Origin of the sequence: Billgrantia tianxiuensis (genome assembly GCF_009834345.1) — a bacterium.
Lineage (GTDB): Bacteria > Pseudomonadota > Gammaproteobacteria > Pseudomonadales > Halomonadaceae > Halomonas > Halomonas tianxiuensis.
The window spans coordinates 2,158,625-2,271,340 of the sequence record NZ_CP035042.1 but is presented as its reverse complement, the minus strand read 5'-3'; the positions used below and the strand labels follow the sequence as shown (position 1 = coordinate 2,271,340).

The window sequence follows — 112,716 nt, the reverse complement described above, 5'->3', positions numbered from 1 at the left end:
GAACCCCGACTGGATTTCGTCGAAGATCAGCACGATGCCGTGTCTGTCGCACAGGGCACGCAGCCGCTTGGCGAAGTCGCCACACAGCACGCGGAAACCACCCTCGCCCTGGACCGGTTCGACGATGATGCACGCCACTTCATCGGCAGGTGTTTCGACCTCGAAGAGGCGCTCCAGGGCGGCCATGGCCTGGTCGGCATCGACATCGCTGTCGCCGCTGGGGAAAGGTACGTGGTAGACCGGGCCCGGCAAGGCGCCCAGGCGGTTCTTGTAGGGCTTCACCTTGCCATTGAGATTCAACGCCGCCAGCGTGCGCCCGTGGAAGCCGTCATCGAAGGCAATGACCGCCTGACGCCCGGTCGCCGCACGCGCCACCTTCAAGGCGTTCTCGGTGGCTTCGGCACCGCTGTTGGTGAGCATGCAGGAGAGCGGGTAGGAAACGGGCACGAACGCATCCAACGCCTCGACGACTTCCAGGTAGCCACGGTGCGGTACGGCGTTGAACGCCGAGTGCATCAGCGTATCGACCTGCGACTTCACGGCCTCGACGATCGCGGGATGCGAATGCCCCAGGTTGAGGACGCCGATACCGCCGATGAAGTCGATGTAGTGCGTGCCACGCTCGTCCCACACCTCGGCATTACGCCCCCGCTCGATACAGATCGGGTGCACGATGCCCAGGCCCTGGCTGACGTGAGGTAAATCCATGAACAATGTCCCGCAAGCATGAGAGGTCAGAAGCTCAATGAGAGCAGATGGCCGAGGGCATGCTCAAACGAAAAAAAGACGCCTATGCATTCCATTAAGTCATGAAACAAGGCGTCTTATATATTTTTCACAAAACTTTCAGCAATCTGCATGCACGGCTTGCGATGATATTCCTAAATCTATCGCGAATGAGATATACCGAGCTACAAACCTTTAGGGGCGAATATCCCCGGCGCATTGCGCCAATACCCCTTGTAGTCCATGCCGAAGCCGAACACGTAGCGGTCGACCACTTCGAGACTGCAGTAGTCGGCCTTGAGGCCCGGCACCGCCTTGCGATCATGGCGCTTGTCCACCAGTACGGCGGTGGAAATGCTCGCCGCACCGGCTTCGCGGCAGTAGTCGAGAATGGCGGCAAGCGTCGCGCCTTCATCGAGGATGTCGTCGACGATGACCACATGACGATCGGCCATGGGGATCTCCGGCGACACACGCCAGAACAGCTCACCGCCGCGCAGACCGCCGCGATAGCGGGTGGCATGGATGTAGTCGACTTCCAGCGGGAATCCCAGTCGGGTCAGCAGGTGTCCCGTGGTGATCAGGCCGCCGTTCATCACGCAGTAGAAAACCGGCAGCTTGTCGCCCAGGTCGGCAGTGATCTGCTCGGCCATGCGATCCAGGGCACGTTCGACCTCTTCGTGGCTGATCAGGCAGTCGGCGTTCTCCATGACATCACGCATGGTGGCCAGGGATTCATGAAAGTCGGGTTCGAGTTTGGGCATGAAACGCTCGTATCGATGAGGGTACGTTGAGGAAAAATGGGACGATCAGAGCGTGGCCATGGCTTCCAGGCGCGCATGCACCCGACGCCAGCGACCCAGTGCCTCGAGGGCGGCCAGTTCGGGGCGCGCACGGCCATAGCGCAGGCGGTTCGTCAGCCGTGTGCTGCGGCCCTGACAGGCTTCCAGCACCTCCAACGCCGCCGCACGGTCGTTGCACACCAGCACCATGTCGCAACCGGCATTGAGCGCGGCCAGAGCCCGCTCGCCCGGCGCGCCGGCAAAGCCGGCACCGGCCATGCCGAGATCGTCGGAGAAGATAGTCCCCTTGAAGCCCAGCGATTCGCGCAGCAGGCCCAGCCAGCTTGCCGAGAAGCCCGCCGGGCGCGAATCGAAGGCGGAATAGATCACGTGAGCCGGCATCACACCGTCGAGCCGGCCGGCGAGTTCGGCAAACGGCACCAGGTCGCGCTGACGCAGCTCCTCCAAGGGGCGCTCGTCTATCGGCAGCTCCAGGTGGGAATCCGCCGCTACCCCGCCGTGTCCGGGGAAGTGCTTGCCCACCGCCGCCATGCCGGCTTCGTGCAGGCCGCTGATGAAGGCGCCGGCCATGGCTGCCACGGCCTGGGGGTCGGAGGAGAAGCTGCGATCGCCGATCACGCTGGAAAGGCCGACATCGACATCGAGCACCGGGGCAAAACTGAGGTCCAGCCCACAAGCCGCCATCTCCATGCCCAGCAGCCAGCCGGCATCGAGACACAACCTCAGGGTCACCTCCGGGGCCACGGCATAATCCCGGCCGATTCGACCCATGGCAGGGAGTCGGGTCACGCCCTCGCGGAGCCGCTGGACACGCCCCCCTCCTGGTCGATAGCCAGCAGCAGTTCGGGACGAATGCGACGAATGGCATGGCACAGCTCCCGCACCTGCTGCGCATGCTCGACATTGCGAGAGAACAGGATGACGCCCCCCACTTCGGGGCGCTTGAGCAAGTCACGCTCCTCGCTGCGCAGTTCGGTGCCTTCCAGGTCGAGCATCACCGGGCCGAGGGTCTGGGTCATGATCGGGGTCCTTGGGGCGGAAAGGGAGCTGATTCTAGACCAAAGCCGGGTATGACGACAGCCATCCAGACATACCTTCATCGCGTCCGCTGCGTGACGACACACAGCATGGCGTGTCAGTCATGCAGCCAGACAGGCGTGCCCGGGGGCGCCACGGCGCAGACCTCCAGCAGCGCTTCGTCGCGCAGACGAATACAGCCATGCGAGCGAGGCTCGCCCATCGGCTGGTCGGGAGGCGTGCCGTGTAGATAGATATAGCGTCTCTGCGAGTCGACGTCGCCACCACGATTGAACCCGCGCTCGAGCCCGCACAGCCACAAGATACGGGTCAGTATCCAGTCGCGCCCGGGGTGGGCCGCAGCCAGCGCCGCGCTGTAGACCTCACCGGTGGGACGCCGGCCCCGGAAAACGGTACCCGGCGGTTGCCCATGGCCGATGGCAGCCCTTACGTAATGCCAACCGAGCGGCGTGCAGCCACTACCTTCACGCTGCCCCACTCCCGCCAGCGCGGTTGAAACCGGCCATTCCGCCAAGGCATGCTCGCCCTGCCAGTGGACGAGACACTGGCGGGCGATGTCGATCTCGAGCCAGGTCTCGTCTCGCGGCGGCAGCGCTTCGAGCCGGGGAGTACGCATCAGCTCGCCTTGGCCGGCTGCGCGGCCGGCGGCGGCGGCAAGGGCGCATTCATCGCCGCCACCACCACGGGGCGCAGGCGGCGGATCAGGTCGCGCACCGACACATGCTCGTGGTAGTCCTTCTCGGCGATGTCGCGCAGCGCGTCGAGGCCGGAGAGGGTAAAGATCACCGTACCCAGGACGAAGTGCAGGCGCCAGAAGCGCTCGGCATCGGGCAACTCCGGCGTGGCACGGCGTACCAAATCGGTGAAGCGGGTGAAGACGCTGCCGTACTCCTCCTGTATATGTCGTCTCAGGTGTCCTTGGGCCTGACTGTAGGCGAGGCCCAGCAGTTTCATGAACACCTTGAGACTGTGCTTCTCGGCCGGTACCTCGAGCACGGTGCGGGCCATGGTTTCCAGCAACACTTCCAGCGGGATGACACTGCCGGCATGCTGAGCCTCGAGCTCGTCAAGGGCATGGTGGAAACGCACCGTGAAGGGGTCCAGGTAGCGCGAGAAAACCGCCTGGATCAGCGCCTTCTTGGAGCCGAAGTGATAGTTGACCGCGGCAAGGTTGACGCGAGCCTTGCTGGTGATGGTGCGCAGCGAGGTCTCGGCGAAGCCGCGCTCGGCGAACAGGACTTCGGCAGTGTCGAGGATGCGCGTGACGGTATCGGTCTGGGCCATGATCAGTTCCCACTGGAAACGACTGTTTTAAACATTACAAAAGTCTACGACATTACGCCTTATGCCTCAACGTATAGGCAAGCCAAAGCGTTTTAAACACTCTGGCAGGCAGGTCTGGAGCGGAAGCGAGGGCTTTTACTGTATGGGCTTCCATGCTGTATACTTGACCAATACGGCAGTCACGCTACCGGAGTTCGCCATGACACGCCCCCTCACTTCGCGCCAGCAGAACGTCTATGACTTCATCGTCAAGACCATGAACGAGTTCGGCTACCCCCCACCCGCGCCGAAATCGCCCGGGCCCTGGGCTTCCGCTCGCCCAATGCCGCCGAGGAGCACCTGCGCGCGCTGGAACGCAAGGGCGTGATCCGGGTGATCCGCGGTACCTCCCGCGGCATACGCCTGCCGGCCCAGGAGGCCGATACCGCCAGTAACGAACCGAGCGGTGAAGGGCTGCCGATCATCGGTGAAGTAGCTGCCGGCAGCCCGATCCTGGCCGCCGAGCATATCGATCGCTATTGCCCCCTGCCGCCGGACTACTTCACGCCCCGTGCCGACTACCTGCTCAAGGTTCGCGGCCTGTCGATGAAGGATATCGGCATTCTCGAAGGCGACCTGCTTGCCGTGCATCGCACCGAGCGCGTGCGCGACGGCCAGATCGTTGTCGCGCGCCTGGAGGACGAGGTCACGGTCAAGCGCTTCCATCGCCAGGGACATCGTGTCGTGCTGGAAGCCGAGAACGCCGATTTCGCCCCGATCGAGGTGGATCTGCGCCACCAGGAACTCGAGATCGAGGGGATTGGGGTGGGAGTCATACGTGGCGGCAACGGCCAAGCCTTGGGGTAAGAGCTGGCTGCGCTTGGCCATACAGCGTTAAAAATTGGCTTAAAATGCTCATTTGCAACAGTAAACTCCGCTTTTTCGCCAATTTTTGCCTTGTCTGGCCTTCGCTCGCTCAGCTCCGACGTCCTGGCGAATCTCCATGAGCCGCAAGATTCTGCATGCCGACTGCGACTGTTTCTACGCCGCGGTGGAGATGCGTGACAACCCTGCGCTGCGTGAGGTGCCGCTGGCCATCGGTGGCAGTGCGGAGGGCCGCGGGGTCATCGCGACCTGCAACTACCCTGCCCGTGCCTACGGCATTCATTCCGCCATGCCGACGGCGCGGGCATTGCGGCTGTGCCCCCACCTGACCCTGCTGCGCGGGATTTCGATCGCTACCGCGAAGCGTCACGCCAGATATCGGCGATCTTCCACGAACTCACCCCGCTGGTGGAGCCGCTGTCACTGGACGAGGCCTTTCTCGACGTCACCGATGTGACGCGTTTCTCGGGCAGCGCCACCTGGATGGCACGCTGGCTGAAGGAGGAGTGCCTGAAGCGCGTCGGCATCACGGTGTCGGTAGGCGCCGCTCCGTCGAAGTTCCTGGCCAAGATTGCCAGCGACTGGGAGAAGCCCGACGGCCTTACCGTCATTTCTCCCTCCCAGGTAGATGACTTCGTGCGCCAACTCCCGGTCACCAAGCTGCACGGCGTTGGCCCAGCCACGGCCAAGCGACTGCAGGCCCTCGATATCGACACCTGCAACGATCTGCAGCGGATACCGCTTGACCGATTGCTGCAGGAGTTCGGCAAGTTCGGCCGACGCCTGTTCGAGCTTGCCAGGGGGATCGACGACAGACCGGTGCGCATCGAGCGCGAACGAAAGTCGGTGAGCGCGGAGACTACCTTCGCCAGCGACCTGCCCGATCTCTCGCTCTGCTACGCCGAGCTGGCGCCGCTGTGCGAACGCCTCGACGCCAGGCTGGCACGGCACGGGCACCCGCCCATCGCCGGCACCTTCGTCAAGGTACGCTTCGACGACTTTTCCCTGACCACCCTCGACTCACGAGGCGGCTCCCCTGCCCTGGAGAATTTCACTGCCCTGATGGAGCAAGCCTGGGCACGTCGCGCACGCCCGGTACGGCTGCTCGGCGTGGGAGTACGGCTGGTGACGGACGATGCACGGCGTCAGCTCAGCCTGCCTTTTTGAAGACTCACTTGGTATCGATATAGCGGTGGTCGTTGAAGGTCGCGACCCAGGCGGGGTGATAGACCATCAGCACGCTGAGCAGCATGCCGGTGAGAAAGGCCTCCGAGGGCATCAACAGCGGCAGGAAGAGCGCATATTCCTGTGCCAGGTAGACCGCCCCGGGGTCGCTGGCGGCGAGCATGACCAGCCCTAGCCCTGCCAACCCCGTGCCCAACGCAGCCAGAGCCGCACCGAAGAAACCGCACACGAACAGGAACAGCATCAGGTTGTCCGGCAGGTAGCGGTCTACGATGCGCCACACCGAGACCACGATCGCCACCGGTATCACCCCGGTGATCAGCACGTTGACCCCCAGCAGGGGCCAGCCCGCCTTGCCCAGCACCACCAATGAGAGATTGGCCAGCAGATTGGTCACAAGCGCCAGCGGGGCCTTGAAGAGCAGCGTCAGCAGAGCCGTGAGCATCAGGTGGAGCGTCAGCCAGTCCACCGACTGCGCCCGCAGTTGCCACAACAACACGACCGCAACGCTGGCGGCCAGCCAGCGGTGCTGCAGGCCGCGGTCGGCCAGCAGCTCCCGCCAGGGGCGCTGTGCCAGCGCCAGAAGCAGCACGAGCAGGGAAATTACGCCGCAGGCGATCAGCAACCACGACGCGAGGATCGGCTGGGAAAAGGTCATGCCACGCTCCTGCGAGCCGGGCTCAGGCGAAGACGACGGTCTTGTTGCCGTGAATCAGCACCCGGTCCTCGAGATGCCAGCGCAAGCCGCGTGCCAGCACCGCCTTCTCTACGTCACGGCCGAAGCGCACCAGGTCCTGCGGGGTATGGCAGTGGCTCACGCGGTGTATGTCCTGTTCGATGATCGGACCGGCATCCAGTTCCTCGGTCACGTAGTGACAGGTAGCGCCGATCAGCTTGACGCCCCGCGAATGGGCCTGGTGATAGGGTCGCGCCCCGGCAAACGACGGCAGGAAGCTGTGGTGGATGTTGATGACCCGCCCGGCATAGCGCTCACACAGCCGCGGCGGCAGGATCTGCATGTAGCGGGCCAGCACCACGGTGTCGGCCTCCATTTCCTCGACCAGGCGCTCCACCTCACCGAAGGCGGCACTCTTGTAGTCGGCGGGAACCGCCACGTGGTAGTACGGCAGGCCATGCCACTCGACCATGCTGCGCATGTCGTCATGGTTCGAGATCACACCGACGATATCGCCTTCCAGCTCACCGGCCGTCCAGCGGTACAGCAAGTCGACCAGGCAATGGGATTCACGCGAAACCATGACCACCACCCGTGGCCGGCGGCGCGTATCGCGCAGCGCCCAGTCCATGTCGAATTCCCGCGCCACGGGCTCGAAGGCTTCTTCCAGCTCAGCGGCCGTCATGCCGATGGAGTCGGCCAGGATCTCGTAGCGCATGAAGAAGCGCCCCGCTTCCAGGTCGGAATGCTGGTTGGCCTCGGTGATGGAACCGCCATGGCCGGCAATGAAGCCGGACACACGGGCCACGATACCGCGGCGATCGGGGCAGGAAACGACGAGTCGATAGTAGTGAGACATGAGCCCAACCTGGTGCTGAACGGGATGCAGGAAGCGCGCATTGTAGCGAACTCGGCATACCCGGAACACGTCTCACTCGGAGGGAGCGCTGCCGACATCGCATTTGTGGAGGATTGCGACGTTCCCGTATAGTGAAGTTTCCATTGTCTGGTCTAGATTTGCCGATGCATTCGACTCACGCCACTATCCGTCCCCGCCGCCGTTCCCCGCTTTACTTCCTGCCCTTGGGGGGGTGCGGAGAAATCGGCATGAACCTGGGACTCTATGGGCTTGAGAACGCATGGATCGCCGTCGATTGCGGCATGATGATTCGCCAGGACCTGCCGGACACACCGCTTCAGGTGCCCAGCCTGGAAACCCCCGAAGCGCTCGGTATCCGTCCTGGGGCACTGATCATCACCCATGGTCACGAGGACCACATTGGCGCTGCCGCCTGGCTATGGCCCAAATGGCAATGTCCGGTGTACGCCACGCCCCTGGCGGCCGGCCTGTTGCGGGCCAAGTTCATCGAGCGCGGCCTGGCCGTCGATGCCATCCAGGTGATCGAGCCGGGCGAGGCGCTGGAGAACGGCCCCTTCACCCTGCGCTACCTGCCACTGACTCACTCGATACCGGAGAGCTGCGCCCTGCTGATCGCCGCCGGCGACTACCGCGTACTGCATACCGGCGACTGGAAACTGGATCCTGAGCCGCTGATCGGTACGCCGGTGAAGGGCTCTCTGTTCCGTGCCCTGGCCCCGGTCGACCTGGTGGTGGGCGACTCCACCAACGCGCCCATGCCCGGCCACTCGCGCAGCGAAGGCGAAGTGGCCAGGGCGCTGGAACATCGCCTGAGCCAGTGTTCGGGCCGCGTCGTGGTGAGCTGCTTTGCCAGCAACCTGGCCAGGGTGCTGGCCGTGGCTCAGGCGGCCGAGCGATGCGGCCGCCGGGTCAGCCTGATGGGGCGGGCCATGGAGCGCATGGTGGCGGTGGCCCGGGGTCTCGGCTACCTGGATGACATGCCGCCGCTGGTGCCGGTCGAGGACCTGGGCTACCTGCCGCCCAATGAGGTACTGGTCATCGCCACCGGCAGCCAGGGAGAGCCGCGTGCCGCCCTCAGTCGCCTGGCCAACGGCCGTCATCACAGCTTCGAGCTGATGCCCGGTGACACCGTGATCTTCTCGGCCAAGGCGATCCCCGGCAACGAACGCCAGATCGAGCGTCTGAAGCACGCCCTGGCCCGCCTGGACGTGGCGGTATGGGATGAATTCAACCACCCCGAACTGCATGCCTCGGGGCATCCCGCCCAGGACGAGCTACACACTTTCTATGGCTGGATCAAGCCACGCCACCTGCTGCCGGTCCATGGCGAACATCGCCATCAGCAGGCGCATCGCGAGCTGGCGGAATCGATGGGCATCCTGGCGCCTCTGGCACCGGTCAACGGTGACCTGATTCGACTCGATGGCGACGGCCTGAGCCTCGAGTCGCGTCATCCCCAGCGTCCTTGCATCATCAGCCAGAATGCCGTCACGCCGCTACCGGGCCTCACTGCCGAGCATGGTTCGTCACGCCACGGCATCCTGCACTTGGCCGTGTCCGTCGCCTCGACGGACACGGGCTGGACACGGATCGGGCGTCTCATGATGGATGCGCATCGAGTCAGCGCGATGGACGAAGAGAGCTTCACCGAATGGCTCGATGAGCGTTTGGAAGGGCTGGAAGCCGATAGCCTGGCCGAGCTGCGTACCGCGTTGCAGCCGCTGATCACCTCTTGGCTGGGACAGCACCTGCGCCAATTACCGGACGTTCATCTCCAACTGATTGCGGTGGAATCTCCGGCCTTCCGCTGACCCCATTGGCTGAGCACGTTGCATCGGCTAGCCGAGCGAAATCCATTTAGACTTCACACTCAATACGGCAGGCCGGAATGCAGCAGGCCGGAGGGGATACGTCATGTTCCCCTCCGGCCTGAGCTGCGCGAGCAGACGACTCGTACCCTGCCGGATCACGAACCGCTGGCATTCTTGGGCGGACGACCACGCCGACGACGCGGCTGTTCACCTACGAGATCTTCCACGGAGAGGCCGGCATCGCTCATGGCCTCGCGGATCTCAGCCAGCTTCCTTTCCTTGTCCGCTTCTTCCTGTTTGCGGAGCTTCTCTTCCTCATTTTTCTGCTCGATGACCTCGCCGATCACATCGGAGAGCTTGTGCAGCTGCTCCATGCTCAACTGGCGAGCCGCGGCACGAGCCACGTTCTTGTTACGGGCGATACGCTCCAGGGTTTCGCTGGACATTGGCCTCCTCCATGCAAGAAAAAGACGAGAGAGTCATATGACTCACTCGTCGAAAGTATATGCCGATTTGCCGAATTGGCAAGAAAATCCCCATCAACGCAAGGCCGAAAATCGCTGAAGTGGGAAGTAAAAGTGCCGGCTTGTCAGGGCTCAGCCACCCGTCATGTTCATGAATCGCACGATCTGGACATCGCCATCGGTGGTAAAATGATGTCGCTCGGGCTTGAGCGGCAGCGCCGCGACGATGGCCTGTTTCAAGGCATCGAGGTCGCCCGGGTGCTGGCGCAGCACGGCACGCAAATCGACAGAGTGTTCGTTGCCCAGGCAGAGCAGTAGCCGCCCTTCCGCCGTGACGCGCACGCGATTGCAGCTGGCACAGAAGTTATGGCTGTGGGGAGAAATGAAGCCGATCCGACTATCGCTATCGGTCATGCGGAAATAGCGCGATGGCCCGAGTGTCGACTCGGTCGTCGGGATCAATGCATGACGACACTCAATGATGGCTTTCACTTCATCGCTGGAGCAGAAGGTCTCGGCACGCGAATGATCGGACACATCCCCCAGCGGCATCTCCTCGATGAAGCTCAGGTCGACGCCTTCCGACCGGGCGAATTCAACGAGATCCAGCACCTCGTCGTCGTTGCGTCCCTTGAGGATCACGGCATTGAGCTTGATGCGTTCGAATCCGGCCTCCCGCGCCGCACGTAGTCCATCGAGTACACGCTCGAGATCTCCGGTGCGGGTGAGTTGGCGAAAGCGCTGCGGATCGAGCGTGTCCAGGCTGATATTGAGCCGATTCAAGCCCGCTTCACGCAAGCGTCGGGCATGCTTCACCAAGCCCGCGCCGTTGGTGGTCATGGCCAGATCGCGCAGCCCGGGCAGCACACTGGTCTGCTCGATGAGCTGATCGATACCACGTCGCACCAGAGGTTCACCGCCGGTCAAGCGGATCTTCTCCACGCCCATCTCGACGAATGCCCGCGCCACCATGCCCAGCTCTTCCAGCGTCAGAATCTGGGCACGCGGCAGAAAGGTCATCTCTTCGCTCATGCAGTAGACGCAGCGAAAGTCGCAGCGATCCGTAACGGAGATTCGCACGTAGCGAACCTGCCTGCCGAAGCCATCGATCAATTCCGATGGCAAGGGCTCAGGGAATCTTGTCATCATCGCTCTCCCAGCGGCTGGCATCCCGGTGATCCGATTCACGCTCGGAAACCCAGTAGTCCCCGGTAATGCTGTGCTCCTTTTTCCAGAAAGGCGCACGAGTCTTCAGGTAATCCATGATGAAGTCGCAGGCCTCGAAGGCCGCGCGGCGGTGAGCGCTAGCCACCACCACCAATACGATAGGCTCCCCGGGGAAAGCCGTCCAACACGATGAATGACCCGCACCCCCTGGAGCGGCCAGCGCGACTCGGCCTCCGCCACGATCTCGCCCAGGGCAGCTTCGGTCATTCCCGGGTAGTGCTCCAGAGTCAGCGCACTCACGTCGGGACGCTCATTGAAGTCGCGTACCAGCCCGGTGAAGCTGACCACCGCGCCGATATCCGAGCGCCCGTCAGAAGGTGCTGCTGCTCGGCCCCTGAGTCGAAAGGGGCTTCTTGTACCCGAATCATGTCGTTCATCCTCCCGTTACCGGCGGGAAGAAAGCCACCTCATCGTCATTGGTGATGGGCGTTGGATCCAGCGCCATGACTTGATTCACGGCACACAGAACGCGCCCCTCGGTCAGTCGCGAGAAGCGAGCGTCGCGCTTCACAAGAGCGCTTTTCAAGCCACCGACGTCGGTACTCGGCAGGCTGTCCAGGGGCAAGACGAGTTCGCTGATACCCAGGCGCTCACGCAACTCGGCCAGGAATTTCACCCGCACGCAGGGAGAGTCGATATCGCAACGGCTCCCTACCGACACCTGGCCCGCCGCCCCCTCACCCGTCACGATGGGAGTCGCGGAAGCATCGGCTTGACGCTGATAATCTCCCGACTTCCCACCGCGCTTGGTATCGACATGAATGGCGCCGATTTCCATGTCCTTGTCCACCGCCTTGCACATGTCGTAGAGCGTCAGGCACGCCACCGAAACCGCCGTCAACGCTTCCATTTCGACACCGGTACGACCATTGAGGCGACAGGTGGCAAAGACCTCGACGCGGGAATTCTGCTCGTCCAGGCGGAAATCCACCGCAACCTTCGACAGGGGCAGCGCATGACACAGCGGAATCAGCTCGTGGGTGCGCTTGGCCGCCTGAATGCCGGCGATACGCGCCGTCGCCAGCACGTCGCCCTTGGGCAGTCCCCCTTCGCTGAGCAGGGCCAGCGTCTCGGGCTTCATCTGGACATGACCGGAGGCGGTGGCTTCTCGGCGGCTTTCCGCCTTGTCGGCGACGTCGACCATGTGTGCCTCGCCGCGCTGGTTGAGATGGGTCAGACTCATGTGAGGCAGCCTCGGAATCGATTGAGCGGGTAAAGGTTCGAAAATGAGAGGTTCATGACTGGGCTACCCGCGGCACCCGCTCGCCCGGCCAACGCGCCGGCCAGGCAGCGATCCACTCGGCTATGGCATCGACATCGTCCAGGTTCAACCACTCGACGCCAGCCGGGACCTCCATTGGCGCTTGGCTCGCCACCGCCTTGATCCAGGGGTCTTCCGCCACACGCAGCGTCTTGCCGAGCGCCTCGCGGTACAGCTCCAGCTTGGGCAAGGGCCACGCCTTGAACCCCTCGATCAGGATCAGGTCGGGCCGTTGCGGTCGTACCGCCTCGATCAATTGCGCCAGGTCGGCCTCCTGGCGCTCGGGGTTTCCATCATCATGGCCCACCTGGCGCGGGAGGCAACCAACATCGGTGCGGCACCGGCCTGGCGCAGCCGATGGCTGTCCTTGCCAGGCTGGTCGACATCGAAGTCGTGATGGGCATGCTTGATCACGGCGACACGCAACCCACGCTGCCGAAGACGTGGCAACAGCGCTTCCAACAGGGTGGTCTTGCCGGTTCCGCTCCACGCCGCGATGCCGAGCAGCGGCAACGCATCGTCGAAGTCGAGCTGGGCATGCTCCGCGGATGTCATCAGGATCATCCCTCCTCTTTCCTTTCCAAATCCGGTCTTTGCAAACGCGCCTCTAGACGCCGCTTGTCTTCTTCGGTGTTGAGATTGCTGAAGGCGCCGGGGCAGTCGCTGAAGTCAACGCGGGTCCAGTCGTGGCGCTCGAGCCAACGGCCGACCTTGCGCTCCCCCGCTGCCAGTGCCGCCTGCAGGTCGCTTGCCAGTCGACGCTCGAGCAGCATGATCACCGGATGCAAGCGCTCGCCGTCATGGGCCACGGCGATCCGATGCCCGCCGATACCGGCCGCCATGCGCGCCACCAGATCATGTGGAAGCAGCGGCGTATCGCAGGGCACCACCAGCACCCACGGCGTGGTCGCAACGCCAAGACCACTGCAAATGCCCATCAGCGGCCCCTGGAAGCCCTGCTCGCCGTCGACCACCACGCGGTCGGCCAGCCTTCGGTAGCTTTTCAGGTGACGGTTGGCACTGATCAGCACTTCGGCCACCCGCCCCTCCAGGCGCGCCCGGACATGGCCGACCAGCTCGATGCCATCAAGCCGCTCCAGCCCCTTGTCGCATCCGCCCATGCGGCTGCCCTGCCCGCCGGCCAGTATCAAGCCGGTAACATCGGTCGAGGGGTTCAAGGCACGGGCTTCTGATCGATCGGTCATGCCTCCATGATGCCTTAGCCGGCACGCCGGTGCCATGACGAGCGCGCCAATCGTGCATGCGCCATGATCCGGATCATCTCATGCACGAGGGCGGCGGCGAGGGTATCATGTGTCAAACAAATCGAACGGACCCTGGACCCTGACAATGGAAGGATTTGATGTGGGGGGCCGCCTGCGCGAGTTGCGCAAGGCGCGTAAGCTATCCCAACGCGAGCTGGCCAAGCGAGCCGGCGTTACCAACAGCACCATCTCATTGATAGAACAGAACAGCGTCAGCCCCTCTGTCAGCTCGCTGAAGAAGATTCTCGATGCGCTGCCGGTATCGATCAGCGCCTTCTTCGCCGGGGACGAACCCTCCCCGCCGCGTGCCTTCTATCCCGCCGATGAGCTCACCGAGATCGGTGACGGCCATTTGTCATGGCGGCTGGTGGCGGCACGCCGCCCTGACCGCAGCATGTCGATCATCCATGAACGCTACCCGCCCGGGGCCGACACCGGTGCCGACATGCTCGAGCACGACGGCGAGGAAGGCGGCGTGGTGATTTCGGGGGAAATTGAGCTCACGGTGGCCGGCGAGGCCCGGATCCTGCGCGCGGGCGATGCCTATTACTTCGATTCGCGCCTGCCCCATCGCTTTCGCAACGTGGGCGAGCATGAGTGCGTGATCGTCAGCGCCAACTCCCCACCAACCTTTTCGGAGGGAGGCAGGGAGTTGCATCACGCCTAGCTTTGCCCGAAAACCGTCTACGCTCGCGGGCTTTTCAAACGAAGTTCAGTCACTCTTCCTCGGCGCGGGGCAACACCCAATTGAGGACGATGCCCACGAGCGCGGCCAGGCTTACCCCTGCAGGGTGAACTGGCCGCCACCGAACTGCATGCCGCCGATACCGAATACCAGGATTAGCGACACCACCACCAGGTTGCGCGGCGCGGTCAGCGAGTGGCCGGCACGCACCAGAGTGTTCATGCCGACCACCGCGATGGAGCCGAACAGTAGCGTCATGATGCCGCCCATCACCGGCCCCGGGATGGTCTGCAGCAATGCGCCGAGCTTGGCAACGAAGGCCAGGCCGATGGCGAAGCAGGCCGCAACGACCATGATCTTCGGGTTGAATGCGCGGGTCAGGGTCACCGCCCCGGTCACCTCCGAATAGGTGGTATTGGGCGGGCCGCCAAACAACGCCGCCGTGGAGGTCGCCAGGCCATCGCCCAGCAGGGTGCGGTGCAGGCCGGGCTTCTCCAGGTAGTTCTTGCGCGTGACCGAGCCGATGGCGATCATGTCGCCGATATGCTCGACGGCAGGGGCGATGGCCACTGGGATCATGAACAGGATCGCCGCCCAGTGAAAACTCGGCGCCGTGAACGCCGGCAGAGCCAGCCAGGCGGCCTCGCGCACCGGCGTGAAGTCGACCAGCCCCATCAGCAGTGCCATGGCGTAGCCCACCAGGATACCGCCCATGATGGGCACCAGGCGCAACAGGCCGCGCCCGAATACTGCCAGCACCAGCGTGACCAGCAAGCTGGCCATCGACAGCAGGATGGCGGGGCCATAGTCGATTTGATCGCTGGTCTCGCCGGTAGCCATGCTCACCGCCACCGGCGCCAGGGCCAGGCCGATCACCATGATGACCGGCCCCACCACCACCGGCGGCAGCAGGCGATGCAACCAGGCGGTGCCCTTGAGACGGACCGCCTGGGAGATCGCCACATAGACCAGCCCCGCCGCCATCAACCCACCCATGGTAGCCGGCACGCCAAAACTGGCCACCGAGCCCTGGATCGGCGCGATGAAAGCGAACGACGAGGCCAGGAAGACCGGCACGGTGACGCGTGTCACGCCGTGGAACACCAGGGTACCGACCCCGGCGGTGAACAGCGCCACGCTGGGGTCGAGGCCAGTCAACAGCGGCACCAGTACCAGCGCGCCGAAGGCGACGAAAAGCATCTGCGCTCCGGTCAGAATCACCTTGGGCAAGGATTCGACCGGCGCCTGCGCAGTCGCCACGTGTTCGTTCATGGGAAGCTATCCTTCTTTTGTATCGTTGGTTCGAATGAAGGCATCCTGCCCAGAAAAACGCCCCTGGATCGCGATCTCAGGGGCAGCATCTTGCGTTTTTTGCCAATGAACCTCGACGAGCGAAGGCCAGGCAAGGAAAAAAGCGGAGAAAGAGCGGAGTTTACTGGAGTAAATGAGCATCTTGAGCCGCTTTTTGACACAGCATGGCCGAGCGCAGGCAGGTTAATGGCAAAAAATTATCGGGTGCCGAAGATCTTGTCCCCTGCATCGCCGAGGCCCGGCACGATATAGCCGTTCTCGTCGAGGTGATCGTCCACCGCGGCGGTGTAGATCTCGATGTCGGGATAGGCGTCCTGCACCCGCTTGATCCCTTCGGGGGCCGCCACCAGCACGATCACCTTCATCTGCTGACAACCGCGCTCGCGCAACATGTCGAGCGTTGCCACCATGGTGCCGCCGGTCGCCAGCATGGGATCGATCACGATCGCCATGCGCTCGTCCAAGTCATTGGCAAACTTGGCGAAGTACGGCACGGGCTCGAGCGTCTCCTCGTCACGATAGAGCCCCACCACACTGATCCGGGCACTGGGGATCAGGTCGGTCACGCCATCCAGCATGCCTAGCCCGGCGCGCAGGATCGGCACGATGGTCACTTTCTTGCCCTTGAGCAGCTTCACCGGGATCGGCTTGCCGCTCCAGCCGTCGATGTTCTGCTCCTCCAGCTCCAGATCCTTGGTCGCCTCGTAGGTGAGCAGCTTGGCCAGCTCTCCGGCCAGCTCACGAAAGCTCTTGGTGCTGATGCCGGCTTCGCGCATCAGACCCAGCTTGTGCTGGACCAGCGGATGTTGAATGGCATGGACGCTCATGACGGACCTCTCGGCGTGGGATGGAAGGGCAAGCTGAGTCTTGTGGACGAGTCGCGCGCATTTTACCCGTAACCGGCGAACAGGTTAAGGCATGCCAGGCAACTCCCCCACCACCTCAGGGCATGGCAGGGAGCTGCCAGTCGATCGGCTCGCGACCGTTCGCCTCGAGAAAGGCATTGGCCGGGAGAAATGGCGATTGCCGAAGAACCCTCGGTGGGCGGAGAGCGGCGAAGGATGCGGCGACTCCAGCACCAGGTGTCGTGAAGTATCGATCAGCGCCTTCTTCTGCCGGGCATGGCTGCCCCACAACAGGAAGACGGAAGGCGGTGCATGAGCGTTGACCGTCTCGATGGCACGATCGGTAAAGGTCTCCCAGCCCCTGCCACGGTGCGAGCCGGCATTGCCCTGCTCCACCGTCAGCGAGGTATTGAGCAGCAGCACGCCCTGTCGCGCCCAGTGCTCGAGGTTGCCGTGATCCACCGGCTGGAAGCCGACATCGACGGCCAGCTCCTTGTAGATGTTGACCAGCGAAGGCGGCGCCGGGACTCCGGGGCGAACCGAGAAACACAAACCATGCGCCTGGTTGGGTCCGTGGTACGGATCCTGCCCCAGGATCACCACCTTGACCCGCTCCAGCGGCGTGAGTTCGAAGGCTCGAAACCAGTTCGAGGAGTGCGGGTAGATCACTTTCCTGGCGGCCTTCTCCGCCGCCAGGAAGTCGCGCAGCGACTGCATGTAGGGCAAGGTGAATTCATTTCCCAGCCAGCGCTGCCAGCTTTCGGGCAATGGACAACTCATGGCGATCACTCGATATGACGTGCGGTTGACCTTAACCAGGGTTCGATTGCACTGGCGATGGCTTGCAGGCAGCTAGCGCTTGACCTGATCGACCAGCGGCTCGACGTAAGCCACCCCCATGTCCCAAGGGAACTGGATCCAGCAATCCTGCGCCACTTCGGTCAGGTACTGGTCCACCAGCGGGCGCCCTTCCGGCTTGGCATAGACGGTCACGAAATGCGCCTTGGGCAGCATTTCACGTACCTTGCGAGCCGTCTTGCCGGTGTCGACCAGATCGTCCACCAGCAGCCAGCCGTCACCGTCATGATCCACGCCTTTCATGACGTCCAACCCGCCCTGGTCCATGTGGTCGTAGCTCTTGATGCAAACGGTATCGATCAGACGAACGTTGAGCTCGCGCGCAATCAGCGCCGCAGGAATCAATCCGCCCCGGGTAATCGCCACGATGCCCTTGAAGTCGCGCTCGACCAGGCGATGGCAGAGTTCACGCACGTCGCGATGCAGTTGGTCCCAGGATACGGTGAAGTGCTGGTGGTAGCGGGCGTTGCTCATGATGGTGTCACTCGTCCTCATTGAAGGAGCAGACCGCAAAGACGCCGAAACCGGCTTCACGAATCCTGGCAGACCCGCCGATCTCCGGCAGGTCGATGATGGTAGCGGTCTCCACTACCTGGCCCCCGGTGCGGGTGATGAGCTTGGCGGCAGCCAGCATGGTGCCGCCGGTGGCGATCAGGTCGTCCATGATCAGGATGCGGTCCCCCTGGCGGAATGCATCGGAATGCAGTTCCACCTCGGCCTGGCCGTACTCCAGCGTGTAGGTCTCGCTGATGGTGCGAAACGGCAGCTTGCCCTTCTTGCGCACCGGCACGAAGCTGCAGCCCAGTTCATAGGCCACCGGCGCACCAATGATGAAACCGCGCGCATCGATGGCGGCAATGGCGTCGAGCTCCATCTCCTGGTAGCGGTGCACGAAGCTGTCGATCAGCTTGCGAAAGGCCGAGCTGTTCTGCAGCAGCGGCGTGATGTCGCGGAAGTTGACCCCCTGCTGCGGCCAGTCGGGGACGGTTCGGATCACGGACTTGATGTAGTCGCCGTAAATGCTCATCGCAGGTCTCGGTGAGGAAATGTCAGTCTAGGAACAGGAACTTCAACACGAACAGGATCGCCAGCACGACCACGGCCGGATTGAGGTCCCGGAAGCGGCCGGAGAGGGTCTTGATAGCAGCGTAGCTGATGAAGCCCAACGCGATGCCTTCAGCGATCGAGAACGTCAACGGCATTGCCAGCGCGGCGATCAGCACAGGGGCAGCATCGGTCGGATCGTCCCAGTTGGCGTGCGCCAGGCTTCCGGCCATCAATACCGCCACGTAGAGCAGCGCGCCAGCCGTGGCGTAGGCGGGAATCGAGCCGGCCAGCGGGGCGAAGAACAGGCTGATCAGGAACATCGCGGCCACCACCACGGCGGTGAGACCGGTGCGCCCGCCCGAAGCGATGCCGGCGGTGGATTCGATATAGCTGGTGGTGGTCGAGGTACCCAGCACGGCACCGGCCATGGAGGCGCCACTGTCGGCCATCATGGCGCGACCCAAGCGCGGCAGCTTGCCGTCCTTGTCGAGTAGCCCGCCCTTGTGGGCCACGCCGACCAGGGTGCCCGAGGTATCGAACAGGTCGACGAACAGGAAGGCGAAGATCACGCTGAGCATGGCCACGTCGAGCGCTCCGGCGAGATCCAGCGCCATGAAGGTCGGCGCGATGGAAGGCGGCATCGACATCAGGCCGCCATACTGGTTATGCCCAGGATCATGGCCAGCACGGTCACGCCGAGAATACCGATCATCACCGCGCCGGTGATGCGCAGATAGGCCATGGCGGTAATGGCGAAGAAGCCCAGCAGTGCATAGATGGCAGCGGGCTCGGAGAGATCGCCCAGCGCCACGTAGGTGGCCGGGTTCGACACCACGATACCGGCGTTCTTGAGCGCGATCATGGCCAGGAACAGGCCGATACCGGCGGCAATGCCCAGCCGCAGGGAGAGCGGAATGGAGTGAATGATCCATTCGCGAATCTTGAAGGCGCTGAGCAGGAAGAAACAGAAGCCGGACAGGAACACCGCCCCCAGCGCCGCCTCCCAGGTGTAGCCCATACCGAGCACGACACCGTAGGTGAAGAAGGCGTTGAGCCCCATACCCGGCGCCTGGGCAATGGGATAGTTGGCCCACAGCCCCATGATCAGACAGCCGACGGCGGCGGCCAGGCAGGTCGCGACGAACACCGCGCCGTAGTCCATGCCCGCTTCGGAGAGAATGCTGGGGTTGACGAAGATGATATAGGCCATGGTCAGGAAGGTGGTGACTCCCGCAATGACCTCGGTCTTCACGCTGGTATTGTGTTCCGTCAGCTTGAAGTGTTTATCGAGCATGTTCTTCATTTTGGCATTCCTGCGCACTAGGGCTGGCCGTCGACCAGGGGGGCGAGAAAAGTCGCACATGGTACCCAAGGGCTGCCTGCGATGCGAGGCCCGCCTTGAACGCCATGGCACGGTTCGCTCTGTATAAGCAAACTCTGCGCCACGCGCCAGTGCAGCTGCCAACGCAGACTTGACGAAACGGTCATTTGAAGCCGGAGTTCAGGCACCGCGCGAGGCGAGCACCCGCTCCACGGTCTCGACGATAGCCTGGGTCTGCGGATCGATCTCGATGTTGACCCAGTCGCCCGGCACGCGATCGACCAGAATAGTGCGCTCCAGCGTTTCGGGGATCAGGTCGACGCAAAAGCGCGGACCATGATCGGCCGAAGCATGCCTCACCGCACCGATCGTCAGGCTGATGCCATCGACGCCGATGTACCCCTTGTCGAACAGGAAGCGTCCCAGTGCATGCGGCACTTCGAACCATAGCCGGCGATTGTTCGGCGCTTCGTCCAGCTCGACCAGCACGGCCATTGCCATGACGTGCCCGGACATGGCGTGACCGCCGATCTCATCGCCGAAACGCGCTGCCCTTTCGATATTGACGCGGTCGCCTTCGCGCAGCGCGCCGAGATTGGTCACGCGCAGCGTCTCGCGCATCAAGTCGAAGCTGACGCGCTCCCCCTCCATGGCCGTCACGGTCAAGCAGACGCCGTTGTGCGCCACCGAAGCGCCGAGTTCCAGCCCCTCGCGCAGAGATTCCGGCAGGCTCACGACATGAGTGCGGAATGCCTCGGCTTCCTTGATGGCGACGATCTCGGCCGTCCCCTGAACGATGCCTGTGAACATGGCGTCTCCTGGGCAGCTCCCGACAGGGAGAGTGAAGAGCAAAAAGAAAAGGATGGGCTGGCAGTTTAAGAATTCAGCTACCCTACGTCCATCGGTGCCGGCCCGCATGACGGCACCGACAACGAAACGAACGCATGCCAACCAGGGTATATCCAGCAAATTTTACCAAACAAAGCGCCAGGGGCACCGCGCATTCACCAAATGGATTGACACGATACACCTTTGGTCCTAAGATGCCGCCTCACATTTCAGGCGCCGATTTGTACCCGGATTGCGGGCGCCCACGCTGCCGGCGAGGAATCACGAATTCCCTGTCCAGCAGCGTGAAGTGCAGCTAAAAGGGTGTGTCCAGCGTTGATGGCCACCCGTCAGGGTGGCCTTTTTTTCGTTCCGGTCATCCGCTCTGGCTACCGCTGCGCCCGCACCACCGGGACGGCCCCAGGAAGCCAGATGATCACGCTACGCAACGTCTCCAAGACCTACCATCTCAGCAGGCCCGGAAGCCGGCTACCATTCGCCGCGCGTCGCCGCGACATGCCAACCAGAACGATCGAGGCCCTCCGGAACGTCGATCTGCACGTGCCCCAGGGCAGCATCCACGGCGTCATCGGCCTGTCCGGTGCCGGCAAATCGACCCTGATCCGCTGCGTTAACCTGCTCGAGCGCCCCACCAGCGGCAGTGTCGTGGTCGACGGCCAGGAGATGACCGATCTCTCCGCCGCCGAACTCAACCAGGCCCGACATCGCATCGGCATGATCTTCCAGCACTTCAACCTGCTGACCACACGCAACGTATTCGACAACGTCGCGCTGCCGTTGGAGTTGATGGGCATGAAGCGTGGCGCGATCCGCGAGCGCGTGCTGCCGCTGCTCGAGCTGACCGGACTGGCCGACAAGACCCGCCAGTACCCTGCCCAGCTCTCCGGCGGGCAAAAGCAGCGCGTGGCCATCGCCCGGGCGCTGGCCAGCGAGCCCCGCGTGCTGCTCTGCGACGAGGCGACCTCGGCTCTAGACCCCCAGACTACCGGCTCGATCCTCGCCCTGCTGCGCGAAATCAACCAGAAGCTTGGCCTGACCATCCTGCTGATCACCCACGAGATGGAGGTGGTCAAATCGATCTGCCATCGGGTCAGCTTGATCTCCGATGGCGAACTGGTCGAGGAGGCCGAGGTGGGCGATTTCTTCACCGCCCCGCGAACCCGGCTCGGCCGCGAGTTCCTCAACGACTTCCTGCAGTTGGAGCCGCCCAAGGCGCTGGTCGAGCGACTGGAAGAGGCGCCGGGCGAGCATACCCACCCGGTAGTTCGCCTGGCGTTCTCCGGCGACGCCGTCTCCACGCCGCTCATCTCGCGCCTGGCGCGGGAGTGCGGCGTCGACGTGAGCATTCTCCAGGCCAAGGTTGAGTCGATCCAGGAGCGCACCCTGGGGCTGATGATCGCCGAACTGCTCGGTTCACCCGAGCAGACCCGTCGCGCCATCGACTATCTCGAAACCCATGATCTTCACGTGGAGGTGCTCGGCCATGTCCAGCGCGATGATTGACCTGATCCTCCAGGCGACCCTGGACACGCTCTACATGGTTGCCGTGTCGGGCGTGATCTCGGCCCTGTTCGGCGTGCCGCTGGGCGTGATGCTCTACGTCACCCGCCCTCGCCAGATCCTGGCGCGCCCGGCGCTCAACCAGGTATTGGGCATGGTGACCAATATCGGCCGCTCAATCCCCTTCATCATCCTGATGGTGGCGATCATCCCCTTCACGCGCATGGTCGTCGGCACTTCGATCGGCACCAATGCCGCCATCGTGCCGCTGACCATCGCCGCCATTCCGTTCGTCGCCCGCCTGGTGGAGGGTGCACTCAACGAGATTCCGCCGGGACTTGTCGAGGCCGCCCAGTCGATGGGCGCCACACCTCACCAGATCATCACCAAGGTATTGCTGCCGGAAGCCCGCGGCGGCATTATCACCGGCCTGACCATTACCGTGGTTACCCTGGTGAGCTACTCGGCCATGGCCGGGGCCGTGGGCGGCGGCGGCCTGGGCGACCTGGGCATTCGCTACGGCTACAACCGCTTCAACCCCACCATCATGCTGATCACCGTGGCCATCCTGGTGGTCATGGTGCAGGGCTTCCAAAGCCTGGGGGATTACCTGGTACGCAAGTCGGATCGCAAGTGACTGCATCTCACGCAAGGAGAACGACCCAAATGCAAGCAACCCTGACCCGCCTGCTCGGCGCCGCCACCCTGGTCGGCGCCACCTTGATTGCCGGCTGCGGCAACGACGACGGCGCCACCGAGACCCGCTCGATCAAGGTCGGCACCATGTCCGGCCCCGAGTCGGAGGTAATGGAAGTGGCGGTCGGGATCGCCCGCGACCGCTACGACCTCGAAGTCGAGATCATCGAGTTCACCGACTACGTCTCACCCAATGCGGCGCTGGCCGATGGCAGCCTCGATGCCAATGCCTTCCAGCACGAGCCCTACCTGCGCAGCATGATCGAAGATCGCGGCTACGACCTGGCCGTGGCCGGCCATACCTTCGTCTATCCGATCGGCGCCTACTCCGAGAAGCACGACAGCATCGACGAACTGCCCGAGCGCGCCATCATCGCCCTGCCCAACGACCCCACCAACGGCGGTCGCGCGATGATCCTGATGCACAACGCCGGCCTGATCGTGCTGGACGATCCCGAGAACCTCGAAGCCACCCCGGTCAACGTGATCGAGAACCCCAACGAGTTCCGTTTCCGCGAGATCGAGGCGGCCCAGCTGCCGCGCGTGCTGCCTGACGTCGACCTGGCCTTCATCAACAACACCTTCGCCCAGCCCGCCGGCCTGCGCCTGGACGATGCGCTGATCAAGGAAGGCCCCGAGTCGCCCTACGTCAACCTGATCGCGGTGCGCTCCGGCGACGAGGAGCGCGAGGAGATCCAGCAACTGGTCTCGGCCTACCAGAGCGACGAAGTCGCCGCCAAGGCGCTGGAGCTGTTCGACGGTGGCGCGGTGCCTGGCTGGCAGTAATGCCGGGCGATTCGCCATATGAATGACAACGGGCCGACGCCATGCGTCGGCCCGTTCGTTTGACAGGAACGGCTCGAATCAGCCGATCTTGCGTTCGACCTTATCGATCCGCTCCTCGAGGCTCTGATCCTTGTCGGTGGCCGTGGCGATGCGGATCGCGCTGTCCACCCGCGGCGCACCGCGCTCGTGCAGCACGTCGTGGCAACGCTGGATCACGCGCATCACCTCCTCCCAGGAGCCTTCGATATTGGTCCCGTGGGCGTGCAAGCGATACTTGAGCCCAGCCTCCTCGATCACCTCCTCGCAGGCGGCGATATGAGACGACAGCGAGGCTCCCGCCCCGATCGGCGTCACGTTGACATCGGCAACTACATGCATACTCAATCCTCCTGATCGACCTACGGATGTCCTTACTATCCGAAAGCTAGTGACGACCAGACCATTCTTCAAACCCAACAACTGAGTACTAGAGATTCCATGGCACCGGACATGCCCAACTACACGCTGCTGACCCGTCAGCTCGAGGCTCTGCTCGACGATCGCGACTGGCTGATCAACGCCGCCCAGACCTGCGCTTTCATCATGCAGCAGGTGCCGGAGCTCAACTGGGCCGGCTTCTACCTGCAGCGCCAGCCCGAGCTGCTCACGCTTGGCCCCTTCCAGGGCAAGCCGGCCTGCAACCCGATCCCCTTCAGCAAGGGGGTGTGCGGCGGCGCCGCCAGGAGCCGCCAAACCCAGCGCATCGACGACGTGCATGCCATCGCCGACCACATCGCCTGCGATGCGGCATCGAACTCGGAGCTGGTGGTGCCGATTTTGCGCCAAGGGACATTGTGGGGCGTGCTGGATCTCGACAGCCCGCGGCACGGACGCTTCGACGAGGTGGATCAGGCGGGCATCGAGGCGCTGGTCGAGGTGTTCAACGCGCGTACCGACCTGCCCGACTTCCTGTCCTCGCATTGACGAATGATGCAATGCAAAACGCCCCGAGACACTGGCCTCGGGGCGTTCGAATTCTGGTAGGACCAAGCGGATTTGAACCGCTGACCTCCACGATGTCAACGTGGCGCTCTAACCAACTGAGCTATGGTCCTGAAAAAGACGAAAAGGCTGGTAGGACCAGGCGGATTTGAACCGCCGACCTCCACGATGTCAACGTGGCGCTCTAACCAACTGAGCTATGGTCCTGTCTCGGCCTTTTCTTGCTCACCTCAAGCGGCGGCAACGGATGCATATCTTACCGATATCGCAGGCTTTTGCAAGCTTCAGACGCCGCTTTTTACACGCTCCACCGCCTCGAGCCAGCCTTGGTAGAGCCGCTCGCGCTCGGCCTCCGGCATGCTGGGCGTGAAGCTTCTCTCACAGCGCCACAGTTCGGCGATTTCCTCGAGGTCGCGGTACCAGCCGAAGTGCAGCCCCGCCATGTAGGCCGCCCCTAGCGCTGTCGTCTCGAGCACCGTGGGCCGGTCGACCCGTACGCCCAGCATATCGGCCAGGAACTGGACCAGCCAACTGTTAGCCACCATGCCGCCATCGACACGCAGGGTGCCAGGAGGCGCCCCCATGTCATCGCTCATGCAGGTCTGCAGGTCGCGGGTCTGGTAGCAGACCGCCTGCAGCCCGGCAGCCACGATCTCGGCGATTCCAGTATCCCGTGTCAGGCCGAAGATCGCGCCCCTCGCCTTGGGGTCCCAGTGGGGCGCCCCCAGTCCGGTGAAGGCAGGCACCAGGTAGACGCTATGCCCAGCGCGGGTCTGCTTGGCCAACGCCTCGGTTTCGGCGGCATGGTCGAACAGCTTGAGGCCATCACGCAGCCATTGCACGGCGGCCCCCGCCACGAAGATGCTGCCCTCGAGGGCATAGGTGGTCTTGCCATCGATACGGTAGGCCACGGTGGTCAGCAGGCGGTTGCGCGACTGCGCCGGCTTGTCACCCGTATTGACGATCATGAAGCAGCCAGTGCCATAGGTGCTTTTTCCCATGCCCGGCTCGAAACAGGCCTGCCCCACCAGCGCCGCCTGCTGGTCGCCGACCACCCCGCCGATGGGCAGCTCGACCCCCAGCCATTGAGAATCGGTTCGGCCGAAGTCGTCGCTGCTGTCGCGCACCTCCGGCAGCACCCCGCGAGGAATGCCAAACAGCGCCAGCAGCTCGTCGTCCCATTGTTGGGTATGGATGTTGAACAGCATCGTACGCGAGGCGTTGGTAGCGTCGGTGGCATGCACGCGCCCCCCGGTGAGCCGCCACAGCAGGAAGCTGTCCACTGTACCGAAGGCGAGTTCACCGCGCTCGGCACGTTCGCGGGCCCCTTCCACGTTATCAAGCAACCAGGCCAGTTTGGTCGCAGAGAAATAGGGGTCGATCAAGAGTCCGGTGCGTGCCTGGACGAGGTCGGCGTGGCCCTGGTCGCGCAGCTGCCGACAGAAATCCGCTGTCCGCCGGTCCTGCCAGACGATGGCGTTATAGAGCGGCTGTCCCGTGGCCCGGTCCCACAGCAGGGTGGTCTCTCGCTGATTGGTGATGCCGATACCGGCAAGCGCCTCGGGAGCAGCCCCGGATTGCTCTATCGCGTCACGGCATGTGGCCAGTACGGTGTCCCAAATATCCTGCGGATCGTGTTCGATCCAGCCGTCATGGGGAAAATGCTGGGGAAATTCACGCTGGGCCACCTGGATCACATGGCCGCCGCGGTCGAAGAGAATGGCACGCGAGCTGGTAGTGCCCTGGTCGATGGCGAGTAGGTAGTCGGCCATGTTGCATCCCGTCGTTGTATGTTCGTTTATGATCACCAAGAGTACTTGAGTATGTTCGCAATGCTTTACGACTTTCGTAGAATAAATCGCTGATTGCCTGCCGATAGCGTGCCGAATCGCTTACACTCGCGTGATCGAAAGGGAGCCGCCATGAACCAGCAACAACGACAAGATGCCATCGTTGACCTGGTGCGCCGCCAGGGCTATGCCAGTATCGAACAGCTGACGGATCACTTCTCCGTCACCCCGCAGACCATACGCCGGGACCTCAACGCGCTGGCGGAAGAAGGCATGATCCGTCGCGTGCATGGCGGCGCAGGACTCGAATCCAGCACCGTCAATACCGCCTACAGCACACGCAAGAACCTCAATCTCGAGGCCAAGCGGCGGATTGCCGCGCTGGTCGCCGGCCATATTCCCGACCACGCTTCGCTGTTCATCAACATCGGTACCAGCAACGAAGTGGTAGCGGAGGCGCTGCTCGACCACCAGGGGCTCGAGGTAATCACCAACAACCTCAACGTAGCCGCCATCCTCCAGCACAAGGAGGATTTCAACGTCATCATCGCCGGCGGCCAGGTCCGTTCGCGTGACGGCGGCATCATCGGTGAGGCAACGATCGACTTCATCAACCAGTTCAAGGTGGATTTCGGCATCATCGGCATCAGCGGCATCGACGAGGATGGCTCGCTACTGGAGTTCGACTACCAGGAGGCGCGCGTCGCCCAGGCCATCATTCACAACTCCCGTCAGGTCTACCTGATCGCCGATCATTCGAAATTCCATCGCAATCCCGTCGTCCGCCAGGGCAACATCGCCCAGTTGGATGCCCTGTTCACCGATCGCCAGCCCCCGAGCGCATCGTTCATCTCATGCAGGTCAACGACGTCGCCCTGCATATCGCCTGAGCCATAGCCCCCTCTTCCTTCTTCTCCTTCAGGCAGCCTTTTCACAGGCAGCCTTCTCGAGCGTTCCGCTTCTCGCCGATACGACGAGGCGGCGTTGCGCTCTTGGCTCTTGATGTTCGATTTCGATTGTTCTATGTTCGTTTTCAAACATTATCGGTTCGGCCCCGCCCCTGGGCCGTATGCTCGGAGCCTCCCCATGGCGCACACCTCTCACAAGCTACTCGATATCTTCATCATCGGCGGCGGCATCAACGGCACAGGCATTGCCAACGACGCCGCCGGCCGTGGGCTCAGCGTGGGGCTCTGCGAACAGGGCGACCTGGCCGGCGCCACCTCATCGGCAAGCAGCAAGCTGATCCATGGCGGCTTGCGCTATCTCGAGCATCGCGAGTTTCGCCTCGTCGGCGAGGCCTTGCGCGAACGTGAAGTCCTGCTGCGCAAGGCACCGCACATCATCTGGCCACTGCGCTTCATCCTGCCCCACCGCTCTCACCTGCGACCGGCCTGGATGATTCGCACCGGCCTGTTTCTCTACGACCACCTGGGCAAGCGCAGGCAACTGCCCGGATCGCGGGGTGTTCGTTTTGGTTCCGATTCACCGCTCAAGGAAGAAATGGTACGCGGATTCGAATATTCGGATTGCTGGGTGGATGATGCGCGCCTGGTGGTGCTCAACGCCATTCAGGCCCGTCAGGGAGGCGCGGAGATTCTAGTGCGAACACGCTGCACACGGGCGCACGAAAAGGATGGGGTGTGGCATGTCGAACTCGAGGACGTACGCAGCGGGCAGCGCTTCGAGCGTCGCGCACGCACGCTGGTCAACGCGGCCGGCCCCTGGGTCGAGCGAGTGGTGCGCGAGCAGGCGGCACGGCCGTCGCAATATTCGATTCGCATGATCCAGGGCAGCCACCTGATCGTGCCCCGGCTCAATGCCGATGAGCGTGCCTATATCCTGCAGAATAGCGATCGCCGGATCGTCTTCGTGCTGCCCTACGAAGACGACTTCAGTCTGGTCGGCACCACCGACCGGCGCTATCAGGGCGACCCGGCCAAGGCCTCGATCAGCGAGGAGGAAGTCGACTACCTGCTCGGCGTGGTCAATGCTCACTTCCGCCGCCAGCTCGCCCGTCGTGACGTGATCGCGAGCTTCTCCGGCGTGCGTCCGCTATGCGACGACGAGTCGGCCGACCCCTCGGCCATGACCCGCGACTACACGCTGGCGCTGGACGCTTCCGGCGCACCGATGCTCTCGGTATTTGGCGGCAAGATCACCACTTACCGCAAGCTGGCGGAAGCCGCTCTGAAACAGCTGGCACCTGCCCTGCCCGGCATGGGGCCAAGCTGGACCGCAACCGCCTCACTGCCGGGGGCGAGATCGGCAGCCAGCAGAGCTTCATGGCACGCCTGCTGCACGATTACCCCTGGCTCGGAGAGGCGCGTGCGCGCCGCTTCGCTCGTAGCTATGGCAGCCTGTGCCTGCGGTTTCTCGAAGGAGCCAAGGGCCCCGAAGACCTGGGCGAAGAGTTCGGCGCCGGCTTCACTGCCGCCGAGGCCGATCATCTCTTCGATCATGAATGGGCTCTCGAGGTCGAGGATATCCTCTGGCGACGCACCAAGCTCGGCCTGCGCCTGACGCCGCGTCAGGTAGAGCGCTTGAACGCCCATGTCGAAGCCCATCGTCAGGTGCTGGCGGCCTGACTCCCATCGCCAGGTTAGACCATTTGCGAGCCTCCACCGCAAGCAACAGGATTGAAGTGATTCAGTCGGGTATTCCCCCCTCGGTCAACCGGGCCGGGTCGAGCAGGCGCTCGAGTTCCTCGCGGCTCAAATCTGTCTGCTCCGCGGCCACCTCGACGATCGGTCGCCCGGCCTGGTAGGCCTGCTTGGCGATGGCCGCCGCCGCATCGTAGCCAATCACTCCGTTCAGCGCCGTCACCAGGATGGGATTGCGCGCCAGCGGCTCGGCCAGCCTATCCTCCCGTACCCGGAAGGTGGCGATGGCCCGCTCGCCCAGCAGTCGCGCGGTATTGGTCATCAACGTGATCGAGGTCAGCAGGTTGTTGGCGATCAGCGGCAGCATCACGTTGAGCTGGAAGTTGCCGCTCTGTCCGGCCACGGTGACCGCCGCATCCAGGCCGATCACCTGCGCGGCCGCCTGCGCGGCCGATTCGGGAATCACCGGATTGACCTTACCCGGCATGATCGAACTGCCGGGCTGCAGCGCCTCGAGTTCGATCTCGCCAAGCCCGGCCAGCGGCCCCGAGTTCATCCAGCGCAGGTCGTTGGCAATCTTCATGATCACACAGGCCAGGCCCTTGAGCTGTCCGGACAGCTCGACGGCAGCATCCTGAGAGCCGAGGCTGGCGAAGAAGCTGTCGTTGGGTGCCAGGGAGAGACCGGTCTGGGCACTGAGTTCTTGTGCCATGCGCTCGGCGAACTCAGGATGCGCGTTGATTCCCGTACCCACTGCCGTTCCGCCCTGGGCCAGACGAGAAAGCCTCACCATGGCACTGTCGATACGCTCGATGGCCTGTCCCACCTGGCTCGACCAGCCGCCCAGCTCCTGTCCGAGCCGCAGCGGCATGGCATCCATCAAGTGAGTGCGCCCGGTCTTGACCACCCGATCCAGCTCGAGGGCCCGCTCATCGATAGTGGCACGCAGCTGCACCAGCGCGGGGCGCAGCCGTGCAGTGACCTCCAATGCCGCCGAGAGATGGATGGCGGTGGGGATCACGTCGTTGCTCGACTGCCCCATGTTGACGTGGTCGTTGGGCCCGACCTTCAGCTCGTCACGACTGGCGAGATGGGCGATTACCTCGTTGACGTTCATGTTGCTCGAGGTGCCCGAGCCGGTCTGGAACACGTCCACGGGAAACTGGTCGTCGTGCTTGCCGTCGACGATCTCCTGGGCAGCGGCGACGATGGCTTCGGCCCGTACGCCATCGAGCAGGCCGAGATCGCGATTCACCTTGGCCGCGGCCAGCTTGATCCGGGCAATGGCATGGATGAAGGCCGTCGGCATCGGCTGGCCCGAAACCGGGAAGTTTTCCACGGCGCGCTGGGTCTGGGCACCATAGAGTGCCGAGCCCGGCACCCGCAGCTCCCCCATGCTGTCGCGCTCGATACGATGCTGTTCGCTCATGTCGTTCCCTCGTTGACCGATTCTTCTCCTTCACCATGGGTCCGGGAGGAGCCACATGCAAGGAACAAGCAGCCTGTCTTCCCGCCAAGTGACAGCCCCGGCGGTGACAAGTTGACAATTATCAAGAAAGGCCCCGATCGCAGCAGGATCGCTTGGTTTTGTGACAGTTGTCGTTGTTTCGTTTGCTCCCACACTCCTAAGATCACTTCGCCAGACCAATGGAAGGCACCTAACAACGACTCGCAAACAGCGAAAGACTCGTGGATTCAAACGACATGATGAACATGCAAGCTTCCTTGCTGCTTCTCCCCCAAGAGCAGCTGACACTAGCCAGCGCCCATGAAATGGCAGAGCTTCAGCGCTATCGCCGGCTGACTCTCGGCTTCTTGCCCACTGCTCCACAGGTCAGTCGACTCATGGCAAGCCTGGGCCTGCAATGCGAAAGCAGACTAGCCACCTTGCACCAGATCGCCAGTCACCTCGATCTGGAAGCCTGTATCAGCACTGTCCCAGTGAATCCCCCCAACTTCGAGGTGACGCGCCAGCACTTCTTCGTCGTGGACGATGGCATGGCTGTCCAGCTACTCGATCAAGCCATCCTCACGGCGGTGGAGTCGAAGAGATTCTTCGCCTGGCTACTCGAGACGAATGCCACACCGGAGCTACACCGGCCTTTCATCGACTTCGTCAGCGAAAAGGAGGCGGAGTGTCATGTGCTGCTCGAATTCCGAGAGCATCACAGCGCCTCGCTGCTCTTGCATCACGCCTAGGCCAAGCGGCTCATGCCCTCTTCTGCCGCCTGCCGGTGGAAGAGGCCAGTCGCTCGAGCCTGGTCACGTCAAGCAGGTGATAGTCGCGACCGCTGACATAAAGCAGTCTCTGGGCCTGGTAGGCCGCCAGGGTCCTGCCCACGGTTTCATGCGTCAGGCCTAGATAGCTGCCGATGTCGCCGCGCGACATTGCCAGACGGAAGTGATGCGGCGAATAGCCGCGCTGACGAAAACGGTTGGAGATACCCAGCAGGAAATAAGCCAGGCGGGCCTCCGCGGTGCGAGACAGCAGTTGATGAAGCCGCAGTCTCTCTTCCTGCATCGTCCGGCTGATGTTGCGCTGTAGGTGACGGCGCAGGATGGGCATTCGCGAACTCAGCTCATCCAAGCACTCGAAAGGCAAGCGGCACACGGACGACGACTCCAAGGCAACGATCGTGCCGGAATAGTGGCCAGAGCCGATGGAATCGAAACCAATGATGTCACCAGGCAGATACAGAGCGGTCAGCAGCGTTTCGCTATTCGCGCCGTCGGTGACTTGCTTGAGACTGCCGGTACGCACGGCATACAGATGACTGAAGGTCGCTCCCTGTTGCACCAAGGACTCCCGTTTGTCGAGCCTCACGGGAGCATCGACGATACGACCAAGGGTTCCAAACTGTTCGGGCGTCAGGTCTCGAGGTAGGCAAAGTGCTTTCAAATAGCATGAAAGGCACTGTGAAGCCGTTGAATCATCGAATCTTTTTCCATGATTCGCCATGGCGTAGCCCTTATTCCTTGGGACACAGATTAAGTATAGGAGCCTCCTTGTGCGCCGCAGTTTGAGTTACCTCATGCCATTGGCGGGTCAAGCCAAAGAGAGACTCCCCAGCAGGCATGACGAAAATCATGCTGCACGAAGAAAAACGCCCACCTAGTGTTAATGCTGCAACGCCGCAGACCTCACTGATTTTTGGGAGCCGGATGCATAGCGTCACCTCTGGGAACAAGGGGGGCGCGACTCAAGGGAGCTTCACCATGCACAAGACGAGCTGGATGACGTCGAATATTCTTAACCGGTTGAATGCTAACGCCGGTATGCTGCTGGTCCACAATCTCTGGGAGTACTGTCCTGAGCATATGTTCATCGTTCGCGTCGAGGGGCCGACCGACTTCGTCATCGAAGCCATGAACCCGACGCGCCAGGCCATGCTCGGTGACGAAGCCACCTTCATCGGCAAGCGCATCGAGCAGTTGCTACCCGCCCCCATGTGCCATGGAGTGATCGCCAACCTGAACCGCTGCGTCGAGTGCGGCAGCCCAATTCGCTACGAAGAGAAAGGCGGCTATATCGACCGCGACGGTATTTGCCAGCATGGCCATTGGCAAACCCTGCTGGTGCCCATCACCGACCAGGAAGGCGCCGTTACCCATCTTTTCGGTGTATCCCGCGACATGTCGCTACTGTCCGAGAAGATGGCCGGAACCTACTCGCACAGCCAGGAGCTCGAGCGTCGGGTGCACGAGCGCACCGCAGAACTGGTTGCCGCCAACGAGAAGCTCACCCAACTGGCGATACGCGACTATCTGACCGAGACCTACAATCGCCGCTACCTGCTGGAACTGGCCGAACTGGAGTTGCGTCGCGCCTTCCGCTACGAACAGTCGTTGTGCCTGATGATGCTCGACATCGACCATTTCAAGGAAATCAACGACACCGAGGGTCACCTTGCTGGTGACGAAGCCCTGCGCAACGTAGCCCGCACCGTACTTGCCACCGTCAGGGAGTGTGATCTGGTTGGCCGCTATGGCGGCGACGAGTTTCTCATCCTGATGCCCGAAACCACGGCCGCTGGAGCAAAAGAGATCGCCGAGCGCTTGCAGCGGACGCTGAACCAGACCACGCGGCTCACCGTCAGTGTCGGCATCGCCAGTCTCACGCACGACGACCGCTTCGTCGTCGATCTGATTCACCGTGCCGATACGTTATTGCTGCAGGCCAAGCGCAACGGGCGCAATCGCATCGAGTGCGCGATCTGATGCACAGCCTAAGGGCATGCGACAAAACGTATCAAGCTTCATGTTGCAGCGCACAAATAACTCTGCTACGTTGCAGCGCAATAGGATAGGTTGACCGTTCGCTATAGAGAAGAACCCGGAGGTTCACGCACAATGATGAAGTCTTTCAGCTTCGATACCAAACCGTTCGAAGCCATGCTTCTCGGCCCGGCCCGCGCTTATGCGGCTTTGAGCATCGATTACACCGAAAAGCTCTTCACCGCCCAACTGGACGCGGCCAAGGGCTATGCCGAAGCCGGCCTTACACAGGCCCGTGAACTGCTCGACGTACGCGATGCCGACGGCCTGCGCCGCTATGCCGAAGCGCAGCAACAGCTTGCCAAGGGCATGGCCGAGCGCGTCAAGGGAGATGCCGAGAAGGTCGTCTCTCTGCATCAAGAGTTCTTCCAGGAAAGCCAGAAGCTGGCCCAGAGCAGCCTGAGTCAGGCACAACAGGCCGCATCCGAGCTGGCTTCGAAGTCGTAACCGCGCCACCGCGTTGCAGCTTCCGAGATTGCAGCTTCCGAGGCCCGTCGAACCCCGTTCGGCGGGCCTTTCATTTGCCCCTCAGGTCTGTCACCGGCCTACTCTCATCGTTTATGCTCGATGCGCACGGGCATGGTTTTGAGGACGTACCGAATGAAAGCCTGGATTCCCCTGGTCCTGCTGGGCCTGACGCTTGCCGGCTGTCAGATGCAGCCTGGCCCCCCTCCTGAGCGCATCGAAGTGATCGAGATCGGCGAGCCGTCCCGCACAGACGAAAGACGCCCGGATGCCGAGCGCCCCGCTCCGTCACCAGGCCGCATCGCCCGCCAGGTGGCGTTCCCCGTGGATGAATATGCCTCTTTGGAAAAACGCGGTAGTGCTGCCATCACAGGCAGGCTCAGCCTCAACGGCACTCCCGGGGGCGGGGAAACGATCTCCGTCGCCCCTGTCACTACCTACTCGGCCGAAGCCGCGGAACATGCCCTGGCAGGAAGAGCCGTCGAACCGGCCGATCCTCGGGCGCGCGAGTACACCCACACCACCCGCACCGATGCCAATGGGAACTTCAGCCTCAACGGGCTTCCGGCCGGGGAGTTCTACGTCTCGGGCAGCATGGTCAATTCACGCGGTGAGCGTCAGGTGATCCTGCGCCAGGTATCGCTGCGCAACGGCCAGCGGCTCGAGGTCAACCTCAGCCGCTGACGGCGTCACTACCAGCCCAGCGCCTGCTTGACGAAGGGAATGGTCAGCTTGCGCTGGGCGGACAGCGAAGCGCTATCGAGTACGGCGAGTTCCTCGAACAGCTCGTCGAGGCGACGCGGTCCGCGGTGGAGGATGTAACGTGCTACCTCGTCGGGCAACTGCATCCCACGCACCCGGGCCCGTAGCTGAAGCGCCTGCAGCCGCTCGCCGTCGTCGAGACGCTGCAGGTGAAAGGTCACACCCCAAGTCAGACGCGAGGCCAGATCCGGCAGTTTGACTGGTAGCTGGCGTGGCGCCGCGGCGGCCGACACCACGAGCCGCTTGCCGGCATCCCGCAAGCGGTTGAAGGCGTGGAAAAGCCCCTCCTCCCAGCGTCGCCGGCCGATGACGCTGTCGATGTCGTCGATGGCTACCAGGTCGAGCCGCTCGACATCCTCGAGCATCAGCGGCGGGAAGTGCCCCAGGTCACGCAGCGGCAGGTAGAGCGCGCGCAAGTCGCGATCGGACGCCGCGTGGCAGGCAGCCTGCAACAGGTGACTGCGACCGCTGCCCGGCGCTCCCCACAGATAGAGGAACGGTTCACCGCCGGCATCGAACTGATGCGAGAGACGATCCACCAGGCTGGCATTGGCCGCCGGCAGAAAACTGTCGAAGGTGGCATCGTCGCGCAGCCCCACTCCCAATGGCAGCTGCGCCGGCGCTCGGCTCATGGAGAATCCTCGTGGCAACGATCCCGCTTCTGGGCGTCGTAGAGACTGCTGCGCTTGTAGCGTTCGTTGAGTTCCCGCAAGAGTACCATGATCACCGCGGCGGCCGGCAGCGCCAGCAGCACACCGGTGAAGCCGAACAGGTTACCGCCGGCCAGCACGGCGAAGATGACCGCCACCGGATGCAGCCCGATGCGATCGCCCAGCAGCTTGGGCTGGAGTACCACGCTCTCGAGCACCTGGCCGATGGCGAATACGATGAGTACACCGAGCAGCGCCAGCCAGGTGCCGAACTGAAAGAACGCCACGACCAGCGCCACGCTGATGCCGACGATGAAGCCCAGGAACGGCACAATACTGGCCAGTCCCGCGGCCATGCCGATCAACAGCCCAAAACGCAGCCCCATGGCGGTCAGTCCCACGGCATAAATCGCACCCAGCGTCAGCATGACCAGTAGTTGACCGCGCAGGAAGGCCGAGAGCACGTCGTCACAGCGGCGGCTCAGGCGAACCACATCGGCTTCCCAGCGACGCGGCACCATGCTGCGCAGATTGGTCAGCAGCCGATCCCAGTCGAGCAGCAGGTAGAAGGTGACCACCGGGATCAGTGCCACATAGGTCACCCAGGCCAGGAAGGCTGCCCCGGAACGGCCGATCTTGCCTAGGAACGGCGCCAGATAGCCCCCGCATCTTGCCAGTGCTGGGCCAGCGTCTGCTGCACGTCATCGAGGTCGGCCGCCACGTCCAGGCCCGTCCAGCCGCGGATTTGAGGCGCCAGGACGGTTTCCACCCAATCGAAGATACCGGGAATCATCAGGCCGAACTGGCGCACCTGCTGTACTGCCAGTGGAATCAACACCAGCAAAGCCACCACCAGGATCACCACCAGGATCAGGAAGACTCCGCATACCGCCAGGGTACGGGACAAACCCAGGCGCTGGAGACGATTGGCCAGCGGATCGGTCAGGTACGCCAGGATCATGCCGGCGATGAACGGCATCAGCATCGCTTCCAACTGGAACAGCAACCACACCACGGCCACTGCACCGATCAGGACCCACCATTCTTTACGCATCACCCCTCCCTGCGTTCTCCAACCACGGCGATGCGAGCCGTGCGCTGTGATGCTACAATTCCGGCCCGATCTTGCCCACTGCTTCGGCCGTCAGGCGCCAACTCGCGCGTGCCGGCCAACGGACCATCAACCGCGCTTCTTCGTACAGGACAGGCCATGACCGATTCCACCTCTCCCGACAACGCCAAGGCATCGCTGAGCTACAAGGATGCTGGCGTCGACATCGATGCCGGCAATGCCTTGGTCGACCGCATCAAGGGCGTTGCCAAGCGCACCCTGCGCCCCGAGGTGATGGGCGGGCTGGGCGGCTTCGGTGCCCTGTGCCAGCTGCCTTCGGGCTATCGTGAGCCCGTGCTGGTTTCCGGCACCGATGGCGTGGGCACCAAGCTGCGCCTGGCCATGGACCTGGGCCGCCACGACACCATCGGCATCGACCTGGTTGCCATGTGCGTCAACGACCTGGTGGTAGCCGGCGCCGAGCCGCTGTTCTTCCTCGACTACTATGCCACGGGTAAGCTGGATGTGGACATCGCCGCGGACGTGGTGACCGGCATTGGCGAAGGCTGCGAGCGCGCCGGCTGCGCCCTGGTGGGTGGCGAAACCGCCGAGATGCCCGGCATGTACGAAGGCAGCGACTACGACCTTGCCGGTTTCTGTGTCGGTGTGGTGGAGAAGTCCGAAATCCTCGACGGCAGCAAGGTCGGCGAAGGCGACGTGCTGCTGGGCATCGCCTCCACCGGGGCGCACTCCAACGGTTATTCGTTGATCCGCAAGATCCTCGAGGTCAGCGACGCATCGCTGGATACCGCCATCGACGGCCAGCCGCTCGGCGACGCCTTGCTCGCTCCCACGCGCATCTACGTCAAGCCGCTGCTGTCGCTGATCAAGGAAAGCGGTGTGGCGGTGCACGCCCTGTCCCACATTACCGGTGGCGGACTGCTGGAAAACGTCCCGCGGGTATTGCCAGATATGCTCGCCGCACGCATCGACGTGAAGAGCTGGACCCGCCCAGCCCTGTTCGATTGGCTGCAACAGCAGGGCAATGTGGAGGAACGCGAGATGTATCGCGTGCTCAACTGCGGCATCGGCATGGTCGTCGTCGTTCCCTCCGCCCAGGCCGACCAGGCCCGCGCCCACCTGCAGGCGCAGGGAGAGACGGTCTACCGCATCGGCGAGATCGTTGCTCGCAACGAAGATGAAGAAGCCGTGCAGTTGGAGAACCTCGAGGCATGAGCGACTACGCCAGCGACACCCTCAACGACCTGACGCCCGAGCCGACCGGCGCGCGCCGGGTCGTGGTGCTGATTTCCGGCAATGGCAGCAACCTGCAAGCGCTGATCGACGAGCAGACCCACGACCGCCTCGGCGGTGAGATCGTCGCGGTGATCTCCAACGTCGCGGATGCCTACGGCCTGCAACGAGCCCGCGATGCCGGCATCGATGCCGTGGTGTTGCCCCACGGCGAGTACGACAGCCGCGAAGCCTATGATGGCGCCCTGATCAAGGTGATCGAGCGCCATGAGCCGGACCTGGTGGTGCTGGCCGGCTTCATGCGCATACTCAGTTCGCGCTTCGTGCAGCGCTTCCATGGCCGCATGCTCAACATCCACCCTTCTCTGCTTCCCGCCTATCGTGGCCTGAACACCCACGCCAAGGCGCTGGCCGACGGCGTGGCCGAGCACGGCTGCAGCGTGCATTTCGTCACCGAGGAACTCGACGGCGGCCCGGTCGCGATCCAGGCGGTGGTGGAAGTGAGCGAGGGCGAGACCGAGGCGAGCCTGAAGGAGAAGGTTCACGCCCGCGAGCACCTGATCTATCCCATCGCGGTGAAGTGGTTCCTCGAGGGCCGGCTGCGCCTCGAGGGCGAGGCCGCCGTGCTCGACGGCACCCCGCTGCCACCACAGGGGCTACGCCTCTCCCACGCCGACGCCGCCGAAGAACTGGACGAGAAATAGTAGAAAGCCGGCGATTTATGTCGCGAGCGATGACATGCTGATCGCCGCCGGAGCGCAATACCGAGCGAAGCGACAAACAGCCGTAGGCTGGCCCCAAAGGGGCGAGAAGCCGAAGGCTGCGAGTCAACCGGAGTGTAGCCTGCTACATGAGGATTTTGACGGTCCGACGCCTCGGCACCGCCGGCGCTCAGAAGGTCGAGCGCAGCAATAAATCGACGCTTTCTCTCAGGTGCGGGGCAAAGTCACTCCCCTCTGCCCCATATACTTGCCACCGCGATCCTTGTAGGAGGTCTGGCACACCTCGTCCGACTCCAGGAACAGCATCTGCGCCACGCCCTCGTTGGCGTAGATCTTGGCCGGCAGGTTGGTCGTGTTGGAGAACTCCAGGGTCACGTGCCCTTCCCACTCCGGCTCCAGCGGCGTCACGTTGACGATGATGCCGCAGCGGGCGTAGGTCGACTTGCCCAGGCAGATGGTCAGCACACTGCGCGGGATGCGGAAGTACTCCACGGTGCGCGCCAGGGCGAAGGAGTTGGGCGGGATGATGCAGACATCGCCCTTGATGTCGACGAAGCTCTTCTCGTCGAACGCCTTGGGGTCGACGACCGCGGAGTGAATATTGGTGAACACCTTGAACTCGTCGGCACAGCGAACGTCGTAGCCGTAGCTGGAGGTACCGAAGGAGATCACCCGCTGATCGTTCACGTAACGCACCTGGTCGGCTTCGAAGGGTTCGATCATACCTTCCCGCTCGGCCATGCGGCGGATCCAACTGTCGGGCTTGATGCTCATGGGACGTCCTGAAAGAGTTGTGCCGAAGAATGAAGAAGTAGGCTATGGCCGAAAAGACGGCGAGCGAAGGTCAGACCAGGCAAAAATCGGCGCAAGAGCGGAGTTTACTTTAGTAAATGAGCATTTTAAGCCGATTTTTAACGCCGTATGACCGAGCGCAGCCAGTTTTCGGATATAGCCTAGGGCCGCTATCATAGCGGCCCTTGGTGCACTCGTCACGGCCCATGGCAAACGCTCCTGGGCCAAACGCCGTTAGTCGCTGAAGGAAATGCTCGGCCCCTCATCCGTCGACTGACCCTCGAGCGCCTTGGCGATCTGCCGCGCCATGTCGCGGAAGGTGTGGGTCACCTCCCCCTCCGGCTCGGCGACCACCGTGGGCCGGCCACCGTCGACCTGTTCGCGGATCGACAATGCCAGCGGCAGCCTGCCGAGCACGCGAGTATCGTACTCCCCGGCAATACGCTCGCCGCCCCCTTCGCCGAAGATCGGTTCGGCGTGACCGCACTGGGAACACACGTGCAGGCTCATGTTCTCCACGACACCAGCACCGGCACGTTCACCTTGCGGAACATCTCGATGCCCTTGCGCGCGTCGAGCAGGGCAATGTCCTGCGGCGTGGTGACGATGACGGCGCCATCCACCGGCACCTTCTGCGCCAGGGTCAACTGAATGTCACCGGTGCCCGGCGGCATGTCGATGAACAGCACGTCGAGATCCTGCCATGCCGTCTGGGTCAACAACTGCTGGAAGGCCCCCGCGACCATCGGACCACGCCACACCATGGGTTCCCGCGTATCGACCATGAACGCCATCGACATGGCCTGCACGCCGTGAGTTTCCAGCGGACGGAAGCGGTTCTCTCCAGCCTGCTGGGGCCGCACCCCTTCCGGCACGCCAAGCATCTGGGCCTGGCTGGGGCCATGGATGTCGGCATCGAGAATGCCGACTCGATAGCCCTCGGCCACCATGGCCAGCGCCAGGTTGACGGTAACGGTGGACTTGCCGACTCCACCCTTACCGGATGCCACGGCCACGATATGCTTGACCCCTTCGATCACGATTGACTCCTCGTATGGTTGGTGTGGCTAAAGTGCCATCGTTCTGTCCCGACGTCAGTATAACGCGCCGCTGCCAGCGCATGGGCACGCCTGAACGCTCATGGCGAGCCATATCCCGCCACCGCGTCCACCCGCCCGATCAACTGCGCTCACTGGCGTCTTCGGTCTCACTGGTGGCTTCATCCTGGCCTTGCGGCTGCTGACCCTGCGGCTGCTGGCCTTGGCCTTCCTGTTGCCGCTGGTTCTGCCGCTGCTGGTCCTGCTCGGTCGATTCAGTACGCAGCTCGAGTTCGGCCAGCGCATCGCGCCACTGCGCCAGTTGTTCCTCGAGCTGCTGTAGCTGCTGCTGGCGCCGCTCGGCCTGAGCTTCCACCTCTTCGAGCTGGCTACGGCCCGAATCGATTTCCTGGTTCACCTCGTCGCGCTCCTGGCGAATCGATTCGAGCTCGGAGGTGGCGGCGTCACGCTCATCGCGGATTTCACCCACTTCGGCCTCGACCTCATCGCGCCAAGCCTCCAGTGCCTCGATGTCGTTCTCCAGTGTCTCCAAGGTCTGCTCACGCTCTTCGATCGCCGTATTGAGTGTATCCAGCCGCTCCTGGGCAGCCTCAGCGTCTTCGCGCATCTGGCCCAGCTCGTTGGAAATCTGCTCGAGTTCAGCCTCTGCCTGCTGGCGTGCCTCTTCGGCTTGTTGACGTTCTTCCTCAGCGGCCTGTCGTGTCTCCTCCGCCTCTTGGCGGGCATTCTCGGCATCCTGGCGGGCTGCTTCGGCATCGGCTCGCGCTTCATCCACCGCCTGGTAGTCATCGCGCAGGGCAGCGAGGCTATTCTCCATTTCGGCCTGCTCGTTGCGACGGGCCTCGAGATCGCTTTCCAGCGAGGCCTGCTGCTCCTGCAACTCTGCGAGGCGGTTTTCCGCCTCCGCGGCTTCGGCCTCGAGCTGCTCGATCTCACTTCGGACAGCCTGCCGCTCCTCGTCCAGAGCCGCTTCCACCGATTGTCGCTCTTCTTCGAGCCCAGCCAGCCTCGCCTGAAGCGTCTCGATATCCTCGCCCGCCTGGTTGCGCTGGTTGAGTTCGCCGATCAATTCCTGATGCTCGCCCTCGAGTGCCGTCAACTGTTCCTCGAGCGCGGCACTGCGCTCCCGATAATCACTGGCATTGTTGTGTGCGAATATCGCCCAGACGATGGCGAGCAGGGCAATGGCCACCAGCACTAAAACTCGCCTGTCCTTGTAGAGTGGGCTCTCGGCTGTCTCCGACATGGGCTAGACCCTCCTGTTGGTCCTTTCAGTATTCTCGTGCCGCTCCTTCCTCAGCATACATAGCGATACCCTGGGTAAAAGGAAGCAACCGCCCCTTGGCCAACTGCGCACACTCGGACAGAGAAAAAGGCGAGACATGGCGGAATCATGCCGACTCAGGGCTCGTCGACACGCCAATTGGAAAACCACGGCGATCCCTGGACTTCGACATCCAGGGCACGCAACCAGCGCGCAACGACCAGGTTCGACTGGTGGGCGGCAGAATATCCTCGCGGATAGGGAACGAACTCCAGTCCGAACTCCTCACTCGCCACCGGCTCGACTTCGGCCCGTTCGAAATGCCCATCGAGGTGCCGCTGCAATGCCTGTACCCGGCTCGCCTCAGCCTGGAACGGGTAGACCTCGGCCACTCCCTCGGGCGCCAGCCGGTGGAACTGATGGGGCGATTCGATCCCGGGGTGGATGCCACGTCCCAGCCCCGCTTCGGTGGGCCACAGCATAGCCGCAGCGCCGGCCGGAAAATGGCGTCGCCCCTCGACGTACCAGCGCCACTCACCATAGCTGTAGCGTACCACCCCACCCTCTGCGCGCGGCAGCACCAGGCTCGAGTGACGGCCATGATCGAGCAGGTAGATATCGACGGGATGGGCCAGCGACTGGGGCTCGGGCGGCATGACACGGCCAACGCAACCGGTCAGCAACAGCAGGGACAGCCCCACCCCAAGCCAACGCGGCAGGAGTGGACACATCGTTGTAGCCTCCCATTGACGATGAGTGAGTAAAAGCCCGACGAGTCCTCCCGGAACCTCCGGCAACCTGGCGTCCTCGAACAGAGGAACACTTCCACGCGAGAGCGAGCATGTCGATTAGCCTAGCTGCCCTGGCGCATCCTCTTCATCCCTGGCGATGCCTGCTCATGTCATCACTCGCGCTGTGCCTGTGCCTGCTCGGCCCGTTTTCGCCACTGGCCCAGGCACAGGAGGCAGCGCAGGAGAGCGTCAGCGAGCGGGCGCTGGCGAGACTGGTAGAGCGGGCAAGCGAAGTTTCCCGGCTACACGCCATCGTGGTCGCCGAACAGGGCGAGATCGTCCTGGAGCACCGCCTGGCAGGTCCCGCCAGCGACCGGCCGGTCAACATCAAATCGCTGTCCAAGACCGTGCTGGCGGCATTGGTCGGAGCCGCCATCGAGGAGAAGGTGATCGAGGGCGTCGACCAGCCCATCGTGGAGCTGCTCGGTTCGCGAGTTCCCGACGATGCCGATCCACGCATCGATCAGATCACCGTGGAACATCTGCTGACCCTGCAGGCGGGGCTCGAGCGAACGTCGGGGCACAACTACGGCGCCTGGGTCGCAAGCAGCGACTGGGTCGCCGATGCTCTGAGCCGTCCCTTCGTCGCTCGCCCCGGAGACGAGATGCTCTACTCTACCGGCAGCTCCCACCTGCTCTCCGCCGCCCTTACCGAAGCGAGTGGTGAAAGCACCCTGGCGCTGGCTCGGCGCCTGCTTGGCGACCCTCTCGGCATCACCATTCCGCCTTGGCCGCAGGACCCGCAGGGCATCTATTTCGGCGGCAACGACATGGTCCTTTCCCCCCTGGCCCTGATACGCCTCGGCGAACTCTACCGCCTCGATGGGGTGATCGATGGAGTGCGCGTGCTGCCGAAGGCGTGGGTGGAGGCTTCCTGGCAACCGCATGGCACCTCACGCTGGACAGGCGACAGCTACGGATATGGCTGGTTCATCACCACGTTGGCTGGGGAGCGCGTCTACTACGGGCGCGGCTTCGGTGGTCAAGGGCTCTATGTAATCCCTGCACGCGAACTGACGGTGGCCATTACCGCCGACCCTACGCCCAGCCCGGACGGTGCCCGTTTCAACCAAGAGCGACTGCACGCACTGATCGAGACGCTGCTGGAAGAACGCTGACGGACGACATGCCATGACCGGCATGCTGCCGGTCATGGCCTGTGCCTAGCGCTCGTTAGGCATCCGCCGGGTGCCTAAGGAAGCGCTGAACAAATCGGCGAGCGAGATGAAACGCAAGGCGGCACCGCGCAACGCAGCGATTCGCTCGCGCAGGCACTTGTGCTGTGTTTCCTTAACGCAGTCCCAGCATCGAAAGGATAAAAAGCACCACAACGATCAGGCCAATGATGTAGATGATATTGCGCATACAGCTCTCCTTGCTGTCCGGTTGGAAGAGTCGAGAGGTAGCTATCGGCCACCGTCAGCCCCAGTGTAGCGGACCTGCACGAAGCATCCAGCGAAGCGGCCAGGCTTGTGGCCTACGGTGTACGCTAATACCTTAACGAAGAGGATTCCCAGTTCGGCACAAGGAGCGACACTCGCCATGTCTCGAGACCACAGGTCGCAGCGTGTCATGTTCGTCCTGGTTCCTCGCGTTGGTGCCTTCCTGTGGCGAGTCCTGGTGGCCTTCCTGCGCAACCGCGGCATTCTGCTGGCAGGCGGTGTCGGCTACAACATCCTGCTTTCCATCGTGCCACTCTTCGCCCTGCTCGCCGTACTGCTGACGCGGGTCGTGGACGAAGCCGTGCTGCTCGAGGTCCTCAGCGTCCAGTTGGCCCACTTGGCTCCGGCCCACGCCGAAGGCCTGCTGGAAGCGGTGCGTACCCTACTGGAATCGCGCGACGTGATCGGGCTGTTCGGCATTCTGATGCTGCTGGTGTTCAGCTCCTTCGTCTTTCGCATGCTGGAAGACGCCCTGGCGATTATCTTCCACACACCGGAAGCCCATCCCAAGCGCCGAATCTGGGTCTCGGTACTGCTCCCCTACCTGTTCATGCTGGTGTTGGGTGCCGGCCTGGCCGCCCTCACCCTGATGGTGACCCTGGCCGAGGCGATCGGCACCCTGTGGCGAGTGGTCGCCGGGCGCGACATGCCCTTGGCCGGCCTCTCCGATCCCCTGCTCAACCTGTTCAGCTTCCTCGGTGTCTTCCTGCTCTTCAGCGCCATCTACAAGGTTCTTCCCGTGGTGAAGATCGCCTTGAAAAGAGCGCTGGTAGGCGGCTTCGTCGCCGCCCTGCTGTGGGAAGGGGTCCGCTTCCTGCTGATGTTCTATTTTCTCAACGTCTCGCTGGTCAACGTGGTCTACGGCTCACTCGCCACGCTGATCGTGGTGCTGCTGACCCTGGAAGTGGGCGCCGTGATCCTGTTGCTCGGCGCCCAGGTCATCGCCGAACTCGAATACAACGCCCGTCGCGGCTTGCCGTGGTATGTCGACCCACGGCGGGAGGCGATCACGCACGTGGACTGAGGCGAGCACTCCCAGTAACCCCTCAATAACGGGAGCTGTGCTTTCTATTGCTCCGTAACCGGCGTATGAACGTAAACAGCGCCTTGCCGCTGACCATGCCAAGCACGTAGATGACGAGCAGCAGCAACGCCAGCGGCATGCGCGTTCCCCATGCCAGGAAGCGCACCTCGACCAGGACGATGTTCTGCACGAAGAGAATCGCGACCAGCAGGGTGATGACGATCTTGATCGCCAGCAGTAGCGTATCCATGCGCCCTCCTTTGTCATTCTGCCTATTCAAGCTGGGCGGTCGCACGTTACCTGTCAACTTGAGCCAAGGTCGAACCGCCTTGGCCAACAATGACACGCCCGGCCGAAGTCGGGCGTGTAGGGCATGGACATCAGGAAGGAGAAACGTTGCGGGACTTCAGGCTCGGCGCGCGATCAGCCGAAGGCAAACAGTGCCCCGGCTGCCGCGATCGCCACGCCCAGAGCCCGCAGAAAACGGTTCTCCCGCTGCATGAGAAACCCGCCGGCCAGGCGGCCCACATAGGTGATCGCCAGCGTGGCCAGCGTGAAACCGGCCAGGTACGCCAGCATGGAGGCACCGTGCGGCATCTCGCTGCCGTGGGCATGGCCGTGGAACAGCATGAACAGTACCACTACGCCGGCGCCCACCGCGGCCGGCACCTTAACCAGCGCGGCAATCAATACACCCGCCAGCAACACCGACATGGCAATACCGAACTCCACGCCCGGCAATGCCAACCCCCCCCAGGCCAATCCGGCTCCCAGCAGCATGCCACCGGCGGCGAGCAGCGGCGCCGCCAGGCTGAAAGCACGGCTCTGGCGCAGGCTCCACAGCCCGACGGCCAGCATCGCCAGCAGGTGATCCAGCCCCAGCAACGGATGCGCCAAGCCGGCGGCAAAGCCGCTGCCGTGGGCATGGTCGTGGCCCGGGTGGCCAACAGCCATGCCCGCGACCAGCAGCATGAGGGGGACGCTGGCCAGTGCCAGGCGCGTGGCGGAGGAATGACGGTTCTTCATGGTGGCGATCTCCTTGCCGATAAGGGAAACGGGTTTAGACTCAGGCGTTGACCGGCTGGGCCCGGGGACGACGCTCCGACAACATGCCGCGATCGAGAATGAAGCGGATGATCTCTTCGAGACCCACGCCGTCGTAGAGGTTGGTGAAGACGAACGGACGCTCGCCGCGCATCTTCTTCGAATCCCGCTCCATCACTTCGAGCGAGGCGTGAACCTGCTCGGCGATGTCGATCTTGTTGATGATCAGCAGGTCCGACTTGGTGATACCGGGCCCGCCCTTGCGCGGGATCTTGTCACCGGCGGAAACATCGATCACGTAGAGCGTGAGGTCGGAGAGCTCAGGACTGAAGGTGGCCGAGAGGTTGTCGCCGCCCGACTCCACCAGCACCAGCTCCAGGTTGGGATGTCGCCCCTGCAGCTCGTCGATGGCGGCGAGGTTCATCGAAGCATCCTCGCGGATCGCCGTGTGCGGGCAGCCGCCGGTCTCCACACCCAGGATGCGGTCGGCTGGCAGCGCCTCGTGACGCAGCAGGAAATCGGCGTCCTCACGGGTGTAGATATCGTTGGTGACCACGGCAATGTCATAGTGGTCGCGCAGCGCCAGGCAGAGCTGCTTGAGCAGAGCCGTCTTGCCGGACCCCACCGGGCCGCCGACACCGACGCGTAGGCAATGTGTCATCGTCTTGTTCCTTTCATGAATTCGACGTTTGGAATGTCACGAGAAGGAAGACGTCGCTTCGCGACTCGAAGAGGGAAGAAAACTCACGTCCTGTCTTCCCTCTTCCCTCTTCCCTCTTACTACTAGCTTCTAAACAATCGCGAGTACTGCGTTTCGTGCAACGCGCTGGCCAGCGCCAGGCCGGGCAGCGCAGGGCCGAGTTCGTCGTCCTCGAGCACGAGCGCCTCGTCTACCGCGGCCACCAGCGCCGGGCGCAGCCGCTCGACCAGGCGCTGGGCGGCGGTATGTCCCAGCGGCAGCGCCTTGCAGGCCACCGCCAGCTGGTTCTCGAGCCAGGCCCAGGAAAAGCCGAGCATGGCCTGGCGCGGTGCCACCCCTCGCACCTGGGCAGCCCAGGCAAATACCGTCACGTAGCCGGCGCCCGGCGGCAGCGCTGGCGACTCTCTCGAAGGGCCCTCGGGCAACAGGTTCAGACTGCCCAATAGACGGGAGAGCGACGCGCCCAGGCGCGAATCCTCGGCGGCCAGCTCGGCGGTCTCGCGGTTGGCGGCAAGCCAGCCATCCCACTGTGCGATCGCCTCGGCATCCTCATCCGCCCAGGCCTGCTGCAGACGCGCCAGCACCGGCAGCTCGCAGCGGGTCAGGCCGTCGTCGAGCACGCCGGTCAGCCAGTCGCCGAGGCTCGCCTCGTCCTTTACCCACCCGAGTTCGAAGGCACTCTCGAGCCCCTGCGAAAAGGCAAAGGCGCCGATCGGCAGCGCCGGGCTGACCAGTTGCAACAGTCCCAGCAGGGCCAGATCGTCGCTCTGCGCCATCCCCTGGGCCGCCTCAATGGGCATGGTGATGGCCATGGCCGTGGTGACTGTGATCGTGGCCGTGCTCATGGTCATGATCGTGGCCGTGCTCATGGTCATGATCGTGGCCGTGCTCATGGTCATGATCGTGGTCATGCGCATGTGAATGGCCGAGCTGGTGGTAGGCGCCCGGCTCGGGATCGAAGGGAGCCTCGTGCCGTTCCAGGCTCGCTCCCAGCAACTCGGCCAGCTCTTCCAGAACGTGGTCCGGCGGGAAGCGCACGTAACCACCCTGCCCGTCCTCGCCCAGGGCCAGTTGTACGTGGCGATTGCCCAGGTGGTAGGCGAGCCGCGCCAGCGGCAGGCCTGCCGCAACGCGCGCCGTCACCACCGGCTCGTCTGCAGCCCTGACCCGCACGATCTCACCGCTCTCGGCGCGCAGCCCCTCGCCATGACGCAACACCGGGCCACGGTCGAGAAACAGCCCCAGATCGCGACCGGCGTCGCTGACCGCCTTGAGCCGACCGCGAATGCGCAGCTCATAGGGCAGCGTGAGGGTGTCGCTGGCCTGGCGTCCTTCGATGGGTCCCAGGCGTTCGATCAGTTTCAGCATTATTCAACCCCAGTATCGGGCCACGAGCCGCGGGCTTCGGGCTCGTAGCTCGTAGCCCGTAGCCCGTAGCTCAGAACAAGTGGTAGCGCTGAGCCAATGGCAGCTCGGTGGCCGGCTCACAGGTCAGCAGCTCCCCGTCGCAACGCACCTCATAGGTCTGCGGATCGACGCTGAGCTCGGGGCAGGCATCGTTGAGCTTCATATCGCTCTTGCGCACACCGCGCACGTTCTTGCATGCCGCCAGCTCGCTTTGCAGGCCCAACCGCTCCTTGATGCCGGCGTCCAGCGCCGCCTGGCTGACGAAGGTCAACCGCGACAGGCTCGCCGCGCGACCGAAGGCACCGAACATGGGGCGGTAGTGCACCGGCTGCGGCGTGGGAATCGAGGCGTTGGGGTCACCCATGGGTGCCGCCGCGATCATGCCCGCCTTGAGAATCAGCGCCGGTTTGACGCCGAAAAAGGCCGGACTCCACAGCACCAGGTCGGCCAGCTTGCCGACCTCGATGGAGCCGACCTCATGACCGATACCGTGGGTGATCGCCGGGTTGATGGTGTACTTGGCGATGTAGCGCCGGGCACGGAAGTTGTCGGCGCCAAGCGCTTCATCCTCCGGCAGCAGACCACGCTGCACCTTCATCTTGTGCGCGGTCTGCCAGGTGCGGCACACCACCTCGCCGACCCTCCCCATGGCCTGGGAGTCCGAGGCAATCATCGAGATCACCCCCATGTCCTGCAGGATGTCCTCGGCGGCAATGGTCTCGCGGCGGATGCGCGAGTCGGCGAAGGCCACGTCCTCGGGAATGTTGGGATCGAGATGGTGGCACACCATCAGCATGTCGAGGTGCTCGTCGATGGTGTTGACCGTGTAGGGCCGGGTCGGGTTGGTCGAGGACGGCAGCACGTAGGGCTTGGAACAAGCAATCAGGATGTCCGGCGCGTGACCGCCACCGGCGCCCTCGGTGTGGTAGGTATGGATCCCGCGCTCCTTGAAGGCGGCCAGCGTATCCTCGACGAAGCCCGACTCGTTGAGCGTGTCGGTATGGATGGCGATCTGTACGTCGTACTTTTCGGCCACGCTCAGGCAGGTGTCGATGGAAGCCGGCGTGGTGCCCCAGTCCTCGTGCAGCTTGAGACCGATGGCGCCGGCTTCGATCTGCGCCTCCAAGGCTTCGGGCAGGCTGGCGTTGCCCTTGCCGAGCAGGCCGATATTCATCGGCAGCTCGTCCACCGCCTGTAGCATCCTGCCGATGTGCCAGGCGCCCGGCGTGCAGGTGGTGGCATTGGAGCCGGTGGCCGGCCCCGTGCCGCCGCCGAGCATGGTGGTGATGCCGCTCATCAGCGCCTCTTCCACCTGCTGGGGGCAAATGAAGTGGATGTGCGCGTCGATACCGCCGGCGGTGAGGATCTTGCCCTCACCGGCAATGATTTCGGTGCCGGGGCCGATGACGATGTCGACATCGGGCTGGGTGTCGGGATTGCCCGCCTTGCCGATGGCTGCGATACGGCCGGCCTGCAGACCCACATCCGCCTTGACGATACCCCACCAATCGAGGATCAGCGCGTTAGTGATCACGGTATCCATCACCGTATCGTCGAGGCGCTGGCTCTGGCCCATGCCGTCGCGGATCACCTTGCCGCCGCCGAACTTCACCTCGTCGCCGTAATGGGTCGCGTCGCGCTCGACTTCGATCCACAGTTCAGTGTCGCCCAGGCGTACCCGGTCGCCCACCGTGGGGCCATACATATCGGCATAGGCCTGCCGGCCGATCTTGTTGGGAGAGGTATTTGGAGAGCTGTTATGAGAGCGGGTGCTCATGCGCTACCTCCATCCAGCTTACCCATCACCTCACCGCGAAAGCCGTAGATATGGCGCGTGCCGGCAAAAGGAATCAGCGTGACCTCGCGGGTCTGACCCGGCTCGAAGCGAATCGCCGTGCCCGCCGCCACGTCCAGCCGAAAGCCGTGTGCCTTGGTGCGGTCGAAGACAAGCGCCGGGTTGGTTTCGGCGAAGTGATAATGGGAGCCGACCTGGATCGGCCGGTCGCCGATGTTGGCCACCTCCACCGTGATCCGCTCGCGCCCGGCGCAGAGCTCTATCTCGCCGTCCTGTAATTGGTACTCACCGGGAATCATTGGACCTTCCCTACGTTATGGCTGTCATTGAACAGCTAAAACTGAGCGAACGAAGGCCAGGCAAGGCGGCGAGCGACAAAAACGCGGAGTTTACTTTAGTAAATGAGCATTTTTTGTCGTGAAGCCAACACAGCATGGCCGAGTGCAGCCAGTTTTAGACGATTGGCGTGTGGACCGTGACCAGCTTCGTGCCGTCAGGGAACGTCGCCTCCACCTGCACCTCGTGCACCATCTCGGCTACCCCCTCCATCACATCGTCGCGGCCGAGGATCTCGCGGCCGTAGCTCATCAGCTCGGCCACGCTGCGGCCGTCTCTCGCGCCTTCCATGATCTCGAAGCTGATCAGCGCCACCGCTTCCGGGTAGTTGAGCTTGAGGCCGCGAGCCCGGCGTCGCTCGGCCAGTTGGGCGGCCGAGAACAGCAGCAGCTTGTCCTTGTCTCTCGGGGTCAGTTCCATGCGAGTCTCCTGGAATCGTCAGGTGAACCAGATACGGGGGGAATGGGGAGGAGAATCGATCAACAACGGCCTGAGACAGGCCCAGGCCTGCTGGCAAAGGTCCCAGGCTTCGTTACGCTCATGTCCTAGATAGCGCAGCAACAGCACGCCATGGCGCATGGTCACCGCCCAGCGCGGGTTCGGCGTTATCGCGTCACGCAATGCCTCGACGGCCAGGGCTTCATCGTCGAGGCCCACGGCCCACAGGGTGGCCTGCACGCTGGCGCCACCCTGCCCCCAGCGCCCCTTGAAGCGCGGGTGCTCCGGGTCGAGCGGCTGGCGCTCCAGCCACAATGGCTTGCCATCGCGATACAGCCGAAAGCGCTGCTCGATTCGGCCCGACACGTAGGGCAGCCGGCTCGCCGGTCGACCCAGCGCCAACACTTCCCAGCCCAGGCAACGCGCATCGTCGGCCAGCTCGATGGACGTGTGCTGCTCACCGCACGAGCCGTCGAAGGCAATGGTCTCCTGGGGCAGCCACTCGAGCACTCCGCCCGACGCCACCTGCAGCTCGGTACGCTGGGACCAGGCCACACCATGGCTGTCGGCACGATAGAGCTTGTTGGCCGCAGGCGTCGTCACCAACGCACGGGCGCCCGCTTCGACCTGAACCGAGACGTGCAACACATCGCCGCTGACCAGCCCTCCGGGTGGATGCAGCAGGTAAACATGACACGAGCCCTCGCGCCCCTCGGGATAGAAAGGCCGCTGCACCCGCAGCGGGCCCTGATGACGAGCCCGCACCAGGCGGGTGGCCCCCTGGCGCCGGTCGAAGCCGAGTTCCAGCGACGCCACCCAGCGGCGGCCGGCATCGAAGCGGTGACCGGAAGCACAGGGCGGCAGCAGTGTCTTGGCGTCGAAACGAGCCGTCATTGGCATCGGCCTTCTGCAACAGGGTTCGGCCTCTTCGTCGAGGCTTTGCCCTATTCAGGCAACCGCTGTACCAGAACAGTGAAATGCAGAAAAAACGAATACGATTCATTGAGTTATTTTGTATACAGCCACACCTGCAAGGACCATCTTCGCACCAGATTGGCGCACAAAAGCCAGCGAGGCGCACAGTTTCTGCGCATGAGCGCCTCGTAACCCTCTTGATCACGGCCCAGAACGGTGCAGGAGCGAATTCCTTACCTTGGCAAAACGGCTATACCGTCAGGTGCTCCTTGATCAGGGCATCGGACAGCTCGCCGATCGCGCCCTTGGCCACCGGCCGGCCGCGATCCATGATCGCGAAGCGATCGGCATACTTGCGGGCGAAGGGCAGCTTCTGCTCCACCAGCAGCACGGTCAGACCGTCCTCGGCGATCAGCTTGCGAATCACCTCGCCAATCAGGGTGACGATATTGGGCTGGATCCCCTCCCCCGGCTCGTCAAGAATCAGCAGGCGTGGCTCGATCACCAGCGCCCGACCGATGGCCAGCTGCTGCTGCTGGCCGCCCGAGAGATCGCCGCCCCGACGGTGCTTCATCTCCTCGAGCACCGGGAAGAGTTCGAAGATGCGCTCCGGGATGGTGCGCCGACCATCGCCGCGTGCCGCCAGGCCGGTACGCAGGTTCTCTTCCACGGTGAGCAGCGGGAAGATCTGCCGCCCCTGGGGCACGTAGCCGATCCCCAGCCGCGAACGATCCTCCACCCGCCGCCGGGTAAGCTCGACATCGTCGGCATAGCGGATGCTGCCGGAGGCCACCGCCACCTCCCCCATGATCGCCTTCATCAAGGTGGTCTTGCCCACCCCGTTGCGCCCCATTACGCAGGTACACTGGCCCACCGGCACGGCCAGGTCGAGATCCCACAGGGTGTGGCTTTCGCCATAGAACTGGTTGAGCTTGTCGATCTCGAGCATCAGACCGCCTCCTCCTCGGCTTCGGCACCCAGGTAGACCTCGACCACCCGCGGGTCGCTCGAAACCTGGTCCATACTGCCCTCCGCCAACACACTGCCCTGGTGCAGCACCGTCACCTTGCGCGCGATGGAACGCACGAAGCCCATATCGTGCTCGACGACCACAACGGATTGTTTTCCCGCCAACCCGGTCAGCAGCTCGGCGGTACGCTCCATCTCCTGCTCAGTCATGCCGGCCACCGGCTCGTCCACCAGCAACAGGCGCGGCCGCTGCATCAGCAGCATGCCGATCTCCAGCCACTGCTTCTGGCCGTGGGAAAGGATGCCCGCCGGGCGCTGGCGCAGTTCGCCCAGGCCGATGGTCACCAGCACTTCGTCGATGCGGTCACGGATCTCGCCGCTCATGCGCGCGGTGAGCGTGGGCAGGATGCGCTTGTCGGCAGCCATCGCCAGTTCCAGGTTCTCGAATACGCTCAATGCTTCGAACACCGTGGGCTTCTGGAACTTGCGCCCGATGCCCAGGCTGGCGATCTGCGGCTCGTTCATGGTCAGCAGGTCGTGGCGACTGCCGAACCATACCTTGCCGCTGTCGGGTCGGGTCTTGCCGGTGATGATATCCATCATGGTGGTCTTGCCGGCGCCGTTGGGTCCGATGATGCAGCGCAGCTCGCCGTCGTCGATGGTCAGGTTGAGGTCATTGATCGCCTTGAAGCCGTCGAAGCTGACCGTGACGTCCTCGAGGTAGAGAATCGGCCCGTGGCGCACGTCGACCGGCGACTCGGCCGGCACCAGGAAATCGAAGACCCGGTCACGATTGGCCAATGAACCCAAAATGCTCATGCCGATGCCTCCTTGCCGGAAAACGAGGCGTCACCGTCGCGGCGATGACGAAGTCGCAATGCCAGGAGCCCCGCCACCCCCTTGGGCAGGAACACCGTGACGAGCACGAAGAGCCCGCCCAGGGCAAACAGCCAGGCATCGGGCATCACCCCGGTGAAGACCGTCTTGGCGTAGTTGACGAGTATCGCCCCGATCACCGCTCCATAGAGCGTCGCGCGGCCGCCCAGCGCCACCCACAGCACGATCTCGATGGAGAACAGCGGCGAGAACTCGCTGGGGTTGATGATCCCTACCTGAGGCACATAGAGCGCCCCGGCCAGGCCCGCCAGCATGGCCGAGACCACGAACACGAACAGCTGGAAGCGCTCGACCCGATAGCCGAGAAAGCGCGTGCGCGCCTCGGCGTCGCGGGTCGCCACGCACACCCGGCCCAGCTTGCTGGTCACGATGGCCCGGCACAGCAGGTAGCCCAGCGCCAGGGCCACGCCGGTGGCCAGGAAGAGGCCCAGCCGGGTCTCGCTGCTGCGCAGGTTGAAGCCGAGGATCTCGCGGAAGTCGGTCAGCCCGTTGTTGCCGCCGAAGCCCATCTCGTTGCGGAAGAAGGCCAGCATCAGGGCGAAGGTGAGCGCCTGGGTGATGATTGACAGATAGACCCCGGTGACCCGTGAGCGAAACGCCAGGAAGCCAAACACCAGCGCCAACGCTCCCGGTACCAGCAGCACCATCAGGAAGGCGAACCCGGCCATGTCGAAGCCATGCCAGTACCACGGCAAGCTGTCCCAGTTGAGGAACACCATGAAGTCGGGCAGCACCGGGTGGCCATAAACGCCACGGTCACCGATCTGGCGCATCAGGTACATGCCCATGGCATAGCCGCCCAGGGCGAAGAAGGCGCCATGGCCCAGGCTGAGGATACCGAGATAGCCCCACACCAGATCCACCGCCACCGCCAGCAGGGCGTAGCTCAGGTACTTGCCGAACAAGTTAACGGTATAAGCACTGACATGGAGCGGATGCCCCGCCGGCACGGCCACGTGCAGTAGCGTCACCAGGGCCATTGTCGCCAGCAGCACGCCGAGAAAGATCAGCGTCGAGCGTTCGCCGAACGGCCTCATCAGCCACGATCGCGATTGCATGGATCAGCCCTCCGCCGCCCGGCCCTTCTGCGGGAAGAGTCCGCGGGGGCGCTTTTGAATGAACAGGATGATGAACACCAGCACGATGATCTTGGCCATCACGGCACCGGCCCAGGGTTCCAGCACCTGGTTGATGACACCGAGCGATAGCCCCGCCACCAGGGTGCCCCACAGATTCCCCACGCCGCCGAAGACCACCACCATGAAGGAGTCGATGATGTAGTTCTGGCCCAGGTTGGGTCCCACGTTGGTGAGCTGGCTGAGCGCCACGCCGGCCAGCCCCGCCACCCCGGAGCCCAGGGCGAAGGTCAGGATGTCGACCCGCGTGGCGCGAATGCCCATCGAGCGTGCCATGGCACGGTTCTGGGTCACCGCCCGCACCTCCAGGCCGAGCCGGGTACGGCGCATGATCAGCATCAGCGCGGCGAACACCACCAGGGCGAAGCCGAGCACCACCATCCGGTTGAGCGTGAGAGAAAGCGCATCGTTGACGGCAATGGAGCCGCTCATCCACTCCGGCGTGACGACGGTGCGGTTGAGCGGCGAAATGACGGTGCGCACCAGCTGCTGCAGGATCAGGCTGATGCCGAAGGTGGCCAAGAGCGTTTCCAGCGGCCGTCCTTTCAGGAACTGGATGACGCCGCGCTCGATGGCGATACCCGCCAGAGCTGCCACCAGGAAGCCGGCGGGAATCGCCAGGATCAAGGCCAGCCCCGGCTGGCCCGGCAGCAATTGCTGCATGGCCCAGGTGGTGTAGGCACCGAGCATGATCAGCTCGCCATGGGCCATGTTGATCACGCCCATCACGCCGAAGGTGATGGCCAGGCCGATGGCGGCGAGCACCAGCACCGAGCCCAGCGACAGGCCGAAGTAGAGCGTCTCGACCGCACGGTTGACCTTGAGCTTCTGCTCGATGCCGCTCAAGGCGCTCCTGGCCTCCTCGACCAGCGCGGGATCGTCACTGTTGAGTACCCGATTGAGAGCAACCCGCACCCTAGGATGGAGACTGCCGCGCAGTTCCTCGACCGCCTCGACCTCACCCTGCTCCAGGCGGTAAATGGCGAGCGCCTGGATCAGCCGCTCTTGCACCCGCGCATCCGGCTCCGCCTCGATCACCTCGGCCAGGGGGCCAGCCAGGTCGCCGTCGACCTCGCCCAGCAACCGCTCGGCGGAAGCGCGGCGTAACCCGACATCGGCGGCATAGAGATCGACCACGGCGATGGCGCTGCGCAGTTGATTGCGCAGCGCGTTATTGATGCCGATGCGGTCCAGGTCGCGGCGCGACATCTCGCCCAGGGCCTCGCCGGTCAGGGCGTCCTCGACCGGCCACTGGCGGCCCGAATTGTCGAGCACTACCACGAAGCGGCCATCGTCGATGCGCTGCAAACGACCATCGAGCAGGGCCTGGAGCCAGTCCCGTGCGCGAGGATCGTCGCTGCGCACGATGGCCTCAATGGCTTCGCCCTTAGCGGAAAACGACGACACGTCCAGCGCCGCGAGAAGCGCCTGTGCTGTTGTATCGTCGGACCTTTCGGCGTCCTGCGCGGATGCGGGAGCGGCCAGCGTAAGACCAAGTGCGAGCGTGAGGGCAAGGACGAGAACCATCAGCCACGAACCCCTCGTTGCTGCATGCATGGGCTCGCTGTCTTCGGCGGCGCTGCCGGCCCTCGCCCCGGCCGCCACTGGCCAGGGCACGGGGGATATCTCATCGGAGCGTTCCTCGGAATCGGTGAAGAAGGCGTGCTCCCCGCTGCCAGGCAGCGGGGGCCATGCTGGGCTTACTCGGCGAGCGCCGCTTCGGCCTCTTCGGCAGCGGTGCTGCCGCCGCAGCGGCCGTTGGCCACGTTGAAGTTGCCGCACTCCATGGGCTTGCGCCAGTCAGCGATCAGGTCACGCGAACCCGGCAGGTAGTCGGACCAGGCATCGCCGGCCACGGTGGAGGGCGTCTGCCATACGATGTCGAACTGGCCGTTGTCCTGTACCTCGCCGATCAGCACCGGCTTGGTGATGTGGTGGTTGGGCATCATCGCCGCATAGCCGCCGGTCAGGTTGGGAACGGTCACGCCGATGATGGCCTCCTTGACCGCATCGACGTCGGTGGTGCCGGCCTTGCGCACCGCCTCGGCCCACATGTTGAAGCCGATGTAGTGCGCCTCCATGGGATCGTTGGTCACCGCCTCCTCGTCGCCGGTGTAGTCGATCCAGGCGTCGATGAAGTCGTAGTTGGCGTCGGTGTCCACGCTCATGAAGTAGTTCCAGGCGGCCAGGTGACCCACCAGCGGGCCGGTATCGATGCCGGAGAGCTCCTGCTCACCCACCGAGAAGGCGATGACCGGAATGTCGGCGGCGTCGATGCCCTGGTTGGCCAGCTCGCGATAGAACGGTACGTTGGCGTCGCCGTTGATGGTCGAGACCACTGCGGTCTTCTTGCCCTCGCTGCCGAAGCGGCGCACCTCGGCGACGATGTTCTGCCAGTCGGAGTGACCGAACGGCGTGTAGTTGATCATGATGTCCTCGTCGGCAATGCCGTGCTCCTCCTTGAGGAAGGCTTCGAGGATACGATTGGTGGTGCGCGGGTAGACGTAATCGGTGCCGAGCAGCGCAAAGCGCTCCACGCCCACCTCGTTGAGCAGGTATTCCACCGCCGGGATGGCCTGCTGGTTGGGCGCTGCCCCGGTGTAGAAGACATTCTCCGAGGACTCTTCGCCCTCGTACTGCACCGGATAGAACAGCAGGCCATTGAGTTCCTCGAACACCGGCAGCACGGCCTTGCGCGACACCGAAGTCCAGTTGCCGAACACCACGTCCACCTCATGCTGCTCGAGCAGCTCGCGGGCACGCTCGGCGAACAGCGGCCAGTTGGAGGCCGGGTCGACCACCACCGCCTCGAGCTGACGGCCCAACAGGCCACCCTGCTCGTTCTGCTGCTCGATCAGCATCTCGACGGTGTCCTTGAGGGTCGATTCGCTGATCGCCATGGTGCCGGACAGCGAGTGCAGGATGCCCACCTTGATGGGCTCTTCCTGGGCCAGCGCCTGGCCAGTAACACCGAGGGACGCCGCCGCCAACAGGGCTGCGGCCACAGCGCGGGACGGGGATGACATGATGCGAACGGGGAAAGGCATGTTGCGACGGGAAGCGTTCACTCGAACCTCCTTGCGCCCTCCTGCGGGAGGGACTTGTTGTGAAGTTCATGCACGGCCGACACCGGCCGCACAGCACTAGGCTCCAAGCCATTGCAAGGCCTGCGCCATCATGCGGCAAAACCCTTGGAAGGCTTCCTGTACAAACAGTTACGCGCAGCTCTTCGAGCCAGAACTCACCCTATCGCACCGCAGGCGTGCACAGGTCAGGTGAACCTTTGCGCCGACAACGTTCGCCTGCACCACGAGCACGCACCAAGCAAGTGCACCCCACCTAACGCAAGCAGGGGCGTCGATCTCTCGACGCCCCTGCTGGGAAAGATGCTTCTACTTCTCGTCTGTGGCTGAGCTGCTAGGAAGCGGCTGGGCTGCGCATCTTGGTCAGGCCCCGCTTGGCCAGCGGCAGCAGCAGCGACAGCGCTGCAATGATCAGCAGCCACATGGAGATCGGCTTGTCGATGAAGGTCCACCAGTCGCCACCGGAGATCTGCAGCGCCCGCCGCATCGACTCTTCCATGATGGCGCCGAGAATCAAGCCCAGAATCAGCGGTGCGGTGGGGAAACCGAACAGGCGCATGCCAAGTCCCAGCAGGCCGAAGCCGAGCAGCAACAGCAGATCGAAGATACTGAAGCTCATGCCATAGACGCCGACCATGCAGAAGATCAGGATCAGCGACAGCAGCATCGGCTTCGGCATGTCGAGAATCTTGGCAATCAACGGGATCAACGGCAGGTTGAGAACCAGCAGGAAGATGTTGCCAATGTACATACTGGCGATTACGCCCCAGAACACGTCCGGGCGATTCTCGAGCATCATCGGACCTGGCGAGACGCCCATGATCAGCAGCGCGCCAAGCAGCACCGCGGTGGTGCCCGACCCCGGCACACCCAGCGTCAGCAGCGGCACGAAGGAGCCGGTACAGGCCGCGTTGTTGGCCGCCTCCGGTGCCGCCACGCCCTTGATGTTGCCCTTGCCGAAGGTGTGGCCGTCCTTCGCCAGACGCTTCTCCATGCTGTAGCCGAGAAACGAACCGATGGTGGCACCAGCGCCCGGCAGTACGCCGGTAAAGAAACCGAGCACCGAACTGCGTGCGATGGGCGGCGCGATCTGGCTCACTTCGCTACGCGTCAGCTTGAGCGAACCGATGGCGTTGCGTGGCGCCTCCTTGCCGCCGCCGCCGCGCAGCAGGATGTAGAACACCTCGGCCAGAGCGAAGATACCCAGCGCTACCACCAGGAAGTCGATACCGTCCAGCAAATGCGCGCTGCCGAAGGTATAGCGCTCGGTACCGGTCTGCAGATCGATGCCCATGATCGAGATCATAACCCCGAGCACTGCGGCGATCAGGCCCTTCACCAGCGACTTGTCGGACAGCGATACCACCGCCGTCAGGCCCAGCACCATCAGCGAGAAGTACTCGGCCGGACCGAAGCTGACGGCCACCTTGCCCAGCAGCGGCGCCACCAGCATCAGGAATACGATGGAAACGGTGCCGCCAATGAACGAGGCGTAGGCGGCAATGGCCAGGGCCTTGCCCGCCATGCCCTGCTTGGCCATCGGATAACCATCGAAGGAGGTGGCCACGGTTCCCGCCACACCCGGCGCGTTGAGCAGGATCGACGAGGTCGAGCCGCCGAAGATCGCGCCATAGTAGACCCCTGCCATCAGGATCAGGCCCGAGGAAGGCTCCATAGCGAACGTAATAGGGATCATCAGTGCCAGCGCACTGATCGGCCGAGCCCGGGCAGCATGCCGATGATCGTGCCGGCGAATACGCCAAAGAAGACATAGGCGATGTTCATCGGCTCCAGCGCAATGCCGAAGCCGTACATCAGATTGTTCAAGGACTCCATGGAAGTCTCTCCAGCCGATCAGAATGGCAGCAGGCCGGTGGGCAGGTAGACGCCCATGGCACGGGTGAGAGTCAGGTAGAGCGTCAGCACTACGCCCAACGATACCGCCAAGTTGATCGCATGGCGGCGATAGCCGTAGTACCAGCTCAGGCCGAAGCCCAACAGGGTGGAAGCCAGCACGAAACCGAACGGTACCAGCAGCAGCGCGTAGGCCACGATGGCCAGCGAGGTCACGACGACGCGCGACCAGGGGCGCAGCAGCAAGGGCCGGGCGGCGTCTTCCTGAGCCTCTTGCGCCGCCGCATCCGCCTCCTCGTCGTCACTGACCACTTCGGCCGGACGCTCGAAGAACAGCAAGGCAGCCAATGCAAGCAGAGTGAACCCCAGCACCTTGGGAAAGAGATCGGAGTCCACCGGGCGAGGCAAGGGGAACGAGGGAATCTGCCACGCCATCCACAGGTAGGCGGCGGCAAACACGGCGATGATGAGTGCCAGCCACTGGTTGGTATTGAGTCGTGTCATGGGGTAAACCTCGAGCCGAATGGCTCAGGTGTTGCAGGATGAACCGACCAGAGCTCCGTAGCGAAGCCCTGGCCAAGGGTCTTGCCTTCGCTTACTTACTGGCCGAGCAGGCCAAGATCGCTCAGCACTTCGCTGAACTGCGTCTTCTGTGCATCGAGGAAGTCGCCGAACTCTTCGCTGTCCTGATAGGCATCGAGCCAGCCCAGTTGATCACGAGCCTGCTGCCAGCCGTCGGTCTCCAGCATCTGGGCGAACAGGTCCTCGTAATAGGCCACGGCCTCGGCGGGCATGTCCGGAGCACCCATCACGCCGCGCCAGATGTCGAAGGTGTAGTCGATGCCCTGCTCCTGGTAGGTGGGCACGTCAGCCAGCACACCGCCCATGCGCTCGGGAGCGGAAACACCCAGGGCGCGAACCTCACTACCCTCGCCCAGTTGTCCGGAGGCCTCGCCGGCGCCGGTGATTACCGCCTCGACATGGCCGCCCATCAGGCTGGTCATGGCCTCGCCGCCGCCGGAGAACGGCACGTAGTTGACTTCCGCTGCGTTCAGCCCTGCCGCGGAGGCAAGCCCAGCGATGGAGATGTGATCCATCGAACCAGGAGCACTACCGCCACCGATGCTGAGGTTGGGCTTCTCCTGGATCGCCTCGAACAGCTCGTTGAGGTCGCCGTAGGGTGAGTCGTCACGCACCAGCACGATGGAATAGTCGGTGATCAGGCGTGCGATCGGGGTGAAATCGGTGTGATCGTGGCGCGAGGTCCCTGCCAGCGGCACCAGAATGATGGGCGGGCTGGTGGCGAACAGCTTGTGCGGGTTGCCGCTGTCGCGCGCGATCTGCGCCCAAGCCACGGCACCGCCGCCTCCCGGCACGTTGATGGCGGCGAAGTTCTGGTCAGCCAGCCCTTCCTCCTGGATGACACGGGAGGTGGTGCGCACCAGGGTGTCCCAGCCGCCGCCCGGGTTGGCCGGGCGATGAACTCGATGGAACGGGTGGGCGTCCAGTCCTGGGCCTGAGCCAGGGTGGCCAGGCTGGCAGCAGCCAACGGCAGGGCCAGCAGGGTCAGGTGCTTGACGGGAAACTTGGCAGTCATGGCGTTCTCCGGTTGTCGGATAATTATTGTGTCACCGCCCGAGGGCGTACACCTCGAACGTTAGAGGAGTCTTCACAACATAGACAAGTTTCTGAACATAAACGACAAAGTGTTCTTTGTGAGCATTTTGTTCATTGTGCTCACGGCCGTATTGCTACTCTCAGCCCTCCTCGCTCAACTCTCCTCTCTCAACCCTCTTCGCACCAGGGCGACGCATCTCCCGCCAGCCGGTAGCGCCGTTCGGGCCGCCCGACGTCACCATAGCCCAGCTCGGCGCTCACGACCTGTACCGATACCAGGAACTCCAGGTAGCGCCTCGCCGTCGAGCGGCTAGCCCCCATGGCGCGTGCCACTTCCATGGCGGCCAGAGGCTTGCCGGCGCTGTCGAGCGCCGCCACCACCGCACGCAGCGTCAAGCGGTCGATGCCCTTGGGCAGGCTACGCGTCGCCGTGCTCGTCGCCCCCTCGGGACGCAGCCGGGCCAGCACTCGGTCGAGCTCCTCCTGGCTGAGCTCGCTGCGTGCCGCCAGCGCCTCGCGCTCGCGGCGAAAACGCGCCAACATCTGCGCCATGCGCGCCGCCTCGACCGGCTTGATCAAGTAGTCGAAGATGCCGCCGCGTAGCGCTTCTGAGATGGTATCCACCTCGCGCGCCGCGGTTATCATGACGATATCGATGTGCACGTGATCGCGGCGCAGCGCCCACAGCAGCTCGAGTCCCTCGACGTCGGGCAGGTAGGCATCGAGCAGCACCAGTTGCACGGCGCTGGCATGCCGTACCATCAGCTCGCGCGCCTCGGCCCCACTGCGTGCCATTCCCACCACGCGGAAGCCCTGGCTCTGCTCGATGAAGGCGCGGTGGATCTCGGCGATCCGGAAATCGTCCTCGACGATCAGGATGCCGTATTCATCAGGCGTCTGGCCTGCTGCGTGCATCATTTCCCCCATGGCGTTTTACGTTGTCATTATGGCCGCCGACCTCTCGCCTCACGGTGACGGCTCGACCGGCTGGCTCGTTCGACACAGCGAGCGGTCGAGCACTACCGTGAAGCAGGCGCCACCCAGCTCGCTCTCCTCGAGCGTGATGGCCCCACCGTTCTCCCGGCACAGTCGGCTTACCAGCGCCAGGCCGATGCCGCGATGCTTGCCCGGCTTGGTGGAGAAGCCTTCTTCGAAGATCGACTCGACATGCTCCGGCGGCACGCCAGGGCCGTTGTCCTCCACCTCGATCAGCAGCTGCTCGCCCAGGTCGGTAAAGAACAATCGAACCTGCCCACCTTCCCCGCGTTGCTGAGCGGCATGGCAGGCGTTGTCGAGCAGGTTGCCGATCACCGTCATCATGACCTCCTGGCCGGTGAAGGTTAGCGGTGAGGAGAGCGAACTCTGGTCGTCGATCTCGAGCGCCACGTTGAGCTCCCGGGCCCGGGTCAGCTTGCCCAGCAAGGTGCCGCTGACCACCGGATCTGCAACGTGCTTCATCAGGAAGGTCATCTGCGCCTGCTGGCGCTCGCTCTCCTGATGGATCAGGGCCAGGGCATCCTCGATGCGGTCGAGCTGCAGCATTCCAGAGATGGTGTACAGCTTGTTGGAGTACTCATGAGCCTGTGCACGCAGCATGTCCACGTCGCGGCTGGCAGCGCTGAGGGCATTGGAGAGATTGACGATCTCGCGACGACTGCGGAACGTCGATACGGCCCCTTCAATCTCGCCGGCATGCAGGATCGGTACGCGGTTGACCACGATGGGATGGTCGCCCAGCCACATCTCCTGGTCGAACTGGCGCTCGCCACGCTCGAGCACCTCGGACAGGCGCGAATTGGGCACCACCTCCTGGATCGGTCGCCCCAGTACCTCCTCGGCCGGTGGCAGCCCGAGAAAGCGCCGCGCCTGCTGGTTGACCAGCGTGATCTGCCCCTCGCGGTTCACCGCCAGGATGCCCTCGTGGATCGACTGCAGGATCGCCTCCTTCTCCATCGCCAGGCGCGCGATCTCGTAGGGCTCGAGCCCCAGTATCACCCTCTTCAGGTGACGCGAAAGCAGGTAGGCACCGGCAAAGCCGAGCACGATCATCAGTGCCACCAGCCACCACCCCAGGCTGGTGTGCTCGATCACGGCCAGTTCCACCCGGTCGAGCATGAAGCCCACCGAGACGATGCCGATGATGTTGCCCTCGGCGTCGAAGACCGGGGTCTTGCCGCGCACCGCCTCGCCTAGCGAGCCGGTCGCCTCCGAGACGTAGGATTCGCCATGCAACAGCGCACGATCGTTGTCGCCGCCGACCATGGGCTTGCCCAGCCGTTCCGGCAGCGGATGGGAATAGCGCAGGCTCTCGGTATTGCCCACCACCACGTAGCGCGCGCCCGTTTCACGCCGGATGCGCTCGGCGATGGGCTGAATGGTGGCGCTGGGGTCGGGGTCGTCGAAGGCCGCGATCAGTTCCGGGATGCTGGCGACGCTGAGCGCCACGGCCAGGGCCCGCTCACCCATCTGGTGGCTGATGATCTCGGCCTTGCGGTGATTGAGGTAGGCACCCTGGGCGAGCAGCATGCCGGCCAGCAGCAGGCCGACCAGCAGCATCACCTGCAGGCGAAAGCTGCGCGTCAGCCAGCCGCGCCTTGAACGGCCACGACGCAGGCGCTGGAGTTCGGCAATGGATTCGCTGCGCGGGGAAGACATGACGGGCGCTCGACGTTAGCGAAAGCGTCATTGTCGCATGAGTGACGGGACGAGACACCTGGCCAGCGCAGCCGGGTCCTCACTCAGGCGAAAGCCGCACCTCCGCCACGCCCTGCCCGAGCATGCCGAGTTCCTCGGCCGCACGCCGCGAGAGATCGATGACACGACCGCGCACGAAGGGTCCACGATCATTGATACGCACCACCGTCTCGCGGCCGTTGTCCAGCCGCGTCACCCGGACCCGTGTGCCGAATGGCAGGCTGCGATGCGCCGCCGTCAGCGCGTTGCGATCGTGGGTTTCGCCACTGGCGGTGCGCCGGCCATGGTAGCGGTCGGCATAAAAGGAAGCCTGCCCCCGCTCGCCATTCCAGCCGGATGGCACCGAGGCCCGCTCGCCACGGCCCCCATCGCGTCCGGCACAGCCGGCAATCAAGAGCAGTATCAGAAGCGCCAATGCACCTCGCAGCAAGCGAGGTGCGACCGGGCCGGCACCACAAATCGTATGTGAGAGCATCCTGTCATCTCGATGAAACGTCCTTAGCGGACCCGGCCCGACATTAACGGCTTGCCCCGGCCGGGGCAAGCCCATGGCTCAGCCAGCCAGCGTGCGCCGTAGCCTGGGGCTCAGCAGCTCGCCGACCAGGGTGATCAGCGCCAGCACGGCGAGCAGCCAGGGCCAGTGGACGCCGAACTCCAGCCGTGCAATGCCCAGCGCATCGACGAAGATCACCAGGATGCCCAGCGGGCTCACGTAGCGCACCATGAACAGCCACAACGCATGCCAGTACGGCGCCAGGCCCAGCTCCTCGCGAAAGCTCTCGCTCTTGAGCACGAAGCCGGCCAGCAGCACCATGCCCAGGCCGCCGAGCGGCATCATCCAGCGCGAGGTGAGGTAGTCGAGCCAGTCGAAGAAGTGACGGCCGGCCAGGGTCCAGTCGGCACCCAGGTTGAACGACAGCATCGCCAGGGTGCTCACCAGCCACAGCACGATACCCGTTCCCCACGCCGCGGTACGCCGGGTGATGCCCTTGTTGTCCACCAGCCAGGAGACGGTGGCCTCGACCATGGAGATCGACGAGGTCAGCGCCGCCATCGAGAGCATGACGAAGAACAGGATGCCGAACAGCGTGCCCAGCGGCATGGCCTGGAACGCCAGCGGCAAGCTCATGAACAGCAGCCCGGGGCCGCCCTCGGGGCTCATGCCGTTAGCGAAGATGATGGGAAAGATCGCCAGGCCCGCCATGAGCGCTACCAGGGTATCGGCGATCGCTACGCTGAACGTGGTGCGCCCGATCGAAGCCCCCGCCGGCAGGTAGCTGCCGTAGGTGAGAATGGCGCCGGAAGCCAGCGACAGAGTGAAGAAGGCATGGCCCAGTGCGGCCAGCATGCCCTCGCTGGAGAGGCTGCCGGTGTTGAAGGAGAACAGGAAGCGCCATGCCTCGCCGAAGCCGCCGGAAAACACGCCGTAGCCGATCAGGATCAACAGCATGACGACCATGCCCGGCATCATCCAACTCACGCTCTTCTCGATACCCGCCTGAACGCCCTTGCCGACGATCAACATGGTGGCAAGCGTCACCAGGGTACTCCAGAAGCCGAGATTGAATGGGTTCTCGTTGTTGGCGACGAAGATTGCCACCATATCGTCGACACCCGAGCCATTCAGGCCACCGCTCAGCATCTTCCACAGATAGGAAAACGACCAGCCGGCCACCACCACGTAGAACGACAGGATCATGAAGCCGCACAGCATCGCCATCCAACCCAGCAGCGACCAGGCGGAGCTTCTGCCGGACTCCGTCACCACCCGACGCACCGCGTCGATGGGGCTGCCTCGGCCGCGCCGGCCGAAGGCGATCTCGGTCATCATGACCGGCACACCCACCGCCAGAATACAGACCAAGTAAACCAGCACGAAGGCGCCGCCGCCGTGCTCACCGGTCATGTAGGGGAACTTCCAGATATTGCCCAGGCCAACGGCGGAACCCGTCGCCGCCAGCACGAAGCCCCAGCGGCCTAGCCACTGGGCGCGGGGTTGTTGCTCGGTCGTCATTACGTCACCAGAGGAGTCGTTGTTATGAACTGACGCAGCAATATGCCCGGTGCAACACCGAGATTGCAACGACATTTTCTTGTACTAATTGAAGTGCTCAGGATTTTCATCCTGAAGCGTATGAAAAAGCGGCTCCCATCCGCGCGATGGGAGCCGCTTGCCGATCAATCCGCCTTGAGTACGCCGCGACGGATCTGATCCTCCTCGATGGATTCGAACAGGGCCTTGAAATTGCCCTCGCCGAAGCCGTCGTTGCCCTTGCGCTGAATGATCTCGAAGAAGATCGGGCCGATCACGGTCTCGGTGAAGATCTGCAGCAGCACACCCTCATCCGGACCGCCGTCGATCAACAGGCTCAGCTCGCGCAGGTCCTCGACGTTCTCCTCGTGGTTGGGCACGCGCGAGTCGACCTTCTCGTAGTAGGTATCCGGCGTGGACAGGAAAGTGACACCGTTGGCACGTAGCGCGCGCACCGTGGCGTAGATGTCGTCGGTGGCCATGGCCAGGTGCTGGATGCCTTCGCCGTTGTACTCGCGGAGGAATTCGGCGATCTGCGAGGTATCGTCGGCCGACTCGTTGATCGGGATATGCATCTTGCCGCACGGCGCAGTCATGGCACGGGAGTGCAGGCCGGTCTTCTTGCCCTTGATGTCGAAGTAGCGGTTCTCGCGGAAGTTGGCGATCTCGGTATAGAAATCGGCCCACACGTCCATCTGGCCACGGTCGACGTTGTGGGTCAGGTGGTCGAGCACCTTGAGCCCCACGCTGTTGTCGTTGCGCGAACGGCCGGGGATGGCCTCGAAGTCGATGTCGTAGATGGTGCGCCCTTCGCTGTCGACCTTGTTGTCGACGAAGTAGAGCAGCGAACCGCCAATGCCGTGCACCGCGGGAATGCCCACCTCACCGGGGCCGACCGGGTTCTCCACTGCCTCGGCACCGTGGGCCAGGGCGTATTCGAAGGCCTGCTTGGCGTCGGCCACCTTCCATGCCATGGCACAGGCACAGGGGCCGTGCACTTCAGCGAACTTGGCGGCATGGCTGTCGGGCTCGGCGTTGAGCACGAAGTTGACGTTCTCCTGCTGGAACAGGAAAACCTGCTTGGAGCGGTGCTTGCGGGTCTCAGTGAAGCCCATGCGGTTGAAAAGGGCGCGCAGCTCCTCGATGCCCTCGGCGGTAGGCGCACTATACTCGACGAACTCGAAGCCATCGGTGCCGATAGGGTTGTCCCGAGTGATGGGAGATACGGTCTTGGCAGGGGCGTTCATGTTTCCTCCGGGGCTGGACATTGTTATGCGCAGTATTGGGTCAGGCCGCCTTCGGGCTGCCTTTGCGTAACTCCAGACTAGTGCGCGTACTTTTTCCGAGGAACGCCCCACCGGCGTCTTTGAGAACGCCGGCTGGGGATAACTCCACATCGGCGTGTCAGAAGATCCTTACACCTGAGGCGATCGCGACGCTATGGCACTCCGTGCGGTGTGATTTCGTGACAGAGCGTAAATCTTTCTTTACACCTTAACCCTCTGGGCGGCTTGCCTAAGGCATCATGGCGCCACTGGCCAACCTCCACGCCACCCACGCCAGGATGATACCGATCGCCAGGTCGATGGCCCGCCACACCCGCGGGTTGGCCAGCCTTGGCGCCAACCACCCGGCTGCAGCCGCCAGGCCGAAGAACCAGCCGAAGGAAGCCATTGCCGCACCGATGAAGAAACCCAGCGGACTCGGCTGCACCGCACCGATGGCGCCGAGCAGCACCACGGTTTCCAGATAGACCTGGGGATTGAGCAAGGTCACGGCCAGTGTCGCCGCCAGGGCAGCCTGCCACGACTGCACCCTGCCGCCCCCCGCCGCCAATGCCTGACCGGCGAGGACTCGCCGAAACGCCAGCCACGCCTGCCAGGCCAGGAAGGCGGCACCGGCCCAGCGAGCAGCTTCCATCAACGCATCCTGCTGGGCGATCAGCACGCCCAACCCCAACACCCCGAGCCCCACCAGTAGCCAGTCGCACAGGGCACAGACTCCCGCCACCATCCAGGCATGCTGACGACGCAGGCTTTGCTGGAGGACGAAGGCATTTTGCGCACCGATGGCCACGATCAACCCGGCGCAGATCAGTAGCCCATTGAGCCATGACAACCACATTTCACTTTCTCCCTGGCGAATCGATGCCGCCAAGGCTAAGCTCGCCACAATGATAAGAGAAACAAATAAACCAACTAGGGGATAAAAATTACTAATGCTTGACTACAAGCTGCTCGACGCACTGGTGGCGGTCACCGATCAGGGCGGCTTCGAGCGCGCCGCTCGCCACCTGGGCCTGACACAATCGGCGATATCCCAGCGCATCAAGCTGCTCGAGGCTCGTCTCGGGCAGCCGGTACTGGTACGCAGCCCACGTCTTGCCCCCACGCCTTTGGGACGCAAGCTGCTCAACCACGCCCAGCAGGTGCGCCTGCTCGAGAGCGACCTGCTGGATGAGATACCGGCACTCGGCAGCGGCGAGCAACGCCTGCGCCTGGCGATCAACGCCGACAGCCTGGCCACCTGGTGGCCGGAGGCCATTGGACGTTTCTGCGAGGAACATCCCGTACTGTTCGATCTGGTAGTGGAGGATCAGGAGGTGGCGCTCAAGCGCATGCGCGACGGTGACGTGGCCGGCTGCATTTGCGACTCGCCCACGCCGGTTCAAGGCGCGCGCAGTTACCCACTGGGCAGCATGCGCTATCGCGCCCTGGCCAGCCCCACCTTCGTGGCGCGTCATTTCGCCGATGGCGTAACCCCGGAGGCGCTGCGCCGAGCACCGGCCATCGTGTTCGGCCCCGACGACCGCCTCCAGCATCGCTACCTGGCCCAGCATGGCGTGGAGCCACCCTTTCCCCACCATCTGTGCCCGTCGTCGGAGGGCTTCATCGGCCTGGCGCTAGCCGGGCTCGGCTACGGCATGGTGCCGGAGCGTCAGGCCGAGAGGGAATTGAGCGAAGGACGCCTACAGGAGATCGACCCCGGCCCTTACCTAGCCGATGGCCGCCTGGTCGACCTGTCACCGGGCTTCGTCATCGACGTACCTCTCTACTGGCACCACTGGCGCCAAGGCGGGCGCCTCCTCGACGCCCTCACCGACCACCTGCTGCGCCTGGGCGATGCCTGGCTCACGCCGCTACCCACGGCATGAACGAATCACGAACCGCGTAGCTTGTTCTCGACGCTCGACACCTTGTCGGCCATGGACTGCTCGCGGTCGGTACGCGTACCCAGCTTGATAGTGGTGGTGATGCGCGGCGCCCCCATCTCGTGCACCACCTCATGGCAGCGCTTGACCACCGCCATCACCTCATCCCACGGCCCCTCGATGTTAGTGCCGTAGGCGTGCATGTGGTGCTCGAGACCCGAGGCCTCGATCACCCGCTGGCAGGCGGCGATCTGCGGCGAGACCGACACGCCCACCCCCAGCGGGACGACGCAGAGATCGATGATGACGTGCATGATGATTAGCCCCCTTGACAGCATCAGACAAAACGACACCCCATGGTAACGCAGAGCACGCTAATCGACAGGGGCGCATCTGGGTAACTTTCTGTGACCAGCTCGCCAGGGCAATTCAGGATATACCCACTCACCCTTCTTGTTGCTTCAACTTCAGTGCCCGGCGAGCGATGGCAACTTCTGTTGTCATTCCTCGCAAAGCTAGAGCCATGGCTAACAACAGCCCCGCCACAATCAGAAATCTTGGCTCAAAGTTTTCTCGATACAGCTGGCTCCTAATGAATATAACAGGTCCCATGAGCGCCACAACTGCAGCTCCCAAGCTTTCTAATCTGTCTCTCCACTTAACCCAGGCCGCGCGTTCTTTTTTATGCAGATAATTAACATTGGCAATGGGATTGTAAAGCAAATATCCATCTGGATGGGGCTTAAATCTTTTCCGAAACGCCTCTCTAATCTCTTCATCCCCAACAACATTAACCTCATGCTTATTTGTCAATTCAGAGAACAACCACAAACAAATTACAACAACATACGCCCACAAACCAATATTAGTCAAAGATAGCCAAAGCAACGCCCCCATATAGAAAATCCTAAAGGACAAGAACATAATTTGCCCCCAGTGATACGCCATAGGTTGACGAATTCGAAACAGGCTAACCCACATAAAAATAACGCACGCCACACAAATAATTATCATCAAACCAAATGACCACCAGCCGACCCCAACCTCATAAAAATCAAGATCACCTAAGTTGCTTACGACATGCATTTGGATAGGGGCCATTATGTTTACAGCCAAAAAAAACCAAAAAATACTATAGGACCATGAAACGCCCGGCCTACCATTGGCCTCAAAATTATTATCAAGATAAATATCTACGCCATCGTTAGCCTTTATCACGCTCGCCTGTACTCCTTCAGCCAGCCAACCCTTCTTGCTGCTTCAGCTTCAATGCTCGCTGTGCGATGATGACATCTGTAGTCATGCTACGGGTAGCCATAGCAAGGGCTAGTGCAACAGCAGCCAGGATCAAAAATCTAGGCTCAAAATTATCTCCATATTGATGACTTCGAATAAAAAGCACCGGCCCAGCAAGCATTATCATCACCGCTCCAAAATTTTCGAACCTATCTCTCCAAGCAACCCACTCTGGACGATCAGTACTAGAGAGAAAGTTTTTTATATTCACGAGAGGATCATAGAGAACATAGCCTTCTGGATGAATTTTAAAACGCTTACGGAACACTCGATAAATCTCTTCATTACCAATACGACGCACTTCGTATCTATTTGTCACCTCAGAAAACGCCCACAACACCCCTACTACTATGTAGGCCCACCACCCCACACTACTCAGCACCAACCAGAGAATTGAACTAATATAAAAAACTCTAAAACAACCAAATACCATCTGCCCCCAATGATATGCCATAGGGTGCCGAATTTTAAAGAACGCGATACGCAGAAACAGAACGCAGCCTATACAGATAATAACCATTACATAAAACAGCCACCAACTCAGACTCATATTAAGAAAAAAATGGCCGGCTAAAAAATCCTTAAAAACCAACTGTATTGGCACCATTAGAAATGGAGCAAAGAGTATCCAACAAAAATTTAAGGCACCCGAAATCCCTGCCCGCCCCTTTTCTGAAAAATCATTGTCCAAGTAGATAGTTTTTCCACCACAGGTCTTGATCATGAACTGCCTCCACCCGCGACGGCTGGGTCGGCACTCCACTCGCCTGACTCACGCCGACTCAAAAAGACATCTAAGCCCAACCCGACCTCCTTCGCCAATTCTTGAACTTTTCGTGTAACTCCCCATGTCTCATCGAGTGTATCCAATACAAAACCCACAGCGATACCAGCACCTATACCGGCAGAAACAATTACAATCAGCGACCATCCAAACAGCACTGCTCCTGCTGCGGCAATTGCCCCCGCCATCACCGAAATGCCCACCTTGGAGATATCGACAATTAGCGTTCCGATCAAGTGGCTTAATTCAGACTCGGTTTCCGGTGCTGCCAGCCATTCCGCATAATCGATAGCACCGATGAGAACGATGGAGATTACCGGAACACCCTTACCGACAGAACTCAGCGTGCCCGCCCAGTTCTGTGAGTTCTGCACGGCGGTGCTGATAATGCCGACCTTCGCGTTTCCTACCCCATAGGCCGTGGCCGTCAGGAACTGTCGCATGCCAGCTTGCCCGCGGAATGAGAGCATCATCGTGCCATTCGCGTTGCGCCATACCTTGCTGATACGACCGTTTCCACCAAGCCTGGCTACCTCTCGTATGAAGGCGCGATTCTCACCCCGCCGCAGCATATTGGTCAGGTCCAAGGCCAGCGGCACTAAGTTGGTGCCTCTCAGGGTAAAGTCGACCGCACCATCCGTTCCATCCGTGAGCGCTTGAAGTCCCGATGCCTCGTCGATGAGCTGCAAGCCATGGGCGATGGCAATGACGAATTTTTGCAGGTGTTGCTCGGAGAGGGCATCCAGGTCGTACTCCCCCTCGGTGAAGCGAATCGCGAAATTGTTCGGCAATGCAAAGACATAGATATCCTCTTGCCCGATAGGAGGATCGACATAGCCCAGCTCCCGAGCAGTATCTTCGACCTGGCGCAGCAGGGAATCCAGCGCCGCATGGGTGTCGTTGTCAGCGACACCCAAGTCCACCCGCTGCTGGAGCGTCTCGATCTCCTGGCGGTGGGTCAGCGCCCTGGGCATGTCGTAGGTTCGCAGCAGATGCAACGCCCGCTCGGTTCGGGATGGACCTGGCGGGGGCGGCGACGCCGCATCCATGGGCTCCATGGGTCCTATGTAGACGCCCACGTCCTCAGGCCGGGTACGCGGGAAGCTATCGAGTTCCTCGAACAGCGTAAAGTCCCTGTCGCCAGTGGAGAGCGTGAGCGAGTTGGCAGTGCCCTCCAGACTATTGGGCAGACGGTACATCAACCCATTCGGTAAAGGACCGGTATCGTTGCCGTTGACCGTGCACATCAACACCGGGCTGTCCGCTTCGAGCGGCAGCGCGTTGAGGAAGAGGTTGCCGCGCTGGCAGGGCAACACGGGGTCGCAGACTCTCTGAGTCGTCGAAAACTCAGCCATCATGGCTCCTTATCGTTTTTCGTTCTTCGTCGTTCAATTCCTGCACGGCTCGCAGCAGCAACTGACCTTTGTTCAGTGCGTTCATGTTGGCATCCAGCAAGCGCTTCAGGGCCGGTTCATCGGCGAGTGGTCGACCCAGCATCATACTGGCCAAGGCAAAATCGGCGACGGCGCGCTCGACCTCCATACCGAAGCGCTGCGCTTCGTCGATCAAGGAGATAGCAATTCCCTGCCGCTCGTCATCGCGATTGGCGGAGAAGTCCGAAAATCGTTCGCTCAGGTATTTATCCAGCTTCCAGGCGAAGTCTTGTTTTCTGACCTGGACGAATGCCTCTCGCTCTTGCTCGGCGTACAGGAAAGGGGCTCGTGGCCGCTGGGGCGGGAGTTCTTCGCTGGGAGCGAACACCCAGGCGCACCTGCGCCGCGTACAAACCGCCATGATGGAGAGTGGAGCCGCACCGCCACACAGGAACCAATGCTGGACGCGTTCGCGGTCATGCACGATGGCTTGGTAGTAGGCCACTGCGTAGCGGCTTTCCCAGAATCGTAAATGAAACCATCTGCCTTGGGCGTCACGCACCCGAGTGAACTTGCGGCAATGCTTCCACAGCTCTTCCAGCGTGCCGCGTGAGCGGATGAAAATGCCGGGCTCCCTGTCCCACAGGTCAGAGGGAAAGCCCGAACGGCTGAAGAGCTGACGGGTGAAATCGTTCTCTTCGGCCAGTTCGACGAGATAAGGCGCCACCGCCTTGAGTTCCTCCCCGGCCTTGCCCGTGAACAAACAGCGGAATGGAAGCCCAGACTCCTCGATCCGCTCCTGCAACCACTGTCCCTTTGCCGCATCGAGAAGAGCAAACGTTCTGACTGGCGGTACCTTGGTGGTATCGCCACCCGCCCGCTCGACTTCCTCATCGGTCGGTACTGGCTGGCCGAACAGTGGCTCACGAAGCGTGTCTGGCACATGCTTCATGGGGTGGACGCCAAACTGGGCATCCAAGGGTTCCACCTCGGCAATGTCTTCAATGCCCAGCCAGGTTTCCTGGATGGGCATGCCGCATTCATCGATACGTGTGAAATCTCCCATCTCCAAGAGATGTTCAGGGCCGACCCGGGGCGATAGCGTCAGCGCATCGGCATGGTAGCCATACTGGGTCATCCACTGCACGACCGGCAGCACGTCCTCGTCCCAGGTAAGGACATAGCCCTGCGTCTCGAGATAGCGCGTCACCACGTCGAGAAAGCCCGCCCGGGAGCTAGTCCACACGGCGGCATGGCAGGAGTAATCCTTGAAGCTGGGCTCGGCAAAGGGATCGCTGCCAGAGGGTTTTTCCAACCACTGACGAAAGAAACAACGTCCCATCCAGGGGCCATACTCGTTTGTGGCGCCACCTCGTGGGGTCGCCTCATGGCCCCAGATCGCATGTTCCATCAGTAAGCAGCCTTAAGCCTGCGGATCAGAAGAAAAAACTCGATTCACACGCTCTTTCGCCGGCCCCTTCTGAAGAAAAAGCTCCAGCGCCCGAGTGGCAAGAGGCTCCGCTCTCTCCGAAATTTCTGAGGTCAGGATCAAACGCTCCACGGGAACTTCCACCCCTCCTTCTGGATGGCTAGCATCATGGTGAAAATAAATCGCATCCTCAACCCAGACAAGAAAATCCTCATACATCAATCGAGCATCTTTTTCTGCCTCATCCCACGTTAGGCCACGTTTCTCCGCCTCGCTTGGATGATAATTAAAATCCTTGGCAAACTGCTCGACTTCCTCGTCTGTATACCCACCATTATCAACCATATACTGGTGGACAAATCCTTCGAAGCTACCCGTATGAAGAATGATCTCTTTCTTATCCACCGCATTCCTTATCCAAAAGACAAGCCCAGAACTCTGGTCATCCTTGACATCAACAGGGCGCATCACAGGAGCCCACTCGCCTTCGCTGTACTGAGGAAGTGATCTCAGAAGAAGTAGCCAGTATCTTTGCGCGCGAATATAGCTATCTGCATCACAGTAGTAGTCAAAAAAAGGAAATTTAGGGTCATCTAAAAACATTTCTATCATTATAATCACCTAACACCGAATGCACGTCCCCGGTGGACCTCTAGGTCCACACGGGGTGCATCCGGCCCTGCTCTAAGATTACGCACAGCTTGCCTTGTCGCAGGATGAATACCCCACCCAACCCTATGCCCTGCAAGAAACCCCTCTGAAGGAGAGTCTCGTATGTGTTTACTCATCTTGGAAAAAGCCTGGCCACGATAACCTGCAGACTCATAGGAAATCGCCGCAACCTGTGGAAGTAAAACCCCCGATACAGCGCTCAGCCCTTCTGGCCGTAACGGAGGTACACATTCACGGTTCCACGGCCAAGATAGCTCTAATGGATGAGGATCGATGCGTGGCACATAACCTTGCACCTGTATCCTTCCCCCATGAGGACCATCACATGGCCTCGTCGTGGTGGTCGTGCCGGCGACAGGCACTGATTCGCTTTGCTCTTCTGTCTTTTTTCCCGAAAACAGGTTGACAATACTATCGATGGCACTACCGGCACCGTCGGCCACAGCCTCACCCAAGGAAGCCGTGGTGCGCTGTCCCGCCGGAGTCATCAGATAGGCGGCACCAGCCAGTAAGGCCGCCCCCGCAATATAAACACCTGCTGCTGGTGCTGCTACTGGTGCAGCCATGTCACGCCCTCTTTTCCATATGGTAGGTCAGCGTTTCCAAGTACCACTCACGAGCAAGGGCGACCCGTTGCTCTACTGGCACGAGTCGCTCATTGAGTAGCGGCGCTTCCAGTAAGTCCTGTGCCGCCGGGCCGAGAAGTAGCACAAGAAGCGAGAGTTCGAAGCATGTGCCAAAAGCAACGGGCGCTCCACCGGAGCGCTCACGAATGTAGCGCAGCATGCTTGGCACGGTATCAGTAACACGTTGGCGCACTTCCTGATCGGTGTGCGGCAACGCGCTCAACAGCTTTTTCTCGATCTCCGCAATGAATCGCCGGTCGACGAGGCGCTGAAAGGCTTCTCGGTAAGCCCCCTTCAAGGTAAAAGGCTGGTCTTCAACGGAAGCATCGAGCTCCAGCTCGGGATTGAGCTGGGCATGCACGACCTCCCCTTCCCTGGGGTAGATCAGCTGCATGCCTCGGAGTAGCTGATAGGCATCGCCCCGCTCCAGCACCGGCAGCAAGGTATCCAGGGTTTCGGGGTGCCAGTAGCGCAGGAACAACTGGCGCGACTCCCCTTCTACCGGCACCTTCAGGTGCGCTTGGCAGTGCCGCCAGGTCGCGTCGAAGGTGGCCGCGGTGCGAATCACGATACCTGTCTCCTGCGCCCAATGGCGGGCAAACAGGTCCTTGTGGAAACGGGGCACGAGGTCAGCATCCTGACCGGCGCCCTGAGGTAGAGCCAGATCGATCAGGTAGGGGGCGGAAGCCTTCTGCGCCTCGCTGCCCTCACCTTCGAACAGACACTGGACCGGCACGTCGACGGCTTCCAGATCGAAAGTGCCGACAATGTTCTTGCTCAGCGCCGCGTCGACCAGGAAGTAGGTGTTGAGGGAGGCCTCTCGGCCTTCAGGCTGGCCGAACAGTAGCGCTTCGAGTTCCGGAGCGATCCACGCCCGCTCCCAGAACGGCGCGTCCGCCTGGTCTGGCAACTCGGGTACCTGGTGGCGGGTAATGAGCACTGGATCGACTTCGGGCAGCGGCTGGCCGTCTTCGCCCGTACGGATCATGGCCCCCAGTTCGATGCGATGCTCGGCATTCACGCGCGGCGACAACGACTCGACCTCCGCGTGATAGCCGTGCCGGGTCATCCAGGCGATGATCGGCAGCACGTCCTCGGCCCAGGTGAAGACGTAGCCTTGGGCTTCGAGGTGGCATGTGACGCTATCGAGGAAACCGGCCTGAGAGTCCGTCCACACGGCGGCAAAGCAGGCGTAATCCTTGAAGCGAGACTCGACGAAAGGATCGTCCTTTGGCCGCCCCAGCCACTCGCGGAAGTAGCAGCGCCCTACCCAGGGGCCGTACTCGCTCATGGCATCACCTTGGCCGTGGGCGAGCCGCTGACGATACTGCCACCGCAGCTGATCTTGCAGCCGAGATAGGCGATCGGACGGCCGTTGTCAGAGGCCTGGGACGAGCCTTGTACGATGGTCCCTCCACAGGAGCATGGGTCGCCCAGCCGGGCGACCGGGCGGCCATCGATACGGCTTTGCCCACCTTGTACGATTTCCCCCGGGCCGTGTTGGGGGCAGACCACCTTGTCACCGAGACGAGCAATGGGTTGGGCCATCCTGGCTCTCCTAATCCGCCTATGTCTTGAGCTTCTCGCACTCTTCACAAAGCGGCAGCGCTTCGTTGGCCGCTCCCGAGAGCGTCGGCACGCTGGAGGAGCCAGAGCCACCGGTGGTGAGGTTGCCCTTGATGCGAATGTTGGGCGCCTCGAGAGTGATCCCGGCGGCATCCAGGGTGATCTTGCCGCCTGGCCCTCGGATTTCGAAGCGCTCGAAGGCCATGAGCTTGTGGTGGCGCGTATTGTTGGTGATGGAGTCGGTGACTTCCAACACGTATTGGCCCTGCACCCGTTCGTTGACGTTACGGCCGACATTGACCAAGTGATCGGCGTGAATGTCCTGCTTCAAGGTGTTGCCAATCTGTTGGAGCACATCCTTGCCATAGCGCTCTTTCTGGCTCTGGCCCACGCTGTAGTAAACATCCCGCCCAACGTCTTTCTTGACGTCTTGGGCGATGCTCTCCGTGTGGTCGCGGCCTACACGCGAACTCTTGTCCTGCCCGATGCTCTCGGATTGATCCACCGCCACCGACTTGCTACGGTTATTGCCGATGCTGTGCGTTTCGTCGTGCTGGATGACGGTATTGTGGTCACGCTGGCATGCAGGTAGATTTCTTCGCTGCCTTGTTCGTCTTCAAACCTAAGTTCATTGAAGCCAACGCCCTTATGGGTCTGGGTGCGGATCGTGGTACGGGTCTTGTGCTGCGGCAACGGATAAGGCGTGAGATTACGAGCATCATAGACACGCCCGGTAATCAACGGCTGGTCGGGGTCGGCCTCCAGCCAGTCGACGACCACCGAGTGCCCGATACGCGGTAGCGCCAGCATGCCGTAGCTACCGCCCGCCCAGCCCTGGGAAACGCGCACCCAGGCACTGGCTCGCTCATCCGGTGTACCGTCACGATCCCAATGGAAGCGCAGCTTCACCCGACCATATTCGTCCGTGTAGATTTCTTCCGACTCGGGTCCCACCACCGTGGCAATCTGTGGCCCTTCGACACGCGGCTTGGGATTGGGAGCAGGTCGCCAGGCCCGGTCGCCGGGAATCAGGACCAGATCGTTCTCGTAATGGGTGGCATCGACCATACCCGAGCGGTCGGCACTGGTGATGCCTACCGCCTCCTCCGCCACGGCCTGAGGCTGGGTGCCCGTGTGCACGACACCTACCACTTGCCAGTCGCTGTTGAACTCGTCGATGTCATGCGCTTCCAGCGTGAAGCGCTTTCCTGGGCACAGCTCGGGCAGATCGCTCTCTGCCCGAGCCAGGTAGGCTTCATTGCGCAGGTGCTCCAGACGAATCCGGGTATAGGGCACTCCCGAGGCATCCCGCTTGAAGCGACCGGGATAGTCGTAGTATTCATAGCCATCCCGCTGGCCATGGGCAGACAGCTTCGGCTCGTCGTAACGATGAATCTGCTCATGACCCGGATGTTTGAAAGTCAGGTCTTCCAGGGTCGCACTCGACGGTTTGATCTGAGAGGCCTGGATCAGCTTGCGAAGATGGCGCTGAGGGGCATTCCCTCCACTACGCCCATGATAAGTACGCTCTCCCAGCTGGGCCAGCAATTGAGGGTGATCACAGAAGACCACCCGGTGGATGTCTCCTTCCATCTCGTGAAAGTAAATCGCGCCTTCTTCAGCTGCCAGGCGTTCGATAAAGCTCAGCGAATCCTCGCGATATTGCACGCAGAACTCTCGCTCCTGCCAGTCGCGAGTCAGCGCGAAGGCAACTTCCTGTATACCACTCTCCTCACACAGTGTCTGAATGATCTGCTGGGGCGTGACATGCTGGAAAATGCGACAGTTTTGCTGCAGGAACAACCGCCATAACGCAGGACGAATCGTGACTTCATAGTAGGTGCGCCGATGCCCCCGGTCGCCACGGTGGAAAGCCGCTACGATACCGTTGATACGGCGCAACTCCTGACCGTCCTGGTAAATGCGCAAGCTGGCATTGCGATCCAGCCAGTCGAGGGGCGACAGGTCGCCGTGCCGGCTGGCAAACTTGACCTCCAGACAAAAAGGCCTCGAGAGGTGTTCGTGGTGCTTGAAGGAGGTGACGGCCAAGTCCAGCTCGTCGCCCCCCAACAAATGAAGGGTGAACTGCAGCCCCGTGGCATCCGCCATACGTCAGCCTCCCTGCGGCAGGGTGTTATTCTTTAAAAGAAGTTTCAACGATAGCGAAGCCCAATCGGCAACTCAACGCGTCGCGTGTAAGCCAACTTCCCGATTATTTGTAAGCCATATCTTACACCCCACCAGAATCTGCCATCCAACCCCCTAAAAATACTTCAGCATTGCCCTCATAGAATGAAATTGGTTCAATGAATATCATGAACGACCCATCCTCTTTACCCACACTCCCTGCCGAGACTGTCCTTCCACCGGAACAGGACAATGCGCTCAGCATGTCCGACTACGCCTTGAGGCGCGAAGAACCCAAGGGACATCGTCTAGGGGGTTGGTGCGTGGACATCCGGCGCTACACACATCGCATCAATCGACTGTTCAAGGATCAAGTGTATGGCTCGGCTGATGCCGCCGAAGCCATGGCGCGCGCCTATCGGGATGCCATCACTGCCGCATTTCCCCCAACCATCAACCGGGAGAAGGCCACCCAAATACGCAAGAACAACAAAAGCGGCATTTCAGGAGTGTACCGCACGGATACCGGCGCCGCCGGTGAGTGGCGTGTCTACTTGTGCACCCAAGGACGCATGAAGCGTCGCCGTTTCTCGGTTCGGAAATACGGTGAAGAGGGAGCGAAGGCGGAGGCCTTGGCTCTCCGTGAGAAATGGCTGGCCGAATTGCCAGCCAAGTTCCTGACCTTTCATGATTACGCCGACACCGTGTCGCGGCAGCTCCACCCCGAGTTACTTGATGAAGTTCCCGATGTGCTACCGCATGCCCCTCCTTTATCCGACGAGGAAATCAAGGCAAAACTCGCCGAGATCAATGCGCGCTTCGACGCACTCCGCCCTCCAAAGCTAAAAGTGCGGGTCCGTCGCTATGGGCCTGAGTCCGATAGTTATGCCGTCTATGTCTCCGATTTGGGCTACCCAGCGCGACGTAAATTGACCACGGCTTATCAGGGAAAGCAGTCGTTAGAAGCGATGCTCACCAAAGCACGGAAAAAGATCACCACACGGATCGACCAGCTTTATTCGCCTGCTGTCACCGAATGGTTCATGCATGAGTACGGCAACGCCCTGCTTGATCCCGCCCGCTTCGATCCAGATGAGGGCTTCATCATCTCCGTCTGGGTGCCACCGGAATTGGTCAAGCACCCGTCGCCAGGCGAGAGTTAGAAGTCGAACCAAGTGCGCTTGCAGTTGCCCCCAGCTGGGCACTTTACTTTATGCTTATTGGAGTGCCATTGGGAACGAGAGACCATATTTCCCGCATTTCCTGATTGGTAACCGCTATGCAGCCATCCGTCCAATCCCAGTAGCGGTGCAGCCTTCCCAGCCAACCCCAGCCGTTGAGTATGCCGTGGATCATGATGTTGCCGCCGGGTCGACATCAAGCTCGTGCGCTACCGCTCGGTCATGCTCATTGGGATAGGAGACATGTAGTGAGAGATGCCCAATCGAGCGTGGGTTACGCCAGTCGATGAGGTACTCCCCTTCGGGCGTACGTTGATCGCCCTCCTGTTGCTTGTGTCCTTCCGGGTTGCCGCCAAGCGCAATGCGGTATTCCTCTATGACCTCGCCTTCCCGCAGCAGCCGCATGACACGCTCGGACTTGATGACATGAATAGCGTCCGCACGCTGGCTGGGCGGCGCCATGTCAGGCACGGTTGGCGGGAAAAAACGTGGCGCGGCCTTGCCATACAGGCTGAAGCCAAAGAACAGAACGGCCAGCAGGCCGCCGACATACAGCAAGGTGCGCAACATGATATGTCCTGTTCCATGTTCTATTTAGCAAGGGAAAAGGCCCGCCAGCCTTTTCCCTTGCTACCGCTCACGTAGGTTCGTTGCCACTCCCCTCCGAGCCAGACCAGGGCTTCCCTGGCCTGGCTCGTTCGGCATAAAAGCCGAATCGCTTACTCCTGGGTCGCTGGCTCGCTGACGTGAATGCCGAACAGGCTGGCCTCGCCGGCGCTGCGGCCGAGCGATTCCGGCGCAGCGATGCGCCCGTCGCGCACCATCACGTGGCCGCCCTGTCCCTGGGCCCCACCGATCACGCTGCCCACCAGGTAGGTGGGGAAGATGTCGGGGTCGTTCTCGTAGTTGGGGTTGTGGATCAGGCCGATCATCTGGAAGCGCCCGCGTGTGTTGCGAAGCGACTCCAGTGAGTCTTGGATCAGGCGGCGGTGAGAAAGCTTGGAGAACAGGCCGTCGAGCAGGATCACGCTCTCGCGGCTGGTGCGGGCGCGGCGGCGGTGGTGCCCCGGCAGCTCGCGCAGCTCACGCTCGATGGCGAATTCCGACAGCTTGACCAGCCACATCAGCGACACCGCCTCGCGCTGGCCCTCCGACATCTCCTCGTTGAGCGAGAACAGCCGCCCATGGGGGCGGATGGCGTCGTGCTTGAGGCGGATCGCCACGTCGTGGAAGAGCCCGCGGTAGATGCGCCGGCGGATCTGGCGCAGCAGGTCGTCGTCACGGCGGCGCGCCTCGCCGTCGACCATGCCGCCGTCGCGCTCGGCGCGACGGCGCATGGCCGCCTGGTGCTCGTCGATGTCGGCCAGCAGCGTGGCAATCAGGTCGCGCAGCTGGTCGGGGCCGATCAGCGAGGCCTTGACCTCGAAGAAGGCGCCGCCCTCGCCGCTGCTCTTGGCCACGCGCTTGAGGATGTCGAGGTTGCCGGCGGCATCCGAGATGATCGAGCTGAGGCGCTCCACCAGGGTGCCTTCGATCTGCTCGCGAGAGGCGTGCAGCCGCTCGACCCGTATCTTGTGGTCGTCGAGTTGGCCGGCAAGCTGGTCGTGCAGGCGCGAGAGGTCGTCCAGCGCCTCGGCGCTGGCATGCGTCAGCCCGGCCAGGCGGGCACGCTCGGTGTCGCTGAACATGCGGCTGTGGGCCGCTTCGGCCAGGGCCTCGGCCAGCTTGCGCTCGCCGCCGTCGACCTGGCGCGCCTGGCGCTCGCGGTTGCGCGCCTGCTCGCCCAGGTTGAGTTCGCCCAGGGCATCGACCAGGGTCTGCTGACAGGCTTCCAGCGCTTCGATGTCGAGCTCGCCCTGCCCCTCGCTGCCGACCATGTCGTGCCAGGCCACGAGGGCGGCGTTGCGTGCCGTGTGCTCATCCACCTCCCCGGGCCAGCGGCTAGCTTCGGCGAGATCGACCAGCGCCGCCAGGCGCCGTGGCCAGCCCTCGGGCAGGTCGCGCAGCACCCGCAGCCACTCCACCGCCAGCTGATCGATGCAGGCCAGCGCCCGACGCTGCTCGGCCAGGCGTGCCTCCAGGGCGTCGCGCTCCTCTCCCCGCGCCTTGCGCGTCTCGCGCAGTTCGCCCAGCTCGCGCCGCACCCGGGCGATCTCGCGCTCGAGCTTCTGGCTACCTCCGGCGGCATCGCGCACCTCCAGGTAGGCACGGATTCGCGTGAAATCGAAGTCGGCACGGCGGGTCGCCCGGGCCTGAGCGGCTTCCAGCTCCTCCTGCACCTCGGCGGCAGTGACCATGAAGTCGACGCCGCCTTCCGCTTCGAAGCGCGCCAGGGCACGCAGACGGTCGCGCTCGCCGTCGCTGAAGATGCCGCGCAGTTGGGCCTCGGTCTCTTCCACCTGGCGCTTGAGCGTCTCACGCTGCTCCTCGGCGGCGGCCAGTCGTACACTCGCCTCATTCAGGTGGCGTTCGAGTTCGGCGAGGCGCGCCTCTAGCGCCTGCAGCCGCTCGACGCCGCCGGCGTCGCTGAACTGTTCGGCGGCGAGCCAGGTCTGGCCATGGGCCTCCAACTCGCGGGCCGCCGCTTCGCGCCGCGGTGCGAGTTCGGCCAGCGCCGTCTCGGCTTCGAGCCGCGCCTCGGCGGCCTCCTGCTGGGCGAACTCCCCGCCCTCCTGCAGGTAGCGCTGGTAGTCGTCGATACAGGCGAACGCGACATCGGTGAGCCGCGGCGCCAGCGCCGCCTCGCGCTCGGCCAGCGCCGCCTGCCGCTCGGCCAGGGCCTCCAGCGCCATCTCGACCTGGGCCTCGTCGGCCTCGCGGGCGCGCAGCGCCAGGGAGAAGGTTTCGCCGTGGGGGTCGAGCCGCTCGCATTCCACGGCCAGCGCCTTTTGCCGCTCGCGGTCGGCGTCCAGCCGCTTCTCGGTGGCCTCGCGCAGCGCTTCCAGGTAGCTCGGGTCCAGCGCCGCTTTCACCGCCAGGGTCTCGACGCCGGCCACCGCTCCCAGGGGCGGTTCGCCCCGGGCCAGCAGGCCGGTCAGTGCCTCGGCCTCGAATACCGGCACCGCCAGGCCCGCCTCGATCAGCGTGGTGGCGGCGGACTCGGCCGCCTCGCGTCCGGCCACCACCGGGGCGAACAGCACCCGGCGGCCTGCACCAGCCACTCGCGGCGCTGTTCGGGGGTATGGGTCTCGACGTTGAGCACCGCATGCAGCGGCTGCCAGGCGATGCCGGCGTCGTCCAGTTGGCGATGGGCCTCGGCCTCCACCACGCGCCGCTCCAGCGGATCGCCGGAGAGGCTCTCCAGGTAGCGCTCGCGGGCGGCGATGTCGGCTTCCAGCGTCTCCGCTTCGCGCAGCAGCCGCGGGTAGCGACGCCGGGCGTCGGCCAGCCACTTCTCCGGGCTCAGCTCGCTGCGCTCGGCGAAGTCGAGCCGCGCCCGGTGCAGCGTGCGCAGGTGGTTCTCTTCATCGAGCAGCCGCTTGCGCTCGTCACCCAACTCGCGCTCCGTCTCGCGGAGGCGGGCGCGCAGGTGCACCGGCTCGTCGTCGCCGTGCAGCTCAGCGTAACGACGGGCGGCCTCGGCCAGCGGTGCCAGCCGGGCCAGGGTGCGTTCGGCCTCCTGACGGCGCTGCTCGGCCTCGCGACAGTTCGACTCCAGCTCGGCCAGCGCAGTCTTGCGCCGCGTCCAGAAGCCGCTTACCTCTTCGCCCGGCCAGCCCTCGACGAAGGCGCGCCAGGGAGCCTGGCCGCGGGCCAGCAGGCCCTGCTCGCCGCTCAGACGTTCACGTTCGCCGTTGAGCCGCTCACGCTCGGCCCGGGCGGTCTCGAAGGTGCCGAGCGCCTCGTCGCGGCGCCGGGTCAGCTCGTCGAGGGACTCGGCCAGCTCGGCCTCGCGCTCCAGCTTCTCCTCGAGCCGCTCGGCCGGTGCGGTACCCGGGCACTCGCGTCGGTAGGCGTCGTGCCAGGCGGCGAACTGCTTGAGCTCGCCGACACGGCCCAGGTGCGCGTTGAGGGCGCGGCGAGCGTCGGCGGCCTCGGCCTTGGCCGCCTCGGCGCTGGCTTCGGGGGTTTCCAGCTCGGCCTCGCTGAACAGCCCCTCGGCCAGCGCCTGGGTGTAGAAGCTCTGGTTGTCGACGAAGTCGCGCTGCTGGGACTCCAGCCGCTCGCGCTCGTGCTCCAGATCGTCGCGGCGCTCGTCCAGCTCGGCGAGTTCGCGGGTCAGCTCCTCGAGATAGACCCCGTCGCCTATCACCTCCTCGCGGAAGCGGTTGCCGTCGGCGGCCTCGAAAGCGTCGGCGCCTTCGTCCAGCGCGCTCAGGGCGCGGTCGCGGGCCGTATCGTCGGCCAGGGCATGGCTTTCGGCCAGCCACTCGCGGGCAGCCTTGAAGCTGACGTGGCCGACGTCGCGGTTGAGCGGCCACTCGGCCTGGGGCAGGTGAATCAGCCGGCGGTGCACATCGACCCGGGCGCCGCGCTCGGAGAGCGCCTGACGCACGGCCCGTTCGGAAAGCCCCGATAGGGTCGCCAATAACGAGGTGGAGACCCGCGGCCGCGAGGTATCGCCGGCGATCCAGGCGAAGCCATCCAGCGGAGCGACGCCGCGCTCTTCAGCGTCATCCTCGGCGTCATTCTCGGCAGCGGCGCGGGGCAGCCCAGGCAGGCCCAGCAGCGCCTGCCCGCCCAGCAAGGCTTCGCTGGCTGCCAGGCCCTGGTCGAGCTCCATCAGGCGGGTGCGGGCGTCGCGCAGCGACTCGCCCTGCTCGCGCAGCTCGGCCAGGCGCACCACCTTGTCGCTGGCGCGGCGCTGGTCGCTCTCGGCCTCCTCCAGGCGATGGCGCAGCTCGGTGATGTTGGTGCCGGAGTTGAGGATCACCTCCTCGATCAGCTCCTCGCTCTCGTCGGTCTCGCCGCGGGTGGCGCCGGAGAGGATCTCGGGGGCCAGCACCTCGAAGAAGAACGCCTGGTCGGCCTTCTCGCCGGCGCGGGGCTTGATGGCATTGAAGATCTGACTCTTGTCGGCGCCGCCCTCCTTCTGGAAGGCGGCAAGCTGGGCCAGCTCGCGACGGGAGACGTGGGCGCCCACCGCTTCCAGCCACTCTTCGCGGTTGTGGGTCAGGCGCACGCCGCGCTCGGCCATGGCCGCCTTGACGTCGCGGTTGGCGTAGAGCGCTAGCTTGCCGTCGAGGGTCAGGTGATGCACCGGCACGTCTTCGAAACGCCCGGCATAGTGGTAGAACGAGAGCCCGCTGCCGTCGCTGTAGCCGTAGAAGCCGAACACGAAGGTCTCGCCGGCCACCTCCTCGCCCGCCGCAGCGAGCATGTCGTCCTGGCGTTCGAGCCCGCTGCGCGAACGGAACTCCACCCGCAGGTGGCTCCAGCTACGCGCCGTGCCGCCCACCGCCGAGGGCGAGCACTTGCGCCGGGTGCGCGAGAGCAGCGTGCGGTCCCGCGACAGCAGGCCGATCAGCGCCTCGGAGAGCGTGGTCTTGCCGAAGCCGTTCTCCATGCTGATGGCGCTCGACTGGCCGCGCAGGTCGAGCAGCAGGTGACGCATCTTGGCGTCCCAGGGCGAGGCCACGTCGCCGTGCTTGTTGAGCAGGTTGGCGACCTCGATGCGGTTGATCACGCTCATGCCTGGGTCTCCTCGTGCTCGTCGATGTCGGCCTCGTACGCGTCTTCATCCCGATAGCGGCCCTGGGCACGCCCCTGAGCCAACGCCTGCAGGTGGCCGAGCTGATGGATGCCGATCTGCTCGCTCTCCAGCGCACCGAGCAGGGTCTGCTGCCATACCTCGCCGACGCTCTCCTCGGCGCCGGCACTCGCTTCGGCGTCGCGCAGGCCTTCGAGCAGCCCGGCGCGCACCTGCAGGTCGATGAAGGCACGCACCCGGCGGCTGATGTCCTCGCCGCGCTCCTCCAGCAGCACGCGGCTGCTCTCCGGCGCCTCTTCGCCCAGGCTACGCAGCGTCTCCAACTGGTCGCGCATCAGCTCGACCAGCTCGGCTCCGGCGAAGGTGGCTTCCTGGTAGCGGCTGACGTCGGAGAGCGCGCGGTTGTAACGGGTGTAGAGCAGCGTGTGCATCAGCAGCCACAGCTGCAGGTACCACTGGGCCAGCTCGGCGCGGCTCTCCTGGCGCAGCTTGAGCGCCTCGAACACCGGCTCGCGGGTGTAGAGCGGCGGCTGCTCCAGCTCCGGGTCGGGCAGCAGCGCGTAGTAGCGCGAGCCGGGCGCGATGCCGGGATAGTCGCCGGATTCGAAGGCCTTGAGCCGCAGGCCCTGGCCGGCCAGGAAATCCCGCAGCGCCTCGCGCTCGGCCTCGCTGGCGTCGTCGATCAGCGCGCAGACGTCGCGCTCGGAGAGCTGGCCCTCGCGGGCGGCGCGGCGCTTGCGCCCGCCGCCCGGGGTGCGTTCGGCGCTGCGGTAGCGCAGCAGGTAGGCGACCACTTCGCCCATCTCGGTCATGTTCATACTGGCTCGTCCTGATCGATGCGCGATATGTCGTTAGGCGCGGCAGCGGGCGCCTGCAAGGAATGCGGCGCAGCTTCGGGCGTCTGTAAGGAATTCGGCGCGGTCCCGGGCGCCTGTAAGGAGTTCGGCGCAGCTTCGGGCGCCTGTAGAGAGAAGAAGCCGAGAGAGGGGGTCACAGCCCCCTCGATGCGGCGGCCGTCGTCGAGTTCGAGCTCGAACGGCGTCGCGTCGATACCCACCGTCAGCCCCGGGGCCAGCAGTTCGGTATCGACGAAGGTGTTGAGCAGTTGGGCCAGGCAGTCGCCCTCCTCGAAGCGGTGCCAGCCCTCGGTCAGCGCCTCGGGCAGCGACAGCGGCGCGCGACGAATGCGCTGACGCAGCGCCGGCCCCCGCGCTTCGAGAAAGCGCGCCAGCAGCGGGTCCTCGGGGGCGGCGTCGCGCGCCTCGTCGAACACCAGCGCCACCGGGCTGACGTCGGCGCGTCGGCTCTCGAGCAGCGGCACCAGCGGCGCCAGGCGCGGGAAAGTGGCCTGCACGTGCAGCGGCATCATGCGCGCCACCACGGCATCGCGCAGCGCGGGCGCGGGCGGCGCCTCGAGCAGCTGGCGCGCCATGTCCTGGAAGTCGATCACGCCCATGGCCTGGATGCGCCCCTCGGCGATATCGGCCAAGAGCTCGGAGAGCCGCCGCGAGAGGTTCTCGATGGCGGTGAGCACGCGGCCGATGGCGCCGGAGAGCACGCGCAGGTCCCAGTCGTCGGACTGCGCCTCGCGCCAGCTCTCGAAGCGCTCCATCAGGCGCGGCGTGGCGAGCTGGGCGCGGGCGTCGAGCAGGGTCTGCTGAATGTTGGTCAGGGCGTTGTGGTAGTGGCGCTCGTTGTCGAGCAGCGCGGAAAGCTTGCCCTCGCGAGTGGGGTTCTCGCGCACCCGGCGCAGCTCCTGGGTCAGCGCGCGGATGGCCAGCAGGATCTGGTTGGTGATGTCGGGAATACGGGCGAAATCGCCCCGCGCCAGCGCCGCCAGCACCTTGGCGGCGTCGTACTCGGAGTAGAGCAGGTCCTCGACCTGGCTGGCCAGGGTCACCGCCTGGCGGCCGCTCGGGGTGAGGCGCACCTGGCCGGTCTGGCCCTGCTTCTCGATCAGCGCGGTGCGCTTGGTGCTGCGCCGGCTGCGCTCCTCTGCCGCCGCGTCGTCGCCCGTGGTCGGCGATGGTAATGGCGACGGCTGCCGAAAGTGGATCTCGCTGGGAGTGGCAAGCAGGTTGATGACGAAGCTCAGGTCGTCGTGGGGCAGCCCCGGGTACACCTCGCGCAGGTGATTGAGGCAGCGGCTCTGCGAGACGAAGGCGCTGTTGGTGGCGAAGTCCTCGTCGAGCAGGTAGTCGAGCAGCAGGCAGCCGAGGTCGAGCCAATAGCCGTCGCGCAGGCCACGGCGCTGCTCCTGGCTCACCTGGACGAAGGGAGAGCCGGGCTCGTGGGCGCTGTCGTGCAGGTCGATCAGCCGCGTCGTGGCGATCAGCAGCTTGCTCCAGGCGGTCATGGGGGTCTTCCCTGCGGGCGAAGGAGAAAAAGGAGCATTATGCCAAGCTCGGCCCCTCGGGTCATGACATGGCTGCCCCCAGCCCTCCACGCTCGACGCTGTCCTGCACGGGAAGTGCCCGGAGAAGCAGGGCTATAGATGATTCAGGAAAAAGCGGGCAGCGTGGCGCTCGACCTCCTCGAGCTTGCCGGGCTCCTCGAACAGATGCGTGGCGCCAGGCACGATCACCAGCTCACACTCGCTCGCGGCGGTCATCTGCTCCCTGGCCTTCTCGTTGAGCTCTATCACTGGTTCGTCCCAGCCTCCCACCAGCAAAAGCGTAGGCACCTTCACCTGCGCCAGGTGCCGCCCGGCCAGGTCAGGCCGTCCGCCGCGGGACACCACCGCACGCACCTGTTCCGGGCGCTCGGCAGCAGCGATCAACGCAGCCGCCGCCCCGGTGCTGGCACCGAACAGGCCAATCGAGAGGTGCCGGGTGAGATCGGCCGTGGCGACCCAGCCCACTGCCGCGGTCATGCGCGTACCGATCAGTGGAATGTCGAAGCGCAGCTGCCGGGTGCGCTCGTCGACGACGTTCTCCTCCGGTGTCAGCAGGTCGAAGAGCAGCGTCGCCAGCCCGTTCTCGGCAAGATGCCGCGCCACCTGGCGATTGCGGCTGCTGAGGCGACTGCTGCCACTGCCATGGGCAAACACCACGATGCCGGTTGCGCCTTCGGGCAGGATCAAGTCGCCTTCCAGCGAGACGCCGTCGGCATCGAGCACGATACTCCTGGGCGTGAGCGTCATCGAACACCTCCTGTCGTGCTGAAGCTTGAGTGGTGCCAAGGAGAGAAAAGCTCGATCTCACCCAAAGTGTAGGCACCCTGGCGCGCTCGCTACACGCGCCCGCTGCTCTCCCCCGTGGCCACCCCGCCGGCAATCAGGTGCGCCACGCGCAGCGGCTCGGGCACGCTGCCATGGGGCGTGGTGGCGAGAATCGCCGCGGCCGCCTCCTCCGCGCTCAATCCCATGCGCTGAACGTAGACGCCTGCCAGTGGCTCCATCTCCCCGAGACGCTCGACCAGCGCCCATTTGCGGGCACCGCCGGGAATGCGCTCGAGCAGGGCCCGGCGCATGCCACCCTGGCGCGGTGCCCGGCGCGCCACCACCAGCACCGGCAGCCCCAGCTCGGCGTGCAGGCGCGGCACGTCGATGACGTTGAAACCGGCCAGGGCGACGCCCTGCAGCATGATCAGTTGCAGATGCGCGGCAAAGCGCGAACTGCCGGCCAGGCGAATGAGCTCCCGGGTGCTGTTGGCGCCATCCCGGCGTACCTTGCCGGAAAGCACCCCCTCCAGGCGCAGCCCCGAGAACACCGTACCGACGATGGGCACATCGCCGCGATGGCCGCGCGGGAACGGACAATCGTCGAAACCGACGATATGCGAGAATGTGCGTCCGGTGGTCGCCATGGCCTCCGCCTTTCGAAAAAACGGTACGTAAAACAACTGCGCAGGGAGTGCCCACGTGATCGATCAAACGTTACAGCAGGTCTTCGGCTATGACGACTTCCGCCCCGGGCAGCGCCCCGTCATCGAAGCGATAACCGCCGGCCGTTCGGCGGCGGCGATCTTTCCCACCGGTTCGGGCAAGTCCCTGTGCTACCAGTTGCCGGCCCTGCACCTGCCTCACCTGACGCTGGTCATCTCGCCGCTACTGGCGCTGATGCAGGATCAGTTGGCGTTCCTGGCGCGCCACGGCATCGCCGCCGCCAGTATCGATTCGGGCCAGAGCCGCGAGGAAACGGCGGCGGTGATGGAAGGCGTCAAGCGCGGCGAGATCCGTATCCTCATGGTCTCGGTGGAACGGCTCAAGAACGAGCGCTTTCGCGCCTTCATCCGCCGCGTGCCGATCTCGCTGCTGGTCGTGGACGAGGCCCACTGCATCTCGGAGTGGGGCCATAATTTCCGCCCCGATTACCTCAAGCTGCCCCACTACCGCCATGAGTTCGGCATCCCCCAGGTACTGCTGCTGACCGCCACGGCCACGCCGCGGGTGATCGCCGACATGCGCGAGCGCTTCGGCATCGCCGAGGGCGACGTCACCGCCACCGGCTTCTACCGCCCCAACCTCAACCTGGAAGTTGCGCCGGTGCCGGCCGAAACCCGGGCGCGACGACTGGTCGAGTGGCTCCGCCCCAGGCTGGGCGGCGAACCGCCCCAGCCCACCATCGTCTACGTCACCCTGCAGCAGACCGCCGAACGCCTGGCCGCCTACCTGAGCAAGGCGGGTTTCGTTGCCACCGCCTACCATGCCGGGCTCGACGCCGAAACCCGCGAGCGCATCCAGCGCGACTTCATGGCCGGCCAGACGCCCTGCATCGTCGCCACCATCGCCTTCGGCATGGGCATCGACAAGGCCGACATCCGCAACGTGGTCCACTTCGACCTGCCCAAGTCGGTGGAGAACTACAGCCAGGAGATCGGCCGTGCCGGCCGCGACGGCCAGCCCTCCGACTGCCTGATGCTGGCCGGGCGCGACCACGTCAACGTGCTGGAGAACTTCGTCTACGGCGACACCCCGGAGCCCCACGGCATCCGCCGAGTGATCGACGAGCTGATCGAGGCGGCCGGCAGCACACGCCAGTGGGAGTTGGTGCTCAATTCGCTCTCCCAGCACAGCAACATTCGCCCGCTGCCGCTCAAGACGCTGCTGGTGCAGCTTGAACTGCGCGACATCATCGCACCGCGCTATAGCTACTTCGCCGAGTACCGCTTCCGCCTGCACGACGAGCCCGAGGCGCTGGTATCGCACTTCGAGGGCGAACGCAGCGCCTTCGTGCAGGCGATTCTCGACGCCTCGCAGCGTGCCCGCACATGGTTCAGCCTCGACTTCGCGGCCCTCGAGCGGCTGGGAGAAGAGCGCGGCCTCAACGTCGAGCGCACCCGCGTACTCACCGCGCTGGACTATTTCGTCGCCCAGGGCTGGATGGTGCTCGAGAGCAAGCAGATGACCGAAGTCTACGAGGTGCTGCGCCACGACATCGACCCGGCGGCCCTGACCGAGGAGCTGCACGCCTATTTCCACGACAAGGAGCGGGCCGAGGTCGAGCGTCTGCACGCCATGCTGGCGCTGTTCGAGAGCGAGGCGTGCCTGAGTCGCCGGCTGGCCGAGTGGTTCGGCGATACCCGAGCACCCGAGCGCTGCGGCCACTGCTCGGCCTGTCGCGGCGCCATCGCTCACCTGCCCGACCCCGAGCCACTAGAGCCGCTGTCGAGCGAGGCCGTCGCACGACTCGCGGGCGAACTGGTGCAGCAACTGTCCGTCAGCGACGAGCCTCATCCTGCCACCCCAGACCTGCTGGCACGCTTCCTGTGCGGCCTGACCAGCCCCCTGCTCACCCGCCTCAAGGCGCGGCGCCTGGCGGGCTTCGGCGCGCTGGAAGCGTATCGCTACGCGGAGGTGCGGGAACTCGCCGCTCGCTCGACATGGGCGGACGGTCAAGCGTCGGCGGCGCCGATGCCATAGCTGCGCAGCTTGTTGGCAATGGTGGTGTGCGACACGCCGAGACGTTTGGCCAGTTGTCGGCTGGAAGGGTATTGCGGATAGAGTGCCGCCAGCACGCGGCGCTCCACGTCACTCATGATGTCGGCCAGGCTGCCGTCCAGATCGACCCCCGCGAGGCCCGGCGCCTCGCCCACGTCCGGCAGACGCAGGTGCGAGGGTTCGATGGCATCGCCCTCGCACAGCGATACCGCCTGGAACAGCACGTTCTCCAGCTGGCGCACGTTGCCGGGCCAGTGATAGGTGGAGAGCCTGGCCAGCGCCGCGGGAGAGAGCGACGGCATGCGACAGCCGATCTGGCGTGCGGCACGATCGATGAAGTGCAGCGCCATGGCCTCGATGCCGTCGAGACAATCGCGCAGCGGCGGCACCGCCAGCGACAGCACGTTGAGCCGGTGGTAGAGGTCCTGTCGGAAGAGGCCTTCGGCACAGAGTTTGGGCAGGTCCTGCTGGGTGGCACAGATCACCCGCACGTCGAGGTAGGTCTCATCGTCGCTGCCCACCCGGCGAAAACCGCCGTCCTGCAGGAAGCGCAGCAGCTTGACCTGCAGCCGCGGGCTCATTTCCCCCACCTCGTCGAGGAAGATGGTACCGCCCGCGGTCATTTCCAGCAGCCCGAGCTTGCCCTCGGGGCGAGCCCCCTCGAAGGCGCCCGGTGCATAGCCGAATAGCTCCGTTTCGGCCATCGACTCCGGCAGGCCGGCACAATTGAGCGCCATGAACGGCGCCTGGCCGCGGGCGCTGGCCAGATGACACGCCCGGGCCAGCAGCTCCTTGCCGGTTCCGGTCTCGCCGTGGATCAGCAGCGGCGCGTCCAGCGGCGCCATGCGCCGCGCCTCACGAATCAGCGCGGCCAGCCTGGGGCTCGCCTGGAACAGCGCATCGAAGCCGCGTAGCTCCTGGCGCTGCACCTGGTAGATGCGCTCACCGATCCGGTCGGCGCTGTGCAGGGTCACCACGGCGCCGGCCAGGGAGGCCACGTCGTCGTGATGCTCGCGGTGTAGCGGCGCGATGTCGGCCAGGAAGGTCGCATCGCGCAACTTGATGCGCAGGCCGTTGACTCGCGCATTGTTGCGCCGAATCAACGCCGGCAGATCCACGTCGGGCAGGTAGCGGTTGAGCGACAGCCCCGGCACCTCGTCGATACGCACCCCGAGCAGCTGCCCAGCAGCACGGTTGGCGGCCACGATGTGTCCCTCCATGTCGATCGACATCACCGGGTCGGAGAGCGACGACAGCAGCGCATCGAGTTCGAGGTGGCGCCGCTCGCTAGGCATCAGGCTGACCCGGCGCACACCGAATACACCAGGGACCGCCTCCAGCTCCGGTTTCAGCGTAGCCAGCTGCGCATTGAGCAAATTGGGAATGTGCAGATAGATGGCATTGCCATGCTCACCGCCCACTTCGCCACGTGCCACGTTGAGGCCGTAGTCGACGAAATGCGAAACGATGTCGCGCAGAATGCCGATACGGTTCTGGCAATGAAACCTCAATCTCATGACGGGCCTCCGGAGCGGGGGAATCGGCAGGCCAGGCAAGCCGAAAATGACGTCAAGACGACGTGACTCGGCTGTAAAGATAACGTGACACCTCGGTCGACTCAAACTCGCGCGAGCCTCGGTTCGACAGGAACAGGCAAGGACGCACGAGAAGTCGTCAGGTTTTCTTTACGCCTACCGCATCACCCGCTGCCTGATACACGTTTCGGGACGCATCATCCTGGGCATCAAGACACATAGACTCGGGTCAAAGGCTCACAGGACAAACACAAGATTCGCCGACCGGAGACAGCCATGACGTCATCCCATCCGACCCTCAGCGACGTGGCCAGCAAGACCGGCTATCGTGCGCGACTACCCGACGACAGCGGCTTCATCGACTGGCCCGAACAGGACAACGCCACCTGGCACACGCTGATGCAGCGTCAGCTCGGCATGCTGGAGGGACGCGTCTGCCAGGAGTATCTCGACGGCCTCGAGCGACTGGCCCTGCCCGAGGATCGTATCCCACAACTCGTCGATATCGACCGCGTGCTCCACGCCGCCACCGGCTGGCGCACGGCCCAGGTTCCAGCGTTGATACCTTTCGATACCTTCTTCGAGCTGCTGGCCAACCGGCGCTTTCCGGTGGCCACCTTCATTCGCACCCCGGAGGAGCTCGACTATCTCAAGGAGCCGGATATTTTCCACGAGATCTTCGGCCATTGCCCGATGCTCACCAATCCGGCCTTCGCCGAATTCACCGCCACTTATGGTCGCCTCGGCCTTGCCGCCGAGCCCAAGGAGCGGGTCTACCTGGCGCGGCTCTACTGGATGACCGTGGAGTTCGGCCTGGTGGACACCCCGGTCGGACGGCGCATCTATGGCGGCGGCATCATCTCCTCGCCCAAGGAGACCCTGCATGCGTTGTCGGACGTGCCCGTGCATATGCCGTTCGACCCAATCGAGGCCCTGCGCACGCCCTATCGAATCGACATCCTGCAGCCGCTCTACTACGTGCTTGACGATCTCTCCACCCTGCACGAGCTTTCCCAGCAGGACATCATGGGCATGGTGCACCGGGCCATGGAACTGGGCCTGCACGAACCCCGCTTCGAACCGGCCCCAAAAGCCGCAAAGGCAAAAGCCTGAACACAACGATCATACCCCGACCGAAACCAACAACACCCCAATGAGGAACGAGAATGAGCCAACTATCCGAGCAGCAATGTGAAGCATGCAGCTGGGACGCCCCCACGTCAGCGATGACGAGATCGAAACGCTCCAGCAGGACATCCCCGACTGGAGCCTGGTCGAGCGCGACGGCATCAAGCAGCTCGAGCGCGTGTTCAAGTTTCGCAACTTCAAGCAGGCGCTGGCCTTCACCAACCGCGTCGGTGACATCGCCGAGGAAGCTGGGCACCACCCCGCCCTGCTGACCGAATGGGGCAAGGTCACCGTGACCTGGTGGTCGCACGAGATGAAGGGCCTGCACAAGAATGACTTCATTCTCGCCGCGCGTACCGACAAGGTCGCCGACGAGAGCCACTGACCGATATCAATCGCCCGGTCCGTCATGGTACCGGGCGCTTTTTCCACCCGTCTCGCTCTCCCCTGTCACGATAGGCTCACAAGCCGCCGGGCGAATCACTGCGGCAAACCATCGGCTTTTTCTTACATAGAAAAAGGCGATATACCTATCCTCTCGCCCCCCGGATTCGTTTAGCTTGAAAAAGCGAGACGACGCGTGTCTCTCGCACCGCTAAGCAAATCATCACAAAGGGGATTTACGGAATGAAGGGAGTCATCAAGGCAACCTTGCTGGCGCTGGCACTGAGTTTCGGCTCACTGGCCATGGCTCAGGATGTGGCACCGATCAACGTCAACACCGCCGATGCGGAATTGCTCACCGAACTGCCGGGTGTCGGCCCGAGCCGGGCCCAGGCGATCATCGAGTACCGCGAAGCCAACGGCAATTTCGAGAGCGCCGACGACCTGACCCAGGTCAGCGGTATCGGGCCGGCCACCGTGGACAGTTTCCGCGATCAGGTCACTTTCCAGTAGCGATCAGGTCGCTTTCTGGAGAGGTCCAGGCAAAACACAACGAGGCCGGCATTTCGCTGGCCTCGTTGTCATCGGCATGGCAGGGGTTTTTCTCTGTTGCTGGAACCTGTCTCCTGTCTACAGGCGCAGCCCTCCGTCACATTCGATCACGCGGCCAGTGAAGTAATCGTTCTCGAAGATGAAGGCCACGCTCTGGGCAATGTGGTCCGGATCGCCCAAGCGCTTGAGCGGCACGCCCGCCGTCAGCTTCTCGAGCATGTCCTCACGCATCGAAGCGGTCATGTCGGTCTCGATGAAGCCCGGCGCCACCGCCCCTACACGAATCCCGTAACGTGCCAGCTCCTTGGCCCAGGTCGTGGTGAGCGCGACCACGGCGGCCTTGGCGGCTGCGTAGTTGCTCTGCCCCATGTTGCCGGCGCGGGAGATGCTCGAGATATTGACGATGACGCCACCCTGATTAGCCTCGACCATCTGGCTGGCCGCCTCACGGCCGCACAGGAAGACCCCGGTGAGGTTGACGTCGATGACCGATTGCCACTGTTCGAGCGACATGGTCTTTTCCACCTTGCCGTCCTTGGCCTTCACCAGCAGGGCATCGCGCAGGATGCCGGCGTTGTTGACCAAGCCTGCAACCGGCCCAAGCGACGCAGCCACGTCGCCAAAGGCCTGCTTCACGGATGTTTCATCCGCCACGTTGAGCCGGAACGCGCCTGCCTCGATGCCTTCCGCATGCAGCGTGGAGACAGCCTTGTCCAACGCATCGGTATCCAGGTCCATCAGTGCCAGCGTGGCACCCTGGCGACCCAAGCGACGCGCCATGGCAAAACCAAGGCCGCGGGCTCCGCCGGTAATGGCTATTACGCTCTTGTCCAGTTTCATTCGCAGTCCCCAATAGAGTGATAATCGGAAGATGCGGGCCCGGATACCGCCCAGCCTCTTCTTCACCGGCCTCGTCCCTCATTTATTCGGCACAAGTCTCAATCGACTTTAGCGCCGGAGACGATTTTTTGTGCAACGCAACACAAGCGTATCACGAACTTCTATCGGAGTGACTCGCCGCTTGAATTTCCCCCTCTCGCCCCCATGATGAACGAACCGTCATTTCCGGAGCCGTCATGCCGTTACTGTTCTTCATCTCGCTTTTCACCCTGCTCGACTTCATCGTGCTCTTTTCCGTTGGCAGCCAAATCGGTCTCCTGCCCACTCTGGTCCTGGTACTCACTACCGGGTTCATAGGGCTCTACCTGATCCGCCAGGAAGGCACCGCCACGTTGGCTCGCGCTCGACAGCGCATGGCACAGGGCGAACTCCCCTCGAGCGAATTGCTGACCGGCGCGGCACTGATCTTCGGCGGTGCCCTGATGCTCGCTCCCGGCTTCCTTTCCGATGCGCTCGGCCTGCTGTGTGTCGTGCCCGGCGCACGTCGGCTGCTGGCCCGTCTATTGGCGCTGGCGAATCTTCGCCTGCTTGGCATGGCCTACCGGGGCCCCTCCCGGGATAGGCACCAGGGCAATGACTGGAACCAGGAAGAATCTCACGCACGGGAGGGCTCCGGAGGCCAGCGCACCAGCGAACACGGGGAACCGCTGGAAGGCGATTTCATCGGTCGTGACGAACCGCGCCGGTAACCGACCGCTGGCGTCTGCGCTGTGCGGTGAAATTTTTTTACTGCTGGCCCTTGAAAGGGTTTTGCCCGGCCCCATTTCACGGTCAGCACCAGGCTACGGTGCCGAGCAACGCTCGGCGCCTTTGACCAGGAAGGCGTCCTCGCCTCCACCTTCCGGGCCAACCGGAAGGCGATGATGAAACCGCCATGCTCGCATGGCACCACTGACCATCAGGAGAACGTGAGCAATGAACATCCGTCCCTTGCACGATCGCGTCGTCATCCGTCGCGTTGAAGAAGAGCAGAAAACCGCTGGCGGCATCGTGCTTCCGGGCAACGCCCAGGAAAAGCCGACTCGTGGCGAAATCCTCGCCGTCGGTAACGGCCGGATTCTCGACAACGGTGACGTCCGTCCCCTGGACGTCAAGGTCGGCGACACCGTGATCTTCAAAGAAGGCTTTGGCGTCGAGAAGCAGAAGATCGATGGCGAGGAAGTCCTGATCATGAGCGAGTCCGATATTCTCGCCGTGGTCGAAGGCTAAGCACGCCGCGAATTTACTCCGTTCCCATAAGACGTTCACGAACTCACAGGAAGTAACGAAAAATGGCAGCGAAACAAGTCAAATTCTCCGATGACGCCCGCAAGCGCATGGCCCGTGGCGTTGACATTCTGGCCAACGCCGTGAAAGCCACCCTGGGTCCCAAGGGCCGCAACGTGGTGCTGGAGAAGTCCTTCGGCGCCCCGACCGTCACCAAGGACGGCGTCTCCGTGGCCAAGGAGATCGAGCTGAAGGACAAGTTCGAGAACATGGGCGCCCAGATGGTCAAGGAAGTCGCTTCCAAGACTTCCGACGTCGCCGGTGACGGCACCACCACCGCCACCGTCCTGGCCCAGTCCATCGTTACCGAGGGCATGAAAGGCGTGACCGCCGGCATGAACCCGATGGACCTGAAGCGCGGCATCGACCAGGCCGTCGTCGCTGCGGTCAAGGAAATCGAAGCCCTGGCCGTGCCCTGCACCGACTCCAAGGCCATCGCCCAGGTCGGCACCATCTCCGCCAACGGCGACAAGCGCATCGGTGAAATCATCGCCGAAGCCATGGAGAAAGTTGGCAAGGAAGGCGTCATCACCGTCGACGAAGGCCGTGGCTTCGAGGACGAACTGGAAGTCGTCGAAGGCATGCAGTTCGACCGCGGCTACCTGTCGCCCTACTTCGTGACCAACCAGGACACCATGGCGGTCGAGCTGGAAGACCCCTACCTGCTGCTGGTCGACAAGAAGATCTCCAACATCCGCGAACTGCTGCCGGTGCTGGAAGCCGTCGCCAAGTCCGGCAAGCCGCTGGCAATCATCGCCGAGGACATCGAAGGCGAGGCCCTGGCCACCCTGGTGGTCAACAACATGCGCGGCATCGTCAAGGTCGCAGCCGCCAAGGCGCCCGGCTTCGGCGACCGTCGCAAGGCCATGCTGCAAGATATCGCCATCCTGACCAACGGCACCGTGATCTCCGAGGAAGTGGGTCTGACCCTGGAGCAGGCCAACCTGGATCACCTGGGCAGCGCCAAGCGCATCACCATGTCCAAGGAGAACACCACCATCATCGATGGCGCCGGTAACGAGGGCGACATCGAGGCCCGCGTCAACCAGATCCGCGCGCAGATCGAAGAGACCTCTTCCGACTACGACCGCGAGAAGCTGCAGGAGCGCGTCGCCAAGCTGGCTGGCGGTGTTGCCGTCATCCGCGTCGGTGCTGCCACCGAAGTCGAGATGAAGGAGAAGAAGGCCCGCGTCGAAGACGCCCTGCACTCCACTCGCGCTGCGGTCGAGGAAGGCGTGGTGCCTGGCGGCGGTACCGCCCTGGTGCGCGTGCTGACCAAGATCAAGGACCTCAAGGGCGAGAACGAGGACCAGACCCACGGTATCGCCATCGCGCTGCGCGCCATGGAGTCCCCGCTGCGTCAGATCGTGACCAACGCCGGTCAGGAAGCCTCCGTGATCCTCAACGAGGTGAAGGCTGGCCAGGGCAACTTCGGCTACAACGCCCAGACTGGCGAGTTCGGCGACCTGTTCGAGATGGGTGTGCTGGATCCGGCCAAGGTGACCCGTACTGCGCTGCAGTCCGCCGGTTCCGTGGCTGGCCTCATGATCACCACCGAGTGCATGATCGCCGACGATCCGGAAGAGAAGGAAGGCGGCCCGGACATGGGCGGCATGGGTGGAATGGGTGGCATGGGCGGCATGATGTAAGCCGGCCCTGACCAACTCCAGGCACCCGCCTGACTCAACCCCTGCCGGGAAACCGGCAGGGGTTTTGTTTGGCCGGAGGGTACCTTACCTTGCGATTTCCGCACCCTGCGGCTTACGCTTCCTGCTGCCGCCCGTAGCCCGTAGCCCGTAGCCCGTAGCCCGTAGCCCGTAGCCCGTAGCCCGTAGCCCGTAGCCCAAAGTACACTACCCACCGTTTCCCGGCACAGAACGTCCAGATGCTATCGAACATACGTATCGTCCTCGTCCAGACCTACCACCCCGGCAACATCGGTGCCTCGGCACGGGCCATGAAGACCATGGGCCTGACCGACCTGGTGCTGGTCAACCCACGCTGCTATCCCGATAGCGAGGCTTCGCGTCTGGCCGCAGGCGCCGAGGACGTGGTCGACGGTGCCCGAGTAGTGACCTCGCTGGAAGAGGCGGTAGCCGACTGCGTACAGGTGGTGGGGGCCAGCGCCCGGCTGCGCAGCCTGCCCCTGCCCCACTTCGATGAACCCGAGGCAATGGCCCGTGAACTCGTCTCCCATGCGGCAGACGATCCGGTAGCCCTGGTGTTCGGTCGCGAGCGCTTCGGCCTGACCAATGACGAGATTCGCTGTTGCAGCCATCAGGTCAGCATCCCGGCCAATCCCGATTACGGCATCCTCAATCTCTCCCAGGCGGTTCAGGTGCTCGCCTACGAAACGTTCAAGGCTTGGCGCCTACGTCCCGAAAGCGAGTTTCGCCACTCGCGGCCGGCCGAGGAGCGCCAGCCGACCCGAGAGCAGCTCGACCACTTCCACGCCCACCTGAGCCGGGTGATGCAGGCCAGCGGTTTCCTGACCCAGCCCCATGCGCGCACCGAGGCCCAGCTGCAAGCGTTGTTCGCCCGGGCTCAGCCCAATCGCAAGGAGCTGTCGCTGCTGCGGGGCCTGCTTCGCTCGCTGGAAGAATCCGCCACGGGCGACTAGGCTTCGATATGCCTTTATCGACCTTTTATCACCGCGCCGTCACGGCGATGTCACTTGTCGATGAGATAAAGGCTCATGCCCCGGCAGGGGGAAAGACAAGGGATACTGTCGAGCTGCGACACGGATGCGACCGGGCAGGAAGCCGGTGCAGGAAAGTCGGCATGATGGACCATGCCCAGGGAGACATGCGCCACGAGGCCTCGTGCCCGTGGCGCTCTTTGTTTGTGGCTAGCGGTTTCGAGCTAGCGGTTCGGACTAGCTGTTTCGGGCTAGTTGCCGTTCCTCGGATGGCGCCCAACCCGGCACGCTCCGGCGGATGAGTCGGGAGTATGCGGGGTCGCGATGCACCTGGCGCGCCTGCTCGTCGATTCTTCCGCTCGCCTCCAGCTCGGGCAACGTATAACCAGGCCACAGCCCACCGACCTTGAACGCATATCCCGGCAACCTGTCAGTCACCAGCAGGCGGTAGTCCAGCGGTAGGCGGGCCCCGATTTCCCGTGCCATGGCGAAGATCAGCGTGGTGCAATTGGCGGTAATGGTATTGTAGAAACGTGGGGATTCGGCCAGCGCATTGGCCTCCTCTACGTAGGCAAGCAGCAGCGAACGCATGGCATTACGCGACATGGTCAGGCGGAACAGTGAAACCCGTTCACCGCGGACCTTGGCGCGCAGGCCCACCGCGTCGCGCTCGTCGGCCGCCACGATGGCGAGCTCGTATTGGCGGAAGAAACCGCCAATCTCGGAGAAGCGCTCGCCCTTCAGGCGTCTTACCTCCACCGAGAAAACCACGAACCGCTCCCCTTCGAAGCCGAACGAGATCATCACATGGGCGACCCCGGGGCGGCCCCAACTGGATACGATCATGTCGACCGAATCGAGGCGATCCAGATCGTAGCTGCGCGCTTCCCAGCTCACCTCGGCCTCGTCGCGAGTACGCCAGTCGAAGTCGCGAACGTGATGCAGCGTCAGTTGGTTGTCCCGAACCTCACCGGTGGCCAGGTAGGCCACGTCATCGGACCAGGGCCGATCGTGGGTGGGCTGCAAACGAAACCACCAGGTCAAGAGCGCGCTCACCAGCAGCAGTTGGGTAGCGTTCGCCAGCCACTCCCCGTGCAACCCCAATAGCAACAGCCCCAGGGCGAGAATTCCCCAACAGGCCACGGCCAGGCGTCGCTTGTTCCGCGACCATGGCAAGCGAAACCACAGTGCGGCAGCCCCCCAAGCCATGGCCAACGCCAACAGCACACTAAACGAGAATCCTACGATTGTCTGAGCCATTTCATCCCACTATCTCCGAGGTGCGGCCATATTAGCAGCTATGCAAGGCGATGCGTGTCTCGGAGCGGCGGGACCCGACCAGACAAACGGCTTAGACCGGCGTCAGCCATGGCGCGAATACATGCAGCCCGTCATCCAGCTCGGCGCGGGTGACCCTTCGATACAGACCCTGTAGCTGGGCCGTGACCGAATCCTCGGCGATCGGCTGTGCCGGAAGGGGTGCACCGGCACGCGCGCCGACATGCCTTCCGTCGAGCTCCCGCAGCGGCAGGATCTCAGCGGCGGTGCCGGTGACGAAGGCTTCATCGGCGGTATACAGCTCGTCGCGAGTGACGCGCCGCTCCCTCACCTCGATGCCCAGTACATCGCGTGCCAGTTGAATCACGCTGTCGCGGGTGATGCCCTGCAGGCAGGAGGTAACCTCCGGCGTATGCAGCACACCGTCGCGCAGCAGGAATACGTTCGCCGCGGATGCTTCGGCCACGTAGCCCTCGGGGTCGAGCATGATCGTCTCGTCGAAGCCCGCCTTCACGGCAGTGTTGAGCGCCAGCATGGAGTTGACGTAGTGGCCGTTGGTCTTGGCCCGGCACAGGCTGATGTTGACGTGGTGGCGTGCCCAGGAAGAGGTCAGCGCCCGCAGGCCGAGCGAAGCCGCTTCCGCTGAGATGTAGTCGCCAAGGTTCCAGGCAGCGATCATCACGTGCACGGAAAGATCTTTGGCCCGCAGTCCAAGCCCTTCGGCGCCAAAGAACACAGTAGGCTTGAGATAAGCGTTACGCAGCTCGTTGCGTACCAGGCATTGCCGCTGGGCCTCGATCAGCTCCGCTTCGTCGAAGGCGACCGGGATGTCCAGCGCATGGGCACTGTCGAGCAGGCGCCGGGTATGCTCGGCAACGCGAAACAGGTGCGTTCCCTGCTCTCCGGCATAGGCGCGCACGCCCTCGAAGCAGCCCATGCCGTAGTGCAGGGTGTGAGTCAGCAGGTGGGTCTGGGCCTCGCGCCATGGCTGCCACTCGCCGTCCAGCCATAGCCAGCCATCTCTATCGTAGAGTGGAGTCATGTCTTCCTCTATCGGTTCAGAGTGGAGCAACGCGCAGCCACTGGTCACGCCAGCCATCGATCAGGGCACGCTGGTGAGGTTGCAACGATTGGTAGGCCCAAGCGGCAATCTCGTCGTTCTGGGGGTCGGGTACCTGGGTGCGACTGCCGGCCAGCTGCTGAATCACCGCATGGCCGCACATCGGCACGTAGCCCTCGGAATAGCCGCCCTCGTGGATCATGACCAGCTTGCCGTCGCTGATGCGCTCGGCCAGGGCCTTGAGCTGCTGGGTCATGGCGGCGAAGGCCGAGCTGTTGAGCATCATCTTGCCCAGCGGGTCCTTGCCGCAGGCGTCATAGCCGCAGGCCACCACGATGAGGTCGGGAGCGAAGCCGCCGATGGCGGGCAGCACCAGCTCCTGCATGGCGTAGCGATAGGCGCCGATGCCGCTGCCGGGAGGCATCGGCAGGTTGAGGTTGGCACCATGCCCCGCCCCTTCGCCCAGCTCCTCGAAGAAGCCGCTGTCCAACGGATAATTGCCGGCCTGGTGAATCGACACGGTCAGCACGTCGGGGTCGTCATAGAAGGCGTCCTGCTGGCCGTTGCCGTGGTGTACGTCCCAGTCGAGAATCGCTATGCGCCGGGCATGACCCAGCGCCCGGGCTCGCATCACAGCTACCGGAACGTTGCCGAGCAGGCAGAAACCGCGCCCGCGATCGGCTTCGGCATGGTGACCCGGCGGCCGGCACAGGGCATAGGCGTTGGGTAGCTCACCGCTGGCCACCGCCTCCACCGCAGCGATTGCCAGGCCCGCCGATTGTTTCGCCGCTGCCAGGCTGCCCGGCGTGTAGGGTGCGCATTCACCGGCATCGCCGCCCCGGGTCAGGGCACCCTCCTCGAGTTCGTCCAGGTAGCGCCCGGTATGAAACCGCGCCAGATCCTCGCGGCTTGCCGGCGGCGCCTTGCGCACGTCGAGCTCGTCGATCAGGCCCGATACCTCGAGCAGGTTCTTCAGCCGGCGCTTGCTCTCGGGGCTTTCCGAGGCGGGCTGTGGCTGCAGGAACTCACCGGGCGCCGAGAATACGCCGATGGCGCCAGGATCATGCCAGAAGCAGCGCTCGTGCCAGAAAAAGCCTGTTCGACGCTTCTCCTTCATGCAGGCTTCTCCAACTGTTCCCAGACTTCGATGGCCGCCCCCAGATCTTCCAGCGAGGCGCCGACCGACTTGAATACGGTGATGGCAGCGTTCGAGCTGCGCCCGGGCTTCTCGCCACGCAGCAGCTCCGCCAGTTCGGCGACAATGTCGTCGAAAGCGAACGCGCCTTCATCGATCGCCTGGAGAATGTCGCCCGCCTCGCCCCGGGCGCCGGCATAGGTATCGACGAATACCTCGCCACGGCGCAGGCACTCGGCGTCGGTTTCGCGCATGCTGGGACGAAACGCGCCGATCAGGTCGAGATGGGTGCCGGGCGCGAGCCACTCCCCGCGTATCAACGGTTCGCTGGAGAGCGTCACGCAGCTGATCAGGTCGGCTTCACGGGCAGCCGTCTCGAGATCCTCGACCGCAGCACAATCGAACCTGTCGGCATACGCGGCGGCCAGCTGGCGTGCCTTCTCCGGATTGCGGCCCCAGATTCGCACTCGCTTGATGGGCCGCACCGAGGCGTGCGCCTCGATCACCATGGGTGCCAGCTTGCCGGTGCCTACCACCAGCAGGGTCTCGGCATCTTCCCTGGCCAGCTCGCGGGCCGCCAGGGCCGAGGCCGCCGCGGTGCGACGACGGGTCAGCTCGCTGCCATCGAGGCAGGCAAGCGGGCGCCCATGGGCGCCCTCGCTGAGCAGGTAGACACCGGCAATGGCCGGCAGGCCATGGTCGGCATTCTGCGGAAAGACATTGACCATCTTCACGCCGATGTAGCCGGCCCGTTCCCAGGCCGGCATCAGCAGCATGGTGGCCTCGCCGTCGGGCCGCTGCATGGCATGATGATGGCGCGGCGGTGATTCCACGCCCTCACGGAACGTCAGTGCCAAGCGCTCGACCAGTGCCGGCCAGGGCAGCGCGCCGGCAACTTCCGCGGCGGTGACGATGCGCATCTCAAGCCTCCGGCAGGGCCGCGACCACCATGATCTCGACCTTCCATTCGGGCTTGGCCAACTTGGCCTCGAGGGCGGCGCGCACCGGCGGGCGGCCCGGCACGACCCAGGCTTCCCAGGCCGCGTTCATCTGGTCGAACTCCGCCATGTCGGTGACCCACACCTGGGCCGAGATCAGGTGCTCCTTGGAGCTGCCGGCCTCGGCCAGCAGCTCGTCAATACGTGCCAGGACCTGCTCGGTCTGGCCACGCATGTCGGCGGTGGCGTCACTCGGTACCTGGCCGGCCAGGTAGACGGTTCCGTTGTGCACGGCGATCTGGCTCATGCGGGCATTGCTGTGATGGTACTGAATGGTCATGTCGTCTCTCTCGATGGAGGTGAGTTGGGTCGAACAGCGAATACTTGCACGTCCGCGGCCTCACGTCAGCCGCCGCTGAAGCCATTCATGAAGACGGCCAGGTTGTCGCCCAGGTGCTCGGTGGGATAGCCGCCCTCCTGTACCAGCACGACGGGCCGGGCCAGCTGGCCCAAGCGCCGGCCGACCGCTTCGAAATTCGCGGTCTCGAGCGTCATGCCGGCCAGGGGATCGTCGCGATGGGCGTCCAATCCCAGCGCGATCACTACCGCCTCGGGACGAAACGCTTCCATGCGGGCGATCAACACCTCCAGCGCCTCGAGGAAGGCGACGCCATCGCTGCCCAATGGCAGCGGCAGGTTGACGTTGGCGCCCAGCCCCTCGCCCATGCCCTCCTCGTTGGCCCCGCCCCAGAAGAAGGGATAGAAATCGGCCGGGTCGACATGCAGCGAGCCGGTCCAGACATCGCCCCGGTAATAGAAGATGTCCTGGGTACCGTTACCGTGATGAAGGTCGATGTCGAGTATTGCGACCCGCGAGAAATGCTCGCGCAGCACGGTTGCCGCCAACGCCGAGTTATTGAGAAAGCAGAAGCCGCCCGCCCGGTCCGGCCCGGCATGGTGGCCCGGCGGCCGACACAGCGCATAGGTGGTGCCATGTCCGCCGATCAGCGCCTCGGCTGCCGCCTGGGCGGTGGCCGCGCTGGCCAGAATACCGCGGAAGCTGCCGGCGGCGATGGGGCACGCCATGTCGTGCAGGTGCCAGCCCGCCTGGCCTACCGGATGACGTGGGTAGTGGTGCCCACCACCGCATGGGTGCACGTTGGGCATTACCAGCTCGGAGGCTCCCGGCATCTCACGCCAGCGGGCGTGGATGGTCTCGAGGAAACTCAGGTAGCGTGGGGTATGGATCCGGGCCAGACGGCTGCGCAGCCGCGGGCTATCGACATCATCGGGTTCATGCAGGGCAAGGCCCGCTGCTGCCAGGCCCTTGGCCAACAGTTCGGCACGCACCGGCCCCTCGGGGGACGAGGTGAGCTGGCCACGAACCAGGAAAGAGGCAGGAGCGTGAGCCTCCTGGTCAGGATGGTAGAAGAGTTTCATCTTGGTTCCTTGGCGACGCGACGCTGACGTACTAAGCCAGACAAGGCAGTGACGTTTACCGTCAGACTAGAACGTGCGAAGGGGCAATGCTTGCCCGCAACTCATGAAGACTTGCCCCAGACTCGGCAGTTGCCTCGGTATGGCGACGCTCCTGTGAGGGAGTGCCATCGAAATGACGGCGGTAGGCCCGGCTGAAGCTACCCTGGTCACGGAAGCCGACCAGGGCCGCAATATGCCCCAGGCTCAGATCGCTATGTCGGACCAAGGCACGGGCGTGCTCCAGACGACGCTGCTGCACGTGGGCCAGCGGCGTGATCCCCATCAGCTCGCGAAACAGCGCATGGAAGTGACCTGGGCTGAGTGCGCACAGCGCCGCCAACCGCTCGACCCGGATCTCTTCGGCAAGGTGCCGGTCGATCCAGGCATCGAGGCGGCCGATGTCGATTCGTTCAAGGGGGCGTCGCCGGGAAACCGGCGCAGGAGCGGATGCCTCACTCTCGAGATGCAGGTAGATCGCCCGCAGCAGCAGTGCGGCAATCTCGCTATGAAGTGCCGGAAACTGCTCCAACTGAGCCATCAGGGTAGTGGCCAACCGGCTGAGACGAGCGGGTACGGTGAAGAAACGCGGGCGCTCGAACAGACGCTGCAGGCCCTCGCCATCACGCATCTCCGTTACCGCAGCCAACGGCACATCGAGCACCAGCGTACGATTGCAGCCATCGCCTTCGTATTCGTGATGAAAGGAGCAGGGAATCAGGCAGCCACGCCCACCGGTAACGCGATCGCCGAGGCCCGCGACCTCGAGTTCGGTGCTGCCGCAGGTCGCCAGAATCAACTGATGGTGCGCGTGATCATGAGCGATGTGCTCCTGCCCCAGGTTGCAGGTACGCAGGTCGAGTAGAGACATGACGGTTTCTTGGAGTCCGCTCGGTCAGGGAAGCTACCACCCTACCCTGCCGAGCGACGGCAGGAAACCGGGTTCATTCAGCAGCGGCCTTGCATCCTCAAGCCGGGCGGGCAGAAGCCACCTCGGTGATGATGGCGATCCCGATAGCGGCGGTCGTCATAGTAGTAATGACGCTCGACGTAGCGATCCCGGTGCCGGTAGCGGTGCTTGTCGTCGTGATAATGACGATGACCGCCATCGACCACGACCAATGGCTCCGGGGTGATCCGGGCCGGCGAGTAGCTACAGCCGGCCAAAACCAGCATGGCAGGCAGAAAAGCCAGGGTGAGCAAGCGCAGGGACGTTTTCATGGCAATTCACCTCTCTGGGCAAGAACTCCAAACGCCCCTTCGGTTCCCGTTCGAAGTCGTTATGGGTACAACTGGTCAGTCTAGTGTGTCTTGGCGATGCACTGACTCAGCAGCGGCCCTTCTTCGCCTGCCCCGGCGGACAGAAGCTTCCGCCATGGCCGCCACGACCATCGTCGATGACGATCAGCGGCTCGGACTTGATACGTGCCGGCTGGTAGCTGCAACCCGCCACCAGCGTGGCGGCAAGGACGAGAAGGAAAGGAATCAACAGGCGCCGTGACATGGTGGATCTCCAAAGTTGTCGAACACTGTTCATGATAGCGAATCACACTGCCTTTACACATGTGGCACGGCGGCAACAGTCGAGTCGCCGATTGGCGACATTGCCAGCGTGTTGAGAAAGCGCGATAGTGCCGTATTCATTAGTCTGCAAACAGGCCCGTCACCATGGACGCCCTTCGTCGTCACTCGCTGCTACTGATCCTGCTCGGCAGTCTGGTCATCTCCCTGGCCATGGGGCTGCGCCATGGTTTTGGCCTGTTCCTCGAGCCGATGAGCAGCGAGCTGGGCTGGGGACGCGAAGTGTTCGCCTTTGCCCTGGCGTTGCAGAACCTGGTCTGGGGGTTTGCCCAGCCCTTCACCGGCGCTCTGGCCGACCGCTTCGGTGCGGCCCGGGTGGTTGCCATCGGCGGCATTCTCTATGCCCTCGGCCTGCTGTTCATGGGGCTTTCCGAATCGGCGCTGGGCATGTCGCTCTCCGCCGGGCTGCTGATCGGCCTGGGGCTCTCGGGTACCACCTTCTCGGTGATCCTCGGCGCCGTAGGCCGCGCCGTGGCACCCGAGAAACGCAGCATGGCCATGGGTATCGTCAGCGCGGCGGGCTCGTTCGGCCAGTTCGCCATGCTACCGGGTACCCTGGGCCTGCTCGGCTGGCTCGGCTGGTCTGCCGCGCTGCTGGCGATGGGCGCCCTGGCGGCCATGATGGTACCGCTCGGCGCCATGCTGAAGGACCGCCCCTCGGCCCGCCAAGCCAGCGATCTCTCGCTTCGCGGGGCGCTGGACGAGGCCGCCGGCCATCGCGGCTTCTGGCTGCTGTGCCTGGGTTTCTTCGTGTGTGGCTTCCAAGTGGTGTTCATCGGTGTGCACCTGCCCGGCTACCTGTTCGATAACGGGCTGGCCGTACAAGTAGGCAGCACTACCCTGGCCCTGGTGGGCCTGTTCAACATCTTCGGCACCTACGCCGCCGGCTGGCTGGGAGGGCTCTACTCCAAGCCGCGCCTGCTCAGTTGGCTCTATCTCGCCCGCGGCGCAGTGATCGCGGCCTTCGTCTTCCTGCCGCTGAGCCCCGCCAGCGCCTATCTGTTCGGCATCGCCATCGGCCTGCTGTGGCTCTCCACGGTGCCGCTGACCAACGGCATCGTGGCCGCTGTGTTCGGCGTGCGCCACCTCTCCATGCTCGGCGGCATCGTCTTCCTGTTCCATCAGGTCGGCTCGTTCACCGGCGTGTGGCTCGGTGGCATGCTCTACGACCTTCACGGCGACTATGATGTGGTATGGAAGCTAGCCATCCTGCTTTCGGTGGCGGCGGCGCTGCTGCACTGGTTCATCAGCGAGGCACCGATCAAGCGCCCTGTCCCCCGAGAGGCCCAGGCATGATGCATTACCCATTGGTGAAACTTGCCGCCTTACTGGCACTCGGTGTCGCCCTGGCCCTGGTGTGGTGGGGCTGGCAGAACGCCGACGCCTCGCTGCTGTTGCTCGGCACGCGGCTGTGCTGAGCGAGCGTAGCATCATGCCCCTTCTTCATTCATCGCCACGGCCAGGGCGGTTTGGCTGGTAAAGTCGATCTCGGCGATATTCTCGGCCAGGAAGTCGAGCAATGCCCGCACTGCGGGAAGTACGCCGCGCCGCGACGGAAAGACGGCATGCAGGATCCCTCCCCGCGGTTCCCAGCCGGGTAGCACGTCGATGAGGCGCCCCGCCTTCAGGTCTTGTCCTGCCACCAGCAGCGCCAGCTTGACCACGCCCAGGCCCGCAAGCGCAGCCTGATGCAGCGTCTCGGCATTATCGGTGACCAGCCGTGGTTGGTGACGAATCCGGGCGGTCGCGCCATCCGGTCCATCGAGTACCCAAAGGTGCTGCCTGTCGATCTGGTCGAAATCGAGGCTGGGCAATCCCGCCAGGTCCCCGGCACCTGCGGCCTCTGCCGCTTCTCGAAGAGCACCGGCGCCGCCATCAGACGCTGGGGGCTGCGCGACAACACCTTCATCGAGAGGTCGCTGTCCTCGAGCGGCGGAAAACGCACCCGAATGGCCATGTCGAAGCCCTCCCTGATCACGTCTACCCGTCGACTGGTGGCCTCCACCTGCACCTCCACGTCGGGGCACTGCGCCATGAAGCGCACCAGCAGCGGGGTGATCAGGTAGTGCAGCAGGCTCGGCGGACAGCTCAGCCGCACCGTGCCCCGCGGTAGCGCCAGGTTGCGTTGGATCAGTTCCTCGGCGGCCTCCGCCTCCACCAGCATCGCCACGCAGTGACGGTAGTAGGCCTGGCCCAGCTCGGTAACCGACAGATGGCGCGTCGAGCGATGAATCAGCCGCGTGCCCAACCGCGCCTCCAGCATGGCGATACGCCGGCTCAGCTTGGACTTGGGAATGCCCAGGGCGCGTCCGGCCGGGGCGAAACCGCCATGATTCACTACCTGCACGAAGTAGTAGAGATCGTTGAGATCCTGCATGTCGCTTCGCCCCTTACTGTCCTGTTTATAGAACGCAGAGTGTGAATTATACCCTCTACTGCCACGTTCGTTCCCTGCATAAGCTTCCTGTATCGGGCTAAAGCCCAGTTCAAGCAGGAGCTAGACCATGAAGAAGATCCACGGCATCTATGGCGCCCCCCGCGGCCACTGGGTCGGCGACGGCTTCCCCGTCCGCTCCCTGTTCTCTTATGACCGCCTGGGCGCCGATCACCTCAGCCCCTTCCTGCTGCTCGACCATGCCGGTCCCCACGACTTCGCCCCGGCAAGCCGCCCCCGCGGCGTCGGTGCACACCCACACCGTGGCTTCGAGACCGTGACCCTGGTCTACAAGGGCGAGCTGGAACATCGCGACTCCACCGGCAGCGGCGGGCGTATCGGCGAAGGGGACGTCCAGTGGATGACCGCCGGGGCAGGCATCATTCACGAGGAGTTTCATTCCGGCAACTTCACGCAGCAGGGCGGCACCCTGGAAATGGTGCAGCTGTGGGTCAATCTGCCGGCCAAGCACAAGTCGGCGCCGGCGGCCTACCAGACGCTGCTCGATGCCGATATCCCGCGGGTCGCGCTTCCGCAGCGGGCCGGGGAGCTGCGGGTGATTGCCGGTGAGTATCGCGGGCACCGAGGCCCGGCTCATACCTTCACCCCGATCGAGGTCTGGGACCTGCGGCTTGAACCGGGTACCGAGACCACCCTGAGAGTTCCCGAAGGCCACACCACGCTGCTGGTGGTGCTCGAAGGGACCGTGCAGGTCAACGGCGACGCTGTCGTCCGTGAAGAAGCCGTGGTGGCCTTCCAGCGCCAGGGCGACGAGATACGTCTCGAGGCCAACAGCGACGCCAAGCTGCTGCTGCTTGGCGGAGAGCCGATCGCCGAGCCGGTGGTGGGCTACGGTCCCTTCGTGATGAACAGCGAGGCGGAAATTCACCAGGCCTTTGCCGAATTCCAGGCCGGCAAGTTCGGCCGCCTGGAGGGCTAGCGGCCCTGCCGCAGCCAACCACGCCCGGTCTCGCTGCCGGGCGCTTCACTCGAGAAAGCCAAGGAGAAACGAGATGTCCTATTCCTACAACCGCCTGAACAAGGACGATGTTGCCCTGCTGATGGTCGACCATCAGTCCGGCCTGCTCTCGCTGGTGCGCGACTTCAGCCCCGACGACTTCAAGAACAACGTGCTGGCCTTGGCCGACATCGCCAAGTTCTTCGAGATCCCCACCATCCTCACCACCAGCTTCGAAGACGGCCCCAATGGACCGATGGTGCCCGAACTCAAGGCAGCCTTCCCCGATGCGCCCTACTTCGCCCGCCCCGGTCAGATCAACGCCTGGGACAACGAGGAATTCGTGGCGGCGGTCAAGGCCACCGGCAAGAAGCAACTGCTGGTCGCTGGGGTGGTGACCGAGGTATGCGTGGCCTTCCCGGTACTCTCGGCCCTGGAAGAAGGCTATGAAGTATTCGTCGTCACCGACGCTTCCGGCACCTTCAACCAAACCACCCGGGACGCCGCCTGGGACCGCATGTCCCAAGCCGGTGCCCAGTTGATGACCTGGTTCGGGGTGGGTTGCGAACTGCACCGCGACTGGCGCAACGACATCGAGGGCTTCGGCGGCCTGCTGGCCGGCCACCTGCCCGCCTACGCCAACCTGATCCAGAGCTACGAGCAGCAGAGCCTGGCGCACAAGCGTTGAGGCAAAAGGGCCCGGCTTCTGCCGGGCTCTAGTCCACTTACCACTCACCGCCATGGAGGCTCCCCATGTCCGTATCCGACCCCGCCCCCTCGGCTCACTGCGAGGGGGCAACCATCCAGATCCACCATCGGGTCAGGCCTGAGGCCAGGGATCGCTACGAGACCTGGCTGCGCCAGATCATCGAGGCGGCCGGCCGCTTCCCCGGCCACCAGGGGGTGCATATCCTGCGTCCTCCCGAAGGCCATCACGACTACGAGATCGCCGTGCGCTTCGCCAGCGACGCCGACGCCCGGCGTTGGCGGGAGTCCCCCGAGCGCCGCGAACTGATGGGAACCATCCAGCCCGACCTGCAACAGGCCGAGCGGGTGGAGATCGTCAGCGGCATCGACTACTGGTTCACCCCGCCGACACCCGCCAGCAAGCAGCCGACGCGCTGGAAACAGTGGCTGGTAACCACGGCGGTGATCTGGCCGCTGACCATGATCGTGCCGCTGCTCTGGCTGCCGCTCTTCGGCCTGCTGCCGCTGCTCGACACCTGGGGGATCCGTCACGGGCTGGTCGCCGCCACCATCGTCGCGCTGGTGGTCTACGTCGTCATGCCCCGGGTGGTGAAACTGGTAGCGCCCTGGCTGTTTCGTTGAGGCATGGCCACCCCCGACGGGCAGTGCGGCAAGCGAGAACCTATGCTGAAACAAGCCTGACCGCCCACCCACTTCGTTCTTCCTGGAAAAACGACAATGAGCAACCTCGTCAACGAAGCCGATCTCTCCTCCTCGCTGGACTGCCCCATCGTCGATGGCAAGCGCCAAGTACAGCATGTCGCACCGCGCACGGCCGACGTCGGCGGCATTCCCGTCAACCGTGTGCTGCCCTCACGCCATCGACGGCTGATCGGTGCCTGGTGCTTTCTCGATCATGCCGGCCCGGCGGTATTCAAGGGCGACTCGCGAGGCCTGCGCGTCGGTCCCCACCCGCACATCGGCCTGCAGACCTTCACCTGGATGATCGAGGGAGAAGTCCTGCATCGCGACAGTCTGGGCAACGAGCAGGTGATTCGCCCCGGCCAGGTCAACCTGATGACGGCCGGTCGCGGGATCAGCCATACCGAAGAGTCGGTACCCGGCGAGTCACACCTGCATGCCGCCCAGCTATGGATCGCCCTGCCCGAAGCCCACCGCCAGACCGAGCCACGCTTCGATCACTACCCGCAGTTACCCCAGTGGCACGAAGGGGGCTTCGAGCTGACCCTGCTGACCGGCGAGTTCGCCGGCCAGCGGGCACCAACGTTGGCTTTCTCGCCACTGGTGGGCCTGGACCTGGCGGCGACCTCTGGCGGCTCACTGGAACTGCCGCTGCGCGAGGACTTCGAATACGGCCTGCTGCCGCTGGAAGGCGAGCTCGTCATCGAAGGCGAACGCTTCGCCACCAACGAGCTGGCCTATCTGGGCCGTGGACGCAGCCAGTTCGCTCTCGAGCTACCGCCAGGCGGACGCGCGATCCTGGTCGGCGGCGAACCGCTGGGCGAGGAAATCCTGATCTGGTGGAACTTCGTCGGTCACAGCAAGGCCGAGGTCATCGAGGCCCAGCGCGACTGGGAAGCCGGCAGCGAACGCTTCGGCAGCATCCCCCAGTTCGACGGCAAGCGCCTGGAGCCGCCACCCCTGCCCTGGCAGGAATGACAATCCCGAGAAACACCGACAACAACCGGCAAGAGGAACGCTTCGCCCATGACGACTTCCAACCCTCCGCGCATTCTGGTCTTCGCCGGCAGCGCCAGAGAGAAATCCTTCAACAAGCGCCTTGCCC

The 112,716-nt window shown here is 63.6% G+C and carries 101 protein-coding genes, 2 tRNA genes and 17 pseudogenes (2 of these 120 only partly in view); 36 read left to right on the top strand and 84 right to left on the bottom strand.

All coding sequences use genetic code 11. From position 1 onward, the window contains the following. From EKK97_RS10650 to EKK97_RS10630, 5 genes and pseudogenes are all read right to left on the bottom strand, one after another. A protein-coding gene (locus EKK97_RS10650) for a 2-aminoadipate transaminase (RefSeq protein WP_159551748.1) crosses the window boundary here: on the bottom strand, positions 1–708 show its 5' portion. Its footprint begins 564 nt before the window's first position; 708 of the gene's 1,272 nt are visible here — the first part of the coding sequence; the start codon lies at positions 706–708; its stop codon lies off the left edge, out of view. Positions 709–911: 203 nt separating this feature from the next. Further along, positions 912–1,490: a hypoxanthine-guanine phosphoribosyltransferase gene (locus tag EKK97_RS10645; RefSeq protein WP_159551746.1), complete on the bottom strand. Its 579-nt coding sequence runs from the start codon at positions 1,488–1,490 to the stop codon at positions 912–914. A 45-nt stretch (positions 1,491–1,535) separates the two neighbouring features. Then, positions 1,536–2,548, bottom strand: a pseudogene (nagZ, locus tag EKK97_RS10640) (beta-N-acetylhexosaminidase). Between the two features lie 116 nt (positions 2,549–2,664). Then, on the bottom strand, positions 2,665–3,183 hold the full coding sequence (locus tag EKK97_RS10635) for a L,D-transpeptidase (protein ID WP_159551744.1): 519 nt from the start codon (positions 3,181–3,183) through the stop codon (positions 2,665–2,667). Next, entirely contained in the window at positions 3,183–3,851 is a 669-nt protein-coding gene (locus tag EKK97_RS10630) for a TetR/AcrR family transcriptional regulator (RefSeq protein ID WP_159551742.1), read from the bottom strand. The genes EKK97_RS10635 and EKK97_RS10630 overlap by 1 nt, the downstream gene beginning before the upstream one ends. A gap of 199 nt (positions 3,852–4,050) precedes the next feature. On the opposite strand from EKK97_RS10630, the pseudogene lexA reads away from it, so the two are divergent. After that, positions 4,051–4,697 (top strand): annotated as a pseudogene (lexA, locus tag EKK97_RS10625) (transcriptional repressor LexA). Between the two features lie 136 nt (positions 4,698–4,833). Next, positions 4,834–5,882, top strand: a pseudogene (gene dinB, locus EKK97_RS10620) (DNA polymerase IV). Positions 5,883–5,886: 4 nt separating this feature from the next. On the opposite strand, the gene EKK97_RS10615 reads toward dinB, so the two are convergent. Both EKK97_RS10615 and purU read right to left on the bottom strand, forming a co-directional pair. Then, a complete protein-coding gene (locus EKK97_RS10615; protein WP_159551741.1) occupies positions 5,887–6,558 on the bottom strand; it encodes an energy-coupling factor ABC transporter permease in 672 nt (223 codons plus the stop codon). 22 nt (positions 6,559–6,580) lie between these two features. Next, positions 6,581–7,435, bottom strand: a complete 855-nt coding sequence (gene purU, locus EKK97_RS10610) for a formyltetrahydrofolate deformylase (protein WP_159551740.1) — start codon at positions 7,433–7,435, stop codon at positions 6,581–6,583. 248 nt (positions 7,436–7,683) lie between these two features. On the opposite strand from purU, the gene EKK97_RS10605 reads away from it, so the two are divergent. Continuing rightward, positions 7,684–9,267 (top strand): ribonuclease J, encoded by a 1,584-nt coding sequence (locus tag EKK97_RS10605; protein WP_159551739.1) that lies wholly within the window; start codon positions 7,684–7,686, stop codon positions 9,265–9,267. A 155-nt stretch (positions 9,268–9,422) separates the two neighbouring features. On the opposite strand, the gene EKK97_RS10600 is transcribed toward EKK97_RS10605, so the two are convergent. The 6 genes and pseudogenes from EKK97_RS10600 to mobA form a co-directional block, all read right to left on the bottom strand. Then, positions 9,423–9,713, bottom strand: coding sequence for an H-NS family histone-like protein (locus tag EKK97_RS10600; RefSeq protein WP_010628324.1), 291 nt, complete (start codon positions 9,711–9,713; stop codon positions 9,423–9,425). A 150-nt stretch (positions 9,714–9,863) separates the two neighbouring features. Continuing rightward, positions 9,864–10,856 carry a GTP 3',8-cyclase MoaA gene (gene moaA, locus EKK97_RS10595; protein WP_159555762.1) on the bottom strand — a complete coding sequence of 331 codons (993 nt, stop codon included), beginning with the start codon at positions 10,854–10,856 and terminating at the stop codon, positions 9,864–9,866. 4 nt (positions 10,857–10,860) lie between these two features. Further along, positions 10,861–11,326: pseudogene (gene moaE, locus EKK97_RS10590) on the bottom strand (molybdopterin synthase catalytic subunit MoaE). A 5-nt stretch (positions 11,327–11,331) separates the two neighbouring features. Continuing rightward, positions 11,332–12,141, bottom strand: a complete 810-nt coding sequence (moaC, locus tag EKK97_RS10585; protein ID WP_159551737.1) for a cyclic pyranopterin monophosphate synthase MoaC — start codon at positions 12,139–12,141, stop codon at positions 11,332–11,334. 52 nt (positions 12,142–12,193) lie between these two features. Further along, positions 12,194–12,774 (bottom strand): annotated as a pseudogene (gene mobB / locus EKK97_RS10580) (molybdopterin-guanine dinucleotide biosynthesis protein B). Positions 12,775–12,779: 5 nt separating this feature from the next. After that, positions 12,780–13,424: a molybdenum cofactor guanylyltransferase MobA gene (gene mobA, locus EKK97_RS10575; RefSeq protein WP_159551735.1), complete on the bottom strand. Its 645-nt coding sequence runs from the start codon at positions 13,422–13,424 to the stop codon at positions 12,780–12,782. A 145-nt stretch (positions 13,425–13,569) separates the two neighbouring features. Between mobA and EKK97_RS10570 the strand changes: the two genes are divergently transcribed. After that, positions 13,570–14,151, top strand: coding sequence for a cupin domain-containing protein (locus EKK97_RS10570; RefSeq protein ID WP_159551733.1), 582 nt, complete (start codon positions 13,570–13,572; stop codon positions 14,149–14,151). A 49-nt stretch (positions 14,152–14,200) separates the two neighbouring features. Here the strand turns inward: EKK97_RS10570 and EKK97_RS10565 are convergent. From EKK97_RS10565 to EKK97_RS10535, 7 genes and pseudogenes are all read right to left on the bottom strand, one after another. Then, a pseudogene (locus EKK97_RS10565) lies at positions 14,201–15,441 on the bottom strand (uracil-xanthine permease family protein). 236 nt (positions 15,442–15,677) lie between these two features. Beyond that, positions 15,678–16,307: a uracil phosphoribosyltransferase gene (gene upp / locus EKK97_RS10560; protein WP_159551731.1), complete on the bottom strand. Its 630-nt coding sequence runs from the start codon at positions 16,305–16,307 to the stop codon at positions 15,678–15,680. A gap of 115 nt (positions 16,308–16,422) precedes the next feature. Then, a pseudogene (ung, locus tag EKK97_RS10555) lies at positions 16,423–17,105 on the bottom strand (uracil-DNA glycosylase). A 72-nt stretch (positions 17,106–17,177) separates the two neighbouring features. Then, complete coding sequence (gene gpt, locus EKK97_RS10550; protein ID WP_159551729.1) at positions 17,178–17,657, bottom strand: xanthine phosphoribosyltransferase; 480 nt, start codon at positions 17,655–17,657, stop codon at positions 17,178–17,180. A 7-nt stretch (positions 17,658–17,664) separates the two neighbouring features. Then, positions 17,665–18,210: an adenine phosphoribosyltransferase gene (locus EKK97_RS10545; RefSeq protein WP_159551727.1), complete on the bottom strand. Its 546-nt coding sequence runs from the start codon at positions 18,208–18,210 to the stop codon at positions 17,665–17,667. A gap of 22 nt (positions 18,211–18,232) precedes the next feature. After that, a pseudogene (locus tag EKK97_RS10540) lies at positions 18,233–19,524 on the bottom strand (NCS2 family permease). A gap of 207 nt (positions 19,525–19,731) precedes the next feature. Further along, positions 19,732–20,361: a riboflavin synthase subunit alpha gene (locus EKK97_RS10535; RefSeq protein ID WP_159551725.1), complete on the bottom strand. Its 630-nt coding sequence runs from the start codon at positions 20,359–20,361 to the stop codon at positions 19,732–19,734. 534 nt (positions 20,362–20,895) lie between these two features. Between EKK97_RS10535 and EKK97_RS10530 the strand changes: the two genes are divergently transcribed. The 3 genes from EKK97_RS10530 to EKK97_RS10520 are packed head-to-tail and all read left to right on the top strand — an operon-like array spanning position 20,896 to position 23,382. After that, the gene (locus EKK97_RS10530; RefSeq protein ID WP_422673566.1) at positions 20,896–21,903 is read left to right on the top strand and encodes a methionine ABC transporter ATP-binding protein; all 1,008 of its coding nucleotides are present in this window, start codon (positions 20,896–20,898) and stop codon (positions 21,901–21,903) included. Next, entirely contained in the window at positions 21,884–22,537 is a 654-nt protein-coding gene (locus tag EKK97_RS10525; protein ID WP_159551721.1) for a methionine ABC transporter permease, read from the top strand. Before EKK97_RS10530 ends, EKK97_RS10525 begins: the two co-directional genes overlap by 20 nt. Positions 22,538–22,566: 29 nt before the next feature. Continuing rightward, positions 22,567–23,382, top strand: a complete 816-nt coding sequence (locus EKK97_RS10520) for a MetQ/NlpA family ABC transporter substrate-binding protein (protein ID WP_159551719.1) — start codon at positions 22,567–22,569, stop codon at positions 23,380–23,382. 78 nt (positions 23,383–23,460) lie between these two features. On the opposite strand, the gene EKK97_RS10515 is transcribed toward EKK97_RS10520, so the two are convergent. Further along, entirely contained in the window at positions 23,461–23,760 is a 300-nt protein-coding gene (locus EKK97_RS10515) for an MTH1187 family thiamine-binding protein (protein ID WP_159551717.1), read from the bottom strand. 99 nt (positions 23,761–23,859) lie between these two features. Here EKK97_RS10515 and EKK97_RS10510 point away from each other — a divergent pair, with 99 nt between their 5' ends. After that, positions 23,860–24,345, top strand: a complete 486-nt coding sequence (locus EKK97_RS10510; protein WP_422673550.1) for a GAF domain-containing protein — start codon at positions 23,860–23,862, stop codon at positions 24,343–24,345. A gap of 54 nt (positions 24,346–24,399) precedes the next feature. Here EKK97_RS10510 and EKK97_RS10505 read toward each other — a convergent pair. The 3 genes from EKK97_RS10505 to glpK form a co-directional block, all read right to left on the bottom strand. Continuing rightward, positions 24,400–24,476, bottom strand: a tRNA-Val gene (locus EKK97_RS10505). Positions 24,477–24,493: 17 nt separating this feature from the next. Continuing rightward, positions 24,494–24,570, bottom strand: a tRNA-Val gene (locus EKK97_RS10500). Positions 24,571–24,647: 77 nt separating this feature from the next. Next, a complete protein-coding gene (glpK, locus tag EKK97_RS10495) occupies positions 24,648–26,135 on the bottom strand; it encodes a glycerol kinase GlpK (protein WP_159551715.1) in 1,488 nt (495 codons plus the stop codon). A gap of 150 nt (positions 26,136–26,285) precedes the next feature. Between glpK and EKK97_RS10490 the strand changes: the two are divergent. The 3 genes and pseudogenes from EKK97_RS10490 to EKK97_RS25780 all read left to right on the top strand — a co-directional run bounded on the left by EKK97_RS10490 (position 26,286) and on the right by EKK97_RS25780 (position 28,741). Then, positions 26,286–27,043 (top strand): annotated as a pseudogene (locus EKK97_RS10490) (DeoR/GlpR family transcriptional regulator). A gap of 112 nt (positions 27,044–27,155) precedes the next feature. Then, positions 27,156–28,373, top strand: a pseudogene (gene glpD / locus EKK97_RS10485) (glycerol-3-phosphate dehydrogenase); the annotation flags it as partial. Between the two features lie 65 nt (positions 28,374–28,438). Then, positions 28,439–28,741, top strand: a complete 303-nt coding sequence (locus tag EKK97_RS25780) for a glycerol-3-phosphate dehydrogenase C-terminal domain-containing protein (protein ID WP_340162955.1) — start codon at positions 28,439–28,441, stop codon at positions 28,739–28,741. A gap of 61 nt (positions 28,742–28,802) precedes the next feature. On the opposite strand, the gene EKK97_RS10480 is transcribed toward EKK97_RS25780, so the two are convergent. Continuing rightward, on the bottom strand, positions 28,803–30,185 hold the full coding sequence (locus EKK97_RS10480) for a class II fumarate hydratase (protein ID WP_159551711.1): 1,383 nt from the start codon (positions 30,183–30,185) through the stop codon (positions 28,803–28,805). 284 nt (positions 30,186–30,469) lie between these two features. On the opposite strand from EKK97_RS10480, the gene EKK97_RS10475 reads away from it, so the two are divergent. Next, a complete protein-coding gene (locus tag EKK97_RS10475) occupies positions 30,470–30,955 on the top strand; it encodes a hypothetical protein (protein ID WP_234286319.1) in 486 nt (161 codons plus the stop codon). A 10-nt stretch (positions 30,956–30,965) separates the two neighbouring features. Here EKK97_RS10475 and EKK97_RS10470 read toward each other — a convergent pair whose 3' ends face one another. Next, positions 30,966–31,715: a helix-turn-helix domain-containing protein gene (locus EKK97_RS10470; RefSeq protein WP_267963959.1), complete on the bottom strand. Its 750-nt coding sequence runs from the start codon at positions 31,713–31,715 to the stop codon at positions 30,966–30,968. Between the two features lie 128 nt (positions 31,716–31,843). Here EKK97_RS10470 and EKK97_RS10465 point away from each other — a divergent pair, with 128 nt between their 5' ends. From EKK97_RS10465 to EKK97_RS10455, 3 genes are all read left to right on the top strand, one after another. Beyond that, positions 31,844–32,974: a sensor domain-containing diguanylate cyclase gene (locus EKK97_RS10465; RefSeq protein WP_159551705.1), complete on the top strand. Its 1,131-nt coding sequence runs from the start codon at positions 31,844–31,846 to the stop codon at positions 32,972–32,974. A gap of 90 nt (positions 32,975–33,064) precedes the next feature. Then, positions 33,065–33,478: a phasin family protein gene (locus EKK97_RS10460; RefSeq protein ID WP_340162954.1), complete on the top strand. Its 414-nt coding sequence runs from the start codon at positions 33,065–33,067 to the stop codon at positions 33,476–33,478. A gap of 153 nt (positions 33,479–33,631) precedes the next feature. After that, positions 33,632–34,180: a hypothetical protein gene (locus EKK97_RS10455; protein WP_159551703.1), complete on the top strand. Its 549-nt coding sequence runs from the start codon at positions 33,632–33,634 to the stop codon at positions 34,178–34,180. A gap of 8 nt (positions 34,181–34,188) precedes the next feature. Here EKK97_RS10455 and hda read toward each other — a convergent pair whose 3' ends face one another. Then, positions 34,189–34,890 (bottom strand): DnaA regulatory inactivator Hda, encoded by a 702-nt coding sequence (gene hda, locus EKK97_RS10450; protein ID WP_159551701.1) that lies wholly within the window; start codon positions 34,888–34,890, stop codon positions 34,189–34,191. Then, positions 34,887–35,962: pseudogene (locus tag EKK97_RS10445) on the bottom strand (AI-2E family transporter). Before EKK97_RS10445 ends, hda begins: the two are co-directional and overlap by 4 nt. Positions 35,963–36,118: 156 nt before the next feature. On the opposite strand from EKK97_RS10445, the gene purM reads away from it, so the two are divergent. Together purM and purN are read left to right on the top strand one after the other, a co-directional pair. Then, on the top strand, positions 36,119–37,195 hold the full coding sequence (gene purM, locus EKK97_RS10440) for a phosphoribosylformylglycinamidine cyclo-ligase (protein ID WP_159551699.1): 1,077 nt from the start codon (positions 36,119–36,121) through the stop codon (positions 37,193–37,195). Next, the gene (purN, locus tag EKK97_RS10435) at positions 37,192–37,917 is read left to right on the top strand and encodes a phosphoribosylglycinamide formyltransferase (RefSeq protein ID WP_159551697.1); all 726 of its coding nucleotides are present in this window, start codon (positions 37,192–37,194) and stop codon (positions 37,915–37,917) included. The genes purM and purN overlap by 4 nt, the downstream gene beginning before the upstream one ends. Before the next feature lie 225 nt (positions 37,918–38,142). Here purN and dcd read toward each other — a convergent pair whose 3' ends face one another. The 4 genes and pseudogenes from dcd to EKK97_RS10415 form a co-directional block, all read right to left on the bottom strand. Beyond that, positions 38,143–38,709, bottom strand: coding sequence for a dCTP deaminase (gene dcd, locus EKK97_RS10430; RefSeq protein ID WP_159551695.1), 567 nt, complete (start codon positions 38,707–38,709; stop codon positions 38,143–38,145). A 252-nt stretch (positions 38,710–38,961) separates the two neighbouring features. Continuing rightward, a pseudogene (apbC, locus tag EKK97_RS10425) lies at positions 38,962–39,764 on the bottom strand (iron-sulfur cluster carrier protein ApbC). Positions 39,765–39,906: 142 nt separating this feature from the next. Continuing rightward, a complete protein-coding gene (locus tag EKK97_RS10420; RefSeq protein ID WP_159551693.1) occupies positions 39,907–41,031 on the bottom strand; it encodes a coiled-coil domain-containing protein in 1,125 nt (374 codons plus the stop codon). A gap of 155 nt (positions 41,032–41,186) precedes the next feature. Further along, on the bottom strand, positions 41,187–41,780 hold the full coding sequence (locus tag EKK97_RS10415; RefSeq protein WP_159551691.1) for a hypothetical protein: 594 nt from the start codon (positions 41,778–41,780) through the stop codon (positions 41,187–41,189). Positions 41,781–41,947: 167 nt separating this feature from the next. On the opposite strand from EKK97_RS10415, the gene EKK97_RS10410 reads away from it, so the two are divergent. Together EKK97_RS10410 and EKK97_RS10405 are read left to right on the top strand one after the other, a co-directional pair. After that, positions 41,948–42,958, top strand: coding sequence for a serine hydrolase domain-containing protein (locus EKK97_RS10410; protein ID WP_159551689.1), 1,011 nt, complete (start codon positions 41,948–41,950; stop codon positions 42,956–42,958). A gap of 424 nt (positions 42,959–43,382) precedes the next feature. Beyond that, a complete protein-coding gene (locus EKK97_RS10405; RefSeq protein ID WP_159551687.1) occupies positions 43,383–44,306 on the top strand; it encodes a YihY/virulence factor BrkB family protein in 924 nt (307 codons plus the stop codon). Between the two features lie 22 nt (positions 44,307–44,328). Here the strand turns inward: EKK97_RS10405 and EKK97_RS10400 are convergent, their stop codons facing one another. The 23 genes and pseudogenes from EKK97_RS10400 to EKK97_RS10290 all read right to left on the bottom strand — a co-directional run bounded on the left by EKK97_RS10400 (position 44,329) and on the right by EKK97_RS10290 (position 67,347). Beyond that, positions 44,329–44,556, bottom strand: a complete 228-nt coding sequence (locus tag EKK97_RS10400; protein ID WP_159551685.1) for a lipopolysaccharide assembly protein LapA domain-containing protein — start codon at positions 44,554–44,556, stop codon at positions 44,329–44,331. A 173-nt stretch (positions 44,557–44,729) separates the two neighbouring features. After that, entirely contained in the window at positions 44,730–45,332 is a 603-nt protein-coding gene (locus tag EKK97_RS10395) for a HupE/UreJ family protein (protein WP_159551683.1), read from the bottom strand. A 40-nt stretch (positions 45,333–45,372) separates the two neighbouring features. Further along, positions 45,373–46,011 (bottom strand): urease accessory protein UreG, encoded by a 639-nt coding sequence (gene ureG / locus EKK97_RS10390; protein WP_159551681.1) that lies wholly within the window; start codon positions 46,009–46,011, stop codon positions 45,373–45,375. 122 nt (positions 46,012–46,133) lie between these two features. Continuing rightward, on the bottom strand, positions 46,134–46,850 hold the full coding sequence (locus EKK97_RS10385; RefSeq protein ID WP_422673565.1) for an urease accessory protein UreF: 717 nt from the start codon (positions 46,848–46,850) through the stop codon (positions 46,134–46,136). Further along, complete coding sequence (gene ureE / locus EKK97_RS10380) at positions 46,840–47,418, bottom strand: urease accessory protein UreE (protein WP_159551679.1); 579 nt, start codon at positions 47,416–47,418, stop codon at positions 46,840–46,842. Before ureE ends, EKK97_RS10385 begins: the two co-directional genes overlap by 11 nt. A 70-nt stretch (positions 47,419–47,488) precedes the next feature. Next, positions 47,489–49,234, bottom strand: a complete 1,746-nt coding sequence (ureC, locus tag EKK97_RS10375) for an urease subunit alpha (RefSeq protein ID WP_159551677.1) — start codon at positions 49,232–49,234, stop codon at positions 47,489–47,491. After that, positions 49,231–49,551, bottom strand: a complete 321-nt coding sequence (locus EKK97_RS10370) for an urease subunit beta (protein ID WP_159551675.1) — start codon at positions 49,549–49,551, stop codon at positions 49,231–49,233. The genes ureC and EKK97_RS10370 overlap by 4 nt, the downstream gene beginning before the upstream one ends. Before the next feature lie 154 nt (positions 49,552–49,705). After that, a complete protein-coding gene (ureA, locus tag EKK97_RS10365; protein WP_159551673.1) occupies positions 49,706–50,008 on the bottom strand; it encodes an urease subunit gamma in 303 nt (100 codons plus the stop codon). An 18-nt stretch (positions 50,009–50,026) separates the two neighbouring features. Further along, entirely contained in the window at positions 50,027–50,920 is an 894-nt protein-coding gene (locus EKK97_RS10360; protein WP_159551671.1) for an urease accessory protein UreD, read from the bottom strand. Between the two features lie 271 nt (positions 50,921–51,191). Further along, positions 51,192–51,890, bottom strand: a complete 699-nt coding sequence (gene urtE / locus EKK97_RS10355) for an urea ABC transporter ATP-binding subunit UrtE (RefSeq protein ID WP_159551669.1) — start codon at positions 51,888–51,890, stop codon at positions 51,192–51,194. Next, complete coding sequence (gene urtD, locus EKK97_RS10350) at positions 51,890–52,729, bottom strand: urea ABC transporter ATP-binding protein UrtD (protein ID WP_159551667.1); 840 nt, start codon at positions 52,727–52,729, stop codon at positions 51,890–51,892. The genes urtE and urtD overlap by 1 nt, the downstream gene beginning before the upstream one ends. Further along, the gene (gene urtC / locus EKK97_RS10345) at positions 52,726–53,865 is read right to left on the bottom strand and encodes an urea ABC transporter permease subunit UrtC (RefSeq protein ID WP_159551665.1); all 1,140 of its coding nucleotides are present in this window, start codon (positions 53,863–53,865) and stop codon (positions 52,726–52,728) included. Before urtC ends, urtD begins: the two co-directional genes overlap by 4 nt. A gap of 3 nt (positions 53,866–53,868) precedes the next feature. Further along, the gene (urtB, locus tag EKK97_RS10340) at positions 53,869–55,470 is read right to left on the bottom strand and encodes an urea ABC transporter permease subunit UrtB (RefSeq protein ID WP_159555758.1); all 1,602 of its coding nucleotides are present in this window, start codon (positions 55,468–55,470) and stop codon (positions 53,869–53,871) included. A 173-nt stretch (positions 55,471–55,643) separates the two neighbouring features. Beyond that, positions 55,644–56,969: an urea ABC transporter substrate-binding protein gene (gene urtA / locus EKK97_RS10335; protein WP_201297115.1), complete on the bottom strand. Its 1,326-nt coding sequence runs from the start codon at positions 56,967–56,969 to the stop codon at positions 55,644–55,646. 391 nt (positions 56,970–57,360) lie between these two features. After that, positions 57,361–58,862: pseudogene (locus tag EKK97_RS10330) on the bottom strand (tripartite tricarboxylate transporter permease). A gap of 18 nt (positions 58,863–58,880) precedes the next feature. Continuing rightward, a complete protein-coding gene (locus EKK97_RS10325) occupies positions 58,881–59,384 on the bottom strand; it encodes a tripartite tricarboxylate transporter TctB family protein (protein ID WP_159551663.1) in 504 nt (167 codons plus the stop codon). Positions 59,385–59,479: 95 nt separating this feature from the next. Continuing rightward, a pseudogene (locus tag EKK97_RS10320) lies at positions 59,480–60,477 on the bottom strand (tripartite tricarboxylate transporter substrate binding protein). A gap of 188 nt (positions 60,478–60,665) precedes the next feature. Continuing rightward, positions 60,666–61,424, bottom strand: coding sequence for a response regulator (locus tag EKK97_RS10315; protein WP_234286323.1), 759 nt, complete (start codon positions 61,422–61,424; stop codon positions 60,666–60,668). Positions 61,425–61,463: 39 nt separating this feature from the next. Next, positions 61,464–63,152 (bottom strand): ATP-binding protein, encoded by a 1,689-nt coding sequence (locus tag EKK97_RS10310; protein ID WP_159551661.1) that lies wholly within the window; start codon positions 63,150–63,152, stop codon positions 61,464–61,466. Positions 63,153–63,231: 79 nt separating this feature from the next. Continuing rightward, the gene (locus EKK97_RS10305; RefSeq protein WP_234286324.1) at positions 63,232–63,606 is read right to left on the bottom strand and encodes a septal ring lytic transglycosylase RlpA family protein; all 375 of its coding nucleotides are present in this window, start codon (positions 63,604–63,606) and stop codon (positions 63,232–63,234) included. Between the two features lie 138 nt (positions 63,607–63,744). Continuing rightward, on the bottom strand, positions 63,745–65,205 hold the full coding sequence (locus tag EKK97_RS10300; protein WP_159551657.1) for a sodium-dependent transporter: 1,461 nt from the start codon (positions 65,203–65,205) through the stop codon (positions 63,745–63,747). Positions 65,206–65,369: 164 nt separating this feature from the next. Beyond that, a complete protein-coding gene (gene hppD / locus EKK97_RS10295) occupies positions 65,370–66,470 on the bottom strand; it encodes a 4-hydroxyphenylpyruvate dioxygenase (RefSeq protein ID WP_159551655.1) in 1,101 nt (366 codons plus the stop codon). A gap of 268 nt (positions 66,471–66,738) precedes the next feature. Next, positions 66,739–67,347 carry a LysE/ArgO family amino acid transporter gene (locus EKK97_RS10290; RefSeq protein ID WP_159551653.1) on the bottom strand — a complete coding sequence of 203 codons (609 nt, stop codon included), beginning with the start codon at positions 67,345–67,347 and terminating at the stop codon, positions 66,739–66,741. Between the two features lie 94 nt (positions 67,348–67,441). Here EKK97_RS10290 and EKK97_RS10285 point away from each other — a divergent pair, with 94 nt between their 5' ends. After that, on the top strand, positions 67,442–68,377 hold the full coding sequence (locus EKK97_RS10285) for a LysR family transcriptional regulator ArgP (RefSeq protein ID WP_159551651.1): 936 nt from the start codon (positions 67,442–67,444) through the stop codon (positions 68,375–68,377). A 5-nt stretch (positions 68,378–68,382) separates the two neighbouring features. On the opposite strand, the gene EKK97_RS10280 is transcribed toward EKK97_RS10285, so the two are convergent. The 9 genes and pseudogenes from EKK97_RS10280 to EKK97_RS10235 form a co-directional block, all read right to left on the bottom strand. Further along, a complete protein-coding gene (locus EKK97_RS10280; RefSeq protein WP_086511966.1) occupies positions 68,383–68,688 on the bottom strand; it encodes an MTH1187 family thiamine-binding protein in 306 nt (101 codons plus the stop codon). 130 nt (positions 68,689–68,818) lie between these two features. Further along, positions 68,819–69,592 carry a hypothetical protein gene (locus EKK97_RS10275; protein WP_159551649.1) on the bottom strand — a complete coding sequence of 258 codons (774 nt, stop codon included), beginning with the start codon at positions 69,590–69,592 and terminating at the stop codon, positions 68,819–68,821. A 16-nt stretch (positions 69,593–69,608) separates the two neighbouring features. Beyond that, positions 69,609–70,394: a hypothetical protein gene (locus EKK97_RS10270; protein ID WP_159551647.1), complete on the bottom strand. Its 786-nt coding sequence runs from the start codon at positions 70,392–70,394 to the stop codon at positions 69,609–69,611. Continuing rightward, the gene (locus EKK97_RS10265; protein WP_159551645.1) at positions 70,391–71,809 is read right to left on the bottom strand and encodes a hypothetical protein; all 1,419 of its coding nucleotides are present in this window, start codon (positions 71,807–71,809) and stop codon (positions 70,391–70,393) included. The genes EKK97_RS10270 and EKK97_RS10265 overlap by 4 nt, the downstream gene beginning before the upstream one ends. Further along, the gene (locus EKK97_RS10260) at positions 71,802–73,238 is read right to left on the bottom strand and encodes a DUF4123 domain-containing protein (protein WP_159551643.1); all 1,437 of its coding nucleotides are present in this window, start codon (positions 73,236–73,238) and stop codon (positions 71,802–71,804) included. The genes EKK97_RS10265 and EKK97_RS10260 overlap by 8 nt, the downstream gene beginning before the upstream one ends. A gap of 12 nt (positions 73,239–73,250) precedes the next feature. Next, the gene (locus tag EKK97_RS10255; protein ID WP_159551641.1) at positions 73,251–73,868 is read right to left on the bottom strand and encodes a hypothetical protein; all 618 of its coding nucleotides are present in this window, start codon (positions 73,866–73,868) and stop codon (positions 73,251–73,253) included. Between the two features lie 627 nt (positions 73,869–74,495). Then, on the bottom strand, positions 74,496–75,845 hold the full coding sequence (locus tag EKK97_RS10250) for a DUF4123 domain-containing protein (protein WP_159551639.1): 1,350 nt from the start codon (positions 75,843–75,845) through the stop codon (positions 74,496–74,498). After that, positions 75,842–76,102: a PAAR domain-containing protein gene (locus EKK97_RS10245; RefSeq protein ID WP_159551637.1), complete on the bottom strand. Its 261-nt coding sequence runs from the start codon at positions 76,100–76,102 to the stop codon at positions 75,842–75,844. Before EKK97_RS10245 ends, EKK97_RS10250 begins: the two co-directional genes overlap by 4 nt. A 19-nt stretch (positions 76,103–76,121) precedes the next feature. Continuing rightward, positions 76,122–78,229, bottom strand: a pseudogene (locus tag EKK97_RS10235) (type VI secretion system Vgr family protein). A 281-nt stretch (positions 78,230–78,510) separates the two neighbouring features. Between EKK97_RS10235 and EKK97_RS10230 the strand changes: the two are divergent. Next, a complete protein-coding gene (locus EKK97_RS10230) occupies positions 78,511–79,410 on the top strand; it encodes an AP2/ERF family transcription factor (protein WP_159551631.1) in 900 nt (299 codons plus the stop codon). A 43-nt stretch (positions 79,411–79,453) separates the two neighbouring features. Here EKK97_RS10230 and EKK97_RS25405 read toward each other — a convergent pair whose 3' ends face one another. The 8 genes from EKK97_RS25405 to EKK97_RS10195 all read right to left on the bottom strand — a co-directional run bounded on the left by EKK97_RS25405 (position 79,454) and on the right by EKK97_RS10195 (position 88,885). Beyond that, positions 79,454–79,603 (bottom strand): L,D-transpeptidase family protein, encoded by a 150-nt coding sequence (locus EKK97_RS25405; RefSeq protein WP_245904460.1) that lies wholly within the window; start codon positions 79,601–79,603, stop codon positions 79,454–79,456. Continuing rightward, on the bottom strand, positions 79,600–79,998 hold the full coding sequence (locus EKK97_RS25400; RefSeq protein ID WP_267963960.1) for a L,D-transpeptidase family protein: 399 nt from the start codon (positions 79,996–79,998) through the stop codon (positions 79,600–79,602). The genes EKK97_RS25405 and EKK97_RS25400 overlap by 4 nt, the downstream gene beginning before the upstream one ends. A gap of 149 nt (positions 79,999–80,147) precedes the next feature. After that, positions 80,148–82,589 (bottom strand): coiled-coil domain-containing protein, encoded by a 2,442-nt coding sequence (locus EKK97_RS24570; RefSeq protein ID WP_159551629.1) that lies wholly within the window; start codon positions 82,587–82,589, stop codon positions 80,148–80,150. Next, positions 82,508–85,060: a coiled-coil domain-containing protein gene (locus EKK97_RS24565; protein ID WP_159551627.1), complete on the bottom strand. Its 2,553-nt coding sequence runs from the start codon at positions 85,058–85,060 to the stop codon at positions 82,508–82,510. Before EKK97_RS24565 ends, EKK97_RS24570 begins: the two co-directional genes overlap by 82 nt. Further along, positions 85,057–85,896 carry a hypothetical protein gene (locus tag EKK97_RS10210; RefSeq protein ID WP_086511971.1) on the bottom strand — a complete coding sequence of 280 codons (840 nt, stop codon included), beginning with the start codon at positions 85,894–85,896 and terminating at the stop codon, positions 85,057–85,059. Before EKK97_RS10210 ends, EKK97_RS24565 begins: the two co-directional genes overlap by 4 nt. Continuing rightward, positions 85,893–87,434, bottom strand: coding sequence for a hypothetical protein (locus EKK97_RS10205; protein ID WP_234286327.1), 1,542 nt, complete (start codon positions 87,432–87,434; stop codon positions 85,893–85,895). The genes EKK97_RS10210 and EKK97_RS10205 overlap by 4 nt, the downstream gene beginning before the upstream one ends. Positions 87,435–87,566: 132 nt before the next feature. Further along, on the bottom strand, positions 87,567–88,220 hold the full coding sequence (locus tag EKK97_RS10200; RefSeq protein ID WP_159551625.1) for a dienelactone hydrolase family protein: 654 nt from the start codon (positions 88,218–88,220) through the stop codon (positions 87,567–87,569). Positions 88,221–88,309: 89 nt separating this feature from the next. Further along, positions 88,310–88,885, bottom strand: a complete 576-nt coding sequence (locus tag EKK97_RS10195) for an endonuclease dU (RefSeq protein ID WP_159551623.1) — start codon at positions 88,883–88,885, stop codon at positions 88,310–88,312. 55 nt (positions 88,886–88,940) lie between these two features. Between EKK97_RS10195 and EKK97_RS10190 the strand changes: the two genes are divergently transcribed. Further along, positions 88,941–90,941: a RecQ family ATP-dependent DNA helicase gene (locus EKK97_RS10190; protein WP_159551621.1), complete on the top strand. Its 2,001-nt coding sequence runs from the start codon at positions 88,941–88,943 to the stop codon at positions 90,939–90,941. On the opposite strand, the gene EKK97_RS10185 is transcribed toward EKK97_RS10190, so the two are convergent. Beyond that, positions 90,914–92,476, bottom strand: a complete 1,563-nt coding sequence (locus EKK97_RS10185; RefSeq protein ID WP_159551619.1) for a sigma-54-dependent transcriptional regulator — start codon at positions 92,474–92,476, stop codon at positions 90,914–90,916. The two genes, EKK97_RS10190 and EKK97_RS10185, sit on opposite strands and share 28 nt — an antisense overlap. 294 nt (positions 92,477–92,770) lie before the next feature. Between EKK97_RS10185 and phhA the strand changes: the two genes are divergently transcribed. The 3 genes and pseudogenes from phhA to EKK97_RS10170 all read left to right on the top strand — a co-directional run bounded on the left by phhA (position 92,771) and on the right by EKK97_RS10170 (position 94,519). After that, entirely contained in the window at positions 92,771–93,607 is an 837-nt protein-coding gene (phhA, locus tag EKK97_RS10180) for a phenylalanine 4-monooxygenase (protein WP_159551617.1), read from the top strand. A gap of 53 nt (positions 93,608–93,660) precedes the next feature. Next, a pseudogene (locus EKK97_RS10175) lies at positions 93,661–94,007 on the top strand (4a-hydroxytetrahydrobiopterin dehydratase). 242 nt (positions 94,008–94,249) lie between these two features. After that, positions 94,250–94,519, top strand: a complete 270-nt coding sequence (locus tag EKK97_RS10170) for a ComEA family DNA-binding protein (protein ID WP_159551615.1) — start codon at positions 94,250–94,252, stop codon at positions 94,517–94,519. Positions 94,520–94,636: 117 nt separating this feature from the next. Here the strand turns inward: EKK97_RS10170 and EKK97_RS10165 are convergent, their stop codons facing one another. Next, positions 94,637–95,398 (bottom strand): SDR family oxidoreductase, encoded by a 762-nt coding sequence (locus tag EKK97_RS10165; protein WP_159551613.1) that lies wholly within the window; start codon positions 95,396–95,398, stop codon positions 94,637–94,639. A 236-nt stretch (positions 95,399–95,634) separates the two neighbouring features. Between EKK97_RS10165 and EKK97_RS10160 the strand changes: the two genes are divergently transcribed. The 4 genes from EKK97_RS10160 to EKK97_RS10145 all read left to right on the top strand — a co-directional run bounded on the left by EKK97_RS10160 (position 95,635) and on the right by EKK97_RS10145 (position 99,344). Beyond that, entirely contained in the window at positions 95,635–96,147 is a 513-nt protein-coding gene (locus EKK97_RS10160; RefSeq protein WP_159551611.1) for an FxsA family protein, read from the top strand. A gap of 226 nt (positions 96,148–96,373) precedes the next feature. Then, positions 96,374–96,667, top strand: a complete 294-nt coding sequence (locus tag EKK97_RS10155) for a co-chaperone GroES (protein WP_071941560.1) — start codon at positions 96,374–96,376, stop codon at positions 96,665–96,667. Positions 96,668–96,729: 62 nt separating this feature from the next. Continuing rightward, positions 96,730–98,373 (top strand): chaperonin GroEL, encoded by a 1,644-nt coding sequence (gene groL, locus EKK97_RS10150; protein WP_159551609.1) that lies wholly within the window; start codon positions 96,730–96,732, stop codon positions 98,371–98,373. Between the two features lie 236 nt (positions 98,374–98,609). Beyond that, positions 98,610–99,344: an RNA methyltransferase gene (locus EKK97_RS10145; RefSeq protein ID WP_159551607.1), complete on the top strand. Its 735-nt coding sequence runs from the start codon at positions 98,610–98,612 to the stop codon at positions 99,342–99,344. Positions 99,345–99,599: 255 nt separating this feature from the next. Here EKK97_RS10145 and EKK97_RS10140 read toward each other — a convergent pair whose 3' ends face one another. From EKK97_RS10140 to EKK97_RS23750, 9 genes are all read right to left on the bottom strand, one after another. Further along, positions 99,600–100,622, bottom strand: a complete 1,023-nt coding sequence (locus EKK97_RS10140) for an Lnb N-terminal periplasmic domain-containing protein (RefSeq protein WP_159551605.1) — start codon at positions 100,620–100,622, stop codon at positions 99,600–99,602. Positions 100,623–100,713: 91 nt separating this feature from the next. Next, the gene (locus EKK97_RS10135; RefSeq protein WP_159551603.1) at positions 100,714–101,682 is read right to left on the bottom strand and encodes a branched-chain amino acid transaminase; all 969 of its coding nucleotides are present in this window, start codon (positions 101,680–101,682) and stop codon (positions 100,714–100,716) included. Between the two features lie 16 nt (positions 101,683–101,698). Continuing rightward, complete coding sequence (locus EKK97_RS10130) at positions 101,699–102,817, bottom strand: class II histone deacetylase (RefSeq protein ID WP_159551601.1); 1,119 nt, start codon at positions 102,815–102,817, stop codon at positions 101,699–101,701. Next, the gene (lhpI, locus tag EKK97_RS10125; protein WP_159551599.1) at positions 102,814–103,755 is read right to left on the bottom strand and encodes a bifunctional Delta(1)-pyrroline-2-carboxylate/Delta(1)-piperideine-2-carboxylate reductase; all 942 of its coding nucleotides are present in this window, start codon (positions 103,753–103,755) and stop codon (positions 102,814–102,816) included. The genes EKK97_RS10130 and lhpI overlap by 4 nt, the downstream gene beginning before the upstream one ends. A 1-nt stretch (position 103,756) precedes the next feature. Beyond that, positions 103,757–104,113 carry a RidA family protein gene (locus tag EKK97_RS10120; RefSeq protein ID WP_159551597.1) on the bottom strand — a complete coding sequence of 119 codons (357 nt, stop codon included), beginning with the start codon at positions 104,111–104,113 and terminating at the stop codon, positions 103,757–103,759. 65 nt (positions 104,114–104,178) lie between these two features. Beyond that, entirely contained in the window at positions 104,179–105,213 is a 1,035-nt protein-coding gene (locus EKK97_RS10115; protein WP_159551595.1) for a histone deacetylase family protein, read from the bottom strand. A gap of 61 nt (positions 105,214–105,274) precedes the next feature. Next, positions 105,275–106,120 carry a helix-turn-helix domain-containing protein gene (locus EKK97_RS10110; RefSeq protein ID WP_159551593.1) on the bottom strand — a complete coding sequence of 282 codons (846 nt, stop codon included), beginning with the start codon at positions 106,118–106,120 and terminating at the stop codon, positions 105,275–105,277. Positions 106,121–106,197: 77 nt separating this feature from the next. Beyond that, a complete protein-coding gene (locus EKK97_RS10105) occupies positions 106,198–106,470 on the bottom strand; it encodes a hypothetical protein (protein ID WP_159551591.1) in 273 nt (90 codons plus the stop codon). 106 nt (positions 106,471–106,576) lie between these two features. Further along, positions 106,577–106,753 carry a YajG family lipoprotein gene (locus EKK97_RS23750; protein ID WP_201297067.1) on the bottom strand — a complete coding sequence of 59 codons (177 nt, stop codon included), beginning with the start codon at positions 106,751–106,753 and terminating at the stop codon, positions 106,577–106,579. A 164-nt stretch (positions 106,754–106,917) separates the two neighbouring features. Between EKK97_RS23750 and EKK97_RS10100 the strand changes: the two genes are divergently transcribed. Beyond that, positions 106,918–108,126 carry an MFS transporter gene (locus tag EKK97_RS10100; protein WP_159551589.1) on the top strand — a complete coding sequence of 403 codons (1,209 nt, stop codon included), beginning with the start codon at positions 106,918–106,920 and terminating at the stop codon, positions 108,124–108,126. Continuing rightward, entirely contained in the window at positions 108,123–108,248 is a 126-nt protein-coding gene (locus tag EKK97_RS25395; RefSeq protein ID WP_267963961.1) for a hypothetical protein, read from the top strand. The genes EKK97_RS10100 and EKK97_RS25395 overlap by 4 nt, the downstream gene beginning before the upstream one ends. 12 nt (positions 108,249–108,260) lie before the next feature. Here EKK97_RS25395 and EKK97_RS10095 read toward each other — a convergent pair. Beyond that, positions 108,261–109,207 (bottom strand): annotated as a pseudogene (locus EKK97_RS10095) (LysR substrate-binding domain-containing protein). Positions 109,208–109,334: 127 nt separating this feature from the next. On the opposite strand from EKK97_RS10095, the gene EKK97_RS10090 reads away from it, so the two are divergent. From EKK97_RS10090 to EKK97_RS10070, 5 genes are all read left to right on the top strand, one after another. Next, positions 109,335–110,204, top strand: a complete 870-nt coding sequence (locus tag EKK97_RS10090; RefSeq protein ID WP_159551587.1) for a pirin family protein — start codon at positions 109,335–109,337, stop codon at positions 110,202–110,204. 73 nt (positions 110,205–110,277) lie between these two features. Further along, positions 110,278–110,910: an isochorismate family cysteine hydrolase YcaC gene (gene ycaC / locus EKK97_RS10085; RefSeq protein ID WP_159551585.1), complete on the top strand. Its 633-nt coding sequence runs from the start codon at positions 110,278–110,280 to the stop codon at positions 110,908–110,910. A gap of 65 nt (positions 110,911–110,975) precedes the next feature. Continuing rightward, positions 110,976–111,551 (top strand): antibiotic biosynthesis monooxygenase, encoded by a 576-nt coding sequence (locus EKK97_RS10080; RefSeq protein WP_159551583.1) that lies wholly within the window; start codon positions 110,976–110,978, stop codon positions 111,549–111,551. A 96-nt stretch (positions 111,552–111,647) separates the two neighbouring features. Continuing rightward, a complete protein-coding gene (locus tag EKK97_RS10075) occupies positions 111,648–112,589 on the top strand; it encodes a pirin family protein (protein WP_159551581.1) in 942 nt (313 codons plus the stop codon). Positions 112,590–112,637: 48 nt separating this feature from the next. After that, positions 112,638–112,716, top strand: the beginning of a protein-coding gene (locus EKK97_RS10070; RefSeq protein ID WP_159551579.1) for an NADPH-dependent FMN reductase. The gene runs 530 nt beyond the window's last position; the window shows 79 of its 609 coding nt (coding positions 1–79); it begins with the start codon at positions 112,638–112,640; its stop codon lies beyond the right edge, outside the window.

Bases quoted from the DNA above. Each gene is read 5' to 3' on its own strand.
- EKK97_RS10645 (WP_159551746.1), bottom strand. From the start codon at position 1,490: ATGCCCAAACTCGAACCCGACTTTCATGAATCCCTGGCCACCATGCGT.
- EKK97_RS10635 (WP_159551744.1), bottom strand. From the start codon at position 3,183: ATGCGTACTCCCCGGCTCGAAGCGCTGCCGCCGCGAGACGAGACCTGG.
- EKK97_RS10630 (WP_159551742.1), bottom strand. From the start codon at position 3,851: ATGGCCCAGACCGATACCGTCACGCGCATCCTCGACACTGCCGAAGTC.
- EKK97_RS10615 (WP_159551741.1), bottom strand. From the start codon at position 6,558: ATGACCTTTTCCCAGCCGATCCTCGCGTCGTGGTTGCTGATCGCCTGC.
- purU (WP_159551740.1), bottom strand. From the start codon at position 7,435: ATGTCTCACTACTATCGACTCGTCGTTTCCTGCCCCGATCGCCGCGGT.
- EKK97_RS10605 (WP_159551739.1), top strand. From the start codon at position 7,684: ATGAACCTGGGACTCTATGGGCTTGAGAACGCATGGATCGCCGTCGAT.
- EKK97_RS10600 (WP_010628324.1), bottom strand. From the start codon at position 9,713: ATGTCCAGCGAAACCCTGGAGCGTATCGCCCGTAACAAGAACGTGGCT.
- moaC (WP_159551737.1), bottom strand. From the start codon at position 12,141: ATGAGTCTGACCCATCTCAACCAGCGCGGCGAGGCACACATGGTCGAC.
- mobA (WP_159551735.1), bottom strand. From the start codon at position 13,424: ATGACCGATCGATCAGAAGCCCGTGCCTTGAACCCCTCGACCGATGTT.
- EKK97_RS10570 (WP_159551733.1), top strand. From the start codon at position 13,570: ATGGAAGGATTTGATGTGGGGGGCCGCCTGCGCGAGTTGCGCAAGGCG.
- upp (WP_159551731.1), bottom strand. From the start codon at position 16,307: ATGAGCGTCCATGCCATTCAACATCCGCTGGTCCAGCACAAGCTGGGT.
- gpt (WP_159551729.1), bottom strand. From the start codon at position 17,657: ATGAGCAACGCCCGCTACCACCAGCACTTCACCGTATCCTGGGACCAA.
- EKK97_RS10545 (WP_159551727.1), bottom strand. From the start codon at position 18,210: ATGAGCATTTACGGCGACTACATCAAGTCCGTGATCCGAACCGTCCCC.
- EKK97_RS10535 (WP_159551725.1), bottom strand. From the start codon at position 20,361: ATGTTCACAGGCATCGTTCAGGGGACGGCCGAGATCGTCGCCATCAAG.
- EKK97_RS10530 (WP_422673566.1), top strand. From the start codon at position 20,896: ATGCCAACCAGAACGATCGAGGCCCTCCGGAACGTCGATCTGCACGTG.
- EKK97_RS10525 (WP_159551721.1), top strand. From the start codon at position 21,884: ATGTCCAGCGCGATGATTGACCTGATCCTCCAGGCGACCCTGGACACG.
- EKK97_RS10520 (WP_159551719.1), top strand. From the start codon at position 22,567: ATGCAAGCAACCCTGACCCGCCTGCTCGGCGCCGCCACCCTGGTCGGC.
- EKK97_RS10515 (WP_159551717.1), bottom strand. From the start codon at position 23,760: ATGCATGTAGTTGCCGATGTCAACGTGACGCCGATCGGGGCGGGAGCC.
- EKK97_RS10510 (WP_422673550.1), top strand. From the start codon at position 23,860: ATGGCACCGGACATGCCCAACTACACGCTGCTGACCCGTCAGCTCGAG.
- glpK (WP_159551715.1), bottom strand. From the start codon at position 26,135: ATGGCCGACTACCTACTCGCCATCGACCAGGGCACTACCAGCTCGCGT.
- EKK97_RS25780 (WP_340162955.1), top strand. From the start codon at position 28,439: ATGGCACGCCTGCTGCACGATTACCCCTGGCTCGGAGAGGCGCGTGCG.
- EKK97_RS10480 (WP_159551711.1), bottom strand. From the start codon at position 30,185: ATGAGCGAACAGCATCGTATCGAGCGCGACAGCATGGGGGAGCTGCGG.
- EKK97_RS10475 (WP_234286319.1), top strand. From the start codon at position 30,470: ATGCAAGCTTCCTTGCTGCTTCTCCCCCAAGAGCAGCTGACACTAGCC.
- EKK97_RS10470 (WP_267963959.1), bottom strand. From the start codon at position 31,715: ATGGCGAATCATGGAAAAAGATTCGATGATTCAACGGCTTCACAGTGC.
- EKK97_RS10465 (WP_159551705.1), top strand. From the start codon at position 31,844: ATGCTGCACGAAGAAAAACGCCCACCTAGTGTTAATGCTGCAACGCCG.
- EKK97_RS10455 (WP_159551703.1), top strand. From the start codon at position 33,632: ATGAAAGCCTGGATTCCCCTGGTCCTGCTGGGCCTGACGCTTGCCGGC.
- hda (WP_159551701.1), bottom strand. From the start codon at position 34,890: ATGAGCCGAGCGCCGGCGCAGCTGCCATTGGGAGTGGGGCTGCGCGAC.
- purM (WP_159551699.1), top strand. From the start codon at position 36,119: ATGACCGATTCCACCTCTCCCGACAACGCCAAGGCATCGCTGAGCTAC.
- purN (WP_159551697.1), top strand. From the start codon at position 37,192: ATGAGCGACTACGCCAGCGACACCCTCAACGACCTGACGCCCGAGCCG.
- dcd (WP_159551695.1), bottom strand. From the start codon at position 38,709: ATGAGCATCAAGCCCGACAGTTGGATCCGCCGCATGGCCGAGCGGGAA.
- EKK97_RS10420 (WP_159551693.1), bottom strand. From the start codon at position 41,031: ATGTCGGAGACAGCCGAGAGCCCACTCTACAAGGACAGGCGAGTTTTA.
- EKK97_RS10415 (WP_159551691.1), bottom strand. From the start codon at position 41,780: ATGTGTCCACTCCTGCCGCGTTGGCTTGGGGTGGGGCTGTCCCTGCTG.
- EKK97_RS10410 (WP_159551689.1), top strand. From the start codon at position 41,948: ATGTCATCACTCGCGCTGTGCCTGTGCCTGCTCGGCCCGTTTTCGCCA.
- EKK97_RS10405 (WP_159551687.1), top strand. From the start codon at position 43,383: ATGTCTCGAGACCACAGGTCGCAGCGTGTCATGTTCGTCCTGGTTCCT.
- EKK97_RS10400 (WP_159551685.1), bottom strand. From the start codon at position 44,556: ATGGATACGCTACTGCTGGCGATCAAGATCGTCATCACCCTGCTGGTC.
- EKK97_RS10395 (WP_159551683.1), bottom strand. From the start codon at position 45,332: ATGAAGAACCGTCATTCCTCCGCCACGCGCCTGGCACTGGCCAGCGTC.
- ureG (WP_159551681.1), bottom strand. From the start codon at position 46,011: ATGACACATTGCCTACGCGTCGGTGTCGGCGGCCCGGTGGGGTCCGGC.
- EKK97_RS10385 (WP_422673565.1), bottom strand. From the start codon at position 46,850: ATGCCCATTGAGGCGGCCCAGGGGATGGCGCAGAGCGACGATCTGGCC.
- ureE (WP_159551679.1), bottom strand. From the start codon at position 47,418: ATGCTGAAACTGATCGAACGCCTGGGACCCATCGAAGGACGCCAGGCC.
- ureC (WP_159551677.1), bottom strand. From the start codon at position 49,234: ATGAGCACCCGCTCTCATAACAGCTCTCCAAATACCTCTCCCAACAAG.
- EKK97_RS10370 (WP_159551675.1), bottom strand. From the start codon at position 49,551: ATGATTCCCGGTGAGTACCAATTACAGGACGGCGAGATAGAGCTCTGC.
- ureA (WP_159551673.1), bottom strand. From the start codon at position 50,008: ATGGAACTGACCCCGAGAGACAAGGACAAGCTGCTGCTGTTCTCGGCC.
- EKK97_RS10360 (WP_159551671.1), bottom strand. From the start codon at position 50,920: ATGACGGCTCGTTTCGACGCCAAGACACTGCTGCCGCCCTGTGCTTCC.
- urtE (WP_159551669.1), bottom strand. From the start codon at position 51,890: ATGCTCGAGATCGACAAGCTCAACCAGTTCTATGGCGAAAGCCACACC.
- urtD (WP_159551667.1), bottom strand. From the start codon at position 52,729: ATGAGCATTTTGGGTTCATTGGCCAATCGTGACCGGGTCTTCGATTTC.
- urtC (WP_159551665.1), bottom strand. From the start codon at position 53,865: ATGCAATCGCGATCGTGGCTGATGAGGCCGTTCGGCGAACGCTCGACG.
- urtB (WP_159555758.1), bottom strand. From the start codon at position 55,470: ATGGTTCTCGTCCTTGCCCTCACGCTCGCACTTGGTCTTACGCTGGCC.
- urtA (WP_201297115.1), bottom strand. From the start codon at position 56,969: ATGTCATCCCCGTCCCGCGCTGTGGCCGCAGCCCTGTTGGCGGCGGCG.
- EKK97_RS10325 (WP_159551663.1), bottom strand. From the start codon at position 59,384: ATGACACGACTCAATACCAACCAGTGGCTGGCACTCATCATCGCCGTG.
- EKK97_RS10315 (WP_234286323.1), bottom strand. From the start codon at position 61,424: ATGGGGGAAATGATGCACGCAGCAGGCCAGACGCCTGATGAATACGGC.
- EKK97_RS10310 (WP_159551661.1), bottom strand. From the start codon at position 63,152: ATGTCTTCCCCGCGCAGCGAATCCATTGCCGAACTCCAGCGCCTGCGT.
- EKK97_RS10300 (WP_159551657.1), bottom strand. From the start codon at position 65,205: ATGACGACCGAGCAACAACCCCGCGCCCAGTGGCTAGGCCGCTGGGGC.
- hppD (WP_159551655.1), bottom strand. From the start codon at position 66,470: ATGAACGCCCCTGCCAAGACCGTATCTCCCATCACTCGGGACAACCCT.
- EKK97_RS10290 (WP_159551653.1), bottom strand. From the start codon at position 67,347: ATGTGGTTGTCATGGCTCAATGGGCTACTGATCTGCGCCGGGTTGATC.
- EKK97_RS10285 (WP_159551651.1), top strand. From the start codon at position 67,442: ATGCTTGACTACAAGCTGCTCGACGCACTGGTGGCGGTCACCGATCAG.
- EKK97_RS10280 (WP_086511966.1), bottom strand. From the start codon at position 68,688: ATGCACGTCATCATCGATCTCTGCGTCGTCCCGCTGGGGGTGGGCGTG.
- EKK97_RS10270 (WP_159551647.1), bottom strand. From the start codon at position 70,394: ATGATCAAGACCTGTGGTGGAAAAACTATCTACTTGGACAATGATTTT.
- EKK97_RS10265 (WP_159551645.1), bottom strand. From the start codon at position 71,809: ATGGCTGAGTTTTCGACGACTCAGAGAGTCTGCGACCCCGTGTTGCCC.
- EKK97_RS10260 (WP_159551643.1), bottom strand. From the start codon at position 73,238: ATGGAACATGCGATCTGGGGCCATGAGGCGACCCCACGAGGTGGCGCC.
- EKK97_RS10255 (WP_159551641.1), bottom strand. From the start codon at position 73,868: ATGATAGAAATGTTTTTAGATGACCCTAAATTTCCTTTTTTTGACTAC.
- EKK97_RS10250 (WP_159551639.1), bottom strand. From the start codon at position 75,845: ATGAGCGAGTACGGCCCCTGGGTAGGGCGCTGCTACTTCCGCGAGTGG.
- EKK97_RS10245 (WP_159551637.1), bottom strand. From the start codon at position 76,102: ATGGCCCAACCCATTGCTCGTCTCGGTGACAAGGTGGTCTGCCCCCAA.
- EKK97_RS10230 (WP_159551631.1), top strand. From the start codon at position 78,511: ATGTCCGACTACGCCTTGAGGCGCGAAGAACCCAAGGGACATCGTCTA.
- EKK97_RS25405 (WP_245904460.1), bottom strand. From the start codon at position 79,603: ATGATCCACGGCATACTCAACGGCTGGGGTTGGCTGGGAAGGCTGCAC.
- EKK97_RS25400 (WP_267963960.1), bottom strand. From the start codon at position 79,998: ATGTTGCGCACCTTGCTGTATGTCGGCGGCCTGCTGGCCGTTCTGTTC.
- EKK97_RS24565 (WP_159551627.1), bottom strand. From the start codon at position 85,060: ATGAGCGTGATCAACCGCATCGAGGTCGCCAACCTGCTCAACAAGCAC.
- EKK97_RS10210 (WP_086511971.1), bottom strand. From the start codon at position 85,896: ATGAACATGACCGAGATGGGCGAAGTGGTCGCCTACCTGCTGCGCTAC.
- EKK97_RS10205 (WP_234286327.1), bottom strand. From the start codon at position 87,434: ATGACCGCCTGGAGCAAGCTGCTGATCGCCACGACGCGGCTGATCGAC.
- EKK97_RS10200 (WP_159551625.1), bottom strand. From the start codon at position 88,220: ATGACGCTCACGCCCAGGAGTATCGTGCTCGATGCCGACGGCGTCTCG.
- EKK97_RS10195 (WP_159551623.1), bottom strand. From the start codon at position 88,885: ATGGCGACCACCGGACGCACATTCTCGCATATCGTCGGTTTCGACGAT.
- EKK97_RS10185 (WP_159551619.1), bottom strand. From the start codon at position 92,476: ATGAGATTGAGGTTTCATTGCCAGAACCGTATCGGCATTCTGCGCGAC.
- phhA (WP_159551617.1), top strand. From the start codon at position 92,771: ATGACGTCATCCCATCCGACCCTCAGCGACGTGGCCAGCAAGACCGGC.
- EKK97_RS10170 (WP_159551615.1), top strand. From the start codon at position 94,250: ATGAAGGGAGTCATCAAGGCAACCTTGCTGGCGCTGGCACTGAGTTTC.
- EKK97_RS10165 (WP_159551613.1), bottom strand. From the start codon at position 95,398: ATGAAACTGGACAAGAGCGTAATAGCCATTACCGGCGGAGCCCGCGGC.
- EKK97_RS10160 (WP_159551611.1), top strand. From the start codon at position 95,635: ATGCCGTTACTGTTCTTCATCTCGCTTTTCACCCTGCTCGACTTCATC.
- EKK97_RS10155 (WP_071941560.1), top strand. From the start codon at position 96,374: ATGAACATCCGTCCCTTGCACGATCGCGTCGTCATCCGTCGCGTTGAA.
- groL (WP_159551609.1), top strand. From the start codon at position 96,730: ATGGCAGCGAAACAAGTCAAATTCTCCGATGACGCCCGCAAGCGCATG.
- EKK97_RS10145 (WP_159551607.1), top strand. From the start codon at position 98,610: ATGCTATCGAACATACGTATCGTCCTCGTCCAGACCTACCACCCCGGC.
- EKK97_RS10140 (WP_159551605.1), bottom strand. From the start codon at position 100,622: ATGGCTCAGACAATCGTAGGATTCTCGTTTAGTGTGCTGTTGGCGTTG.
- EKK97_RS10135 (WP_159551603.1), bottom strand. From the start codon at position 101,682: ATGACTCCACTCTACGATAGAGATGGCTGGCTATGGCTGGACGGCGAG.
- EKK97_RS10130 (WP_159551601.1), bottom strand. From the start codon at position 102,817: ATGAAGGAGAAGCGTCGAACAGGCTTTTTCTGGCACGAGCGCTGCTTC.
- lhpI (WP_159551599.1), bottom strand. From the start codon at position 103,755: ATGCGCATCGTCACCGCCGCGGAAGTTGCCGGCGCGCTGCCCTGGCCG.
- EKK97_RS10120 (WP_159551597.1), bottom strand. From the start codon at position 104,113: ATGACCATTCAGTACCATCACAGCAATGCCCGCATGAGCCAGATCGCC.
- EKK97_RS10115 (WP_159551595.1), bottom strand. From the start codon at position 105,213: ATGAAACTCTTCTACCATCCTGACCAGGAGGCTCACGCTCCTGCCTCT.
- EKK97_RS10110 (WP_159551593.1), bottom strand. From the start codon at position 106,120: ATGTCTCTACTCGACCTGCGTACCTGCAACCTGGGGCAGGAGCACATC.
- EKK97_RS10105 (WP_159551591.1), bottom strand. From the start codon at position 106,470: ATGAAAACGTCCCTGCGCTTGCTCACCCTGGCTTTTCTGCCTGCCATG.
- EKK97_RS23750 (WP_201297067.1), bottom strand. From the start codon at position 106,753: ATGTCACGGCGCCTGTTGATTCCTTTCCTTCTCGTCCTTGCCGCCACG.
- EKK97_RS10100 (WP_159551589.1), top strand. From the start codon at position 106,918: ATGGACGCCCTTCGTCGTCACTCGCTGCTACTGATCCTGCTCGGCAGT.
- EKK97_RS25395 (WP_267963961.1), top strand. From the start codon at position 108,123: ATGATGCATTACCCATTGGTGAAACTTGCCGCCTTACTGGCACTCGGT.
- EKK97_RS10090 (WP_159551587.1), top strand. From the start codon at position 109,335: ATGAAGAAGATCCACGGCATCTATGGCGCCCCCCGCGGCCACTGGGTC.
- ycaC (WP_159551585.1), top strand. From the start codon at position 110,278: ATGTCCTATTCCTACAACCGCCTGAACAAGGACGATGTTGCCCTGCTG.
- EKK97_RS10080 (WP_159551583.1), top strand. From the start codon at position 110,976: ATGTCCGTATCCGACCCCGCCCCCTCGGCTCACTGCGAGGGGGCAACC.
- EKK97_RS10075 (WP_159551581.1), top strand. From the start codon at position 111,648: ATGAGCAACCTCGTCAACGAAGCCGATCTCTCCTCCTCGCTGGACTGC.